This window comes from Streptomyces diversicolor (genome assembly GCF_057537855.1).
Genome location: NZ_BAAJXA010000026.1, coordinates 1 through 115,343 on the forward strand (window position 1 = coordinate 1; position 115,343 = coordinate 115,343).

At 72.4% G+C, this 115,343-nt stretch carries 74 protein-coding genes and 3 pseudogenes (1 of these 77 running past the window's edge); 41 read left to right on the plus strand and 36 right to left on the minus strand.

The genetic code is table 11. The features are described 5' to 3' along the window. Positions 1 to 248: hypothetical protein (locus AC27LF_RS28040; protein ID WP_479662985.1), on the minus strand; the 248-nt coding region annotated here is incomplete at its 3' end. Between the two features lie 155 nt (positions 249 to 403). Beyond that, positions 404 to 970 (minus strand): hypothetical protein, encoded by a 567-nt coding sequence (locus AC27LF_RS28045; protein WP_479656603.1) that lies wholly within the window; start codon positions 968 to 970, stop codon positions 404 to 406. 310 nt (positions 971 to 1,280) lie between these two features. On the opposite strand from AC27LF_RS28045, the gene AC27LF_RS28050 reads away from it, so the two are divergent. Continuing rightward, the gene (locus tag AC27LF_RS28050; protein ID WP_479656604.1) at positions 1,281 to 1,685 is read left to right on the plus strand and encodes a hypothetical protein; all 405 of its coding nucleotides are present in this window, start codon (positions 1,281 to 1,283) and stop codon (positions 1,683 to 1,685) included. 3 nt (positions 1,686 to 1,688) lie between these two features. Here AC27LF_RS28050 and AC27LF_RS28055 read toward each other — a convergent pair whose 3' ends face one another. Together AC27LF_RS28055 and AC27LF_RS28060 are read right to left on the minus strand one after the other, a co-directional pair. Continuing rightward, a complete protein-coding gene (locus tag AC27LF_RS28055; protein WP_479656605.1) occupies positions 1,689 to 2,267 on the minus strand; it encodes a hypothetical protein in 579 nt (192 codons plus the stop codon). Positions 2,268 to 2,447: 180 nt separating this feature from the next. Continuing rightward, complete coding sequence (locus AC27LF_RS28060; RefSeq protein ID WP_479656606.1) at positions 2,448 to 2,993, minus strand: hypothetical protein; 546 nt, start codon at positions 2,991 to 2,993, stop codon at positions 2,448 to 2,450. A gap of 141 nt (positions 2,994 to 3,134) precedes the next feature. Here AC27LF_RS28060 and AC27LF_RS28065 point away from each other — a divergent pair. Further along, positions 3,135 to 4,471 (plus strand): annotated as a pseudogene (locus AC27LF_RS28065) (tetratricopeptide repeat protein). Between the two features lie 929 nt (positions 4,472 to 5,400). Here AC27LF_RS28065 and AC27LF_RS28070 read toward each other — a convergent pair. Together AC27LF_RS28070 and AC27LF_RS28075 are read right to left on the minus strand one after the other, a co-directional pair. Further along, positions 5,401 to 5,736 (minus strand): HNH endonuclease, encoded by a 336-nt coding sequence (locus AC27LF_RS28070; protein WP_479656608.1) that lies wholly within the window; start codon positions 5,734 to 5,736, stop codon positions 5,401 to 5,403. Between the two features lie 457 nt (positions 5,737 to 6,193). Beyond that, positions 6,194 to 7,937, minus strand: a pseudogene (locus AC27LF_RS28075) (recombinase family protein). Between the two features lie 469 nt (positions 7,938 to 8,406). Between AC27LF_RS28075 and AC27LF_RS28080 the strand changes: the two are divergent. The 5 genes from AC27LF_RS28080 (at position 8,407) to AC27LF_RS28100 (ending at position 21,504) form a co-directional block, all read left to right on the plus strand. After that, on the plus strand, positions 8,407 to 11,412 hold the full coding sequence (locus tag AC27LF_RS28080) for a glycosyl hydrolase (RefSeq protein WP_479656609.1): 3,006 nt from the start codon (positions 8,407 to 8,409) through the stop codon (positions 11,410 to 11,412). A gap of 394 nt (positions 11,413 to 11,806) precedes the next feature. After that, positions 11,807 to 14,383, plus strand: a complete 2,577-nt coding sequence (locus tag AC27LF_RS28085) for a glycoside hydrolase family 127 protein (RefSeq protein WP_479656610.1) — start codon at positions 11,807 to 11,809, stop codon at positions 14,381 to 14,383. Positions 14,384 to 14,459: 76 nt separating this feature from the next. Beyond that, positions 14,460 to 17,846, plus strand: coding sequence for a glycosyl hydrolase (locus tag AC27LF_RS28090; RefSeq protein ID WP_479656611.1), 3,387 nt, complete (start codon positions 14,460 to 14,462; stop codon positions 17,844 to 17,846). Positions 17,847 to 17,881: 35 nt separating this feature from the next. Next, positions 17,882 to 21,142 (plus strand): family 78 glycoside hydrolase catalytic domain, encoded by a 3,261-nt coding sequence (locus AC27LF_RS28095; protein ID WP_479656612.1) that lies wholly within the window; start codon positions 17,882 to 17,884, stop codon positions 21,140 to 21,142. A gap of 176 nt (positions 21,143 to 21,318) precedes the next feature. After that, entirely contained in the window at positions 21,319 to 21,504 is a 186-nt protein-coding gene (locus tag AC27LF_RS28100) for a hypothetical protein (RefSeq protein WP_404030512.1), read from the plus strand. Positions 21,505 to 21,606: 102 nt separating this feature from the next. Here AC27LF_RS28100 and AC27LF_RS28105 read toward each other — a convergent pair whose 3' ends face one another. Together AC27LF_RS28105 and AC27LF_RS28110 are read right to left on the minus strand one after the other, a co-directional pair. Further along, entirely contained in the window at positions 21,607 to 22,572 is a 966-nt protein-coding gene (locus tag AC27LF_RS28105; protein ID WP_479656613.1) for an aldo/keto reductase, read from the minus strand. Positions 22,573 to 22,789: 217 nt separating this feature from the next. Then, on the minus strand, positions 22,790 to 24,991 hold the full coding sequence (locus tag AC27LF_RS28110; RefSeq protein ID WP_479656614.1) for an NHL repeat-containing protein: 2,202 nt from the start codon (positions 24,989 to 24,991) through the stop codon (positions 22,790 to 22,792). 187 nt (positions 24,992 to 25,178) lie between these two features. Here AC27LF_RS28110 and AC27LF_RS28115 point away from each other — a divergent pair, with 187 nt between their 5' ends. The 10 genes from AC27LF_RS28115 to AC27LF_RS28160 all read left to right on the plus strand — a co-directional run bounded on the left by AC27LF_RS28115 (position 25,179) and on the right by AC27LF_RS28160 (position 42,072). Next, the gene (locus tag AC27LF_RS28115) at positions 25,179 to 26,207 is read left to right on the plus strand and encodes a LacI family DNA-binding transcriptional regulator (protein WP_479656615.1); all 1,029 of its coding nucleotides are present in this window, start codon (positions 25,179 to 25,181) and stop codon (positions 26,205 to 26,207) included. A gap of 234 nt (positions 26,208 to 26,441) precedes the next feature. Next, positions 26,442 to 27,482 (plus strand): LacI family DNA-binding transcriptional regulator, encoded by a 1,041-nt coding sequence (locus tag AC27LF_RS28120; RefSeq protein ID WP_479656616.1) that lies wholly within the window; start codon positions 26,442 to 26,444, stop codon positions 27,480 to 27,482. Between the two features lie 230 nt (positions 27,483 to 27,712). Then, a complete protein-coding gene (locus AC27LF_RS28125) occupies positions 27,713 to 29,485 on the plus strand; it encodes a glycoside hydrolase family 36 protein (protein ID WP_479656617.1) in 1,773 nt (590 codons plus the stop codon). Between the two features lie 79 nt (positions 29,486 to 29,564). Continuing rightward, positions 29,565 to 32,399, plus strand: coding sequence for a DOMON domain-containing protein (locus AC27LF_RS28130; protein WP_479656618.1), 2,835 nt, complete (start codon positions 29,565 to 29,567; stop codon positions 32,397 to 32,399). 356 nt (positions 32,400 to 32,755) lie between these two features. Then, positions 32,756 to 34,027, plus strand: a complete 1,272-nt coding sequence (locus AC27LF_RS28135; RefSeq protein WP_479656619.1) for an enolase C-terminal domain-like protein — start codon at positions 32,756 to 32,758, stop codon at positions 34,025 to 34,027. Positions 34,028 to 34,051: 24 nt separating this feature from the next. Beyond that, positions 34,052 to 35,407, plus strand: coding sequence for an ABC transporter substrate-binding protein (locus AC27LF_RS28140; protein ID WP_479656620.1), 1,356 nt, complete (start codon positions 34,052 to 34,054; stop codon positions 35,405 to 35,407). Between the two features lie 29 nt (positions 35,408 to 35,436). After that, entirely contained in the window at positions 35,437 to 36,336 is a 900-nt protein-coding gene (locus AC27LF_RS28145) for a carbohydrate ABC transporter permease (protein WP_479656621.1), read from the plus strand. Continuing rightward, positions 36,333 to 37,232: a carbohydrate ABC transporter permease gene (locus AC27LF_RS28150; RefSeq protein WP_479656622.1), complete on the plus strand. Its 900-nt coding sequence runs from the start codon at positions 36,333 to 36,335 to the stop codon at positions 37,230 to 37,232. The genes AC27LF_RS28145 and AC27LF_RS28150 overlap by 4 nt, the downstream gene beginning before the upstream one ends. Next, positions 37,229 to 41,257, plus strand: a complete 4,029-nt coding sequence (locus AC27LF_RS28155; RefSeq protein ID WP_479656623.1) for a hypothetical protein — start codon at positions 37,229 to 37,231, stop codon at positions 41,255 to 41,257. Before AC27LF_RS28150 ends, AC27LF_RS28155 begins: the two co-directional genes overlap by 4 nt. Next, complete coding sequence (locus tag AC27LF_RS28160) at positions 41,254 to 42,072, plus strand: NAD-dependent epimerase/dehydratase family protein (RefSeq protein WP_479656624.1); 819 nt, start codon at positions 41,254 to 41,256, stop codon at positions 42,070 to 42,072. The genes AC27LF_RS28155 and AC27LF_RS28160 overlap by 4 nt, the downstream gene beginning before the upstream one ends. Before the next feature lie 69 nt (positions 42,073 to 42,141). On the opposite strand, the gene AC27LF_RS28165 is transcribed toward AC27LF_RS28160, so the two are convergent. Further along, positions 42,142 to 42,996 carry an SMP-30/gluconolactonase/LRE family protein gene (locus tag AC27LF_RS28165; protein ID WP_479656625.1) on the minus strand — a complete coding sequence of 285 codons (855 nt, stop codon included), beginning with the start codon at positions 42,994 to 42,996 and terminating at the stop codon, positions 42,142 to 42,144. Positions 42,997 to 43,063: 67 nt separating this feature from the next. After that, a complete protein-coding gene (locus AC27LF_RS28170; protein ID WP_479656626.1) occupies positions 43,064 to 43,852 on the minus strand; it encodes an SDR family NAD(P)-dependent oxidoreductase in 789 nt (262 codons plus the stop codon). A 266-nt stretch (positions 43,853 to 44,118) separates the two neighbouring features. Here AC27LF_RS28170 and AC27LF_RS28175 point away from each other — a divergent pair, with 266 nt between their 5' ends. Then, on the plus strand, positions 44,119 to 46,152 hold the full coding sequence (locus tag AC27LF_RS28175; RefSeq protein WP_479656627.1) for a beta-galactosidase: 2,034 nt from the start codon (positions 44,119 to 44,121) through the stop codon (positions 46,150 to 46,152). 64 nt (positions 46,153 to 46,216) lie between these two features. On the opposite strand, the gene AC27LF_RS28180 is transcribed toward AC27LF_RS28175, so the two are convergent. The 4 genes and pseudogenes from AC27LF_RS28180 to AC27LF_RS28195 all read right to left on the minus strand — a co-directional run bounded on the left by AC27LF_RS28180 (position 46,217) and on the right by AC27LF_RS28195 (position 49,162). Further along, positions 46,217 to 47,245: a mannonate dehydratase gene (locus AC27LF_RS28180; RefSeq protein ID WP_479656628.1), complete on the minus strand. Its 1,029-nt coding sequence runs from the start codon at positions 47,243 to 47,245 to the stop codon at positions 46,217 to 46,219. Beyond that, positions 47,242 to 47,796: pseudogene (locus tag AC27LF_RS28185) on the minus strand (fumarylacetoacetate hydrolase family protein); the annotation flags it as partial. The gene AC27LF_RS28180 and the pseudogene AC27LF_RS28185, both read right to left, overlap by 4 nt. A 72-nt stretch (positions 47,797 to 47,868) precedes the next feature. Continuing rightward, positions 47,869 to 48,429 (minus strand): SDR family NAD(P)-dependent oxidoreductase, encoded by a 561-nt coding sequence (locus tag AC27LF_RS28190; protein ID WP_479656629.1) that lies wholly within the window; start codon positions 48,427 to 48,429, stop codon positions 47,869 to 47,871. 49 nt (positions 48,430 to 48,478) lie between these two features. Next, positions 48,479 to 49,162: a GntR family transcriptional regulator gene (locus AC27LF_RS28195; protein ID WP_487231279.1), complete on the minus strand. Its 684-nt coding sequence runs from the start codon at positions 49,160 to 49,162 to the stop codon at positions 48,479 to 48,481. A gap of 150 nt (positions 49,163 to 49,312) precedes the next feature. Between AC27LF_RS28195 and AC27LF_RS28200 the strand changes: the two genes are divergently transcribed. From AC27LF_RS28200 to AC27LF_RS28215, 4 genes are all read left to right on the plus strand, one after another. Further along, on the plus strand, positions 49,313 to 50,593 hold the full coding sequence (locus AC27LF_RS28200; RefSeq protein ID WP_479656631.1) for an ABC transporter substrate-binding protein: 1,281 nt from the start codon (positions 49,313 to 49,315) through the stop codon (positions 50,591 to 50,593). Positions 50,594 to 50,782: 189 nt separating this feature from the next. Then, a complete protein-coding gene (locus tag AC27LF_RS28205) occupies positions 50,783 to 51,685 on the plus strand; it encodes a carbohydrate ABC transporter permease (RefSeq protein WP_479656632.1) in 903 nt (300 codons plus the stop codon). Continuing rightward, the gene (locus AC27LF_RS28210) at positions 51,685 to 52,605 is read left to right on the plus strand and encodes a carbohydrate ABC transporter permease (protein ID WP_479656633.1); all 921 of its coding nucleotides are present in this window, start codon (positions 51,685 to 51,687) and stop codon (positions 52,603 to 52,605) included. Before AC27LF_RS28205 ends, AC27LF_RS28210 begins: the two co-directional genes overlap by 1 nt. 22 nt (positions 52,606 to 52,627) lie before the next feature. Then, positions 52,628 to 55,423, plus strand: a complete 2,796-nt coding sequence (locus AC27LF_RS28215) for a fibronectin type III domain-containing protein (protein ID WP_479656634.1) — start codon at positions 52,628 to 52,630, stop codon at positions 55,421 to 55,423. Between the two features lie 90 nt (positions 55,424 to 55,513). On the opposite strand, the gene AC27LF_RS28220 is transcribed toward AC27LF_RS28215, so the two are convergent. The 4 genes from AC27LF_RS28220 to AC27LF_RS28235 all read right to left on the minus strand — a co-directional run bounded on the left by AC27LF_RS28220 (position 55,514) and on the right by AC27LF_RS28235 (position 60,884). After that, positions 55,514 to 58,429 carry a GH92 family glycosyl hydrolase gene (locus AC27LF_RS28220; RefSeq protein WP_479656635.1) on the minus strand — a complete coding sequence of 972 codons (2,916 nt, stop codon included), beginning with the start codon at positions 58,427 to 58,429 and terminating at the stop codon, positions 55,514 to 55,516. Between the two features lie 176 nt (positions 58,430 to 58,605). Then, the gene (locus AC27LF_RS28225; protein ID WP_479656636.1) at positions 58,606 to 59,046 is read right to left on the minus strand and encodes an SUMF1/EgtB/PvdO family nonheme iron enzyme; all 441 of its coding nucleotides are present in this window, start codon (positions 59,044 to 59,046) and stop codon (positions 58,606 to 58,608) included. Positions 59,047 to 59,210: 164 nt separating this feature from the next. Continuing rightward, a complete protein-coding gene (locus AC27LF_RS28230; RefSeq protein WP_404030601.1) occupies positions 59,211 to 59,375 on the minus strand; it encodes a hypothetical protein in 165 nt (54 codons plus the stop codon). 714 nt (positions 59,376 to 60,089) lie between these two features. Further along, positions 60,090 to 60,884: an HAD family hydrolase gene (locus AC27LF_RS28235; RefSeq protein ID WP_479656637.1), complete on the minus strand. Its 795-nt coding sequence runs from the start codon at positions 60,882 to 60,884 to the stop codon at positions 60,090 to 60,092. A 541-nt stretch (positions 60,885 to 61,425) separates the two neighbouring features. On the opposite strand from AC27LF_RS28235, the gene AC27LF_RS28240 reads away from it, so the two are divergent. The 4 genes from AC27LF_RS28240 (at position 61,426) to AC27LF_RS28255 (ending at position 66,717) form a co-directional block, all read left to right on the plus strand. Continuing rightward, positions 61,426 to 62,121 (plus strand): ScbR family autoregulator-binding transcription factor, encoded by a 696-nt coding sequence (locus AC27LF_RS28240; RefSeq protein WP_479656795.1) that lies wholly within the window; start codon positions 61,426 to 61,428, stop codon positions 62,119 to 62,121. Positions 62,122 to 62,327: 206 nt separating this feature from the next. Beyond that, entirely contained in the window at positions 62,328 to 64,139 is a 1,812-nt protein-coding gene (locus AC27LF_RS28245) for a PP2C family protein-serine/threonine phosphatase (RefSeq protein WP_479656638.1), read from the plus strand. 326 nt (positions 64,140 to 64,465) lie between these two features. Further along, a complete protein-coding gene (locus AC27LF_RS28250) occupies positions 64,466 to 66,097 on the plus strand; it encodes a phosphodiester glycosidase family protein (RefSeq protein WP_479656639.1) in 1,632 nt (543 codons plus the stop codon). A gap of 116 nt (positions 66,098 to 66,213) precedes the next feature. Then, the gene (locus tag AC27LF_RS28255) at positions 66,214 to 66,717 is read left to right on the plus strand and encodes a hypothetical protein (protein ID WP_479656640.1); all 504 of its coding nucleotides are present in this window, start codon (positions 66,214 to 66,216) and stop codon (positions 66,715 to 66,717) included. A gap of 22 nt (positions 66,718 to 66,739) precedes the next feature. Here the strand turns inward: AC27LF_RS28255 and AC27LF_RS28260 are convergent, their stop codons facing one another. Next, positions 66,740 to 68,635, minus strand: coding sequence for a glycerophosphodiester phosphodiesterase (locus AC27LF_RS28260; RefSeq protein WP_479656641.1), 1,896 nt, complete (start codon positions 68,633 to 68,635; stop codon positions 66,740 to 66,742). A 387-nt stretch (positions 68,636 to 69,022) separates the two neighbouring features. Between AC27LF_RS28260 and AC27LF_RS28265 the strand changes: the two genes are divergently transcribed. Further along, entirely contained in the window at positions 69,023 to 69,541 is a 519-nt protein-coding gene (locus AC27LF_RS28265) for a DoxX family protein (protein WP_479656796.1), read from the plus strand. Between the two features lie 45 nt (positions 69,542 to 69,586). Here AC27LF_RS28265 and AC27LF_RS28270 read toward each other — a convergent pair whose 3' ends face one another. After that, complete coding sequence (locus tag AC27LF_RS28270; RefSeq protein WP_479656642.1) at positions 69,587 to 70,870, minus strand: N,N-dimethylformamidase beta subunit family domain-containing protein; 1,284 nt, start codon at positions 70,868 to 70,870, stop codon at positions 69,587 to 69,589. A 555-nt stretch (positions 70,871 to 71,425) separates the two neighbouring features. Further along, positions 71,426 to 73,300, minus strand: coding sequence for a CocE/NonD family hydrolase (locus tag AC27LF_RS28275; RefSeq protein WP_479656643.1), 1,875 nt, complete (start codon positions 73,298 to 73,300; stop codon positions 71,426 to 71,428). Between the two features lie 525 nt (positions 73,301 to 73,825). On the opposite strand from AC27LF_RS28275, the gene AC27LF_RS28280 reads away from it, so the two are divergent. After that, positions 73,826 to 74,497: a ScbR family autoregulator-binding transcription factor gene (locus AC27LF_RS28280; protein ID WP_479656644.1), complete on the plus strand. Its 672-nt coding sequence runs from the start codon at positions 73,826 to 73,828 to the stop codon at positions 74,495 to 74,497. 262 nt (positions 74,498 to 74,759) lie between these two features. Here the strand turns inward: AC27LF_RS28280 and AC27LF_RS28285 are convergent, their stop codons facing one another. The 5 genes from AC27LF_RS28285 to AC27LF_RS28305 form a co-directional block, all read right to left on the minus strand. Further along, entirely contained in the window at positions 74,760 to 76,133 is a 1,374-nt protein-coding gene (locus AC27LF_RS28285) for an MFS transporter (RefSeq protein ID WP_479656645.1), read from the minus strand. A 174-nt stretch (positions 76,134 to 76,307) separates the two neighbouring features. Further along, positions 76,308 to 77,606 carry a hypothetical protein gene (locus tag AC27LF_RS28290; RefSeq protein ID WP_479656646.1) on the minus strand — a complete coding sequence of 433 codons (1,299 nt, stop codon included), beginning with the start codon at positions 77,604 to 77,606 and terminating at the stop codon, positions 76,308 to 76,310. A 120-nt stretch (positions 77,607 to 77,726) separates the two neighbouring features. Then, positions 77,727 to 78,305 carry a TetR/AcrR family transcriptional regulator gene (locus AC27LF_RS28295; protein WP_479656647.1) on the minus strand — a complete coding sequence of 193 codons (579 nt, stop codon included), beginning with the start codon at positions 78,303 to 78,305 and terminating at the stop codon, positions 77,727 to 77,729. A gap of 164 nt (positions 78,306 to 78,469) precedes the next feature. Further along, positions 78,470 to 79,708, minus strand: a complete 1,239-nt coding sequence (locus tag AC27LF_RS28300) for an MFS transporter (RefSeq protein ID WP_479656648.1) — start codon at positions 79,706 to 79,708, stop codon at positions 78,470 to 78,472. 234 nt (positions 79,709 to 79,942) lie between these two features. Beyond that, positions 79,943 to 80,929 (minus strand): helix-turn-helix domain-containing protein, encoded by a 987-nt coding sequence (locus AC27LF_RS28305; RefSeq protein ID WP_479656797.1) that lies wholly within the window; start codon positions 80,927 to 80,929, stop codon positions 79,943 to 79,945. Between the two features lie 94 nt (positions 80,930 to 81,023). Between AC27LF_RS28305 and AC27LF_RS28310 the strand changes: the two genes are divergently transcribed. Continuing rightward, positions 81,024 to 82,544, plus strand: a complete 1,521-nt coding sequence (locus AC27LF_RS28310; RefSeq protein WP_479656649.1) for an alpha/beta hydrolase — start codon at positions 81,024 to 81,026, stop codon at positions 82,542 to 82,544. An 81-nt stretch (positions 82,545 to 82,625) separates the two neighbouring features. Here AC27LF_RS28310 and AC27LF_RS28315 read toward each other — a convergent pair whose 3' ends face one another. Continuing rightward, a complete protein-coding gene (locus tag AC27LF_RS28315; RefSeq protein WP_479656650.1) occupies positions 82,626 to 83,597 on the minus strand; it encodes an alpha/beta hydrolase in 972 nt (323 codons plus the stop codon). A 706-nt stretch (positions 83,598 to 84,303) separates the two neighbouring features. Here AC27LF_RS28315 and AC27LF_RS28320 point away from each other — a divergent pair. The 3 genes from AC27LF_RS28320 (at position 84,304) to AC27LF_RS28330 (ending at position 89,458) form a co-directional block, all read left to right on the plus strand. Continuing rightward, positions 84,304 to 86,145 (plus strand): outer membrane protein assembly factor BamB family protein, encoded by a 1,842-nt coding sequence (locus tag AC27LF_RS28320; protein ID WP_479656651.1) that lies wholly within the window; start codon positions 84,304 to 84,306, stop codon positions 86,143 to 86,145. A gap of 52 nt (positions 86,146 to 86,197) precedes the next feature. Beyond that, complete coding sequence (locus AC27LF_RS28325) at positions 86,198 to 88,429, plus strand: WD40 repeat domain-containing protein (protein ID WP_479656652.1); 2,232 nt, start codon at positions 86,198 to 86,200, stop codon at positions 88,427 to 88,429. 450 nt (positions 88,430 to 88,879) lie between these two features. Next, positions 88,880 to 89,458, plus strand: a complete 579-nt coding sequence (locus tag AC27LF_RS28330) for a type 1 glutamine amidotransferase domain-containing protein (protein ID WP_404030653.1) — start codon at positions 88,880 to 88,882, stop codon at positions 89,456 to 89,458. Positions 89,459 to 89,503: 45 nt separating this feature from the next. Here AC27LF_RS28330 and AC27LF_RS28335 read toward each other — a convergent pair whose 3' ends face one another. The 3 genes from AC27LF_RS28335 to AC27LF_RS28345 form a co-directional block, all read right to left on the minus strand. Continuing rightward, positions 89,504 to 90,589, minus strand: a complete 1,086-nt coding sequence (locus tag AC27LF_RS28335; protein ID WP_479656653.1) for a WxL protein peptidoglycan domain-containing protein — start codon at positions 90,587 to 90,589, stop codon at positions 89,504 to 89,506. 84 nt (positions 90,590 to 90,673) lie between these two features. Next, complete coding sequence (locus tag AC27LF_RS28340) at positions 90,674 to 92,605, minus strand: purple acid phosphatase family protein (RefSeq protein ID WP_479656654.1); 1,932 nt, start codon at positions 92,603 to 92,605, stop codon at positions 90,674 to 90,676. A 207-nt stretch (positions 92,606 to 92,812) separates the two neighbouring features. Next, positions 92,813 to 94,021 (minus strand): HupE/UreJ family protein, encoded by a 1,209-nt coding sequence (locus AC27LF_RS28345; protein WP_479656655.1) that lies wholly within the window; start codon positions 94,019 to 94,021, stop codon positions 92,813 to 92,815. 173 nt (positions 94,022 to 94,194) lie between these two features. Here AC27LF_RS28345 and AC27LF_RS28350 point away from each other — a divergent pair, with 173 nt between their 5' ends. Beyond that, positions 94,195 to 94,863: a type 1 periplasmic-binding domain-containing protein gene (locus tag AC27LF_RS28350; protein WP_479656656.1), complete on the plus strand. Its 669-nt coding sequence runs from the start codon at positions 94,195 to 94,197 to the stop codon at positions 94,861 to 94,863. A gap of 299 nt (positions 94,864 to 95,162) precedes the next feature. Here the strand turns inward: AC27LF_RS28350 and AC27LF_RS28355 are convergent, their stop codons facing one another. Continuing rightward, positions 95,163 to 95,936: a DeoR/GlpR family DNA-binding transcription regulator gene (locus AC27LF_RS28355; RefSeq protein WP_479656657.1), complete on the minus strand. Its 774-nt coding sequence runs from the start codon at positions 95,934 to 95,936 to the stop codon at positions 95,163 to 95,165. A 473-nt stretch (positions 95,937 to 96,409) separates the two neighbouring features. On the opposite strand from AC27LF_RS28355, the gene AC27LF_RS28360 reads away from it, so the two are divergent. From AC27LF_RS28360 to AC27LF_RS28375, 4 genes are read left to right on the plus strand one after another with little or no spacing between them, the layout of a single operon-like run. Continuing rightward, positions 96,410 to 97,879, plus strand: a complete 1,470-nt coding sequence (locus AC27LF_RS28360; RefSeq protein ID WP_479656658.1) for an APC family permease — start codon at positions 96,410 to 96,412, stop codon at positions 97,877 to 97,879. Beyond that, positions 97,876 to 99,309, plus strand: a complete 1,434-nt coding sequence (locus tag AC27LF_RS28365; RefSeq protein WP_479656659.1) for an FGGY family carbohydrate kinase — start codon at positions 97,876 to 97,878, stop codon at positions 99,307 to 99,309. Before AC27LF_RS28360 ends, AC27LF_RS28365 begins: the two co-directional genes overlap by 4 nt. After that, positions 99,306 to 100,742: an NAD(P)/FAD-dependent oxidoreductase gene (locus AC27LF_RS28370; protein WP_479656660.1), complete on the plus strand. Its 1,437-nt coding sequence runs from the start codon at positions 99,306 to 99,308 to the stop codon at positions 100,740 to 100,742. Before AC27LF_RS28365 ends, AC27LF_RS28370 begins: the two co-directional genes overlap by 4 nt. Further along, a complete protein-coding gene (locus AC27LF_RS28375) occupies positions 100,739 to 101,989 on the plus strand; it encodes an NAD(P)/FAD-dependent oxidoreductase (RefSeq protein ID WP_479656661.1) in 1,251 nt (416 codons plus the stop codon). Before AC27LF_RS28370 ends, AC27LF_RS28375 begins: the two co-directional genes overlap by 4 nt. A 196-nt stretch (positions 101,990 to 102,185) precedes the next feature. Here AC27LF_RS28375 and AC27LF_RS28380 read toward each other — a convergent pair whose 3' ends face one another. Next, positions 102,186 to 103,187 carry a helix-turn-helix transcriptional regulator gene (locus AC27LF_RS28380; protein ID WP_479656662.1) on the minus strand — a complete coding sequence of 334 codons (1,002 nt, stop codon included), beginning with the start codon at positions 103,185 to 103,187 and terminating at the stop codon, positions 102,186 to 102,188. Positions 103,188 to 103,535: 348 nt separating this feature from the next. On the opposite strand from AC27LF_RS28380, the gene AC27LF_RS28385 reads away from it, so the two are divergent. Then, entirely contained in the window at positions 103,536 to 106,040 is a 2,505-nt protein-coding gene (locus AC27LF_RS28385) for an NB-ARC domain-containing protein (protein WP_479656663.1), read from the plus strand. Between the two features lie 374 nt (positions 106,041 to 106,414). Here the strand turns inward: AC27LF_RS28385 and AC27LF_RS28390 are convergent, their stop codons facing one another. Further along, positions 106,415 to 108,121, minus strand: coding sequence for a hypothetical protein (locus tag AC27LF_RS28390; RefSeq protein WP_479656664.1), 1,707 nt, complete (start codon positions 108,119 to 108,121; stop codon positions 106,415 to 106,417). 430 nt (positions 108,122 to 108,551) lie between these two features. Further along, positions 108,552 to 109,127 carry a CGNR zinc finger domain-containing protein gene (locus tag AC27LF_RS28395; RefSeq protein ID WP_479656665.1) on the minus strand — a complete coding sequence of 192 codons (576 nt, stop codon included), beginning with the start codon at positions 109,125 to 109,127 and terminating at the stop codon, positions 108,552 to 108,554. Positions 109,128 to 109,255: 128 nt separating this feature from the next. Here AC27LF_RS28395 and AC27LF_RS28400 point away from each other — a divergent pair, with 128 nt between their 5' ends. The 3 genes from AC27LF_RS28400 (at position 109,256) to AC27LF_RS28410 (ending at position 113,006) form a co-directional block, all read left to right on the plus strand. Then, on the plus strand, positions 109,256 to 110,374 hold the full coding sequence (locus AC27LF_RS28400) for an epoxide hydrolase family protein (protein WP_479662983.1): 1,119 nt from the start codon (positions 109,256 to 109,258) through the stop codon (positions 110,372 to 110,374). Positions 110,375 to 110,706: 332 nt separating this feature from the next. Then, positions 110,707 to 111,486, plus strand: coding sequence for a polyprenyl diphosphate synthase (gene uppS / locus AC27LF_RS28405; protein ID WP_479656798.1), 780 nt, complete (start codon positions 110,707 to 110,709; stop codon positions 111,484 to 111,486). Between the two features lie 137 nt (positions 111,487 to 111,623). Continuing rightward, positions 111,624 to 113,006 carry an oxygenase MpaB family protein gene (locus tag AC27LF_RS28410; RefSeq protein WP_479656799.1) on the plus strand — a complete coding sequence of 461 codons (1,383 nt, stop codon included), beginning with the start codon at positions 111,624 to 111,626 and terminating at the stop codon, positions 113,004 to 113,006. 174 nt (positions 113,007 to 113,180) lie between these two features. Here the strand turns inward: AC27LF_RS28410 and AC27LF_RS28415 are convergent, their stop codons facing one another. Both AC27LF_RS28415 and AC27LF_RS28420 read right to left on the minus strand, forming a co-directional pair. After that, the gene (locus AC27LF_RS28415; RefSeq protein WP_479656668.1) at positions 113,181 to 114,944 is read right to left on the minus strand and encodes an amidase; all 1,764 of its coding nucleotides are present in this window, start codon (positions 114,942 to 114,944) and stop codon (positions 113,181 to 113,183) included. A 299-nt stretch (positions 114,945 to 115,243) separates the two neighbouring features. Then, positions 115,244 to 115,343, minus strand: partial view of an IclR family transcriptional regulator gene (locus tag AC27LF_RS28420; RefSeq protein WP_479656800.1) — the end only. The gene runs 563 nt beyond the window's last position; 100 of the gene's 663 nt are visible here — the last part of the coding sequence; the start codon falls outside the window, past its right edge; the stop codon is at positions 115,244 to 115,246.

A 115,343-nucleotide genomic window follows, 5' to 3' on the forward strand; every position in this document is an offset into this window, starting at 1 on the left:
GCGGCGAACTGCGAAGCCCAGAGCCGTTCGCGCTGTAGGGCGGGCAGCGCTTGTGTGCGCTCGTCTTTGAAGATGGCTCGCACTTCATGGGATGACGGGGCGGTCCACGGACGGGACCAAGGCGACGCGGGAGCGGGCACGGGGTTGGTCGTGTACGCGGCGGGGAATGCGGCGCTGTGGCGTCCGGGCTTGCCGGGGATGAGTAGGGAGAGCACCCAGGAAAGGGCGCGGGGGATAGCATCGCGCATGGTCGTTTCAGCTCCTGTTAGCTGTCGCGGCAAGCCCCGATGGACCGGGCCTAATCGGTCTGTCGGGGCGTTTTGTTGTGTTCGGGGAATCACGGTCGGTGCGAACGGCTGACGCCACCGCCGAGCGACGCTAGGGCGAGTGCCAAGCGGACGCTTCAGCCCCGTCCGGTAGCGAGACTGTCCGGGGCCACAACAGCCACCTGCCGCAACTTGCGGAAGAGACGATGGGCGATCAGGCCGGACAGTTGCGGGCGGTTGTAGCTCACGTACACATCGTTTTCAGCCGTGACCCAACTGCACCCGTCTGCGGCTACGCGGTAGAGGGTGCCGCCCACCCCGCAGGGCGCAGACTTGCGGACCAGTAGCACCACGGGTTCCCCGTCCCGCAGGAACGGGCAGTACCGCAGCGAGATAGGGGCGCACGTCGGGCAGACGGGCGGCATGGCGGTCTTGACGCGGTTGGGCCATGTAGGGGGCGAGTCCGGGTTGCGCCACTCGATGAACAGCGTTCCGTCTGCCCGCTCGGCTGGCTGTGCGCAGACCTGGCACAACAGGTTCGCCATGCACTCACGCTGCCGAAGCGGGTTCATGCAGTCGTACAGGACGCGTCCGCCCTCGCCCTCGCTGAACACGCGCACCCACAGGTTTCCGTGTGCGTCCCGGTCGTCCTCGCCAGAGTCGACGTAGGCGATGCGCGGTTTGTTGTTGGGCGGGATCTCCACGCAAAGGTCAGTTTCAAGGGGCCCATATCGGTGCTCCGGGCAGCCACATAGGGGATCGGGACACGCACGGCTCGTCTCTCTCTACAGGGTTGGGGAAGGGAAGCCCCGCCCATGTGCCACAGGGGCAGCACACGGGCGGGGCGGGTCGAGACCTTGCACGGTGCGCACCGCGGGGCGGTCCCTCATCCGTTGCTGAACGCGCCCAGCGGCCCGGCAACGGGTCCTGCAACCCGTTCGCGGCTCCTCCCCGGAAGGGGTGGTGCGCCCCGAAACGGGCGTCTGTGGTGCTGGTGAAAGCTAGGCTCCGGTCATGTCCGAGCCCTTCGTGAACAGCGACGTACACCACCGCGCGTGCGGTATCTGTCCGTCCCGGGTTCACCCCGTCGGCGAGTTCGATGTGTTCGAGCGTCCAACCCCGGAATGCCCGTTCAACAAGGCTGATGGGCACCGGTACTTAGCCGATGGGACGCCGGTCTGTGTCCACCCCGAAAAGGTCGGGTTGCCCGCAGGACGCTACAAAAGCGAGGGCGCGCCGCTTACTGTCGAGCTGGACCTACCGCCCGACCCTTCCGAGGTGGTGCCGTACTTGCGTGACGTGCTGTGGAACGCCGCGCCGGTTCTGCTCGATGACCTGATCTCTCAGGCACAGGAACAGGTTCGGCAGCGCTTCCCCGAGCTGGACCCGCTTAACGTGATGCGGCGGGCACTCGGCTGACCGCTACGCGGGAACCGGCTCGGTTTCGAACGTGATGCTGTGCGCGAGCCCCATGCGGTGGAAGCCCGCAGTCTCGTACTTATCGCGCAGGATGCCGAGCCGGCGAGTCACCTCCTGATGCGTGATCCAGTACCGGGCGGGGGGCTCGCCCCAGGCGGCGCGGTATGCGTGGTGGGTGTAGTCGTCGTGCGTCCAGTCGGTGTGTTCCTGGTCGGTCTGGTGGATGATCTGCGCCCCGACCCTCGCCGTGATCCGCGCGAGGATCTGCGGCTGAGCAATCATGGCGTGCGTCATTTCGTCCACGGGCACGGCGACGGGGATTTCCGCCGCGCGCTCGTCGCCGGTCGCCTCGAACACTGCGGCCTTCAGGCAGAGCGCCCGCAGGCCCTCGGTGAACAGCGGGGCCGCGTCGGTGGCCTGGTCGTACTCGCTGATGACCGGACCGCCGGAAAAACAGGTCCAGTCCTCGTCGTAGCGGAGGCTCGCTGCCTTGAACGCGGAAAACTCCGGATCGGCCTCAACGGCCGTCAGGATCTCCCGTGCGCGCGCTGCGGCGCGCTCGACGTGGGGAAGGGTGTTCACGGCTGTTCTCCTTCGGTCGTGTTTCGCGGTTGGGCTCGGGTGTGCTCGACCCCGCCCCGTTCGTCACGCGGTGTCGAGCGCTCCGCTCCCGGTTGGGCTACCGACCGTGATGGGTACCGGTGCCCCGGGAAGTCCCCGCCGGGGGCGGAAGCTGTGGTGCGTCTGATGGGCCCGCCCTGGTCACAGAAAGGGGACAAGCCACCCCGACGTGCGACGGGCCTTCCTGTGGCTCGTGCGACCAGGGCGGGGGTTTGTGGACTGTCCGCCATCGGCAGACAGTGGGGGGCTGGACTCGGGCAGGGGTACGCTCACGGGCCAGACGGTCAGGATGTAGCGACAGCCTTTATCCGGAACCACCACGGACAGCGGGGCGCCTGCCTTGAGTTGGTCGCGCGCTGCCTGGTGCTCCTCGGGGGCATCGGCCCAGACGCGCAGTTCCGCGGGGCAGTCGGGGAGAGGCACCGTATCCACGCGCATCCACGGTTGCACCCATGCCGAGCGCTCCGGGTCGGGGTCCAGCCGTTCCGCGATGTGGCGTGCCTCGCTCCGTAACCAGCGCAGTGCGAGTTTCGGCGAGATCGTTTGGAAGGTGCCAAGGACGAACGAAACCGTCTCGCGCGTCCCGTACACCTCCCCTTCCGCAAGGACTTCGCACCAGTAGCCCGCTGGAATGGCAGCGCCGGACAGCTCAGGGTTCACCATGGCCATTCGTGCGTGCGTCTCCATGTCCGGTCCCTCCCTGCGGTGTCATCCCTTGCGGTGGTCCTTGCTCGCACTAGGCAACCGTCCGACCACGCACAGCGGTACCTTTGGGAAGAGGGCAGGAGTTAAGAGCGTTAAGCGGTCAGAGCACGGGAGTTGGGGCCAGTGACGACACGACAGCCGAACGCCGGACTTGAGCGGCTGTACCGCGAGACCGGGTGGACCCTGCGGCAGTTCGCCCAAGAGGTCAACCGCATCGGGACCGAACGCGGAACTCCCCTGAAGTACCAACAACCCTCAGTTCACCAGTGGTTGAGCGGCCACCTACCGAAGGAAGCTGTCCGACCACTGATTCTCGAAGCGCTCTCCCGGAGACTTCATCGTCCCATCACGCACGCCGAGGTGGGATTTCCAGCACCCCGGCAGAGTCGAACAGTCACCCCACTACCGTGGAAGGGCTGATCGACCTCGGGAGGCAAGACATGGACCCATCGCGCCGAAGCGTTCTGAGTGCAGGACTATTCTCCGTCGCGCTGACCGTTCCCGGCTGGCCGGACGTGGTGGGCCGTATGGAAGCGGTTCAGGCTGGAAAGACACAGCGCATAGGAATGGCCGAAGTAGATATGGTCATCGCCATGACGGAGCGTGTATCCGAATTGGATGACCAATTCGGAGGGAGGCACGCTCGACCGATGGCAGCAGCATTCCTCGTAAATACGGTCGCCCCATATCTTCGAGCCGACGCTACGGAGGAAGTCCGCAAGGAAATGATGTCGGCCGCTTCCGATCTGTGTTACCTCACCGGATACATGGCTGTAGATGAGGGCATTCACGGCCTGGCGCAACAGTATTACTTGAAAGCGCTAGAACTAGCAGGAGCCTCGGAGGACCATCTCACCTACTGCACCACGCTGCGGGGCATGAGTGTCCAAGCCGTTGACCTACGACACGGAAAGGCGGCTATGCGACTTGCCGACGCCGCTGCCGCTGCCTCTCCGCACGCTGGCCCTCGAATGCGCGCCTTCTTGGCCGGGCAGCAAGCGCACGCATCCGCACAGCTTGGCGAGCGCACGAGAGCGCTCATGTACCTACGAGAGGCTGAGGTGGCGATGGAGAAGGCAGAGTCGCAGGCGACGACTTTCGGTTCGTATAACCCTTCGTCGCTTACGTACCACGCGGGACAGGTTCGATATGAACTGGGAGATGTTCGCGGATCGATCAAAGAACTGGAAGAGTCCGATAAGCTGCGGCACAGCTCCTTCAAAAGGAACCGAATTCGATATCTCTCAATGCTTGCTGAGCGTCAACTAGAGATCGGTCACCTTGAGAGTGCGTGCGCCACGTGGGCCAAAGTTGTCGAAATCTATCCGCACGTACAATCGGGGCAATGCGATCAAAGCATTTCCACGATGCAGGCTCGAATTCGCCCTTATCTGAAGAATCAAGCCGCCCGGAACCTCTATGAGCGCGCGCGCCTTGTTGCCCCTGCGTCCGCAGTGTGATCACAAAACTGAGAAAACCCCCGCACTCGCCATCCATGAAAACAGACGGAAAGCACGGGGGTCTGTGGCGGCGCGGCCACTTTGCAAGAATTCGGATCGTTGCGAAAATCCGGGGCCGCAGTCTTACGGGAGTCGCCTCCACCAAAACGGCCTAATGAACCATGCGAGTTTTTTGCCTCCCTGCCGTTCTTTTGCGGCTCGGGGAGGGGGTCACCCCCTGGTCGGGGGCTTGGGCAAGCGAGGACGGACACGCTCGGCAGCCCAATCGCCCGGCTGATGCTTCGCGGTCTCGCGGTTGTGACACGACGTGCACAGCGGGCGGAGCCGAGACCACGCGTCCGGATCGGACACGCCCCGAGCGACCAGCGAACGGCGCGACTGGGGGAAGTGGTCGGCAACGGTCGCCGACTTGCTGCACAGCACGCACCAGGGATGCGCGTATAGGTAGCGGCGGCGGATGCGCTGCCACCTGGTCCCGTATCCCTTGGCCGTGGTCGTGCCCCGTGCTGCTTCCGCTTCCTTGGCATGGGTTGGGCACCGGCCACCCCTGGCAGTCAGCTCGGGGCAGCCGGGGACAGAGCAAGGGGGGCGGGGTCTACGCGGCATAGGGGGGCACCTCCAACCGGGGGGGCGCTGAAGTGGCTACGAAGTGGGCACGCTTTGGCGTTGACATGCCGCGAGCCGTATGCAGGGTGCGACGAAATCGGGGCATTAGCCTCGTTAAAAGTGGCGAGGAAGTGGCAGAGGTATGGCGTAGATATGCCGCCGCAGATCCGTTGAGATAGCTGCCATGACTAGGAAGACAGTTGGAAACCAGTCCCCAGCGTTCGAACTCCGCTGCGGCGGACTGCATTTGACGATTCAGCGCGTCCCCGGATGGCTGGTGGCAGCTCTCGCCACGGCCACGGGAAGCGGGCTCGCCGCATGGCTCACGGCCCGGTGAAGTCCTCGCCCGTCTTCCCTCGGTGGCACTCACGGCACAACGGCTGAACGTTCCCGTCTGTGTCCTCGCCACCGAGGGCTAGCGGCTGCACGTGGTCCACGTCCACCCCGTCCGCGAGGACGAGCGAACCGCACCGCGCACAGCGAGCACCGCCACGGATGCCGACCAGCGCACGGAGCCGCGCGGCCCCCGAGTACACCCTTGCGAGCACCGAGCGGCGAGCACGCCGAGCACGGACCGGCTCGCGTCTCTCGTACGCCTGGTGGTGTTCCTCGCATCGGCCCCGATGCGTCGCCACGCGAGGGCAGTCAACACAGCGCACGTCGCCCCCTCGTGGTCGTCGTCCTGGTGCTCGTCGTTACGTGCCCGCCCCCGGAGTCGAACCGGGGAACTCTGCGGATTGCGTCCGGGTCTCCCCGAGGGGGCCGGTACCGCGCACCTCTGCCGTTGGGTTAGCGGGCGTGGTGTCGCCCTCGCCGGCTCGGGCCGGTCCGGACACCGTGGGGAGACCACACGAGCTTGCAACCCCGTTCGGCGCCCCCGGTCAAGGGGCGGTTACTGGTGGGCGGTGTGGTCTCCCCGCGCTCTGCCTCACGACCCCTGCGGCCACCCTCGCGGGTGCGTGGTGCACGGGCAGAGCTGGTGTGAAGGTCGGGCACTCAGTCCGCCGATTCCGGGCTAGCGGGGTGCTCCGCCCGCTGGTCGCCACGCTGCGGGCACAAGAAAGCCCCGGCGGGTCTCGGGGACCTACCGGGGCTGTTCAGGGGTGTTCGCGAGGGCTACGCAGCGACGGGGACCAGCTCGGGGGCGGGCTCGGCGAGCCTTGCCGCGCTGCCTGGTGCCGGGGGTGCTTCCTCGCGGGTCTCGGCTTCCTGGTCCGCCACGGTGGCGATAGCGGCTTCCGCGGCGGGGTCCAGCTCCCCGCGCATGTGGAAGTCCACGCGTCGCGTGTCCAGCTTCCGCCACCCGCCACGTGTGCCGCGCCGTACGTCCAGCCGAACCCCCGCTTCAATGAGCATGGCTCGCCGACCCGCGGTGTCCTTCTCCGCCCACTCGTCCGCGAACGTGCGGCCCGTGGGGGTCACGATGCGCTGTGCCTCGCGCTTCTCTCGGGTCTCAAGGTCGGCAATGCGTGCGTCCAGCGCATCCGCGCGTTCCTGCCATGCTTGCCGCGCGTGCCGGGACCTTTGCCGCCCCTTCTGTTCCTGGTGCTCGTTGAACTCGGCGAGGGTGGCGCGCAACTCGGGTTCGGGGTCATAGCCGGGAATCTCGACTACGTGTGTCGTCTGGACGGAGCCGACCAGCCGCAGGAACTCGGCGGTCACGTACTCGTCCGTCCAGTCCCCGCGGATGCTCGCGGGAGCGTCGCACTTGTCGCCCCTGCGCGTAGCTGTTGCACTTGTACGTGGGTGCCTGGTTCTTCTTGCTGTCTTGCTTGTTCAGGTACATGCGGCCCCCGCACGAGCCGCAGTGGATCACGCGCAACAGCAGTGCGTCCGTGTCGGACCGGTCCTTGTTGTCGATGCTGCGGGAGTCGAGAACCGCGCCGATCCGGTCGAACTCTTCGCGGGTCATGATCGGCTGTTCCGTCTGCATGACCGGGGTGCCCTCGGCGTCTCGGACGGGCTTGCCGTTGTGCATCTTCCAACCGATGAGCGAGGGGTTCCGGAGCATCCGCGTAATGACCGCGGGGTTCCAGTTGAACGCATCCTTTCGGTTCCCCTTGAGCCCGCCCGTCTTGCCGCCGGTCTTGCGCCCGTTCTTCACTGCCCAGTGATCGCGCGGGCTCGGCACCTGGTCCACGTTGAGCCCCACGGCGATTGCGGAAACAGTCTTACCTTCCAGCAACTCACGAACGATGCGCTCAATGACCATGACGGCATCCGGGTCCGGTACCAGCGTCCAGCCCACCCCGCCGTGTTCCGCGGGCATGGGGGCGGGCATGTAGCCGTACGGCGGACGACCGCCACCGCGCCACCGAAGCGGCATCTTGCGGATTGCCGCCATGGCACCGGTAACCCGGTCCTTGATGCTCTGCGCCTCCACCTGCGCGGCAAAGGCAAGCATCATCATCATGAGTTCGGACGTGGGGTCCATGGGGTTGCGGAAGTCGAACGTAAGACGACCCCCGCCGATGCCCTCGGCAAAGACGAGCATCTTTCGATGAGCCTTTGCCCACTTGGCTAGGTCGTGCATGTCGCCCATGGACCGGATGGCACGGTCAAAGCGCCACCACACCAACACGTCGAACTCGTCCGGACGGGCGAGCCATGAGCCGAGCGCGGGACGGTCGAACGGGGAAATCTTGCTCGCGGACACGTCAAGGTCCACGGCTTCGCGGAGCGCGTCACCCTCGCCAAACTCGATGTTGAGCGCTGCCGCGGCAATGTCGTCTGCCTCGCGCTGCCGCTCGGGGCTGGTGGTCTCGTCAGTGAGCACAGAGAGCCGGACGCACCGCACACCCCGAAGGGTCTCGGTGTAGACCGTGCCCCCGAGCGGGTCCCTTGGGGTGCTGTTCGTCATCCCCTCTGTAGGGACGGACGGGTTCCCGTTACCGGGCTTGACCAGGACCGATGCCACCATGCCGACACTCCAGAACCGCTAGAACGGAGTGTTGGGAGATCCCGACGGCAACCGCTTCTGCGTCATCGACACCGGGCACCACTGACGAAGCCGGGGCGCACCGGTCACAGGCGTACGACAAGCGAAGGCACGGCGCGGACAGAGGACGCGCGCGACACCCGCGCCCGCTGCGGCCACCCGCCCGAGGACCGGGTTCTGAAGACGCCCCCCGCACCCCCGCCGGTCAGAAACGTGTTGCCGACATCTTGACCTTGCTCGAACCAGCGGCTTACGGTTCCCGCGTCCACGGTGATTGAAACGATTCAACCCCCTGTTTCAACCCTCTGTTTCAACTCCCTTGTTCCAACCCTCAGTTTCCATCCCCTGGTCACCATCACCACCAGGAACCAACTCCCTTTGGGGCGCAGTCATGCATGAACACTTCTCGCAGCGTGGCGGGATCTCACGCCGCTCGGTCCTGACCGCGGGACTGGCCGCCGGCACCGCGGCGGCCCTCTGGACCGCGTCCCCCGGCGCGCTCGCGTCGCCCGTCACCGAAAGCGGCCCCCGCGGCGACTGGTTCGCCGATCCCGCACGGTCGGTGCGCCCCAGATTCCGGTGGTGGTGGCCCGACGGCCTGGTCGACCCCGACGAGATCGCCCGCGAGATCGACCAGATCGCCGACGCCGGCTTCGGCGGGGTCGAGATCGCCGCGGTCCACCACAGCATCAAGGACAAGTCGGTGCTGGACACCGCTCGTCACGGCTGGGGCAGCAGACCGTGGCGGGACGGCGTCGAGGCCGCGCTGCGCCGCGCCGCGCGCCGCGGCGTCACCGTCGACCTCACCCTCGGCCCGAGCTGGCCCGTCGCCGTGCCCGGCGTCGTTCCCGACGACGCGGCGGCGGCCAAGGAACTCGTCCACGGCCGGGTCGCCCTGACCGCGGGCGCCACCTACCGGGGCCCGGTGCCGCCGCCGCTGCGCGAGGCCGCCGCCGGTGTCACCCGGCAGCGACTCCTCGCCGTGCAGGCCGCCCGGGTGGCACCCGCGAACTCCACGCGCAAGGAGACCGGGCTCGACCTGGCCGGCGTCCACGACCTCACCGCCACCGTCACGGACGGCACGCTGACCTGGACGGCACCCGAGGACGGCGACTGGGTGCTGATCTCGTACTGGCAGCGGGGTTCGGGGCAGCAGCCCGAGTCCGGCCCGCACTCCGATCCGGCCGCGTTCGCCGTGGACCACCTTTCCGCGGACGGCACCGCCGCGGTCACCGACTACTGGACGCGGCAGGTGCTGACCCCGACCCTGCGGCGGCTGCTGAAGGCGGCGGGCGGCACGTTCTTCGAGGACTCCGTGGAGCTGGAGACCGACGGGCTGGTCTGGACACCGGAGCTGCCGGAGGCGTTCGAGAAGCACACCGGCCGCCCGCTGCTGCCGTATCTGCCGGCGCTCGTCCTCGACAAGAGCAACCAGGTCTTCGCCTTCGAGGCCGAGGTGACGCGGCAGATCAGACACGACTTCTGGGAGACCGTCTCCGACCTGTTCAACCGCCATCATCTGCGGGCCCTGCGGGACTGGGCGCACTCGCTCGGCATGGGGCTGCGCTCCCAGCCGTACGGCCTGCAGACCGACGCCATCGCGTCGGCCGCCGTCCTCGACGTCCCCGAGGGCGAGTCGCTGGGCTTCAAGAACCTGGACGACTACCGCTGCCTGGCGGGCGGCCGGGACATGGCGGGGCACACGGTGCTGTCCTGCGAGGCGGGCGCCTACAACGGGTCCGCGTACAGCACGACATGGGACAGGTTCCTGCGCACCATGGGCGGCGCCTACGCGGCCGGCGTCAACCAGACCGTGGTGCACGGCTTCTCCTACGCGACCGCGCCGCAGGTGAGCTGGCCCGGCTTCGCCGCGTTCAGCCCGTACAACGGAACGCCCGGCTACGGCGAGTCCTGGGGGCCGCGGCAGCCCACCTGGCGGCACATCGAGGACATCTCCGGGTACCTCGCCCGGGTGCACGGGGTGCTGCAGTCCGGCACCGCCCGAGCGGACGTCGCCGTCTTCCGGCAGACCGGCTACACCGCCACCGGCATCGGCGCGTCCTGGCTCACCTCGACCGGCGTCCCGCTCGGCTGGACCCACCAGTTCCTCAGCGGCCCGCTGCTGGATCTGCCCTCCGCCACCGTGTCCGGCGGCCGGCTGGCGCCCGACGGACCCGCGTACAAGGCGCTGTTCGTCGAGGGTGACTTCTTCTACGGCTCGACCCCCACGCTCGCGGAGCCGCACGCTCGCAAGCTGCTCGAACTGGCCCGGGCCGGCCTGCCGATCGTCCTGCTGGGCGCCTTCGACCAGGCGCTCACACCGGGCGTGCCCGCCCCCGGCGAGACGGACCGGCTCCGCGGGATCCTGGCCAAGCTGCTCGCCCTGCCCCATGTGCTCCAGGTCGCCGACAAGACAGCGGTCGGCGACGCCCTCGCCCGGCTCGGTGTCACACCCGACGTGCGCTACGCCACCTCCTCCACGCTGCTGAACGCACACCGGGCCACCCAGGACGCGGACTACTACTACCTGTGCAACGGCAAGCACGCCGAGACGGTCAAGCCGCCCGTGGCGGCCATCGACCACGAGGTGACCCTGCGCGGCACGCGGCGCGGCGCCACCGTGCCGTATCTCCTCGACCCCTGGACCGGCGAGGGCGTACGGCTGGCCCAGTACACCCAGGACGGCGACGACTTCACCCTGCGGGTCACGCTCCAGCCGGGGCAGGCGATGATCGTGGCGCTCGGGCGGCCCGGCCTGTTCGGCGACCGCAACGGGGCCCGCCCGCACGCCCTGGCCACGGACGCCGACGCGGTGCTGTTCACCCGGCGCGGGCTGACCGTGCGGGCCACCAGCGCGGGCACCTACACGACCCGGCTGTCCCGGGGGCGTACGGTCACCACGGTCGTCCCCGCCGTACCCGCGCCGATCACCCCGGACCGCTGGCAGTTGGACGTCGAGGACTGGCGTCCCGGAGCCGATGCGACACGGACCGAGCGGGTGCGCCGCACGCTGACGCTCGACACCCTGCTGCCCTGGTCGCAGATCACCGAACTGGCGGACTGCGCCGGGGTGGGCCGGTACCGCACCACGGTCGTGCTGCCGGCCGACTGGGACGCGTCCCACGGCGTGCTGCTGGAACTCGGGCAGGTCAGCGACACATTCCGGGTGACGGTCAACGGCACACGAACGGCACCGGTGGACCGCCTGCACCCGGTCGCCGACGTCGGGTCCCTGCTGCGGCGCGGTAAGAACGTCATCGAGATCGAGGTGGCGACCCCGCTCATCAACCGGCTGAGGGTGGTTCAGCCCGCCGTGTTCGGCGGTGTCGCCCGGCAGGCCCACGGCCTCATGGGGCCCGTCCGTCTCGTGCCCCACGTGCAGGCGACCGTGGCCTGACTCCCGCGGGCGCACCCGGCACACCCGGCGGCACACATCGCCGCCGGGTGCGTCGGCGTGCTCCGACGAGGGACACACCTCTGTTGTGCGTCGTCGCATGCTTGAACGTTTCAACTCCCCCTGGGTTCTGGGCTATGTGATGTGCACTCAACTGACGGACAGCGACGGTGATCCAGCGTTGCAGGTCCGTTCTACCTGCCGCTTTGCCTCCGTCAATCACCAACGAGCGCAAGCCACTTCGCCCTCTTCCTGTGAGAAACCTTGACGTCGAAGGTGGCCACACTTAGCGTCACAGCCGGAATGAAATAGAACGATTCAAAAGCCCACCATCGGACCTGCCCGAGCCGCGCGCACGTCCGGTGCCCCGTCTGTCCGTCCGAAGGGAATCCGGCACGTGCCCGCACCGCGCGACACCTCCAGCCCGTCCCGCCGCCAGATCCTGTTCGCCGCGTCGGCCGCGGCCGGCGCCACCGCCCTGTCGTCCACCGCCGGGTGGGCTCCTTCGGCCGAGGCCGCCACCCGGCCGCCGGCCGCGGCGTTGGGCGCCGAACCGGTGCTCGCCCCCTTCGCGCTCGGCGCGGTCCGGCTGCTCGACAGCCCGTTCCTGGACAACATGCGCCGGACCTGCGCCTATCTGCTCTTCGTGGACGTCGACCGGCTGCTGCACACCTTCCGGCTAAACGTGGGGCTGCCGTCCGCGGCCCAGCCCTGCGGGGGGTGGGAGGCCCCGGACGTCCAACTGCGCGGTCACACCACCGGCCATCTGCTCAGCGCCCTGGCCCAGGCCCACGCGGGCACCGGCGACCGGGCCTACGCGGACAAGGCGGACGGCCTGGTGCGCGCGCTGGCCGAGTGCCAGGAGGCCGCCGAGCAGGCCGGATTCCACCGCGGCTACCTCTCCGCCTTCCCCGAGTCGGTCTTCGACCAGCTGGAGGCGGGCGGCAAGCCCTGGGCGCCGTACTACACCCTTCACAAGATCATGGCCGGGCTGCTCGACCAGTACCAGCTCAGCGGCAACCGGCAGGCGCTGACGGTCCTGCTGGAGATGGCGGCCTGGGTGGACGCGCGCACCGCACCGCTGTCCCACGAGCGGATGCAGACCGTACTCAAGGTGGAGTTCGGCGGCATGAACGACGTCCTCGACCGGCTGCACCTGCTCACCGGCGACCCGGCCCATCTGCGCACCGCACGGCGCTTCGACCACGAGGAACTGTACGCACCGCTCGCGGCGGGCCGCGACGAACTCGCCGGGCGCCACGCCAACACCGAGATAGCCAAGGTGGTCGGCGCGGTGCCGGCCTACGAGGCCACGGGGGACCGCCGCTACCTGGACATCGCCGACACCTTCTGGACGGTGGTCGTACGGGACCATTCGTACGCCATCGGCGGCAACTCCAACCAGGAACTGTTCGGCCCGCCGGGCGAGATCGTCAGCCGGCTCTCGGAGGTGACCTGCGAGAACTGCAACAGCTACAACATGCTCAAGCTGGGCCGGCAGCTCTTCTGGCACCGGCCCTCGCGCGCCGCCTACATGGACCACTACGAGTGGACGCTCTACAACCAGATGCTCGGCGAGCAGGACCCCGACTCCGCACACGGCTTCGTGACCTACTACACCGGGCTGTGGGCGGGTTCGCGGCGGCAGCCCAAGGGCGGGCTCGGCGCGGCTCCCGGCAGCTACAGCGGTGACTACGACAACTTCTCCTGCGACCACGGGACCGGCCTGGAGACACACACCAAGTTCGCCGACAGCATCTACTTCCGCTCCCGGGACTCCCGCGCCGCCGAGCTGTACGTCAACCTGTTCATCCCCTCCGAAGTGCGCTGGCCAGAAATCGGAGTGACGCTCCGTCAGGAGACCGGCCACCCGGACTCGGACCGCGTGCGGATCACCGTCACCCGGGGAGCGGCGCGCTTCGCGCTGAAAATCCGCATCCCCGCCTGGGTGGCGGACGGCGGCGGCACCGCCCGGCTCAAGGTGAACGGCCGGCATGCCGGCGCGGACCCGCGGCCGGGGACGTATGCGACGATCCGGCGTCACTGGCGGACCGGAGACACCGTCGAACTCGTGCTGCCCCGCACCCCCGTCTGGCGCCCGGCCCCCGACAACCCGCAGGTGAAATCGGTGTCCTACGGGCCGCTCGTCCTGGCGGGCGAGTACGGCGACACCGCGCTCGCCGTGCCGCCCGTCATCCGCCCGGACACGCTGCGCCGTGTGCCCGGTGCGGCCACCGCGTTCACCGCCGTCGCCGACGGCCGGCCGGTGTCCCTGCGGCCGTTCCACGAGGTGCACCACCAGCGGTACAACGTGTACTGGTCGGTGACACCGAGACAGAGCCGCGAACGGGACGTGGCGCGCTACCCGTTGGACGAGGGGACGGGCACCTCGGCCGCCGACCGCACCGGCACGTTCCCGGACGCCCTGCTCGCCCAGGGCGCCTCCTGGACCCGGGACGGCGCCGCCGACGCCGTCGCGCTGGACGGCGTGAGCGGCCATGTCGCCCTGCCCAAGGGCCTGCTGACCGGCCTGACGGAGCTGACCGTCAGCGTGCGCGTACGCGTCGACGCGCTCGCCGCCTCCGCCCGCGTCTTCGACTTCGGCTTCCACAAGGAGACCTATCTGTTCCTCGCCGCGACCACCGGCGCGGGACGCGCCCGCGCCGCGCTGAAGATCGCCGGCATGGCCGCGGAGGACGTCGTCGACGCGGCGGGCCCGCTCCCGGTCGGCCGCTGGACCCATGTGGCCCTCACACTCGGCGGCGGCACCGGCGTCCTCTACCTCGACGGCGGCGAAGCCGGCCGCAACCCGGCCATGGTCGCCGGTCCGCTGTTGCTCGGCGCGACCAGCCGCAACTTCCTGGGCCGTTCGCAGAACACCACCCACCCCTACCTCAAGGGTGCGGTGCGCGATCTCCGGCTGCACAACCGGGCGCTGACCGCCGCCGAGGTGGCGCGACTCGCCGCCGGCTGACCGGCCTTCGGCCCCGCAACCCGCCCCGACACCGGCACGCCGCGCCGTGCCCTTCCGCACCCCGAGGAGTTCCCGCATGCCCGAACACGACCTGTCCAGACGCCGTTTCGTCGCCGCCGCCTCGGCCGGTACCGCGCTGGTGGCGGGGCTGCCCGGCCTCGCCCACGGCGCCGACGCCGGGCAGCCCCGGGACGGCGGCGGAACCCCCGGGTACCCGGCGCGGCACTTCGCCGATCCCCCCAAGGACAGCCGCCCCACCGTCTACTGGTACTGGAACGGGCCCGTCACCGCCGACCTGGTCGACCGCCAACTCGCCGACCTGCGCTCCAAAGGCATGTACGAAGTCGTCCTGTTCCCGTTCGACAACGCCGAGATGCAACCCGCGTTCTTCACCGAGGAATGGTTCGACATCGTCGGACACGTCCTGCGCACGGCGGAGCGCACCGGCATGCGGGTGTGGCTGTTCAACGACGACCACTTCCCGTCAGGCCGGGCCGGCGAGTACGTCGTCAAGGGCGGAACCGTCGGCCCCCGCACCTATGAGCCCCGCCCCGACCTGCGGTTGAAGGCACTGTGGCGGTCGACCACCGTGGTGACCGGGCCCGCCCGCGTCGATCTGCGCCGCACGACGGGCGTGGGCGTGGAGGCCGGCCGCCTGGTCGCCGACGCCGCACTCCTCGACGGCGCCGCCGTGCTCCGCGACAGCGAAGGCTGGGCCGACTACACCCTCACCGCGGACGGAAAGGCCGACCACACGGCCGCCGGGGTCGTGGTGCGGGCCGCGCAGGACGGCCTCGACGGCTACGCGGTCACCTTCGACCAGACCGGCGTCGTCACCGTGCTGCGGCTCGCCCGCGGCGCCGAACCCGTCGAACTGCTGCGCAGCAGCCGGACCGACGGCTTCAACAAGACCAAGTTCCACACCCTCGCCGTCACCGTCCGCGGACCGCGCCTGACCGTCACCCTGGACGGCAAGGACAAGGGCGGCGTCGAGGACACCGGCCACCCCACCGGAGGCGCGGGTGTGCGGGCCGTCGGCGACCAGCGCGGCCTGTGGGACACCCTCTCCGTCACGGCGGCCGACGGCACCACGCTGTACAGGTCGGCCTTCGACGACCCGGCCGCAGCAGGTGACTTCCCCGAGCGTGCCCCGCTGGCCGCCGAGGCCGTCGCCGCCGCGGCCCGGCCCGCCGGGTCCGCGGACGCCGCCGACGCCGTCGACCTGACCGCGCAGCTCGCCGACGGCCACACCTGGCAGGTGCCCGCGGGCCGCTGGCAGATCGACCTGTTCGGCGGGGTGCCCCTCGTCGACGACTCCCAGGGCTACAGCCGCAGTTACCTCGACCTGCTCGACGACGAACCCGTCGAGCTCTTCCTGGACATCGTGCCCGGCGAGTACCACCGGCGTTTCGCCCGCTACTTCGGCACCGTCGTCCCCGGCTTCTGGGACGACGAGCCGTTCTTCGGCTCCGCCGAGGCCCACTTCAAACGGCTGCCGTGGTCACCCACCCTGGACAAGGCGCTGCGCGCCGTGGGCGCCGCACCCGGCACGGCCTACGCCAGCGCCTTCGACGACCTGGGACGTGCGGGACGCATCGCCCGGGGCCGCTACTGGCAGGCCGTCTCCAACCGCTTCGCCCAGTACTTCCGCAAGCAGGCGCAGTGGTACGAGCGGCGCGGCGTCGCCCTCATCACCAACCCGCTGTACGACGAGACGGCCCCCGCCAAGCGCATCCCCTCCACCGGCGACCTGCACAAGGTCAACCAGTGGGCACATGTGCCCGGCGGTGACATCATCACCGCCGAGTACGTCGCCGGGCAGCCCACCATGATTCCCCGCAACCCGGCCACCGCCGCCCACCAGGCGGGCCGCGAACGGGCGTTGCTGGAGATGTTCGGCAACATGGGCTGGCAGGTCACACCCGGCTTCGTGCACGCGACCGTCGGCGCCCAGGCCGCCCGTGGCATCAACCTGACCGTGCTGCACGCCCTGTGGACCGACGAGAGCCGGGTGTACTTCCCGCCGCCGTTCGGCCCGCGCGCCCCCTGGTGGTGGACCATGCGCCCGCTCGCCGAGTGGATCGGCCGGGTCATGGAGGCCGGACGCGGCACATCCGGCGCCCGGACCGCCCTGCTGCAACCCCAGCGCGCCGCCGAGCAGTGGACCGGCACGGCCCGGCAGGGCGAGGTCGACGGCTCGCTCGCGGACGCCGCCTACGCGCTGGAACGCGCCCAGGTCGACTTCGACCTGCTCCACGAGGGCGCCCTCGGCGACGATCCGGACCTGCGGTACCGGGCCGGCGTCCACGGCGGCCGGCTCGCCGTCGGCGCGGCCCGCTACGACCTGGTGGTCGTCCCGCGGTCCCTGACCCTGGACGCGGCCGGAGTGCGCACCCTGCGGGAGTTCGTGCGCTCCGGTGGCACCGCCGTCGCCGTGGGCCCGTTCCCCGAGGACGCCGCGGACGGCAACGACCGCACCCTCAGCCGTGCCCTGTCCGACCTGTTCGGGGACGTACTGCCGGGCACCCGTGCCCTGGGCGCCGGGCACGCCGTACGCGTGGCCGACGTCTCCGGACTGCGCGCCGTCGCCCACCGGGCCGGGGCGGCGGCCGCCGTGCTCGACCCCCCGCGCGACGCGATCCGGGTGCTGCGCGTGCACCGCGGCACGGACACCGCGTTCCTCCTCAACAACGAGAGCGGTGAGCCCGTCGAGACCGTGGCGGCCCTCCCGGCCACCGGGGTGCCCGAACTGTGGGACCCGGCGACGGGTGACACCGGGCCCGCACCGGTGTACCGCGGCACCGGGCGCGGACTGCACGTGCCGCTCGGCTTCGAGCCGTACCAGACCCGGATCGTCGTGGTCCGCCCGACCGGCCCCACCCCGCCGCACCTGACGCAGGCCACGCTGCCCGTGCTCGGCGTCGAGAGGGACGGCCACACCCTGCGGGTGACGGCGGAGGCCGCCGCGCCCGGCGCCCACCGCCTCACCGGCACCGACGGCGGCCACACCTACCACGGCACGGTACGCGTCGACGACCCGCTCGCACCGGTCACCCTGGGCGACGACTGGACCCTCACCCTGGAACGCGCCGGCGCCACCCCCGTCACCGGCCCCCTCGGCAGCTGGACCGACATCGACCGGCTGTTCTCCGGCAGTGGCACCTACCGCACCACCGTCGACGTCACGGCATCCCTTCTCGCCGGGCGGCGGGTGCTGCTCGACCTCGGGGACGTACGCGACGTGGCGGCCGTCACCGTCAACGGCACGGAACTCGGGCCGCTGCTGTGGGCGCCCTTCGTCGCCGACGTCACCGGACTGCTCACCCCGGGACGCAACCGGCTCGACGTGCGCGTCTCCAACACCCTGTCCAACGAGCGCAACAAACCCCTGCCGTCCGGGCTGCTCGGCCCCGTCACGCTGCGCTTCAGGCGCCGCGTCACCGCCCGGCTCACCCGCGTCTGACCCGTCCGGCCCCCGACGCCACCCGTAGGAGCACCATGCACAGATCCCGCGTACCCGGCGGCCCCCGGCGCCGCCTGCCCTTGCTGACCGCCGCGCTCACGGCCTTCGCGACCGTGCTGGCCGGCGCCGTGAGCGCCGACGCCACCACGACCACCGGCGCGCTCACCGCGAGCCGGCTGCGCACCCAGCACCTCGATGGGGCCCTCGGCATCGACGACACCACCCCCTCGCTCAGCTGGCGGACCACCGCCCGCGCCGCGAACGTCCTCCAGTCCGCCTACCGGGTCCAGGCCGCCACCAGCCCGCAGCGGCTGCGCGCGGGCCGGCCCGACCTGTGGGACTCCGGAAAGGTCCGCTCGGCCACCCCGGAGACCACCTACGCGGGCCGGGCACTCGGCTCCCGCACCCGCGTGTACTGGCGGGTCATGCTGTGGTCGCAGCACGGGACCCGGGGATCCGCCTGGAGCGAGACCGCCGTCTTCGAGACCGGACTGACCCGGCGGTCCGACTGGAACGCCGACTGGATCACCCACCCCGACTGGCAGCTGAGCCGGCGCACCGTCCAGCCGGTCGTGGTCGACGTGCCGCGCACCACCGCCCGTTACCTGCGCCTGGACGTCACCCGGCTCGGCCTGCCGCTCGCCGAGGACTTCCCCGCCCGCACCTGGCGCCTGCAACTCGGCGAGATCGACGTCCGGGACTCCGTCACCGCCGCCACGGGCCTCGCCAAGGGCGCCGCGGCCACCGCCTCGGAGAGCAACACCGTCCGCAAGACCTGGGAACCCGCCCTCGCCGTCGACGGGCTGCCCAACAGCGCACTGCAGACCGCGGCCGGATACTCCAGCGCCGCGCACCCCGGCCCCGACGTCGCCGACACCCCCGTCACCCTCACCCTGGACCTGAAGTCGGCGAAGACCTTCGATCAGGTGGCGCTCTACCCGCGCGCCGACGTCCTCACCGACGACGGCCGCGTCCCCGGCTTCCCCACCGACTACGCGCTCGCCGGCGCGGACGATCCGTCCGGACCGTTCACCCCGCTCGCCCACGTCACCGGCCAGCGCCCGCCCGAGCCCTACCTGCCGTCCGGACTGCCGCTGCTCACCGACGACTTCACCCTCCCGCGCGCGGTGCGCAGCGCCCGCCTCTACATCGCGGGACTCGGCGTCTACGACGCCACGATCAACGGCGAACCCGTCGGCGACGCCGTCCTGGAACCCGCCAACACCGACTACGCCGACCGCGTCCAGTACGCCACCTACGACGTCACCGACCGGCTGCGGACCGGCGCCAACACCATCGGCGTGGCCCTCGGCAACGGCATGTCCAACGTCGTCAGCACCGCCGACCGCTACCGCAAGCTGTACGGCAACCTCAGCGACCCCAAGCTGATCGCCCGACTCGAAGTGACCCTGGCCGACGGCAGCGTCCGCACCGTCACCAGCGGCGACGACTGGCGCACCACACTCGGACCCACCACCTCGTCCAACTGGTACGGAGGCGAGGACTACGACGCGCGCCGGGAGATCCCGCGCTGGGACGAGCCGCGCGGCGACCGCCACGACTGGCGCCGCGCCGTGACCGTGCCGGGGCCGGGCGGCACGGAGCGGCCGGCCCAGCTCAGCGCCCGGGAGACCGAGCCGATCCGGGTCGTGGAGACCCTTACCGGCAAGGAGGTCGACGGCGCGGACGGCAGCCGCGTCTTCGACCTCAAGCGCAACATCGCCGGCTGGCCGGAGATCACCGTCACCGCGCCCGCCGGAACCGAGATCCGCGTCTACCCGGCCGAAAGCCTCAAGGCCGGCCACGCCTTCCAGTCCATCAGCAACGTCGGCGCCCCGCTGTGGGACAGTTACACCGCACGTGGCGGCCGCGCCGAGACCTGGCATCCGCGGTTCAGCTACCACGGCTTCCGCTACCTGGAACTCAAGGGCGTCCCCGACGGCGCCACGGTCACGGTACGGGGCAAGGTCCTGCGCACCGACAACGCGTCCGCCGGCACCTTCACCACCTCCGACCCGCTCGTCAACGACATCCACGGGCTGATCCGGCGGGCGATCGAGGGCAACATGATGAGCGTCCTCACCGACTGCCCCAGCCGGGAGAAGCTGGGCTGGCTGGAGCAGGACCAGCTGGTCTTCCCCGCGCTCGCCGGGAACTACGACATGCAGGCCCACCTCCGCAAGATCGTCCGGGACATGGCCGACGCGCAGACCGCGGACGGGCTCGTGCCCAGCACCGTGCCGGAGTACACGAACCTGCCCGGCGCCTACCGCAACGACGCCAACTGGGGCGGCGCCTTCGTGCTCGTGCCCTGGCAGCTGTACACCACCTACGGCGACCGGTCCACGCTGAGCACGTACTACCCGCGCATGCGGCAGTACGCGGCCTTCCTGGAGAACCAGGTCTCGGGCGGCATCCTGGACTACGGCCTCGGCGACTGGTTCACCCCCGACCGCACCTTCCCGCGCGCGGTGGCCGGCACCTACGGCTACTGGCGGGTCGTGGACACCCTCGGCCGGATCGCCACCGTCCTCGGCGACCGGGCCGCCGCCGCGGAGTACCGGGCGAAGGCCGACGCGAGCGCGAAGGCACTCGCCGCCAAGTACTACGACACCGCCACCGGCACCTTCGGGGGCGGCGGGCAGGGCGCCGAGGCGCTGGCACTCGACATGGGCGCCTACCCGGCGGGGGAGCGGGACCGTCTGCTCGGCCACTTCACGACATCCGTGCGGGACGCGGGACACCATCTGGTGCTCGGCGAGATCTCCCTGCCGGCCGCCTTCCGCGTGCTGTCCGCCGCGGGCCGTGACGACATCGTCTGGCGGATCGCCACACAGACGACCAGCCCCAGCTACGGCTACCAGGTCCGCGCCGGCAACACGACGCTCGGCGAATCCTGGGACGGCGGCCCCGGCCAGTCGCAGAACCACTTCATGCTCGGCGCCATCGACGGATGGTTCACCGGCCGGGTCGCGGGCATCGGGCAGACGGCCGACTCGGTCGGCTACGCGAAGCTGCTCATCGACCCCGCGGTCGAGGGCGACATGACGTCCGCCTCCGGCTCGTACACCACCCCGTACGGTGTGGCGCGCACCGACTGGCGGCGGGACTCCGGCCGCTTCCGGCTGACCGTGGATGTGCCCGCGGGCAGCACGGCGGAGATCCACGTCCCGGCGGACGCGGGCCACGCTGACGCCCCTCGCGGCGCACGCCTGCTGCGCACCGAGAGTTCGCGGGCGGTGTACGAGGTGGGCTCCGGCCAGTGGACCTTCCACTCGACGCTGACCCGGTCGTGACCCCTCTTCACGGCACCTCTTCACGGGCGGGCGCCCGCCCGGCCGCCGCAGGGGACACGAGTCGCCGAGCGCGGCGCGTGGACCTAGCGTGTGAGGCGTACGGACGCTCTCCCATGACCGGGAAGCCCGCCGGCCCCGCGGGCCGCGGCGGCGCCGGCCCCAGGAGGAGGAGAACCATGGCCAAGGGTGACGACATCAACATGGAGAAGACGGTCCAGGAGTGGACGGACCGCCTGGTCAGCGAACAGGGCACGGCGATGGACCGGGAGCACGCCCGCCAGTTCGTCAGCGGCATCTACCACTCGGCCCAGGAGGACCTGCTCAACCGCAATGCCCAGGCGGAGTACGAACGGGAGGAGTGACTCCCGGGCCTGGCGCGGGGCGGTTCCGGGTGCCTTCAGGCGCCCGGGGCCGCCCCTGCCCGTCTCCCCGTCGACGGCGCGTGCGGCCCCCGCCGGGGCCGCTCAGCCCAGCGTGATCTCGGTCGTACGGGAGGGCACGGCGTCGAGGGCGGCGAGCGTCGCGTCGTCCAGGTCGTCCAGTCGGACTGTCCCCGCCGCGATGTTCTCCTCCAGATGACCGGTGTCCGCGGTGCCGGGGATGAGCAGGACGTTCTCGGCGTGCCGCAGCAGCCAGGCCAGGCCGACCTGGGACGCGGTGCGGCCCAGCGACCGCGCGGCGTCGCGCACGGCGGGCTCGTCGGTCACCTTCGGCAGGCCGGGGAACGCGCCGCCGAGCGGGAAGAACGGAACCCAGGCGATGCCCTCGGCGGCGCACAGCCGGAGCATGTCCTCATCGACGCGGCTCACCAGGCTGTAGGCGTTCTGCACACAGACGATGCCGGCCGGGAGCGCCCGGCGCAGCACGTCGTACGTGACGCCGCTCAGGCCGATCGCGCCGATCTTGCCCTCGTCGCGCAGCCCGGTCAGCACCGCGAGCTGGTCGTCCAGGTCGACCGCCTGGTCGCCCTCGGCCCGCAGTCCCGGGCCGGCGTCCAGGCGCCGCAGGTTCACGACGGGGATCCGCTCGGCGCCGAGGGCGGCGAGGTTGGCCTCCACGCTCGCCCGCAGCTGCTCGGGCCGCTGCGCGGGCCGCAGCGGCAGGGGGCCGTCCGGATCGGGGTCGGCGCCGACCTTGCTGACGACGACGACCTCGTCCTGCGGGCGGATCGCCTCGCGGATCAGGTCGTTGACGAATCCGTTGCCGTAGAACTGGGCGGTGTCGATGTGGTCGACGCCCAGCTCGACCGCGCGGCGCAGCAGCGCGACGCCGGCCTTGCGGTCGCCGTGCAGGCGTTCCAGCTGCATGGCCCCGTACCCGATGCGGGAGACGGTGCGGCCGGCCAGCGGTCCGGGTCCGCCGGGGCGCGGGGCGCCGCCGGCCGTGACGTCGATGGAAGGGTGGATGGAAGGGGTGTCGGCAGAGGTCATGGGAGAACCCTCCCCGTGCGATGACGGATGAAGCGGAGGAGTCTCCGCTTGCCCGACCGTAACACAACCGGAGACCCCTCCGCTTTAACTCCACCGAAACCGGCGCCCCAAAGGGGCGCGGGACCGTATCAACATGCGGCTCCGCCGCGCGGACGCGACCAGCCACGACGGCGCGGCAGCTGACCGACGGCGTGTCACGCCCCTTCGCGCGGAGCGCCTACGGCACCCAGCGGTAGACCAGCACCTTGTTGAACAGGTCCTCCTCGACGGTGACCAGGTACTCACCCGTGGAGCGCCGGACCGCCGAGACGCCGTACGGGATGTCGACCCAGCCCGTCCGGTCCACCCCGCCGACGGTGCCGTCCGGGACCCAACTGCCCACGGCGGCGCCGGTGTCGGCCCGCCAGACCCACACCTTGCCGCGGGTCTGGACGCCCACGCTGAAGACATGGTCGCCCGCCCAGGCGAGGCTCACGGTGGTCACCGCGGGTGTGGCCGCGGTGTCCCAGGGCAGCAGGGCGGTCCAGGTGGGTGTGCGGTTGCCGGTGCTCCAACGGTCGTAGCGGGCGAGGACCTTGCCCGCCTCCTTCCAGTACGCGTTCTCGAACGGCGCGGCGGGTGTGTACCCGGCCATATACATGACGTCGGTGGCCGGGTCGTAGCGCAGCCGGCGGACGGTGGTGAAGGGCGCGGGCAGCGGGATCGTCACCATGCTCGCATAGTCGTAGACCGGGTTGCCGTGGGTGTCGAAGCCGCGCAGCGGGTAGCGCCGCAGATCGCGGTCCCCGCCCTCCCAGACGTCTCCGGCGCTGTCGACGAACCACACCCAGCAGTTGCCGGGGGAGTTGAGGCCGGTGCCCGGCTGAAGGTATTCGCCGGCCTCGAAGGCGCCGTTCCCGCTCATGTCGCGCCAGATCCACTGGCCCTGCGCGGGCTGGTACGGCGGCCAGTTCGGGTCGTCGCCGCTCCAGTGCTGCTTGAAGAACGCCCCGGAGGGTTTCGCGATCTCGCCGTCGAAGCGGTAGATGAGCAGATGGGAGCAGTACATGCCCGTGAGGTACATGTACAGGGAGCCGTTCAGGCGCACCAGGAACGGCGAGGCGGCATGATGCTGATGCCCCGCCAGGAACAGCCGGGCGTCCTGCGGATACTTCACCGAGTCCAGTGAGTAGCCGCGCCAGGCCGCGTCCTTGCCCGGCGGCTTGCCGACGTCGAGGCGGTAGTGACACTGCTTGGTGTAGACGTCCAGCCCGTCGGACTGCGGGTCGAAGTCGGCACCGTCGACGAACGCGCTCCCCATGAGCTGCCAGACCAGGGCGCCGGAAGCGTCGAACTTGCGGATCCACGAACCGAATTCGCACAGGGCGACATACACGTTGCCGGCCGAGTCGCCGCCGACCCCGCTGATGCCGAAGAACTTGTCGGCGAGGTTCCGGCCAGGAGTGCCCGCCCCGATGCCGCCGGCCTGGCCCAGGCTGCGGGTCAGCACCGGCGTCCCGGACAGGTTGCCGTAGGTGTGGACCTGGCGCAGCGGGCCGTTGTCGCCGACCAGCAGGTCCCCGTGGACGTCGATGGCCAGTGAGGTCGGGATCCAGTCCTTCGACGGCCCGCTGATGGTCCCCGGAAGCGCGCCGCCGGTGCTGGAGAAGTGCAGGATCCGGGCCGGCCGTGCCGGGTCGACATGCCAGAAGTGTCCGTCGTTGGTGTCGCGGGTGATGTTCTCGACGACCCAGATGCCCCCGGCGGCATCGATGGCCACGGCACCGGGCTGGTTGACGCTCCAGCTGCGCTGCAGCGCTCCGGTGGCCGCGTCGAAGACCTTCACCTGGCCTGCCGCCCGGTCGGTGGCCACCACCTGGGTCGCCGAGGCCGCCGCCGCGGCCGGCGGGCTGCCCACGGGGAACGTCAGCGAGGTGCCGGTGCCGCTCAGGTTGAACCGCGTCAGACCGTTGCCGACGGACAGATACGCGTACGACCCGTTGACCGCCACCGCGTCTCCGCCTGCCCCCTTGCAGTTGCCGATGAGACGGCCGTCCTTGTAGATGCCCGCGTAGTTGCCGCCCTCGTCCCAGAAACTGACGGTGTAGACGGTGCCGTCGGCGGCGACCGCGATGTCGAAGACGAAGTCCTGCATCCACTCGGTGGCCCCCGAGAAGGAGTTCCCGATCCAGGACGTGACGACATCGGACGTGCCGGCGGCCGGAGAGGCGGCGGCCGGGGAGGCGGCCGCTCCTGCCGCGGTGAGGCCGCCCCGTGCGGTGCCGGGCGCCGCCGCCGCGCCGCCGGCGCTCTGCTCGGTGAACACACCGGCCAGCCCCACGGCGAGCGCGGCGTTCCTGCCGTAGGCGAGCGCCTGACGGCGGGTGACCGCGCTGCCTGCGGATGAGGGGAGGTTCCGGTCCGGCTTCCTGTCGCTCATGATCAGGGTCCTTTGTTCGGCGAGCCGCTTCCGGCTGATCAGAGGTAAGTGACCGTTCACGTGACTGAGTTGAAGCTAGAACCCGCCGAGCAACGCGTCAATCCATGTGCACCGCCTTCCCCTTGGGCGACCGTGATTCCTAAGATGTGTCCGAGATCAAGTGAGCGATCACGGACAGGACGTACGCGTGTCCCAACGGCCGACCCTGCGCACCGTCGCCGCCGAGGCGGGCGTCTCCCACCAGACGGTCTCCCGGGTGGTGAACGGCGACCCCACGGTCACCGACGGCGTCCGCGGCAAGGTGCTCGCCGCCATGCGCCGGCTCGACTACCGGCCGAGCGCGGGCGCCCGCGCCCTGGCGAGCGGGCGCACCGAGGCCGTCGGCATGGTCCTGCCGCACAACCCCGACTTCGCGTTCTCCAACGACCATCTGATCCGTCTGGTCGGCGGCGCCGACCAGGAACTGGCCGCACGCGGGTACGGCATGCTGCTGTCCACCCGGGAGGTGCCCGACGACGCCGCCTCCGCCCACCGCCGCTTCACCCGGCGCCGCCAGGTCGACGGCCTGCTGGTGGAGGCCGGGGTCGGCGGCGAGGCACTGCCCGCGCTGCGGTGGGCCGGCTATCCCACGGTCGTCATCGGCTACACCGACGAACACCTGCACTGCGTCCACCCCGACGACGAGGGCGGCGCCTACGCGGTCGTGCAGCATCTGCTCGCCCTGGGACACCGCCGGATCGGTATCGTGGGCGGACCGCCGGAGAACCGGCTCGCCATGGCCGCCCGGCTGCGCGGGCTGCGCCGCGCCTTCGCCGACGCGCGTCGCGCGGTCCCCGACGACCTGATGGAACACGGCGACTTCACCGCCGCATCCGGCCATGCGGCCGCCGGACGGCTGATGTCCCGGCCCGAGCCGCCCACCGCGATCTTCGCGTTCAACGACGGCATGGCCTTCGGGGCGCTGCGCAGGCTCCGGGAGGAGGGCCGGGCCGTGCCCGGTGACGTCTCGGTCGCCGGCTTCGACGACACCACCGCCGCGGAACTCGTCGACCCGCCGCTGACCAGCGTCAGCCCGCACAGCGTCGACGTGGGGCGGCGCGCGGCGCAGATCCTGCTCGACATCCTGGACGGTCACCCGCCGACGCTGCGCGAGAACGTCGTACCGAGCACCTTGAAGGTACGCGCCACGACGGCCCCGCCCCCGCCGGCGAACTGACCCCCCGGCGCCGCCGTGCGGCCCGCGACGAGGCAGGCCGGCGGGCCGGCGGCTGCGGCAGCGCCGAACGGCCGGGCGCCGGCCTGGCCCTGCTCGGCGCCGGACGCGGACCCGGCGGAGCGGGGGCCCGCCATGGCGTAGGGTGACCTTCGCGGCCCCGGCGGCTGTGCCCTCGCCCAGCGGGCGGCCTCGGCAGCCTCTCGGCGCCGTGCCGCCGAGAGGAGCGTCCCGTCCATGACCACACCGAGGCCGAGCACCGCCAGGCCACGGCGCCCCACGATGGTCGATGTCGCACGCGAGGCAGGTGTCAGCCTCAAGACGGTCTCGCGCGTGGTCAACGGTGTCTCCACCGTCGACCCGGAACTGGCGGAGCGGGTACTGGCCGCGGTGGCCCGGCTGGGGTTCCGCCGCAACAACATGGCCCGGGACCTGCGCTCCCGCAGCACCTCGGCGACGGTCGGACTGCTCATCGAGGATCTGGCCAACCCGTTCTACGCGGGCATCGCCGCGGCCGTGGAACAGTGCGCCCTGGAGAACGACACGCTGCTGATCACGGCCAGTTCGGAGGAGGACGCCGAACGGGAACGCCGGCTCCTGCTGCGGATGTGCGAGAACCGGGTGGACGGACTGCTGGTCGTCCCGGCGGGCAGCACCGCCGACCACGCCTATCTGCGCGCCGAGATCGAGATGGGCACGCCGGCCGTGTTCCTCGACCGCCCGCCCACGAACCTGCGCGCCGACACCGTGCTCATCGACAACGAGGCGGGCGCGCGGGCCGCGATCGAACACCTGGTGGCCGGCGGGCACGAGCGGATCGGCGTGCTCTCGGACTGGCTGACCATCCAGCCCATGGCGCAGCGCCTTTCGGCCGCCGAGGAGGCCCTTGAACGGGGCGGGCTGCCCTACCGGCCCGACCTGATCCGGTACGGTCTGCACACCCTGGCGGAGACCGAGGCGGCCATCGAGGAGATGTTCGCCGGACCCGAGCCGCCGACCGCTCTGTTCGCGCTCAACAACCGGATCACGCTGGGCGCGCTCGGCGCGCTGAACCGGCTCGGGCGGGACGTGGCCGTGATCGGTTTCGACGACTTCGAGACCGCCGGTCTGATGGCCCGTCCGCTCACCGTCGTGTCGTACGACGTCCGCGCCATCGGAAGGATCGGCGCGGAACTGCTCTTCAAGCGGATAGCGGGCGACACATCACGGCCGCAGACGGTCGTGATCCCCACGACGCTGGTCGAGCGCGGCAGTTCCGGCGCACCGGCGGCGGGTTGATCCACCACGGGCGGGTGACACGGAGCTTGTCCAAGCCCTAGGCAACGTTGTCCCGGATGGCTATGGTTCACGACTGGCCCCCGGTGCACGGCACGGCGGGCTGCTCGCCGGTGCGACCCGGCACGTCCACCTCGTCGACATCAGCCCACCGGGGAGTTTTCTGGGCGACGAGGCAACGTTGTCCCGCACTCGGGCTGTGTCCCTGACCCGCACCTCGGAGAGGAACGGCAATGGCGGACATCATGGATCTGGCGCGGCTGTGGGCCGACCATGACGCACTGCACACGCACGGCGTGAAGGCCAGCCGGCTGACCGAGGGCCCGCCCCTCGAAGTGGAGCAGGACGCGGCCGGCGCGGTGCTCCATGTGCGGGCGGGGCCGGCGACGACCGTGCTCCGCCTGGACGTTCCGCTGGGCGACGCCGTCGGCTACTGGCACCCCGCGGTGGGCTGGGACCGCCATCTCACCGCGGACTGGGCCGGCCGCTGGCGCACCGTCGGCCTCGTCGACTCGGCGCCGCTGGGCTGCCTGTACGACTCGGCGGGCCAAACCCTGCTGGCGTTCGCGTCCGACCGGGTCACGGAGACGAGCAGGATCCGCTTCGGCCTCAACGAGGCATCGGCCCGCTTCGGCGTCTGGCTGGCCATGGACCTGTCCCCGAGCGAGCACTGCCGTGTCCGGGTCGGGGCCCCGGGAGCGCCCTTCGCCGACGCGCTGCGCTCCCTGACCCGGCCGCTCACGCCCCCCGACACCCTGCCGGTGCCCGATGCGGCGCGCACCCCGGCCTATTCGACCTGGTACTCGCTGCACCGCGACGTGGACGCGACCCGGGTCGAGGCCGAGGCACGGCGCGCGGCCGAGGCCGGCTGCGGGGTGCTCCTGCTGGACGACGGCTGGCAGACGCGCGCCGAGGGCCCGGGCTACTCCGGCAGCGGCGACTGGACGCCGGACCCGGCGAAGTTCCCCGACTTCGCCGCGCACGTCAGCACCGTGCGAGGGCTCGGGCTGCGCTACGTCGCCTGGATCGCGCCGCTGCTCCTGGGCGAGCGCACCGAGGCGTACCAGGAGCTGGAGGGCTACGCCCCGCACACCGTGGCGCGGCTCGGCTGCCGTGTCCTCGACCCGCGGCACGAGGAGGTACGCCGGCACGTGGTCGACTCCTGCGCCGGCCTCGTCCACCGGTACGGACTGGACGGACTGAAGATCGACTTCCTGGACTTCGCGACGGTCTACGCCGACGAGGAGGGCACCCCGGCGGGGGCTGACATCGGCCGGGCGATGCACCGACTCCTGACGGAGCTGCGCGACCGGCTGCGCGCACTGCGCGGCGACGACCTGCTCGTCGAACTCCGCCAGCCCTACGCGGGCCCGGGCATGCTCGGCTTCGGCAACCTGCTGCGGGCAGGCGACTGCCCGGCCGACGCCACGGCCAACCGGGTGCGCACGCTCGACATCCGCGCCGCCGCCAGGGCCGGATCCGTCCACTCCGACATGCTCATGTGGGACCCGGGCGCCTCGGCGCGGGCAGCGGCCAGGCAACTGCACTCGGCCCTGTACGCGACGCCCCAGATCTCCGTCCGGCTCACCGGACCCAGCGAGGAACACCGCGCGTTGACGGCGTTCTGGCTCGGCTTCTGGCGCGAGTACCGAGACGTCCTCACCCAGGGCGAGATCCGGGCCGGGCGCCCGGACCAGCTGTACGAGACGGTGCTCGCCATCGACGGACGGCGGGCCGTGCTCACCTTCTACGCCGAACACCGCTCGGCGCCACTGGACCTGGCCGGGCTCACCGAGGTGGCCCTGGTCAACTCCACCGCCGCCGCGCAGGTGATCCTCGACGTCGGGGGGCGCGCCGTCGAGGTCCGGCTCGACGCCCGCGACGCCTGCGGCCGGCCCGCCGGATCGGCCGTGCGGAGCCTGGTCCCCGGCCCGAACACCGTTCCCGTACCCCCGTCCGGCCTGTGTGTGCTCAGGCCGGTGTCATCCGAGCAATCCCCGCGCTGACGTTTGGAGAGATCCGCTCGTGTCAGACAGCCAAGATCGACGTCCTCGCAGCACCACGGCAACGCCGGCGCCCGGCGAGATGTCCCGCCGCACCCTCGTGGGTCTGGGCGCGGCCACCGCCCTCGGCGTCACCGCCGCCGGGGTCCTGGCCCCGCGCGCCCGCGCCGCCACCGTCGCCGACGGCCAGGCCGGCGCGCTCGCCGCGTCCCCGGTCACCGTCGGTTTCTCCGACCCCACCGGGCTCTACCCGGTGAGCGGTGACACACCCGCGACCCCCGACCTGCTGGTCACCGTCAACAGTCCCACCGCGCTGAGCGGGACCATCACCTGGTCGATATCGGCCCGGCTCGGCGCACCGCTGCACGGCGGGGCCGAGGCGTTCTCGGCCGCGGCCCAAACCCCCGGCACCGTCACCGTCCCGCTCGGCTCCCTCGGCCCGGACCACTACACGGTCACCGTCACCGTCACCGACGAGGCGGGCACCCGGCTCTTCGCCGACACCCTCGGACTGGGCGTGATCCGCCCCGCGGCCGAGGGACGCCGCCCGGGCTCGGTGTTCGGCATGGGCATCCGGCCGGAGTCGACACCCGCCATCACCAAGTCGATCGCGCAGCGCATCGGCGTGAAGTGGACGAGAGGCATCGACGCCGTCCAGCCGAACATCGTGTCCCCGTCGCCCGGGGTGTTCTGGCAGCAGCCCAGGATCGACGCCGCCCGGGCCGAGATCGCCGAATGGCACCGGCACGGCATCGAGACCCTCGGCGGCATCAACTACAACATGTCGTGGAACGTCGCGCCGGGACCCGACGGGGAACCGCTCAGGCCGCACCAGAACCGGCCCAAGGACATGGCCGCGCACGTCGAGATGGTCTACCACGCCATCGCCCCGTTGCAGGACCTCGTGCACTACTGGGAGTTGTGGAACGAGCCGTGGGTGCACGGCTGGACCTGGAAGACCGGCGACGCTCAGGACTACCGGGACATGTGCAGGATGATCTGGGAGCGGGTGAAGCCCGAGTTCCCGGACGTCCACCTGATCGGCGGCGGCTCGGTCTCCTACAACCGCGACATCGTCTACGCCCAGGGCTCCAAGGACACCGGGTACATCGACGGTTCCGTCAACCACGCCTACGGCTACCCGGACGCGACCCAGTACGCCATGACCAAGACGCAGATCAAGATGGACAGGCTCTGGTCGCGCACGAAGGGGCGCGGCGGGCAGTGGCAGACCGAGCTGGGCACCGCGACCCGCTACAACTTCGCGGACCTGCCGCGCGAGGAGGCCGACTACGCGGTGGCCAGGACGCTGGCCCCGACCTATCTGCTGCACATGCTGGCCGGCGCCGAGGAACAGTCACCCATCCGGATCTTCTGGTTCTCCCTGTCCTACGACAAGGGGTACTCCGGAGACGACTTCAACATCTACGACGTGACGACGAAGACCCCGCTGCCCGCCGTCGTCGCCTACGCCACGATGACGGGTCTGCTCGAAGACGCCGAGATGCAGGCCGAGTTGTACCCGGACGCCAAGTCGACTTGGGGTTTTCTGTTCCGCGGCACCGACGGCAGGGGCCGGGCCGCCCTCTACGCCGACCAGATCTACGACGGAACCGACGAGCACCAGGACGCGGGTCACACCGGAACCCTCACCCTGCACGACGCGCGGGGCATCCGGGCCTACGACTACCTGGGCCGCCGGCTCACCGACGGCACAGCGCGCCGTGTCACCCTGACCCTGAAGCCGTGGGAGGTCGTCTACTTCGACAGCGACCTGACACCCGAAGCGCTCAGGCGGGCCCTGACCCGCGACGCACGCTTCGACTACGACACCCCGCTGCACATCAGCCCGCTGTCCTTCGTCAAACCGCTGGGCACCGGCAGCACCGTCGACATCCGCGTGGAGAACGTGTCGCCGAAGACCCTGGACGCGTCCCTGACCGTCACCCTGCCGGAAGGCTGGCGCACGGCGCGGCGGACCGCGCCGGTCAGCGGGATACGGCCCGGCGAGGCCCGTATCGTCTCCTTCCCCCTCACGCGCCACCGGCTCGACGACCACAACCGGTACACCATCGGCTACGACGTCACCGTGCCGCACCGCCCGGGCCTGCACCAGAAGGGCTCGCGGACCGTGCAGGTCGCCTATCTCCCGTTCCGGCAGATCACCGTCGGCGGGAGCGCGAGCCAGTGGAACGACGTGCTGCCGGTGACGATGACCCATGTGTCCGCGGCCGGTGAGGCCAGGACCTACACGTTCCAGGGTGCCTGGGACGACGCCTTCCTGTATCTCAGGGCCCTGATCGAGGACGACGCGCAGGTGTCGAACCCGCCGTTCGAGCAGGACCGGTACCAGTTCCCGTTCAAGGCGGACAGCATCCAGCTCGCCTTCGACGCCGTCGCCGACAAGACCGAGGACCTGCTGGCCGGCGACGCCCACTACGAGAAGTGTCTGCGGTCCCTGTCCCACCTGTTCGCCGCCACCCTGGCCACCGGGGGCCGGTCCGAACTGCACCGGCTGCTGGCGCCCGGCACCAACTACCAGACCTACTACCCGACCAACGCGGTGCTGCCGACGCCCCTCGGCCCGATGGACGCGGGGCCGGCCGACGGCACCGAAGGCCGTGTGCTCGTCTCCCGGGACGACGGCAACAGGCTGACCAGGTACGAGATCGCCCTCGCCTGGAGTCAACTGCCCGAACTGGCCGCGGCGGTGAAGAAGGCACCGCCCGCCGGTGTCACCCCGATGAGCTTCGCCGTCCAGGTGCAGGACTCGGGCCCGACCGGCCGCGGCGCCACCTACTGGACGACCCAGTCGGCGCCCCCGATCTCCGGCTGCTACAACTTCGCTCCGTTCTGGGGCACGGGAGCGCAGTTCACCGGGGGGCGGGTCGATACGCGGTGGGGCATCGGCCACTGAGCGCTCCGCTGGGTTCGGCCGATTGTGCGTCGTCTTTCGGCTGCGGGTGCGTTGTGCTGGTGGTGCCCGCGGCCGCATGTCCAAAGAGCCCGCGCCTGTTTGGGTGGGCCGCTGTGTGCGTCGTCGGTCGGCTGCGGGTCTGTTGTGGCTGGGCGCGCAGTTCCCCGCGCCCCTTCGGGGCGCCGTCGGGTGTCGGTTTTCGGTCGGCTGCGGGTCTGTTGTGGCTGGGCGCGCAGTTCCCCGCGCCCCTTCGGGGCGCCGTCGGGCGTCGGTTTTCGGTCGGCTGCGGGTGCCTTGTGGCTGGTCGCGCAGTTCCCCGCGCCCCTTCGGGGGCGCCGACAACGGGAGGCATGCTTGTGAGTGACACCATCGACAAGGACGTCGAGCCGCCCTGGGGGGCTTCGGGTGGGGTGCGGATCACCTCTGTTCGTGCGGTTCTCACCGCGCCGGCCGGGACCACCCTCGTCGTCGTCCGGGTCGACACCGATGAACCCGGGCTGTACGGACTGGGCTGCGCCACCTTCACGCAGCGGGCCGCGGCGGTGGCCACCGCGGTCGACGAGTACCTGGCACCCCAGCTGATCGGCCGTGACCCCGCGGACATCACCGACATCGCGGCCACCCTGCACGTGAGCGGCTACTGGCGCTCGGGTCCGGTGCTCAACAACGCCCTGTCCGGAGTGGACATGGCGCTGTGGGACATCAAGGGCAAGCAGGCCGGCCTGCCGGTGTGGCAGCTGCTCGGCGGCCGGTGCCGTACCGCCGTGCCGCTGTACGCGCACGCGGCCGGACGGGACGCCGAGGAGACCGCCGACGAGGTCAGGGCCCTGATGGCCGAGGGCTACCGGCATGTGCGCTGCCAGGTCGCCGTCCCCGGGGCCGGCACCTACGGGGCACCGGCCGCCGAGGCCCGCGCCGGTGCCCGCCCGCCGCTGACCCCCAACGCCTGGGACCCCGCCGCCTACCGGCGCACCGTGCGGGGCCTGTTCGAGCATCTGCGGCAGGAGATCGGCACGGAGGCCGAGCTGATCCACGACGTGCACGAGCGGGTGCACCCCACGGACGCCGTACGCATCGCGCGGGACCTCGAACCGTACGACCTGTTCTACCTGGAGGACCCGGTCGCGCCGGAGGACATCGAATGGCTGCGGATCCTGCGCGCCGGGTCCGTGACGCCGATCGCGATCGGCGAGCTGTTCACCAACCCCGCGGAGTACCGGCCCGTCGTCCAGGAGCGGCTGTGCGACTTCATCCGTGTGCACATCTCCGCGATCGGCGGCATCACCCCGGCCTGGCGGCTGGCCGGCGCGTGCGAGCTGTTCGGCGTGCGCACCGCCTGGCACGGGCCCGGCGACGTCTCGCCGGTCGGCCATGCCGCCAACCTAGCCCTGGACCTGGCCGCCCCGAACTTCGGGATCCAGGAGCAGCATCTGTTCGCCCCGGCCGTGCGCGAGGTCTTCCCCGGCTGCCCCGAGATCCGCGACGGGCACCTGTGGCCGAACGGCGCGCCCGGACTCGGCATCGACCTCGACGAAGGACTGGCCCGGAAGTTCCCGCCCCGGCCCGCCGCACCCGGGCGGGCGTGGCGGCCCCCGCGCCGAGCGGACGGCGCCCTGCAACGCCCCTGACCGATGTCCGAAGGAGCACCACGCATGAGAACCCGCACCCCCGCCTCGATCCTCGCCGCGAGCGCGGCCCTGGCCGTCGTCCTCAGCGGCTGCACCACCCCGTCCTCGGACACCGGCGGCGGCTCGCAGCAGAACGTCACCCTGACCGTCGCCGAGTGGACGAACCCAGGCGCCGTCGAGTTCACCAAGAAACTCAACGCCCGTTTCGAGAAGGAACATCCCGGGGTCAAGGTCAAACTGCAGACCGCGCCGACCGTCAACGGCACCTGGCAGCAGCTGTGGAACAGCATGCTGCAGTCCAAGTCGGTCGACGTACTCGCCCAGTTCGCCCCGACCCAGCAGGGCTTCGCCCCCGACTACACCGACATCAAGCCCGGGGGAGCGGCGGCCCTCATCACGTCGGGACAGCTGACCGACCTCAAGGACCAGCCGTTCATGAAGCACTACGACCCGGCGGTGCAGGCCGCCGCGGCCGGCTACAAGGGCGGCGTGTACGGCGTGATGGCCGCCGAGTACGTCGGTGCGGGCGCCCTCTGGTACAAGAAGGACCTCCTCGCGAAGTACCACATCGCCCTGCCCACCACCTTCCAGGAGTTCCTCGACGCCTGTGAGACCCTGAAGAAGGCCGGCATCACACCGATCTTCGTGTCCGCGAAGGACGGCATGCACGGCGGTGTGTGGCAGGGCGTCGCCAACCAGACACTCATGAAGGGGCATCGGCCCACGGAGTCCGTCAAGGTGTCCGAGGACCGGGCCGTCGCGTTCTGGAAGGGCACCCAGTCCTGGAAGGACCCGGTCTACAAGGAGATCTCCGAACGGCACCAGAAGGTCCTGCGCTACATCGAGCCGGGAGCCGCGGGTGTGTCCCAGCAGACCGCCCCGGGTGTGTGGGCGGCGAAGAGCGACGACTACCCGTTCCTGCTCGACGGCTCCTGGGACGGGCTGACCATCCAACAGGCCAACCCCAAGCTCAACATGGGGTTCTTCACCCTGCCCGGCACCGACGACCCGGCAGCCAACCGGGTCGCGTTCAAACCGGACCTCACCTGGGTCGTGCCGAAGACGGCACCCCACAAGGACCTGGCCATGGAGTGGCTGGCCCTGTTCTCCGAGCCGGAGAACTACAAGGAGTGGCTGGCCGCGACCGGCTCCATCTCCACCCAGCCCGCGCTGAAGAACACCGGCCTGCCGTGGATGGACTGGCTCGACTCCCACATGGACGACGCCTTCCCGCAGCTCACCAACCCCTGGACACCGGCCGGGGCACCCCAGGACGCGCTCGGCCCCGACTTCTACAAGCTGGCGCCGATCGGCGGCGACAGCATCGACACCATCCTGTCCCGCTCCGCCTCGGCGTACCGCACGTCGGTCGGCAAGTAGCGCACGCACCCTCGGAAAGGAGGGCCCAAGTGGCACGCTGCCCCTTCGGAACGCGGCGGACACGGCGGTTCATCCCCTGGGCCAGCATCGCGATACCGGGAGCGGGATGGCTCCTGTTCGGGCTGTACCCGTCGCTCGCCACCATCGGGTACTCGTTCACCCGCTACTCCGGGCTGCCGGGCACCCCCCTGAACATCTGCGGTCCGTGCAACTACCAGGCGGCGTTCACGTCCCTGTCGTCCGCCGTCGGGGACGCGATACGGGTGACGCTGATCTACGTGGTCGGCGTGACGGTGCTGCAGACCGCGTTCGGGCTCGGACTCGCCCTGCTGCTGAACCGGCCCGGACGCTCGTACACCGTCTACCGCGCGATCATCTTCATGCCGCAGATCTTCTCGGTCGCGGTGGTCGGCGCCGTCTTCTCCCTCATGCTGGACCCCTACTCGGGCCCGGTGGAGAAGATCGTGCACGGCGTCTTCGGCACCACGTCGTCGTTCCTCGGATCCGGCACCCTGGCCCTGCCGCTGGTGATCCTCGTGAACGTCTGGATGTTCTCCGGCTACTCGATGCTCATCTACATCGCCGGGCTGCGGAACATCCCGCCCTCCGTCTACGAGGCCGCGGCCATGGACGGCGCCGGCCGGCTGCGCGTGTTCCGCCATGTGACCTGGCCGCTGCTCGCCCCGGCCACCACGGTGACCGTATTCCTCACGGCGATGGGCACGCTCGGCGAATACGCGCTGATCATGGTCCTCACCGGCGGCAACTTCGGCACCAAGACCCTGGGCCTGTACATGTACCAGTCGGCGTTCGGCGGCGACAGCCAGCTCGGCTACGGCTCCATGCTGGCCATGCTCCAGTTCTTCCTGACCGTGGTGATCGGCGGCGGCCTCCTGTTCACCCTGCGCCGACGGGAGATCTCGCTGTGAAGAGCTCCACCCCGCCCGGCAGAGCGGCCAAGGCCGCCGGCGTGAACCTGATCTGCTTCGCGATCGCCGCTCTGCTGTTCGCGCTGCCGCTGGTGTACATGCTGCTCCAGGCGTTCAAGACGTACACCGGCTTCCTGCAGAACCCCACCGGACTGCCGGACCCCTGGACCACGGAGAGCTTCACCACCGCGTGGAAACAGGGGAACTTCGGCCGGCAGATGGTCAACAGCCTGATCTACGCGATCATCCCCGACACGGTCACCCTGATCCTCGGCGTCTTCCTGGCCTTCCCCATCTCCCGCGGCTACTTCAAGCGGTCCAACCTGCTGTACACGTTCTTCGTCTTCTCCGGGTTCCTGCCCGGCGGCCTCATCCCCCTGTTCATCGAGGCCCGTTCGCTCCACCTGTACAACAGCATGGCCGGATACCTGATCCTGACCAGCCTGTCCGGCGCGGGTTTCTTCTTCTTCGTCGGCTACATCAAGGGCATCCCGCGCGAGATGGACGAGGCCGCCGCACTGGACGGCTGCGGCTATGTGCGCTTCATCTTCACCATCATCCTCCCGCAGATGAAACCCGCCCTGGCCACGTTCGCCATCTTCGGGTTCGTGCACGCCTGGAACAACCTCATCCTGCCGCTGGTCATGCTCTCCGACGCGGCACTGTGGCCGGTGACCCGCGGGCTGTACTCCTTCTTCGGCGAGTACACCCAGAACTGGCCGCTGATCGCCGCCGGCACCTTCATCGTGGCGGCACCCATCCTGCTGCTGTTCGTACTGCTCCAGCGCCATCTCGTCGAAGGCGTCGCGGGCGGCGCCGCGTTCGGCACCCAGGGCGTCACCGCCGGACCGCCCGCCGGGGACGCCGGGGACGCCGGGAAAGGGGAACGACCGTGACAGCCAAGGTCACACCATGGCCCGCGGACGCCGACCGGGTACGGTTCCGGTACACCGACGCGCTGCGCCATCCGGAGTTCGCCTGGCCCAGAACGCTGCTGCACCACCCGGTCCGCTGGCCCCGGCCGGCCCTGCGGCCCGAACAGCTGCGGCTGGTGGACCGGTCGGGCCGGCCGGTACCGTTCCAGCTGTCCCAGGTGCGCCTCGCGGACGGGCACCTGGCCTCGGCCGTCGTGTGCTTCTTCACCGACCTGCCCTCCGGGGGTTCGTACGACGTCACCCTGTGCGCCGACGACTCGCTGCCGTACGCCGACGTCCCGCGGCCGGTGCGCGTCGACGCGGACGGCGACGGCGTCGTCGTGGCCGGCGGGCCGCTGCGGATCCGGCTGCCGTCCCCGGGCCGCCACCCGGACGGCGCCGTGCCGGGGCCCGTCCTGCAACTGGACCGCGGACACGGCTGGGTGGGCACGTCCGCACTGCGCTGCGGCGGCGAACGCCTCGCCCGTCTGGACGTGCGCCGCGTCGAGGCGGGCCCGCTGTTCGCGACCCACGAGATCAGCTACCGGTTCGCGAGCCGAGCCGCGTACACGGTCACGGTCCGCTGCCTCCAGGGCTGCGACTACGTCGAGCTGTCCGAGGAGATGACCGCGCTCGACTCCGAGGCCACCGCCTGGGAGCTGACCTGGGACGGGGTCACGCCGAGCCACCGCTTCTCCTCGACCTGGCCGCTGTCGCAGTCCCCGGCCGACCACGCCGACGCCGGATCGCCACAGCTGTACCACTGGCTCGGCATCGACGAGCCCATCGTCCTCGGCGACAGCGGCGAGGACCCCTCGTTCTCCGGGCCGGGCGGTACGGAACGCCCGGAGGTGGACATGGCGTTCACCGTCGGCCCCTACGCGCCGAGCCACGCCTGGAACGTCCGGCCGCACGCCACGTTCTGGGACGCCGCCCGCGGTGACGCGATGGGTGTCTTCATCCGCGACCACGCGCACTGGGACGACCGCGGCTACGCGTCCTGGGCCTCCTCCGACACCCTGCAGATCCGCTTCCGGTACGACGGCGTACTGCACTGGACCTGGCCGCTGCGCTCCGGCACCCGCACCACCGCCCTCGCGTTCTACGACCACGAGCGCGACCTGGAGGTGCTGCGCGCCCAGCCGGCCGGCGCCGCCCACCCGTCCAGCCGTATGCGGTTCCTGCACCACTGGCAGGGCACCCTCAGCCTCGACCGCGTCAAGGACTGGAACCTCACCTACGCGGGACGACGACCCCAGCGGCTGTGCCACGAAGGGGAGTTCAGGACGCCCGAGGAGTTCACCGCCGCGCTGTTCACAGGACCCGAGGGCCCGCGGCTCATCGCCCAGGGCGTCAACGAACTCCCCGGATACCTGAACATCGGCCAACGCCCGCTCTACGACCGGCTGCTCGACGGCTACGACCGCCTCGCCGACCGCCTCGAACCGGACGAACGCGCCCGCGTCGACGCCCTGTTGCTGCTGACCGCTTATGTCTCGGCGGGCGAGGAGATCGGCCCGCTGCGGCACATGATCGGCGGCCACCCCAACTTCCTCGCCGACGGCAAGGCCGCGCTCGCCTGCCTCGCCTGGCTCTTCCCTGACCACGAGGCGGCGCCGCAATGGCTCGACGGGTTCGAGAAGTTCGCCGAACTCGCCGGGGTCTTCCACACCCGCCCGGCCCTGCCGGCCCGTGGCGCACGGGCCGGCCGCTGGACCGAGAGCCTGGCCACCTATGTCTGGGCGTTCCTGCGCCCCGCCACCCAGGGCAACGCCCTCGGACAGCTCACCGACGGCCGCAACCGCCTCGCCACACCGGAACTCGCGGCGGTCGGCGGCTGGCTGGTCGACGCCCTGACCGCGCCCGTCGAAACCAGCCCGGACGGCGAGCGACGCCGGCTGCACCCCCCACAGGGCGCCCACGCGTTCTGGCCGCGCCGTCCGCCCATCGAACTGCGGCTGCTCGGCGAGGCACTGCGCCGCTACCGCCCGCTCGTCGCCGAGCACCTGCTGTGGGCGAGCGACGCGTCCGCCCGCCGGCTCGACAGCCCGCACGGCGCGCCGGACCCGTGGCACGCCCTCGTGCGGACCGTCGGCAACCAGGGCACCAACCCCCGTCTGAGGAGCACGAAGTACACCGGGTACGGCGTCACGCTCCGCGCGGACGTCGACGGCCCCGACGAGGTCGCGGTCTTCCTCCAGCAGGTGGACCGCGGCCCCAACTACCGCTGGGGCGTCGCCGACGACAACGGCTGCGGCCACCTCTACTACTACGCCGCCGGCCACTCCTACAGCGGCCACGGCCCGGAGGACGCCGGCGACCGCAGGGCACCGGACGCCACCTACGTCACCTCGTGCGCGGTCTGGAAGGACGGCCGCTACCGCTCCATCGGCCCCCACACCCTCGACTCTCCCCTCCACGACCTCCAAGGCGCCCAGTACGCGGAGATCACCTCCGACCCGCACGGCCCCGTGGGCGGCCTCTACCGCAGCCGGGGCGTGCTCCTCATGGGCAGTGACTACCTCGTCACCTACGACGCGTTCGCGCCGAACCAGCGCATGGTGTGGACATGGTCCGTGCTCACCACCGCCACCGCGCACGACGCCAACGGCTGTGCCCACCTCGCGGAGCGCATGCCGTTCATCCACGTGGTGCGCGGGGTACGCACCGACGGCGCCCTCGGCGGCGGCTCCTGGACGACCGACGTGTCCCGCGGTGTGCGCCTGGAGGGCAGGGCCGACGGCGACAACGGCGACACCCTGGCCGTCGTCAGCCACCGCGACGACCTGGTGATCGCCCCCGAGCGGACGACGCCCTGGGGCGCCCGCATCCGCACCCCGCACAGCCTCGATCACGTGTTCCGCTACGAGGCGGCGACCCATCTCCAGCCGAAGTCGGTCCAGTTCGCGCAGGACGGGCTGCGGTTTTCCGGTACGGCCGGCGCGATCCGGCTCTTCGACGACGGACTGCGGGAACTGACGCTGTTCCGCGGCAGCGCCGTGGGAACCCGCGACCTGCTCCTTGTGACCGACGACGACGGACTCGCCATCGGCGTCCGCTACCGGGACCCCGCCGAGTGCGGGGGCGTCTTCGAGGCCGCCGCGGACACCTCGGTCCGCCTGTGGATCCGCACCGGACTCGACCCGGCGGCCGCCTTCTACATCGACGGTGCCAGGGCGGCACACTCCGCCCTGACCAAGGACACCGTCACCGTGCGGCTGCCCCGCGGCCGGCACCGCTGGGAGCTGACACGACGGCGACCGCAACCCGTGCCCGCCGAGATCGTGCGGACACACACCGTTCCCGGCGGCGCGATCGTGCACTTCACCGCACCGGCCGCCGCCGACAGCCACCTCGTACAGCTCAGCGCGGACGGCGGCACCGGCTGGACGACATGCGCCGAGACCGAACACAGCCCCTGCCGGCTGACCGGCCTCACCGACGGCGAGAAGTACCACGTCCGGGTCGTCGCCCAGAACGCCGACCGCCGCGCCGAGCCTGGCGCCGACTACCCGGTCTACGCCGGCCGGCACGCCCCCGAACCGCCGGACGGGCTGCGGCTGCGGCTCGGCACCGGCACGGTCACCCTGACCTGGGGCGAGGTCCTGGGTGCCGGCCGCTACCGGCTCTACCGGCGCCGCAGGGGCGAGCACACGTATCGCGAGATCTTCGCGGGACTCGGCTTCCGGCACACCGACGACGCGCCCGGCGTCGTCCCCGGACCCGACGGGCCGGACACGGCCGCCGAGGCGGCGGACGTGATCGTGTACGAGTACGCGGTCGCGGCCGAGAACGGCAACGGCGTGGGCCCGCGCTCGGCCCCCGTGGACACCGACCCGCGCAGTACCCGCCACTGGTATCCGCGCACGGACCTGAGTTTCCGCAGACAGCACACCTACAACCAGCCGCCCTACGTCCCCGCCCACACGACCCCGCCGCCCTACGACGAACAGGCCCCGCCCCCGCCGCTGCCCGCGCTCGCCGACGGTGTCGGGCAGGTCCCGTGACCCGGCAGCGGATCCTGGTCACCGGCGCCGCTGGCCGCCTGGGACGGGAACTGCGACCGCGCCTGGCCCGGCCGGGCCGTACGCTGCGGCTGCTGGACATCGCCGAGGCCGGCCCGCCCGCGCCGGGGGAGGACGCCGAGATCGTGCGGGCGTCCTTCACCGACCCGGAGGCGATCGACGCGGCCTGCCGGGACGTCGACGCGGTGCTCCACCTGGGCGGCCTCGCCGGAGAGGCGACCTGGGAGCGGATCGCCGAGATCAACGTCAAAGGGACGCTGCGGGTCCTGGAGGCCGTGCGCCGGCGGCGGGTGCCCCGGGTGGTGCTCGCGTCGAGCATCCACGCCGTGGGATTCCACACCCGCGGTGCCATGGACTACACGGTCGACGGCATGCTGCCCGCGGACGTGCCGCCACGCCCGGACACCTACTACGGGGTGGGCAAGGCGGCGTGCGAGGCGCTGGGCAGCCTCTACCACTCGCGGTTCGGCATCGATGTGACCTGCCTGCGGATCGGCGCGTTCCGGCCGCTGCCGCTCGCCCCCGAGGACCTGGCCGTCTGGCTGTCGCCGGGTGACGCGGCCCGGCTGGTCGAGGCCGGTCTGCGCGCCGCTCCCGCCGGGTTCCGGGTGCTGTGGGGGGTCTCCGGCAACACCCGCCGCTGGTGGTCGCTGAAGGAGGCGGAGGCGATCGGCTACCACCCCGAGGACGACGCCGAGCGGTACGCGGCATCGATCCCCGGTGCCACGGCCTACGATCCGGCGGACCCGCGCAACCACCGGGTGGGCGGGGGCTTCTGCACGATGCCGCTCGGCTGAGCCAGTGCCACCCTTCGAGGCAACGTTGTCTCGAAGCTCAGGGGGTCCTGTGGCGTGCCACGGCCCGCTTCAGCCGGCGAACGCCGTCGACGGCAGCCCCGCCGCGCCCGTCCGGCCGACGGCGAACACGGAGCCCGCCACGTCGTCGTCGGCGAGTTCGAGCCCTTCACGGGCGGAGGTCACATACAGGACGTCGAGACCGGGTCCGCCGAAGGCGCACGAGGACGGCTGGTGCACCGGCATCGGGACCTCGGCGAGCAGATCGCCCTCCGGCGAGACGCGCACGACGCGGTCGCCGCCCCATAGGGCGATCCACAGGCATCCCGTGGCGTCGACGGTGAGCCCGTCCGGCAGTCCGGCCCGCTGCGGGATCCGCACCAGCGTGCGGCGGCGGGCGAGGACGGTGTCCCCGGGGTCGGTGTCGAAGGCGTAGACCTCCCCGGCGATCGAGTCGGCGAGGTAGAAGGTGCGGCCGTCGGGGCTCCAGCCGAGCCCGTTGGGCAGCGTCAGGCCGGCGAGGACCACCCGGCTGGTCCAGTCGGGCAGAAGGACGTGCAGGGCGCCCCTGCCGTGCCGGAAGTCCAGCGCGGTGCTCCCGGCCCACAGCCGCCCGCGGGCATCGCACTTCGCGTCGTTCATGCGCTCGCCGTCGGGCAGGACCGCCCGCCGTACGGTCGCGGTTCCGTCGGCGTCGACCGAGGCGAACCCCTCGGCCGTGGCCGCGGCGAAACCTCCGCCGCGCCGGGGCACCGCCGCTCCGACGTGGGTCGGCAGCGAGAGGCTGGTGGTCCGGCCGGTCGCCGGGGCGCTGGTGTGGATGTGCCCCGCGGGGATGTCCACCCAGTGCAGCAGGCCCCGACCGGCGTCCCACACCGGCCCTTCACCGACGCGGGCCCGCGCGCGGACCGCGATCTCTGGCGTCATCCCGGAGTCCTCCGTTGTCCCTGGGTGTCCTCGGCCGGCCGGAAGCGGCCCGGGTGCCGGGCCCGGCTCAATCGGGCAGCGCCACCGCGGCGTTGGCGAGCAGACCGCCGTCGACGGGCAGCGAGACACCGGTGATGAAGCTGGACCGGTCGCCGGCCAGGAAGGCGATGGCCTCGGCGACCTCCTCGGGTCGCGCGACCCGTCCCAGCGGGTGCATCCCGCCCCATGCCTCGACGAGCGCCTGGGCGGCGGTGTCGCTGCCGTCGGAGAAGGCCCGGGCCGATGCGCGCAGCATCGGCGTGTCCACCGAGGCGGGACAGACGGCGTTGGCCCGAATCCCGTGCTTCGCCTCGTCGACCGCGATCGACCGGGCGAGCGCGTTGAGCGCTCCCTTGCTGGTGGTGTAGGCGGCGACGGAGGTCTGGGTGACGAACGCCTGGACCGACGAGACGATCACGATCGAGCCCGCGCCGCGGGCCCGCAGGTGGGGCAGGGCGTGTTTGACGGCGTGGAAGGCGCCGGTGACGTTGACCGCGAGGACGTCGTTCCACTCGCCCGCGGCGGTGTCCGCCGCGGTGCCGTAGCGCTGGATGCCGGCGGCGGCGACGAGCACGTCGAGTCCGCCGTGGGTCTCGGCAATGTCGCCGACGAGCCGGGCGACGGCGGCCTCGTCGGTGACGTCCACCTCGACGCCGCGCACGGTGGCGGGCAAGGGGTCGGCCGCACCGCCGTGCCGGGGCGGGAGACCGGCGGCCACCACCGTGGCGCCGCGCGCCGCGAGCAGCCGGGCGGTCTCGTGCCCGATGCCGCTGAACCCACCGGTGACGATGGCCACCTTGCCGTCGAACTCCGCCACGATCCACTCCCTGGGTGTGTGCACCAGACGGTTGCCTCCGGTGGCGCCGCCCACACTCTAAACAACGTTGTCTCGGCCCGCTAGTCTGTACTCGGTCCGCACATCGGCGGTCCTCGGGGCAATGTCCCCTTTCTTGGTCTTCTTTGATGTCTTCGTGCACTTCATGTTCTTCGTGCGCTTCGAAGTCTTGGTGTCTTCCGTCCTGTTGTGGTGTCCGTCCGGCGGACAGAGCCGATCCGTCCGTCGGGCAGTGAAGGAGAGAACTCGTGCCGGGTGAGTGGATCCGATGGCCCGTCAACGTCCTCGACCGGTTCGGCGGGGAACCCGTCGCCTTCGGCGGCGACTACAACCCCGAGCAGTGGGACGAGAGTGTGTGGCCCGAGGACGTCCGGTTGATGCGCGCGGCGGGCGTCAACCTCGTGACGGTCGGTGTCTTCGCCTGGTCCACACTCCAACCGGCGCCGGGCCGCTGGGACTTCGGCTGGCTCGACCGGGTGCTCGACCTGCTGCACGCGCATGACATCGCCGTCGATCTGGCCACCGCGACCGCGTCGCCGCCGCCATGGCTGACCACCATGTTCCCCGAGGTGCTGCCCGTCGACCGGCACGGGAGGACCATGGCGCAGGGCGGACGCCAGGCGTGGTCGCCGTCGTCGGCCGTCTACCGCGAACACTCGCTCGCGCTGGTCGAGAAGCTGGCGGAGCGCTACGGCGAACACCCCGCGCTCGCCCTGTGGCATGTGTCCAATGAACTCGGCGGCCACAACGCGCGCTGCTACGGCGACGCGAGCGCCGTGGCCTTCCGGGCCTGGCTCAGGGACCGATATGGCGACTCGCTGAAGGAGCTGAACGCCGCCTGGAACACCGGCGCCTGGAGCCAGACCTACTCGGCGTGGGAGCAGATCCAGCCGCCCCGGCTGACCTTCACCGACTCCAACCCCACCCAGGTCCTCGACTTCGACCGGTTCAGCTCCGACCAGCTGCGCGCGCAACTGCGAGCGGAGACCGAAGTGTTGCGGCGCATCACCCCGGAGGTGCCGGTCACCACCAACCTGGTGCTGTTCGACGCGGGCAAGAACATGAACTACAGCTCGTGGACCGACGACATGGACCTCGTGGCCAGCGACCACTATCCGAGGCCGGCCGGTGACGCCCAGGCCGAGCTGGCGTTCTCGGCCGACCGCGCCCGAGGTCTGGCGAAGGGCAGGCCGTGGCTGCTCATGGAGACGGCCACGGGAGCCACCAGCTGGCGGCCGGTCAACCCGGCCAAGGGCCCTGGACGGCTGCGCAGGGACGTGCTCGCGCATCTGGCCCGCGGGTCCGACGGGATCTGCTTCTTCCAGTGGCGGGCCGCCCGGGCGGGTGCCGAGCGGTTCCATTCCGCGATGCTGCCGCACGCCGGCGCCGACAGCCGGAAGTTCCGTGAGGTCCTGGCGCTCGGTGCGGAACTGGCCGCCTGCGCTGAAGTGCTCGGCAGCGAGGTGGTCGCGGACTGCGCGGTGCTGTTCTCGGAGGAGTCGTGGTGGGCCGCCGAACGCGAGTCGCATCCGCACAACGGCCTGTCGTACTCGGAGACCGCCCTGCGCTGGTACGGGAGCCTGCGGGAGGCCGGTGTCACCGCCGACGTCGTGCCGCCGTCGGCGGATCTGTCGCGATACCGGCTGATCGTCGTGCCGTTGCTCTACCTGGTGTCCGACGCGGACGCGGCGGCCCTCGCCGGTGCCGTGGCGGCGGGCGCGACCGTACTGGTCACCTATTTCTCCGGGATCGTCGATCGGCTCGACCGGGTGCGGCTCGGCGGTTACCCCGGCGCGTTCCGCGACCTGCTGGGGGTGCGTGTGGAGGAGTTCGGGCCGCTGGTGGACGGTGACCGCGTGGACATCGACGGCGTCACCGGGCCCGCCCGGGTCGCCACCTGGCACGAGGAGATCCAGCTCATGGACGCCGAGGCCGAGGGCTGGTACGTCGGCGGTGACATCGCGGGCAGCCCCGCGATCACCCGTGCGACGCGCGCCGCGGGCGAAGCCTGGTACGTGGGCGTGGAGTTGCCGGATGCGGCGCGGGCGGCCCTGGTGGCCCAGCTCGTCAAGCGGTCCGGTGCGACGGCGGTGGAGTCCGCGGGCGGGCTGGAGACCGTGACGCGCCGCTCGGCCGCCCATGACTACGTCTTCCTGATCAACCACGGCGACACCGCCGCCACGGTGCCCGGCGCGGGGACCGACCTCCTGGACGGGTCGGTGCACGAGGGCCCGGTCACGGTGCCGGCGGGCGGGGCGCGGGTGCTGCGACGGGCCCGCTGAGCCGCCGGGAACGTCGTCGGGCACCGGACGATCCGTCCGGTGCCCGACGGCGGTACGGGTGCGGTCAGTCGAGACCCAGTCCGTTCAGGACGCCCTGCAGATAGCCGATGGCGTGCGCCCGGCCGCGGCTGCAGTACGCCTCGGACGAGATGTCGCCCCAGGTGTCCAGGTCCCCGATCATGGCCGGTACGTGGTCGTCGATGAGGAACCCGTCGAAGCCGGCGTCGGCGAGCCTGCGGATCACCCGCGCCGGATTGAGGTTGCCCTCGCCGAGGAAACACTCGCTGAAGCGGGGCACCGTGCCGTCTACGTCCCGGAAGTGGACGTAGAAAATGGCCGGTCCGAGCCGGTCGATGACCTCGTTGACGCTGTGCTCGCCGGCCATCTCCGACACGGTGCCCAGACACAGGTTCAGCCCCCAGGACGGACTGCCGCCGGCCTGGGCGTGGGCCCGCACGAGGGCGTCGGGCGAGGTGAAGATCCGGGCCGTGCCGCCGAGCGGTGCGTCGGTCGGTGGATCGTCGGGGTGCAGGGCCAGCCGCACCCCCACCTCCTCGGCGACGGGCAGCACGGCGTCGAGGAAGTACTGGTGGTTCGCCCACATCCGGTCGGCGCTGATGGGCTCCTCCACCGGGTGGTCCGGGGTCAGCCGGTACCCGGCGAGCGCGTTGCCCCGGTGCACGTCGGCCAGGTCGAAGGCGGTGACCCGGGCGCCGCCGCGGCCCCGTGCGGACATGTCGGTGCGCCAGACGTAGGTGGCGAGGAAGTTGTAGCCGAGCAGGTCGATCCCCACGGCGGCGAGGTTGCGGATCGTCCGCTGGTAGTTCTCGATCTGCTCGTCGCGGCCGGGCAGGCCGCGCTGGATCTTCCAGAAGTGGGCGAGCGGGACGTTCTCCAGGCCGTCGATGGCCAGTCCGTCGGCGTCGCAGCGCTCCCGCAGGGCGCGCAGTTCGGCCGGGCCCCAGAAGCCGTCGGTTCCGGGCAGCACGTCCGGGGTGTGCAACTGCACGCCGGAGAGCCCGAGTTGGTGGGCGAAGGTGGCGATCCGGGCGTCGTAGGTGTCGATGTGGCCGAGGGAGAGCCGTACGGTCATGCGCGACCGACCCGCTGTCGCTGCCGGCCGAGTCCGTCGATCTCGAACTCCATGACGTCGCCTTCCTTGAGGTAGGGGAACCGGCCGGACAGCGCGACGCCCTCGGGCGTGCCGGTGTTGATGACGTCGCCCGGTTCCAGGACGGTGAACTGGCTGAGTTCGTGGATCAGTGTGGCGACGTCGAAGACCATGTCCTTGGTGCTGGACGCCTGCCGGGGCTCGCCGTTGACCCAGGAGCGCAGGCCGAGCGCCTGCGGCGAGGGCACCTCGTCGGGGGTGACCAGCCAGGGGCCGAGCGGATTGAAGGTCTCGCAGCTCTTGCCCTTGGACCACTGGCCGCCGCTGGTCTCCAGTTGCAGGGCGCGCTCGGAGACGTCGTTGGAGACGGCGTAACCGGCGACGTGCCGCAGCGCGTCGGCGGGGGAGTCGAGGTACCGGGCGCGACGCCCGATCACGACCGCCAACTCCACCTCCCAGTCGGTCTTGTGCGCACCGCGGGGCAGCAGCACCTCGTCGTCGGGGCCCACGACGCAGTGCGGTGACTTGGCGACGGGCCGTTCGGCGCCGGGCGGTCCGATCCGCATCATTCTCATGGTGATCCGTTCGCTGGTAGGGGCCGGCCGTCAGGCGGCGAGCAGTCCGCCGTCGACGACCAGTTCCGTGCCGGTGATGAACTCCGCCTCGTCCGAGGCGAGATGGAGCGCCGCCGCGGCGATCTTGAGGGGGGTGCCGAGCCGGCCCATCGGCTGCCGCGCGACGAGTCCGGCCAGGCCGACCAGGCCCGCCACGGACGCGGTGTTGACGATCGCGCCGTGCCGCTGGGCCGGCATGTGCGGCAGCGCGAACTCGGTGCCGAGGAAGACCCCGCGGCTGTTGACCGCGAAGGTGTGCTCCCACTCCTCGACGGTGCAGTTGACGGGGTCCGTGGTCGAGGAAGCGCCCGCGTTGTTGCACGGGACGTGCAGCGCGCCGGTCTCGGCCACCGCCCGGGAGACCGCCGCCGCGGAGGAGCCGGGTGCGGTCACGTCCACCGTCACCGCGATGGATCCGTCCGGCACACCGGACGGGTCGAGGTCCGCCGCGTACACCCTCGCCCCCTCGTCGAGGAGCTGGCGGGTCATCGCGAGGCCGATGCCGGGGCCCGCGCCGGTGACGAGGACCGTCCGTCCGTCGAATCCGCTCACGTGGCAAGGTCCTTTCCGGGCCCCGGATCCGCGGTGCCCGTCGTGGTGCTCATTCGGTGAAGTAGCCCGGGTACTGGGCGCGCAGCGCCGGGCCGCGCTCCAGCGCGCGCCTGGCGTGCCGGCTGATCAGGGCGCGGCCCGCGGTCGCGTCGGCGTTCTCCAGCGCGTCCACGATCAGCCGGTGCTCGTCGATCAGTTCCCGCATGGCGGCGGCGTCGGGCAGCGCGAGCCGGCGCAACCGGTCGAGTTGCAGCTTCATCCGCTGCACGGCCTGCCAGGCTCCGGGGTAGCCGCTGAGCGAGAAGATCTCGCTGTGCAGTGCCTCGTCGGCGGCGAAGAACGCGGCGTAGTCCTCGGTGCGGTAGCTGTGTTCCTGGCGGTCGAGCAGTTCGCGCAGCGCGCTGACGTCGGGTGCCGGTTCGGCGCACGCCACCTCGAAGGCCGCGACCTCCAGGCTCTCGCGGACGAAGCGCGCCTCTTCGACGTCGCGCAGCCGGATCAGCCCCACCCGGGTGCCCACCTGGGGCACCACATGGACCAGTCCGGCGTCGACGAGGCGCGCCAGGGCCTCGCGGACCGGAGTGCGGCTGACGTGCAGGCGGTTGGCGAGGTCCGTCTCCGACAGGGAGGCCCCGGGGACGAGACGCAGTTCGCGGATCGCCGAGACCAGTTCGTCGTAGACGAGATCCGATGTCCGGGTGCGCGTCCGGCTCCGGACGACCGGTGACAGCACAAGATCGCTGTCGGCCGACGATCTCTCCCAAGTGCGTGCTTCTTCAGGGGAATTCACGGCAGGATCGTTGCATGCCCGGTGCTTGTATGCAAGTATCCCGCCGTTCGACCAGAGCCGCACACACCAGAGAGTTGAGAGGCAGACATGGTCATGCGAACGGCGAGACTCGCCGCAGCGGCCGTCGCCGCCGGCATCGTGCTGACGGGATGCAACGGCAGCACCGGGACGAGCTCCACCGGCCCCGCCGAGATCACCTTCTGGGGCTGGGCGTCCGGTTACGAGAAGTCCGTCGCGCTGTGGAACAAGACCCACCCCGACATCCATGTGACGTACGAGGCGATCACCGACGGCGGGGCCGGCGGCTACGACAAGATGTTCACCGCGGCCAAGGCCGGCAAGGCGCCCTGCCTGGCACAGGTCGGCTACGAGACGTTCGCCAGCTTCCTCGCCGCCGGCGTCCTGAAGGACGTCAGCGACTACGTGAAGCCGAACCGGGCCGAGTTCGCCGACTGGGTGTGGGGCAACGTCGGCGTCAACGGCAAGGCGTACGGCGTGCCCGTCGACACCGCGCCGATGGCCATGTTCTACCGCGCCGACCTCTTCGAGAAGGCGCACATAGCGCTGCCGAAGACCTGGGAGGACTTCACCGGGGCGGCGGCCGCGGTGAAGGCGGCCGACCCGTCGGCCCGCATCATGAACCTCCCCACCGACCCCTATCTGTACGCCGGTTTCGCCTGGCAGGGCGGCGCCCCGTGGTTCGGGGCCAAGGACGACGCCTGGTCGGTCTCGCTGGACAGCGCCGCCAACACCAAGGTCGCCGACTACTGGCAGGGTCTGTTCGACAAGGACCTCGTCACCTCCTACCCCGCCTTCGACGCCGCGCTGTACTCGGCCTGGAGCAAGGGCAAGGTCTGGGCGGAGGTCGGTCCGGTCTGGTCCGCCTCCCTCATCCGCGACAACGCCGCCGGTTCGGCGGGCAAGTGGGCCGTCGCACCCATGCCACGCTGGAACGGCTCGGACGCCGTCGGCAACTCGGGCGGATCGGCCACGGCCGTCATGAAGGACTGCGACCGGCCCAAGGAGGCCACACAGTTCGCCCTGTGGATGTCGACCGACACCGGGTCCGTGTCCAACCTGATCGCCTCCGCTGCCATCCTCCCGGCCTCCGAGTCCGGCCTCGCCAACAAGGCGTTGGACGCCCCGCAGAGCTACTACGGCGGCCGGCCCGTCTACCGGCTGTTCCGCGACGAGGCGGCCAAGGTGAACACCGGCTGGATGTGGGGCCCGGTCATGTCCACCACCGCGACCGCGCTCGGGGACGGACTCGGCAAGGTGCACACCAAGCGGTCCACGTTCCAGGACGCCCTGGACGGCGCCCAGAAGAACACCGTGACCGCGCTGCGATCCCAGGGATTCTCCGTCAGCGGATGACGGCCGCGAAAGGGCCCTGACGCGCCGTCGGCCGTCCGCGGCCCGTCATGGCCGGCCGCCCGGTCACCCGCGCCCGCGGGCCGCGGCCGCACCGGAGCGGACCGTGCCCGGCCCGCCCGGCCCCCGCGGGGCCCGCCGGCCGCACGGACCCCGCGCCGTCGTCATCCTCCTTCCACAGAAAAGGTGACCGTGTCCTCCGTGACGACCCGGCGGCGCCGCCTGCGCGAGTTCCGGCGAGCCGCGCCGTTCGTCCTGCCGTTCCTCCTGCTCTTCGTCCTCGTCTACCTGGTGCCCACGGTCTACTCCGTGGAGCAGAGCTTCTTCACCGTGCAACGCTCCGGCCTCGGCCTCGGCGGCGCCGACACCGTCTTCGCGGGCTTCGACAACTACGTCCGGGCCTTCCACGACGGCGACTTCCTCTCCTCCCTCGGCAGGGTCGCCTTCGTCGGCGTCATCCAGGTGCCCGTGATGCTCGGCATCGCGCTCGTCCTGGCCCTGCTGATCGACTCGGCGGCCTCCAAGGGACGCAGGTTCTTCCGGATCGCCTACTTCGTGCCCTACGGGCTGCCCGGTGTGATCGCGGGCCTCGTCTGGTCGTTCCTGTACGCGCCCACCCTCAGCCCGATCACCAAGGGGTTCGCCTCGCTGGGCATCGACATCAGCTTCGTCAGCGACGGCGCCCTGCCGTTCTCCATCGCCAACATCCTGACCTGGGCCTGGACCGGCTACAACACGATCCTCATCTTCGCGGCGCTCCAGGCCGTCCCCGAGGAGACGATGGAGGCCGCCGCGCTCGACGGCTGCTCCGGCTGGAAGGCCGCCCTGCTCATCAAGGTCCCGCAGATCCGGCCGGCCCTGCTGCTCACCCTCGTCTTCTCCATCATCGGCACGTTCCAGCTCTACAACGAGCCGACCACCATGAAGTCGGTGGCCCCCAACCTGTCCTCCACGTACACCCCGATCATGGCCGCCCTCCGCTCCCTGTCGGCCAACGACTTCCACTACGCGGCCGCCCAGTCCGTGCTCCTCGGCGCCCTGATCTGCGTGCTGTCCGTGTTCGTCTTCCGCGCATCGGCCAGGAGCGTCGACTGATGACCGCCACCCTGCAACCGCCCACCCGCCCCGAAACCACGACCGAGAAGGCGCGAGCGCGGCGCCCGCGCACCCATCCGCTCACGACGGTCAACCCCGCCTCACGGCTGCTCGTCCTGGCCGTCATGTCCCTCTTCGCCGTCTACTTCCTGCTCCCGGTGTGGTGGCTGGTCGTCTCCGCGACCAAGGGCCACGGAGAGATCTTCTCCGGCAACGGCTTCTGGTTCGGCAAGCACTTCGCGCTCGTGGAGAACGTCCAGACACTGTTCCAGGCCCAGGGCGGCATCTACGCGCGCTGGCTGCTCAACTCGCTGCTGTACGCGGTCGGCGGCGGCATCGTCTCCACCCTGCTGGCGGCCATGTGCGGCTACGCCCTCGCCAAGTTCCCCTTCCCCGGACGCGAGGCGGTCTTCGGCACGGTGCTCGCCGCGGTGCTGCTGCCCGCGCCCGTGCTGGCCATCCCGCTGTATCTGATGTTCAGCTACACCGGCACCATCAACACCTTCTGGTCCGTGTTCATCCCGAGCATCGTCAGCCCCTTCGGCGTCTATCTGAGCCGGATCTACGCCGCCTCCTCGGTACCCGACGCGCTGATCGAGTCGGGCCGTCTCGACGGGGCCGGGGAACTGCGCATCTTCGCCATGTGCGCCCGGCTCATGGCACCGGCGATGGTCACGGTGTTCCTGTTCCAGTTCGTCGCGATCTGGACGAACTTCCTGCTGCCCTCCCTGATGCTCGCCGACACCCGGCTCCAGCCGGTGACCGTGGGCCTCGTCGGCTGGCGCGAACTGCAGGGCTACCCCATCAGCTACACCACCGTCGTCACCGGCGCCCTCGTCTCGGTCGTGCCGGTCGTCGCCATGTTCGTCTCCCTCCAGTCGTTCTGGAGCAAGGGCCTGGTCACGGGAGCCGTCAAGTAGTTCACCCCGCACCAACGAAAGGATGACCATGAACATCCTGACGAGAACGGTGGCGTGCCTGAGCGCCGCGGTGCTGCTCGCGGCACCCGGCACGGCCGCCCGGGCGGCGGACGATCCCCCGCCCGTCAACCTCCTCGCCGCGGACATGGACACCGGACTCGACGGCGGCACCAGCCCGCTGACCCTGTCGAACCCGGCGTCGGGAGGCTCCCAGCGGATCGTGAGCGTCGGCGGCGACAACGCCCTCGAACTGCGCGACGCCTCCCAAGGCAGCAATCTCTCCAGCTACTTCTACCGGCGCTGGTCCACCGGCACACTCAAGGACCGCATCAACGAGATCTACCGGCAGCCCGTCGGCAGCCCCGCGCGGCAGTTCGTCCTGCGCTACGACCTCATGCGGAGCGCCGCCGGCGACAAGCCGGTCGCCAAGGACATCTACGCGCAGATCCAGTTCGGCAACTTCGACAACAACCTGGTGCCCCGGTTCCCCGTGCCTGCGGTGAGCATCACGACCACCTCCGCCTACACCGACACCTCCGGCGCCCTGTCCTGCGTCGACGACACCGACATCGCGCAGTACCGCTTCACCATCGTGCCCAACGGCGGGCAGCGGCTGATCTCCACGGTCGAACTCGGCTTCTCGGTACGGGTCGACACCGGCGGCACCGACGAGGCGATCACCGTCGACAACATGGGTGTCTACGAGGTGGACGGAGGCGTCACCGACACCGAGCCGCCGACCGCGCCGGGCGGGCTCACCCGGGCGGGCGCGTCCGCCGACACCGTCTCGCTCGGCTGGACCGCGTCGACCGACAACCTCGGCGTGACCGGCTACGACGTCTTCCGCGACGGCTACCAGGCCGCCTCCGTCGTCGGCGGCACCACCTCGGCGGTGATCGGCGGCCTGATGCCCGCGACCCGCTACACGTTCACGGTGCGGGCCAGGGACGCCAGCGGCAACGTCAGCCCGATGAGCGCGCCCCTCGACGTCACCACCGGACCGTACGTGCCGGAGAAACCCGCCCCCTACCCCGGCACCCGGCAGACCCGCACCCAGTGGCTGTGGGACAAGGCCAAGGCCATGAAGGAGGAGAGCGGCGCCGTCAACGTGGCGGCGTACACCGCACAGCTCGCCGACCACGAGAACGTGGCGACGAACCTCGCCAGACTCGACGCGCAGTTCCAGAGCTACGACTACGAGCAGTACAAGACGATGGCGAAGATGTACGCCTACCTCATGACCGGCGACCAGTTCGACGCCGCCATGCTCGGACATGTGCGGAACTACTTCGCCTCCTACGCCTACCAGAAGCTGCCGCAGACCGAGAACCTGCGGATGAGCAACTACGCCACGGGATACCTCGTCGGCCAGTACTTCCCCGACCTCGCCGACCTCAACGGGAACGCGGGGGAGCGGCTGAAGGCCATCAACAAGGCGAACATCCTGGAGATGGTGAACGCGGGTGTGCGCCGCGGCTGGGCGGAGTACCAGAGCCCCGAGTACACGTTCATGACGTACTTCTGCCTCAACGCCCTCTACCAGTGGGCCGACGACGACGGACTGCGCCGCCAGGTGAAGATGGCGATGGACATCATGTGGTTCGAGTGGGCGAACGACTGGATCGACGGCTACATGATCTCCTCTGAGAGCAGGGCCAAGGGCGACCTGGCCGCGGTCAACGACCCGACATGGCGGCCCGCCGACCACTCCACGCTCGCCTGGACCTACTTCGGCGCCCACCGCGCCCAGCAGGGCGTCGGCGAATCGGACAACCCCGCGCCCTCCGCCTACCGCCCTAACCTCGAATACGCCGGGCTCGTCGCCTGGCCGGGCACAACCTACACACCACCCGAACTGGCCGTGAGGATCGGCCGGAAGACCGACAAGTCGTACACCTCGCACAAGGCCACCCTGCAGAACTCCAGCGGGCACGCCATGGACATCTACCGCACCACCTATGTGCGGCCCACCTGGGGCCTGGGCACCGAGGTCCAGTACCGCCGGGTCGACAACTGGATCGAGGACCTGCCGGTGGTGCTCCGCTGGAAGTCCGACGCCGCCAACCCGTTGTTCCGGCTCTCCACCGACCAGGGCAACGCCCCGATCGGCGCCTACGACCAGCCCGCCGACCACCGGATCATGCAGGACGGTCCCACGGCGGTCGGCGTCTACAGATCCTCCGGCGGCCAGACGTCGAACTACGTCAACGCGCTGTTCCCCGCGAACGGTTCGATCCGGGAACGCCGCGAGGCCGGCGGCTGGACGATCGCCGACACGGGCACGATGTACTTCGCGTACCGAACGGTCAAGCCCGGCACCTGGTACCACCAGACGCCGAACGACCCCGCCGACAAGGTGAAGACGACGGCGCAGACCCACCCCACCGCCTCCCTCAGCTACAGCTACGACATCCTGCGCAGCCAGGCCGACCGGAACGGCTGGGTGCTGGAGACCGCCGACAGGTCCCGGTACGCCGACCTCGACGCGTTCGCGAACGCGCTGGTCAGCAAGACCAGTTGGGACGTGAGCCGGATCGACGACACCAATCCCCGGATCGTCTACCACAGTCTGAAGGGCGACGACCTGGACCTCACCTTCGACTCCGCCGCGGGCGCACCAGGCGCCGCCCACCTCGTGAACGGCACACCGATCGACTACGACGCCTACCCGCTGTTCGGCACTCCCTGGCTGCACCAGGACAAGCTGGGCGCCCGGTTCAGGGCCTCGGCGGGCGGCACGAGCGTCGTCTACGACTTCGACCGCTGGACCGTGCGGACCGCGTACGACCGGCACCGCAAGGACCACCGCGGGCACTGACCGCGGCGGCGGTTCCGTGTTCGCCGGCCCGGAACGGCGGCGCCCGCCCCGCGGCAGCGCGGGGCGGGCGCCTCGGGACGGGCCGGATCGTCAGCGGGTGGTCAGGGTGACGTCGAAGATGTGCATCACCCCCCGGTCCGTGCCCTGCGGGAGGACGACGGAGGCGACACGTTTGCCCGGGTCGAGCGCGGTCGGCACGGTGGCGAACACCTTCGCCTGGGCGCTGTCCGAGCTGCCGGAGACGTTGTTGCGCCCGTTGGTGGTGATCAGCGGGGTGTTGCCGAACTGGTAGGCGGTGCCCGGGGTCCAGTCGGTGAACTGGACCGGCACCTGCCGGCTGCTGCCGTCGGTGTACTCGACGACCGCGGTGCCCTGCGACGGGCCGTTGGTGGCCAGGCCGAGGAAGCTGATGGCGGTCGCCGGGGCGCCGTGCAGATCGATCCGCTGGCCGTGCGGGATCCAGTTGTCGGGCTCGCCCGGCGCGGCGTCCGGCCAGGTGAACACGGCACCGGTGTCGCCCAGGGGCAGTCGCGCGCCCGGGGTGGCACCGGCCGCCGCCAACTGCTCGCGCGAGAGCGAGTTGTCGCTCAGGTCCAGCGAACCGAGGTTGCCCCGGCCCGCCGGAGTGGTCCCGATGTTGTTGCGGGCGTCACCGCCGTCGGTGTACGACGGCGGCACGTCGCCCGCGCCGGTACCCCAGGGGCCGGGGGTCTTCGCCATGGTGAACTTCAGGGTGCCGCCCTTGCGGGCGAAGTCCTCGCCCACCCAGGAGCGGCTGGTGCGCTGCCCGTTCACCTTGAGGGCGTCGACGTACGGGCGGCCGTGGGCGACGCCGTCGGCGGCGATGGTGATCGTGCGTCCCGTGCCGGCGCTCTTCACCTTGATGTGCTCGAACATCGGGGCGGAGATCACCAGATTGGCGGTGCCGTAGATCGAGGGGTAGACACCCAGGTTCGCCCACACGTACCAGGCGCTCAGCGAGCCGAGGTCGTCGTTGCCCGGCAGTCCGGACGGCGAGGTGTCGTACATCTCGGTGGTCGCGCGGCGCAGCACGTCGGCCGTCCGGTCGGGCCGTCCCAGCCAGTTGTAGACGTACGGCATGGAGAAGCTGGGCTGGTTGCTGAGGTAGGCACCGGTCACGTTGTACACGCCGGCGTCCAGGTTCTTGGTGTGCTCGTCCAGCTCGGCGGTGGTCTTCGCGACCCCGCCGCGCTTCTCGATCAGCGTGCCGACGTTCTGCGGCACCAGCCAGCCGTACTGGTAGCCGGTGGCCTGGTCGAACTGGTCGCCCCGCTCACCGAGGTTGAAGCCCTGGTCGAAGCCGGTGCGGCCGCGGGGCCTGATCTGCTGGGTCTGGCTGTCGAAGACGTTCTGCCAGTTCTGCGCCCGCGCCATGAACGTCCGGTAGGCGTCCCGGTCGCCGAGCCGCCCGGCGAGCTGCGCGATCCCGAAGTCGTCGATCGCGTACTCCAGCGTCGCGGAGGTCGCCGAGTTGCCCTTGCGGTTCTCGATGAATCCCGTGCTGAAGTACTGGTAGCCGTTGGCCCGCTTGGTGGCGGTGGCGGGCAGCGACTGGGTGGCGACCATGGAGGCCAGCGCGGCGGAGCGGTCGTAGTGGGTGCTGCCGAAGGCGTCCACCGAGGCGAGCAGCGACTGCAGGGAGTCGCCGCTCATCTTCTGCTGCGACTGGTTCAGATGCGGCCAGTTGGGCCAGCTGCCGGTCTGCCGCACCATGTCCACGATGGACTGGTTGATGTCGTCGCCGACCTCGGGGAACAGCAGCGCGACCAGTTGGGCCTGACCGCGGTAGGTGTCCCAGCCCGAGAAGGTGACGTACTGGTGGTGTCCCCGGGCCACCCGGTGGATCTCGCCGTCGTAGCCGGTCCACCGGCCGTCGACGTCCTCGAAGACGTTGGGGTGCAGCAGCGCGTGGTACAGCGCGGTGTAGAACTTCACGCGCTGGTACCTGCTACCGCCGTCCGCCGTCACGGTCTTCAGGGCCTTGCGCCAGGTCTTGGCCGCCTGGCCGCGGACCTTGTCGAAGCCGGACGAGCCGACCTCGGTGTCCCGGTTCAGGGCGGCGCCGGCAACGCTGACATAGCTCAGCCCGCTCTTCGCGGTCACCTTGGCGCCCTTGTCGAAGACCAGGTAGGCGCCGACCCCGTGCTTGGTGTCGGTGCCCTGCGCGGTGCTGGAGCCGGGGGTGACGGCGCCGCCCTGCCAGGTGCCGAAGGAGCGGATCGGCTTGTCGAAGGTGGTCGAGAAGTACGCGCGGTAGTGGCCGCCCACATCGCATATGGAGGCGGCGTCGACCCAGCCGCTCACCGTGTTGCCCTCGATGCTGACCTGACTGCCGAAGATGCGGTTGTTGGAGCCCGCGACGTCGATCAACAGGGTGGAGCCGGCCTTGCCGGGGAAGTCGTAGCGGCTGACCGCGGCCCGGGTGCTGGCCGTCAGCTCGGTTCTGACATCGTTATCAGTGCGTACCGAGTAGTAGCCGGGCTCGGCCTTCTCCTCGGTGTGGCTGAACGGCAGGTAGTAGTCGGTGACGCGGGTCGCCGGGCTCGTGGGCAGCGCGCCGCCGGGCAGATCGCCGGTGTACGGCAGGACGGGGAAGTCGAACGCGCCGAACCGGCCCTCGCAGCCGGTGCCGGACAGCCGGGTCATGCCGAAGCCGCGGATCCGGTCGGCGGTGTACTCGTACCCGCCCTTCTGGTCGCCGTCGCTCGTCCGGTAGGTGGTGGGGCTGGACTGCACCATGCCGAACGGTACGGTGGCGCCGGGATAGGTGTCTCCGTAGGCGCTGTTGCCCTTGTTCTGGCTGGTGTCCAGCCGGGTGCCGATGAACTGGTCGACCGCGTCGAAGGGGTCGATGGTGCTGTTGGACGCCGCTGCCGTGCCGGGCAGCAGGCCCGCCAGGACGGTGCCCAGCGCGAGGGCGCCGGCCAGGAGCCGGCGCCGTCCGGCGCCGGGCCGCGGCGCACGCCGCGAAACGGATCTCCACATGGATGTACTGGTCCTCTACAGCCGCAGACAGGGACCCCCGAGCGGGGGCTCGCGGGTCAGGGGGCTACATGGGTATCAACCACACCACATATAGACACCGGACAAGGCCAGTTCGTGAACACCGCGCGAACCGACCCGTACACGGCCGGGGCGGACCCCGCCCGCGCCACCGGCGGTCACGGTGCTCCGTAGGTGCGCAGGTGGTCGAACCGGGCTGTCGCGCCCGCCGTGTCGAGGGAGACCAGGCCGACGCCGAGCGGCTGCTCGTGGGGCAGGGCCCACACACCGGCCCAGGCCCGGTGCACGCCGTGCGCGACGAACGCGGTCGGGAAGCTGCCGCCGGTGCGGTAACCGGTCTCGTCGACGAAGTGGGCGAAGCGCTCGTCGGACACCGCGCCGGCGTCGATCCGCAACGGCGAGAGCCTGACCGTACGCACGGGCCCCTCACCGTCGGCGGGGAACCCCTCGGCGTCCTCGGTCCCCATCAGGAACAAGCCGCCGGGCGGCGACACGGTGCCGTCGGCGTCACGGACCGCGCCCGTGCCCAGCCGCGCCTCGCGCACCGCGCCGTCCTCGGGGGCGAGCCGGCCGCGCCCCCGCTCGCCGGTGCGCAGCACCCGCCACCTTCGGACGCCCCCACCGGACCTCCCCGTCGCCATGCCGCGCTGCCCCGCGGCCCGGACGAACAGAACGGCAATGGTCGTACAAGTTTCACGGACTGCCGCGGCAGGGCCGCTCGGGGAGGGGCGCCCCGGCCGTGACACAGGAACGGCCCGGCTCCTCAGGCCGAGGCCGACCACTCGGGAACGTAGTCCTCCGGCGGCTGTCCGGGAGGCTCGGGGTCGGGAGGGTCGGGGGGCGGGGGGAAGAGGAGGTCCTCCAGGGCCTGCATGGCGAAGATCAGGAGCAGCAGTGCTACGGGGATGAGCAGGGCGAGCAGGATCACGTGACCTCCCAGAGGAGTAGTGATCAGCCTGTGGCGTGTCCGTGGCACGAACGGTTTCAGCCTGCGTCCGGATGGGTGACCGCGCACTCAGTGCGGACGAACCCTGAGCCGTTCGGGTGAAAGACGGCCGCCCGGGTGCGCCCCGGGGTGCGGTGGGCGACCCTGACGCCCTTGGGACGGCCGGGCCGTCACCCGGATGCGCGGGCTAGCGCCGACACGCCGGGCAGACGACCGCACTGCACGCCATGCCCCACGCCGAGAGCGGCCGCACCGACGGGCCGCGGGGGCCGGGTACGACCCGGGTACGACGGGGGCCCGCCCCGACGGCCGGTGGCTTCGGCAGGTATTCCGTACGGGGGCGTCGCACGGGTGCCGGGCCTGACGGCTGGGTGGCGCCGGTCGGCATCTCGTCGGGCGGATGCCGCGCGGGGGTCGGATCCGACGGTCGGCGTCAGCCCGCATCTCGTAGGGCGGGCGTCGCGCGCCATCTGGTAGGGCGGGTGCCGCGCGGGGGCGGATCCGACGGTCGGGCGGTGTCGGTCGGCAATCTCGTTAGGCCGGTGTCGCGTGGGCGCCGGGCCCCCGGGCGGTCGGCTCAGCTGGTATCTCGTAGGGCGGGTGCCGCGCGGGGCCGGATCCGATGGCTGGGTGGCGTCGGCCGGCATCTCGTAGGGCGGGTGTCGCGTGGGGGCCTGATCCGACGGCCGGGTGGTTTCAGCCGGCGTCGCGTTCCTCGGGGCCCCGCTGGTTGCCCACCCGGGGTGCGGGGCCGGCGGGGCGCGGTACCCGGTCCCGGACCCAGGCGCGCAGCAGCGGCGAGTGCAGGGCCGGCACCCACAGGTCGGCCCGCTGGGCGTCCGCTTCGCTCGGCCGGGGCCCCACCCCGAGCACCCGCAGCCCGGCCCGCCACGCGGACTCGATCCCCGTCAGGGAGTCCTCGACCGCCAGCGCGTCCTGCGGCCGGGCGCCGCACAGCCGTGCCGCCGTCGCGTACACGTCGGGCCAGGGCTTGGGCCGCACCACCCCCGGCGTACCGCCCGCCGACTCGGCTCCGGACGCGTCCGGAGGCATGCCGGACGGTACGACGACATGCCGGAAGTGACGGCGCAGCCGGGCCCGGGAGAGGCATTCCTCCACGACCTCCAGCGGGCAGTTGCTGGCCACCGCGAGCGGCAGCCGGCCGGACAGCGACCGCACGAACTCGGCGGCACCCGGCATGGTCACGGGATCGCGGGCGACGAGTTCCAGGAAGTTCGCCAGCAGCGCCTGTGTCAGATCGGCGGTCAGCTCGGGCTTGTGCGCCTCCTCGGCCATCAGACGGCCGCAGTCGGTGTAGTGCACGCCCTTGGCCCGCTCCGCGAATCCGGGCGACGGCCGCAGGCCGAAGGCGCGCAAGGCCCTCATCCGGGCGTCCTGCCAGTGGCGTTCGGTGTTCATCAGGGTGCCGTCGCAGTCGAAGACGACGGCTTCGGGGGACCAGTCGAGAAGGGAAGGTGCCTGGGTGGTCACGGTGGCTCCTGCGGGAGGGGGCGGCCCCGCTCGTGGCGGACCGCGGTGCGGGCGAGTGCTGCGGTTCCCCGTGCCGGACGCGCGCTGAGCGGGCGCCTGGATCGGTGTCGTCGTACGGATGAAACGGCCCGGACTCAGGTCATTCCGTCGCAAAGGGGAAACATCGCGGTCGCTACGCTATTTTCGGCTCGGAGCGAGACGCAATCACTACTTCGAGTGCTCGACAGCGGTCGGAGAGAGGGTGTAAGCGGGATCGCATGCCCGGCGCCCGTCCGCCGTTCCCGGGTTCTGTCAACGCTGCATAAATGCTGCCGAGTTGAGGCATATGCGGGAGGCAATGCGGAATAGGCGCGGCCGGGCGGGAAAAAGACGTGTCGCCGCCAGGAGCCGCGCCGAATCGGGCCCGGAATCACCCGCAAGCGTTCACCTTCGAAAGAATTGAGCATTTACCGCGCAGAGTGGGCGAGAATTGCCCCCGGCGTGCGCGGGCGCACTACATTCTGCGTCGTCAGGGCAATGCTGAGGGAAAGTGGACAGCACATTGCAGGAACGGGCCAGGGCAACCCGCAGATCACTTCTGGAGGCAGCGGCCTGCCTCTTCGCCGAACAGGGATACGCCGGTACCAGCGTCAACGACATAAGTGCCAGGTCCGGACGGACCAGCGGCTCCGTCTATTTCCACTACGCCAGCAAGGAGGGGATCGCCCTCGCCGTCGTCCAAGACCGGTTCGCCACCTGGCCGGGCCTCGCCGCGCGGTACACGGACCGCGCCGTACCGCCCCTGGAACGCCTCGTCGCCCTCAGCTACGAGATCGCCCGGGCCCTCGCCGAGGACACCCTCACGCGCGCGGGCGCACGCCTGTGGGCCGAGCGCGACACCATCGACGCCCCGCTGCCCGACCCCTTCGCCCTGTGGACCGCCGCCGCCACGCGCCTGCTCGCCCAGGCCCGGGCCGCCGGCCACCTCGCGCACGACGTACGCCCCGCCGCCACCGCACGCACCCTGGTGCGGGCCTTCTTCGGCCTGTGCACCCTGACCGAGGCCCTGGAGGGCCCGCACACGGTCACCGACCGCCTCACCGACTGGTGGCATCTGACCCTGCTCTCGCTCCAGCGGGACGCCGACCCGGCGGGGGTGGTCGGAAAGGCGCGCGCGGCGGCGGCGCGCAAGCCGGCGGACTCGGTGCGTCTGGTGGGCCCCCCGGCCGCGATGCGGCTGCGGGTGGCACGGGAGTAGGGGGCGGGGCCGGAAACCGCTGGTCCGGCGGCCGCCGCACCCCACCGTGCGGCCCTGCCCGGGCATCGGGGCGCGGGCGTCGAGTGGCTTGCCCGTCACGGGGCGCGGAGCATGGGACTGAAGGGGACGCTCCGGTGCCGCACACCGCGGCGCGCCGGACGCACCCGGCCGCGGCGCGGCCCCGGGAGAAGGAGGCGTGCGAGCGCATGGCGGACGATCCGGTCGGGGCCGATGTGTCGCTCGGCTCGGCGGCCACCGCAGACATGCCGAGCCGCCGCAGACTCCAGGCGCTGGAACTGCTGCTGACCGAGCAGCGGTTCAGGATCGCACGCTACGTGGAGGCGCACTCCCTTCCTGGTGCCACCCCGCACTCAGTTCCCGGCGCCACCTCGCACTCCGCTCCCGGTGCTACCCCGCGGTTGTGCTCCCGTGGGCTGCCGCGGCCCACCCCCGGCGTAGACGCACCGGTCCGGGAACTGCTGGACGCCCTGCCCGTGCCGACCACGCTCGTCCTGCCGGTGCCCGGCGAGCGGGCCGGGCCGCCCGAGTTCTACTACGTGGGGCAGAACCAGGCCGCACGCGAGGACATGGCCCGCCGGCTGCCGCCCGGGATCCTTCCGTCGTGGACCGGGCCGGTGCCGCTGTTCGAACGCTTCCCCACGCTCACCGACACGGCCGTGCCGCGCCTGCTCACCGAGGCCCACCGCAGCGGACGGGTGCAGGGCCCCGAGCCCGCCGAGTGGCCGCTGCCCGGACCCGACTCCCTGGTGATCCGGGTGAGCAGCGAGGTACGGGTGATCCCCTGCGCGGATCTGCTGCTGCTCACCTGGGAGCGCGGCCACGAATCGCTGACGGCGCAGGAGGCCCAGCGCCTGGTGCGGGTCGGATGGGCCGAGTGGAACCTCGGCGACGGCAGCGCGGACGCGTCGTCGGGGCTGCCCGGGGTCCTGGGCCTGCCCGCCGGGCAGCCGCATCCCGGCCTCGTCGAACTGGGCCGCATGGTGACACCGGACGGCCTTGAGGCGCTGTACCGGTCCGTCCACGACATCCTGCTGTGCGCGCGGGTCGCGGACTGCGATCTGCCCCTGTCCGGTCCCGGCGAGCGGATCGTCCGCTTCGTCGCGGAGCCGGTACGCCTGGCGCAGGGCCCGGTGTGGGCCGTGCGCGCGGTGCTGCACGACGTGACCGACGACCGCACCAGCCGGGCCCTGGCCGCGCAGGCGAGCCGGGAGGCCCGCACCCAGCGGGAGCGGGCGGACGCGGTCGCCGAGGTGGCCGAACGCCTGCGGGACGCCGTACTGCCGGGCTTCCCGGCGGAACTGGCCCGGCACGGGATCGAGGCGGCCGCCGTCTACCGCCCCGAGGCACGCGCGGCGCGGGTGGGCGGCGACTGGTACAAGACCCGCATCCTGCCGAACGGGAAAATGCTGATCGCGCTCGGTGACGCCCGCGGCCATGGCCTGGACGCCGTCACCCTGATGGCGAAACTGCGGTACGCGCTGGGCGGCCTCGCCTACACCGGCGAACTGGTGGAGCGGCTGACCGGCTGGCTGAACGCGGTCGCCTGCGACGACGGGGCGGAGTCCACGGCCACCGCGGTCATCGCCCTGTACCACCCCGACCTCGGACTGCTGCGCTGGACGTGCGCGGGCCATCCGCTGCCGGTCCTGGTACGCGGCCGGCGTGCCCGCCTGCTCGATCCTCCGCCGGGCGGTCCCGGCCTGCCCCTCGGTGTGCTGCCTGGGGAGGTCTATGCGGCGGCCGAGTTCTTCCTGCGGCCCGGTGACGTGGTGCTCCTGTACTCGGACGGTCTGATCGAGCGCCGCGGCTCCGACCTCGACCGGGACTGCTCCCGGCTGCTCACGGTGGCCGAGGCGTGCGCGGGCGACGGCGTCCCGCCCGGCGACGACGCGCTGGACGCCTTCGTACGGGAACTGGTCGGGGTGCTGACCGGGCCGCACACGGCGGACGACGCCACGGTGCTCGCCTTCCGCCTCGTGCACGACACCAGCGACTGACGCCGGCCGCACCGACTGACGCCCGGCCCGCACCGACTGACGCGGCCCGCACCGACTGACGCGGCCCGCACCGGTGGTCGCCACCGGCCGGCGCCTGCTCGCGCGACGGCGACAGCCCCCGGCCGACAGGTGACGGGCCGTCATATCGGGTGCGCCGCGCGCGCGTCGCTCTCCCGCCGAGTGGTGACCGGGCAGGGATGTCACCGAGGATTCCCCGGCAGGTTCCTGACGCCTCACGCCCCCGTCCCCCCGCGGTACTGGGATGGTGGCCGAGCGCGGTGACGGCATGCCGTCCGGCACCGCAGGAGCCGTACGTCAGGAGAGGCATGTCCGTCACAGCCGAGACGCCGAGACGCGGGGCGCGCCGCGGAAAGCAGGGAGTCGGACGAGGCATCGCGCTCGGGACCGCGCTGGCCCTGATCGCGTTCGTCCCGCCGGCCGCCGCGAGCGCGCGGGCCGCCGCACCGGCCACCAGCACGATCACCTGGACCACCCAGCAGGTGGCGCCCGGTGTCCAGGTCCGCAGCGGCGTGCTGCGCAACCCCGACGCCGCCGGCGTGTGGACCGTCACCGTCCAGGCACCGGCCGTCAACCGGCTCACCGGCGCCGCCACCTGGGCTCCGCTCGGGGACCGCGACTGGGCCGACGCCACCGCCGCACGGCTGCGGGCGGCCGGATTCGAACCGCGGCTGGAACGGGTGGTGTGGGACCCGTACTCCGACACCCCGCGCGGCACGATGGGCTGGCAGGTCAGGATCGGCGGGTACGCCACCCAGGCCGAGGCGGGCAGGCTCAACTCCTCGGTGACGGCGGCCGGTTTCCGCACCTCCGTCGAGTGGACGGGATACGACGGACGGCAGAGCGCCGACGCGGAACGCATCCACGTCGCCGTCGTCGACCCGGACCGGCTGCGGGGCACGGTCGAGGTCAGCGACGGCGGTGACGTCGCCGACCGCGAGAAGACCTCCGCGGTGGCCGCCCGGCTCGGCTCCCTGCTCGGCGTCAACGGCGGATTCTTCATCACCTCGGACGCGGACGGCGTCCAGGGCACGATGGCCGGGCTGTCCGCCGTGCACGGCAGACTGGAGTCGATGGCCGTCGGCTCACGCGCGGCCCTGATCCTCGGCGACGGCGGACGGCGCCCGCGCGTCGCCGACCTGTCCACCACCGTCACCGTGCGCGCCGGCGCCGCCACCCACGCGGTCGAGGGCATCAACCGGGTCCCGGGCAAGCTGCGCAACTGCGGCCGTCCCGGCGCCGTGCCCACCGAGCTCCCCCGGCACGACACCACCTGCACGCTCGCGGACGACCTGGTGAAGTTCACCCCGTCCTTCCACGCCCCCCTGCCCACCGGCGCGGGCGTCCAGGTGGTCCTGGACAAGCGCGGTGTCGTCGTCTCCCGTGGCGACCGGGGCGGCGCCGCGCCCGCGGAAGGCTCCGTCCTGCAGGGCACCGGCGCGGCGGCAGCCTGGCTCACCGAACACGCCGACGTCGGCCGCCGGCTGACGCTGCGCGAGGTCGTCCGGGACGCCTCGGGACGCCAGGTCAGGCTCGGGCCCGACGACAGCGTCGTCAGCGCGGCGCCCACCCTGGTCGAGGACGGCCGCGTGCACATCGACGCCGCCACCGAGGGCACCCTGGACCCGCTCGACCTCTCCTTCGGGTTCGCCTGGTCGAACGTGCGCCAGCCCCGCACCCTGGCCGGCGTCGACCGTCACGGACGGCTCCTGCTGGTGACCGTGGACGGCCGTCAGCCCGGCGTCAGCGAGGGCTTCACGCTCGCCGAGGCCGCCGACTTCATGCGCTCCCTCGGCGCCGTACAGGCCCTCAACCTCGACGGCGGCGGCTCCACGACGATGGCGGTCGACGGCGCCCTCGTCAACACCCCGTCCGACGCGAGCGGCGAGCGCGCCGTCGGTGACACGATCCAGGTCCTGCCGCGCACGGGCAGGGGCTGACCCGGACCGACCCGGGGCGGCACCTCGCCGGCGGCCACCGCTGAGCCGGCCGGCGGGGTGCCGCCCCGCCGTGCTGTCACCGCGGCCTGTCACCGGCGTGTGCTTGGATGCCCGGCATGAACGACTCACCGGACTCACCCCGCATATGGATCACGGACGTTCCCCCGTTCGGCCCGGAGGAGACCGGCGTGCTCCTCGGCGTCGACACGACGTCCGAGGACCCCGGGGAGCGCATGGTCTGCGTGCTCCTGAACCGGGGACACGAGGGCGAGGAGGGCGTCTTCCATCTGCTGCCGTTCGACCTGTCGGCACGCTACGAACGCGGCGGCGACCGGCTGTCGGTCAGCGTCCGGGCCTCCCGTCAGGTGCTCGCCGCCGATCTGGCCGACCGTACCGACACCCTGCACGAGCACCTGGCCGGCCTCGCCACCGACCCGGCGGACGACGACCGGGTCATCCTGCTGCGCCGCACGCTCGTCACCGACTTCGTACCCCCCGAACGGGACGGCGTGAAACAGCCGGTGCTCCTCATCGACCACGCCGGTCCTGCCACCCTCGCGGAACTGTTCGCCCGGTTCCGCGAGGGCGAGGCCGGCTTCGCGGTCCTGAACGCCGACTGACGCCGGTCGGCCGGTTGCCGCGTCAGGCCCTGGCCAGGGCGGACGCCTCGGCCGCTATCAGGGCGGCGCGGTCGCCGGACAGCCCCGACCGGCCGGCATGCCGCTCGGCCCACGTGGCGAGCTGCTTGTAGTCGGCGCGGCCGAGCATGCCGGTCAGCGTGGCGACGACACGGTCCTTGGCGCCCGAGGTCAGGATCAGATGGGCGAGTCCGGTCCGGGACGCCTCGACGGTGAAGACCGACGTGGCCGTGGCGGTGCCACCGGGACCGGTGGCCTCGGCGCGCAGGGTGTGCTCACCGGCGGCGAGCCCCGAGAGGTCGAGGGGCTTGCCGGCGCCGACGGGGCCGCCGTCCAGGGTGAGGGTGACCTTGTCGGCGCCGGTGGACTGCACCGCGACGACCGGGGTCTGCGCACGGTCCAGCCGGGCGCCCGCGGCCGGCGAGGTGACGCTCAGGGCCGGCGCGTTGGGGGTCTCGTTCTTGCGCTGCAGCCAGGCGGCGTTCCAACCGGCCAGCTCCGCCGGACGGTTGGTGATGATGCCGTCGACTCCGGCGGCCTCCAGCGCCTGCCAGCGGGCCGCGCTGTCCACCGTCCAGACGTTCACCGCGACCCCGGCCGCGTGAAGGTCCCGCACCACACCGGGCCTCTTGGACAGGGCGCCGTCCGACGGGTTGTAGGCCGCGAGGTGCAGTTCCTTTGCGAGGGCCACCGGGTCGGCGTCCAGGGAGTCCCGCAGCAGACCCAGCGGCAGTTCGGGCGCCAGCTCGTGTGTGTACCGCAGCGCGCTGACCTCGAAGCTCTGCACGAACACCCGGCCGGTCATGCCCTGCTCGCGGACGGTCCTGACGATCGTGGCGACCTCGTCCCGGGTGTGGGCGCCCTTGATCTCCAGCAGCAGGTCGCCGCCGCGGCTCTTCAGGTCCGCCAACTGGGCGGCCAGCGTGGGGACGCGGGTGCCCTTGTAGACCGGTGCGAACCACGAACCGGCGTCCAGCGCGTCCAGTTGAGCGGCCGTCAGATTCCGGATGGCACCGGTGCCGTCGGTGGTGCGGTCCACCGTGCCGTCGTGCAGCACGTAGGGGACGCCGTCCTTGCTCGGCTGGACGTCGTTCTCGATGTACTCGGCCCCGCCGCGCCGGGCGATCTCGTCGGAGACCAGAGTGTTCTCCGGGGCGGCCGAGGAGGCGCCGCGGTGCGCGATCACGGTCAGCGGGGAGCCCTCGGGTCGGAGGTGACTCCCGGCGGGCAGTTCCGTCACCTTCAGGTCGTCGAAGGAGACCGTGGCGCCGTTGACGACCAGGGCCTCGACGCCGCCCGCCGAACGGGCGAGCCTGCTGGTGCGCATGGCCTCGGTGCCGTTGAAGTACCAGCGCGCCTTGGCGCCGTGCACCTCGACGGCGATCCGTACGTCGCGGCCGGTGCCGGCGGCCGAGGGGGCGGCGGTGGTGTCGGTGACGTTCCAGGTGTTGGCGGTGGTGCGCTGGGCGAACTCCAGGCCGTTGGTGGCGGTCGTGCCACTGCGCATGGTGGCGATCTGCCAGGGCACGGCGCCGTCGGCGGGGACGTCCAGGCCCATCGCGGTCCAGCGTGCGGAGTCGTTCACGGACTCGAACCGTGCGGTCACCTCGATGCGGAAGTCGTTGAGGTGTTCGCCGAACGTGATACGGCTCTGCTGGCTCGCGTTGGCCGAAGTGCCGTACAGCCGGCCGTCCTTGACCTGCCAGGTGCCCTCCACGGCGGTGAACCCCGCGGGCAGGGCGGTGCCGGAGAAGTCCTCGGCCACCACGGTCCGGTTCTGCGGTGCGGTGGCGCCGGACGCGGTCGGGTCGGCGCCCGCCGGGGTGACGACGACCCCGAGGACGAGTGCGGCGGAGCTGAGCATCGCCGCCGAGAAGGTGCTGAGCGATCTGTTCGACATGAGCGGAACGTACGGTTGGCTGCTCAACTCCCGCTGACGTACGGGGGAATTCCGGTCAGCGGCCGGGTAGATGATCGCCGTGATGGCGCCGCCGCAGGGCCGCGGTGGCGGGTTCCGCCCGGTGGGGCGACCTCGGCAGGGCACCGTCCACCGCCTGCCGCACCGTCGAGGCGGAGCGCGTGGTTCCCCGCGTCGCTGCCCGGGGGCGGGGCAGGGCCGTCGAGGTGCGGGGGCGCGGGTGCTGCGGGAGCATGAGGCTGGAGAGGCATCGCGTCCCGCGGCAGGGTCGCGTTCGTGCCTTCGGGCGGGGAGCAGGAGCCGTACCGGCGACCCGAGCGGAACACAGGTGTGATGGTGAAGCGCGGTACCGAGGTGACGCAGGAATCCATGGGACCGGCGGTGCGGTCCCGCACGGCGTCCCGGCCGTGCGCCGGTGACTGGGGGCTGCTGCTGCTCAGACTGACCTTCGGGGTGCTGCTGGCCGGCCACGGCGCGCAGAAGCTGTTCGGGCTCTTCGGCGGGCCGGGCCTCGCGGCCACCGGCAAGACCTTCGACGCCGCCGGATACCACCCGGGCCGGGTCTTCGCCGTGATCGGCGGACTCTCCGAACTCGCCGGCGGCCTCGGCCTGGCCGTCGGGCTGCTCACTCCGCTCGCCGCAGCGGCGGTCGTCGGTGTGATGATCAATGCCATGGTGACCGTCAGCGGCGCCCACGGCCTGTGGGACCAGGACGGCGGCGTCGAGTACAACATCAGCATCGCCGTCGTCGCCATCGCCGTCGCCGCCATCGGTCCGGGACGGCTGGCCCTCGACCGGTACTTCCGCTGGCGCGACGGAGGCTGGCCCGAAGCCGCCGTCGCCCTCGGCCTCGGGGGCGTCGGGGCCGCGATCGCGCTCAGCGTCTGAGCCGTCCCCGCGCGTCGTCGTACGCGGTGCGGCGGACGCGCCGGCTCACACGGCGGCGTTCCGGTACACGTCCTCCGTGTTCGGGCGGGGCGCGGGCCGGTGACGTGCGGCCGGGCCCCGGGCGAAGCCGCGCAGCAGGTTCTCCGTGGTACGGGTGACGAAGTCGCGGGTGCGGGCGTCCATGCCGTGGTCGCGGCCACCGTCGGGGGTGCCCGCCATGAGCCCTTCCACCCAGCGCATGGTGCCCGTGGCGAAGACGCCCGCGCCGCCGGCGGCCGTGTAGTAGGCGGAATCGCTGTGGCTGCGGCGGCCGTTGCACACGAGCGGGGAGTGGGCCGTGATCTCCAGGGGCGCGGGGACCGAGGGCCCGGGCGTGACCCGGTCGTACTCGACGCCGACAAGGTGTGCGAACGCGTCGCCGGTACGCACGCCGGTCCCTTCGTACAGCCAGTGGCCGGCGGCGTGCACCACGTACGGCGCGTCCGTGGGGTAGCCCTCGTACAGCACTCCGGTCAGGGACGACTCGGGGTCGGCCGCCGGGGCGAGGCGGAAGTCGGTCGTCGCCAGGGCGGGGTGGGTCGTGTAGTACGGGTCGCTGCGGACGGAGGACTTGTAGCAGACCACGGTGCGGTCGGCCGCGGTGTCGCCCTGTTCGAGGCGGACGCGCCGGAAGCAGGTGTTGGCACCGAGGAAGGCGACGTTGGTGCCCGAGTCGCGGGCCCGGGTGAGATGGTCGCGCTGCTGCGGGGTCCAGTACTCGTCGTGGCCCAGCGTGATCACCGCCGTCGCGCCGTGCAGGACCGCCGGGTCGCGGTGCACGTCCGGGCCGGTGGTGTAGGCGAGCGGGATGCCGAGCCGTTCGGCCAGCACCACCGCCGCGCGCTCGTACACGAGGAACTTCTCCGCGCCGTCGCCGTCGTAGGGGCGGTCGAAGCTGACGGCCAGGGAGCGGGTGGCGTACGCGCCCGAGGAGCCGTTGTACAGGCTGTAGCCGCCCCACCGGTTGTACGCCTGCCAGGTGGCCGGGGCGTGCATGAGGACGGTGCGGCCGGTGCCCTCGGTGGAGCGGACGACCAGCGGGATGTAGCGCTGGTGGCCGGTGTCCGCGTCGAGCCGCAGCAGATACGCGCCCTCCGGCCAGTCGGCCGTGTCGCAGGTGAGGGTGCGGGGCCAGGCGGCGCGCACCGTGCGTGTGCCGGACAGGAAGCGGGGTCCTGGACGGGCCCGGCCCGGCACCCGCCCGGACGACCACACGAGCCGAGCCTGGGCGCCGCCGTACCAGCCGATGCGGAAGGCCGAGACACGGAAGGACGAGGCGGTCGTCGACACATGCAGTCCGCACTCCTCACCGGGCGTCACGCTGGACCGGTCCGCGTATCCGGCGATGGCGGACTCGGGGCCTCGGGACCGGATGCGCCAATCGGGTGTGCCCGGGCGGTCACGCTCCGCCTCGGAGCGGTGCGCGGCCGGTGTGGGGCGAGGCGGGGGAGCGGACGGCGTGCACGCGGCGGCCGTCACGGAGGACAGCCCGATCCCCGCGCACACACCGAGGAAGCGTCTGCGGTCGGGCCCGGGCGCGGGAGGCGTCCGCTCGTCCCCGCCTGCCGTACCGTGCCCGCGGTCGCTGCCGTGCCCGCGGCATCCGCCGCGTCCTTCGTGTCTGCCGCGTCCGTCGTGACCGTCGTGTCGGTCGTGTCCGTCGTGTCCGTCGGAGTGCACGGCTCCTCCCGCCGGTCGGCTCGCGCTGCCACGCCTTGTGGCCAGGCTGACACGACCCGCTCGCGCGCGCGTCCCGGAGCGAACCGGCCACACCGGAGCCACCGGCGACACGGCCCGGCAGGCCGGCACGGAGCCGCCCGTCGGGCCGTGGCACCGGTCGGCGGGTCAGCGGTGGCCGGCGGAGGGCACCGTGAACGTCGGGTGTCCCGCGGGCAGTTGCACCGTGTACTGGCGCAGATAGGTGTCCAGGAACGGGGACCGGTCGCCGCCGGTGGCGATGTCGTCGGCCGGGTCGTCCAGGGCCAGCCTCAGCCGCGCGCCCCTGACCGAGATCGTCTCGCCCGAGGGCGTGTCGCGCCACGAGCCGGTCTGGATGGAGCCGATCTCCACCGCCAGGACGTGCCAGGCCGCGAGGGTCCAGTCGGTCGCCTTGAGATCGACGCCCAGCCGGCCCGAGTCCAGCAAGGAGACCTGCTCGTCGAACATCACGGCCGTGCCGTCCGGGGCGACGTCGTACAGCTTGAGCATGATGTTGCCCGTGCCCTTGGCGGTCAGGGAGATCCGTGGGGTGCCGGTGACGCGTACGGCCTTGCGGACCGGCTCGGACCACACGAAGAAGCTCGATGTGACCGCGCCGGACCTCTGGAGCTTCGCCGTGGCGTCGGTCAGGGCCTTCGGGCCGGCCGGCTCGATCGCGGGCGCGTTCTCCATGTCCCAGGTGCCCGACGGCTGGGGCAGCGCCTTCGGCGCCGGGCCGCCGGCCGCGGCCAGGGCCGTACGGGCCGAGGCGCCGCCGTCGTCCACGTACGCGCCGCCGCCGAGCGGCAGGGTGGCGGACCGCTCGACGACGGGCCAGGTGCGCTGCCCGCGCCAGGCGCCGGTGGAGTCCTCGATGGCGTAGGCCGGGTAGCGGACCTTCGGCTTGATGCCCTTGAGGTACTGGTCGTAGAAGGACAGCGTCTCCTCGTACCAGCCCTCGCGGCCCATCGCGAGGCGCCCGTCGCCGGTGCGGTCGCCGCCGCGCACGTGGTCCCACTGGCCGAGCCAGCCGCGCTCCGGACCCACGTGGTTGTCGAGGTACTCCTGCATCTCCTCGGGCTTGGTGTTGTTCTCGATGAAGCCCTGGGTCACGAAGAGCGGGGTGTCGGAGCCCTTGGCCGTCTTCGCCAGGTCACGGGAGGTCCAGTGCTCGTCCCACTGGTCGGCGATCCGGTATCCGGCCGAGTTCTGCGTCAGGCACTCGGGGTGGGAGTCCTCCCATCGGGCGTTGGCCCGGTACCGGGGGTCGTCGTCCGCCAACGGAGCGATCGTGGCGATGGAGTTGTAGGCGTTCGCGGTGCCGGTCACGTTCGGGCGGGGCACACCGTTGGAGTAGATGTACTGGTACATGTCCCACACGGGCTCCTGGGCGACGACGGCCTTGAGCGCCTTCTGGTCCAGGTTGTTGCCGATCAGGCCGGTGACGGCGTCGTAGGACTTGCCGTACATGCCCACCGCTCCGGTGGACCACGGCTGGCGCGCGGCCCAGTCGACGGCGGCCTTGACGTCGGCCTGCTCGCCGGGACCGCCCCAGTCGAGGCAGCCGGTGGAGCCGCCGAAGCCGCGCAGATCCACCATGACGAAGGCGTAGCCGCGGGCGAACAGGTCGGTGCCCTCGATGAAGTCCTGGAACCGGGAGGAGGGGCCGGTGTGCGTCCAGCCCTCGGGGCCGGTCTGCCCGGAGTGCCCGAAGTACGGGCCGACCGACACGATGACGGGCACCTTCGCGCCCTTGCGCAGCCCCTCGGGCAGCAGGACGTCGGCGTGCAGTTCGGTGCCGGAGCGGTCGGAGGACCGGAAGTAGTGCTGCGTCCAGACCGAGCCCTTCGGGACACGGTCGTTCTCCGCGTGGGTGACGGGGTCGTTCGCGGTGGCCACCGCCGTCCGGGTCCGCGCCGTGGCGTCGGGCGCCGCGGTGGCGGGGTGGGTGAGCGCGGCGGTCAGCGCGAGGGTGGTGACGAGTGTGGAGGCGGCCCAGGCGGCCGCGCGACGTCTCTTCACATGCTCCTCCGGAGTGCTGGCTACGGGATGGTGCAGGTGGTACCGGTCGAGCGGCGCCCGCCGGCCCGCCGCCCGGGGCGGCGACGGAACGGCCGTACGCCCGCGGCGAGTTGGCGCGCGGGCGGCCGGCCGGGACGGTGGCGATGGCCGGGAAGCCTATGATCACCATGGGAACGCGTCAACGCCCGTGCGTGTCCGCTGTGTTACCGCTTCGACCGGTCGGCGGCCGGGGCGGTACCGGACCAACGCCACGAGGTGCGCGGTGAGTCGGCTGATCGTGCGGCACGCAGACCCCGCTCACGAGGGCCGCCGCCCGGGGGTGCCGACGCGGCGGGCGGTCCTGCGGGGGCGGAAGAATCCGGGCCCGCTCCCTCACCCGCCGAGCGGGCACCGCAGCCGCGCCCGGCGGCCGGCGTGGCACCGAAGACCGACGGACCGTCGCCGTCAACCAGCGCCGGGGCGGTGGCGGTTCCTTGGGGTAAGGTGCATCACGTTCGGTTTGGTTTTCACCAAAGGAGCGGTCCCATGGCACGGCAGGAGCGTGCGGTCCGGACCCGCCGTGCTGTTGTCGAGGCCGCCGCCTCGGTCTTCGCCGAGCGTGGCTACGCCGCGGCGACCATCGCGGAGATCCTGGAACGTGCCGGGGTGACCAAGGGCGCCCTGTACTTCCACTTCGGCTCCAAGGACGCGCTGGCGCGCGGTGTGATCGAGGCGCGGATCACCCGCGACCACCGCGTGCCGCGCGAACTGAAGTTGCAGGAGTGGGTGGACACCGGCATGACGCTGGCGCACCAGGTCCCCCGGGACGTCATCCTGCGGGCGGGCATCCGGCTCTCCGGCGACCTGCAAGGACGCACCCGGTTCGGCAGCACCTGGCCGGCCTGGATCGAGCAGTCGACCGCGCTGCTGACGGAGGCCCGGGAGCGGGGCGAGGTGCTGCCGCACGTCGAGCCCGCGCAGACCGCCGAGTGCTTCTTCGGGGCCTGGCTGGGCACGCAGGCGTTCTCCGAGGCCGCCTCCCGCTGGGGCGACCTCAGCGAGCGGGTCTCCGTCCTGTACAACCACATGCTGCCGGCCGTCGCCACACCAGCGGCGCTGATCAGGCTGGACACCGCGCCCGACCGCGGCGCCCGCGTCGTACGCGAGGCCGAGGCGGAACACGCCCGCCGGTCCGCCCTGGTGACCACCGAGGTCTGACACCGCCGGCCGGCCGCCCCCGCGTCCGCCATGCCGTCGGGCATACCGCACGTGCTGTTTCTTACCCGACGCGAAGGCCACCGCCCGTGCCCGGCCGCGGCCCCGACGGGCCGTCAGCCGGGGATACCCGCGGCGCGCGCCTGCCGGGCACGTCGTTCCCCTTCCGGACCGACCGCCCAGGCCGTCCGCGGGCCGATGACGCCTTCCTCGGACCTGCCGCACACCACCGGCGCGCCGACGGCCTCCACACCGCGCCGGAACGTCACCGCGGCAGCGCCTCGGCTGTGCCCGGTGTCTCCGGTGTCTCCGGTGTGTGCGGTGTCTGCGGTGTCTGCGGTGTTCCGGTCAGGGGCGGTGTCCCGGGCGCCGCCGGTGCGCGGCCCGTCGTGAGGGTGCGGATCTGGCGGCTGCACACGGCCGCCGCCGTGACGGCGGCCACCAGGGCGGCCCCGGCCAGCAGCGTGGTGCCGGTGCCCAGGCGGTGGGCCAGCGGCCCGGCGGTCATCTCGCCCAGGGGCAGCGCCACGAAGGAGCCCAGCGCGTCGTACGCGTACACGCGGGCCAGCCGGTCGTGCGGGATGTTCTCCTGCAACGAGACGTCCCACGCCACCCCGAACTGTTCCAGCGCCAGCCCGCTGGCGAACATCGCGACGCCCAGCAGCAGGGCGTGCGGTGCCTCGGCCAGGATCACCAGCGGCACCGCCTCCATCGCCGTCAGCGCCACGCCCAGCAGCAGCGCGTGGCGGATCCGGGACCGGGCGGCGAGGACCCCGCCGACCAGCGCCCCCGCCATCTGGGCGGCCAGCACCGCGCCCCACAGCCCGCGGCCGAAGGTGTCGTCCGCGATGCCCGGGCCGAGCACCTGCACGCCACCCGCGATCACCGCGTTGACCACCATGAACTGCAGGACGACCAGCCACACCCAGCGGCGGGCGGTGAACTCCCGCCAGCCCTCGCGCAGTTCGCGCACGGGACGGACCCGTTCGCCGGGCGCGGCCTTTCCGTTCGCCCCGGGCACCGTCACACCCAGGAAGCACACGGCCGCGCCGCCGAACGCGACCGCGTTGCCGGCCAGACCCCAGCCGGGGCCGAGGACGGCCGCCACCACGCCGGCCAGCGAAGCGCCCGCGATGGCGCCCAGATTGATGCCCATCCGCAGCACGGCGTTGGCCGGGCGGATCAGCTCGGACGGCACGGTCTGCGGGGTCAGCGCCGCGGACGCCGGCAACGACAGGGCGGCCAGCGCGCCGTTGAGGACGCTGAGCAGCATCAGCAGCGGAATCGACGCCGTCCCCAGCAGCACGCTCGCGGCGATGGCCGCCTGCACCGCGGACGCGGCCAGCGCCGAGCCCTGGAGCACCAGCGTGCGCCGCACCCGGTCGGCGACCACCCCGCCGACCAGCAGCAGCGCCACGTTGGCGAGCGAACGCGCGCCGACCACCAGGCCCAGGTCGGTCGTCGAACCGGTCGTGTCGAGCACGGCGAAGGCGAGGGCCACCGGGGCCATCGCGTTGGCGAAGTACACCAGCAGCCGCCCGGCCGCCAGACGGCGGAAGGGCCGGTGCGCAAGCGGCGCCCATGGACCGACTCCGGCCCGCCCGGTGTCCCGCGCGTCCTGTTCCCCTGTGCCCGCCATGCCCCCGCCCGCTCCCTTCCCCGGCACCCCCACGGGTGGAGCGTACCGGGGGCGGCCGACGGCCGGCCCGGACACGGCGGGCTACCGCCCTTCAACCGCCCCTGCCCGGCTGCTTCCACCTGGCCGCCTTGGAGCGGTTACCGCCGCGGGGCCGGAGCCGTTCGGTTCGGGTGATCAGCGGGCGGCCGGCGTCGGGCCGTCCGGACGCCCGCCGCGGCCCTGGCCGCGCGCTTCGACGAGCAGGCCGCCCGGCCCGTCGGGATCGGCGTCGTGGCCGGGGGAGCGCAGGACGACGTGATCCGGGTAGAGCCTGCCGAGCAGGGCGAGCACGACGAGGTCGGCCTGGCCGGTGGCGTCCACGGTGATGCCGCCCGCCTCGGCCGACACCAGTCCGGGTGCCCGCAGCACGGCCCATGGGCCGGGGGTGGCGATGCCGTCGGCGGCCGGGGCGTCCGCGGCGGTGCGGTGGCGGGCGAAGCGGTGGCCGCGCAGGGCCTGGCCGAGGTCGACGCGGGCGGTGGTGCCCTCGTGGGTCACCTCGATCCGGGCGGTACGGGTCCCGTCGACGACCTCGCCGGTGACGACACGGGCGGTGAGGGGCCCAGGAGCCGCGGTGGCGGGCGGCAGCTGTCCGGCCGGGGTGCGCGGCGCGGCGTAGTAGTCCCGTGGCTCGGCGACGTAGGTGGCGGTGCCCGCCGCGGCGGGGTCGCGGCGCCAGGTCAGCAGGTAACCCGGGGTGGTGCGGGGCGGCCCGTCCACGACGGCGGGCAGCACGGTGCCGCCGTCGGCGTCGAACCCGTAGCCGCTGGGTCCCGGGGCGCCGGTGACGGCGTGCCGGGCGAAGTCCACGATGCTGGAGTGCCGGATCTGACGGACCAGGAGTTCGGTGAGGAAGCGGTCGCGGGCCTGCTCGGTGTGGACCAGCCCGGTCGGGGTGACCAGCAGCGGCACCTCGTGCCAGTTGGCGAAGGGCAGCAGGGCGTCGCGCAGCAGGACGATCTGGTGCAGCCACTCGTTGTAGAGCTGCATCGCGATCGAGTCGCCGGTACTGCCCAGCAGCAGCTCGGCAGCGGGGCGGGTGAGCAGATGGCCGTAGCAGTGGCTGCGCACCACCAGGGGGCCCGCGGGCGGCGGCGTGCGAGGGCCGCGCGGCCGGACCAGGGCGTCTGACGTCCAGGACGCCAGCTCGCGGCCGATGGACTCGGCCTGCGCGCCCAGTTCACGGGCCGCGCGGGCGCTGTCGGGGCCGATGGCCAGCGGCAGGGAGGTCTCCCGGGTGCCGAGGCCGAGGGTCGCGTGGATCTGCGCGCGCAGCACGTCGAAGTCGGGGCGCGGCAGGGCGTCGATGGCGCCGTGCAGCAGGGGTTCGGCGCCGGTGAAGAACGCGCGGGCGGTCATGCGGCTCGCCGCCGGGAAGGTGTTCCACCGGCTGCCGCCGAGAGCGGGTGTGGTGGGGGTCGGTGAAGGGGGCATCGTGTTCCTCCGAATTATCTGGATCGTACGATCCATATTGCAGGCATGAAGAATTGCGGACATGAAGAGATGGCGGATGTCGGGAAACCGGCCACGGGGTCGGCCGTGGGCGTGGAGATGTCAGTCGAGGGCCGCGAGCGCGACCTCCACGAGGGGTTCGAGGGCGCGGGCGTCCGGAGTGATCTTGGAGGAGACCAGCAGGCCGTTGAGGAAGGTGACGAGGTAGGCCGCGAGGGTGTACGGGTCGTGGCGCGGCGCGAGTTCGCCCCGCTCGGCCGCCGCGCGCAACGCGTCGGTGAGCGCTTCCTGGCTTGCGCTCAGCACGTCGCGCACGAGACGGCCGGTCGCCGGGTCGCCCGGCAGGCGCTCACAGGCGGCGTTGACCAGCAGGCAGCCCCGGCCGCCGTGGTCGACGGCGATCCGGATCCGCTCGACCAGCATGGCGCGGATCGCCGACCGGGCGTCGGCCCCCTCGTCGAGGCTGCGCAGGGCCGCCGCCGCGAGGGTGGCCCGGTAGTGCTCAAGCGCGGCCCGGTACAGGCCGTCCTTGTCGCCGAACGCGGCGTACAGCGAGCCCTGTCCGATGCCCAGATGGGCCGTCAGATCGCGCACCGAGGTCGCCTCGTAGCCGCGCGTCCAGAACAGTTCCATCGCGCGGGCCACCGCGGCCTCGGTGTCGAATTCCCGGGTGCGTGCCATGCGCCCTACCCTAACCTATCTGGATCGAGCGCTCAAGAAACGTGGGCCGACGCGACGGCCCTCCGGCCGGACCGGACCGGTTCCGACGCGGGCGGCCCTCCAGTCGGGCCGGTCGGCTGCCCGGGGGACCGGGTCCGCACCGTCAACGTCGGCCGCCGGCCGGTTCAGGCGGTCTGTGGCGCACCCTCGGCGGCGTCGCGGCGCTCGGTGAGCCAGTACAGCAGCCCCAGCAGCGGCAGGGCCGCGCCGAAGGCGCTCACCGCGCCCCAGCCGGCCGCGCGGTAGGCGAAGGAGCCGAGCTGGGAGCCGAGGGCACCGCCGAGGAAGAACACGGCGATGAAGGCCGAGTTGAGGCGGGCCCGGGCCTGCGCGTCGAGCTGGTAGACGGTGTGCTGGCCGAGGATCAGGCTCGTCTGCACGGCCATGTCCACGACGACGGCGGCCAGGGCGACGAACACGATGCTGTGCTGCCCGAACCCCGTGACGGCGAAGGCCACCGCGGCGGCGGCGAACGCGCCGCCGGTCATGGGCCGGACGAGCCCGCGGTCCGCCCAGCGCCCGGCGAGCGGCGCGACGGCCGCCCCGGCCGCCCCGACCAGCGCGAAGATGCCGACGCCGACGGCGGAATAGTGGAAGCGCGGACCGGTCAGGAGGTAGGAGACGGTGGTCCAGAAGGCGCTGAAGGCACCGAACATCGCCGCCTGGTACAGGCCGCGCCGCCGCAGCACCGGGTGGGTGCGCAGCAGGGCGGCGGTGGAGCGCAGCACATGGTGGTACGGCACGGAGATGGTGGGCGCCTGCTGCGGCAGAGCCACCCACAGGGCCACCGCCAGCACCGCCATCAGGACCGCGGAGCCGAGGTAGACGACGCGCCAGCCGGCCACGTCGGAGACGAGGCTGCTCAGCGTCCGGGACAGCAGGATGCCGGTGAGCAGTCCGCTCATCACCCGGCCCACGATCCGGCCGCGCGTGTGGTCCGGGGCCAGGCTCGCGGCGAACGGCACCAGTATCTGGGCGACGACGGATGTCGCGCCGCTGACCAGGGAGGCGGCCAGCAGCATGGGGAACCCGGTCGCGAGGCCCGCCGCCAGCAGGGCGACGGTGGTCACCGCGAGCAGCACGGTCACCAGGCCGCGCTTCTCCAGCCGGTCGCCGAGCGGGACGAGGAAGAGCATGCCGATGACGTAACCGATCTGGGTGAGCGTGATCAGCAGGCCGGCGGTGGCCTCGCTCACCTGGAACACGTCGCGCAGCTGGGAGAGCAGCGGCTGGGCGTAGTACAGGTTGGCGACGGTCATGCCGGTGGCGACGGCCAGCAGCGCGACCAGCCAGCCCGGGACGCCGACGGAGCCGGAGGTATCGGCGGTGCGGCGCTGCGCGGTCAGATCCGGTGAGTGGGACACATTGCCTTCTTCGCGGGGACGGGCCGGGGGCGGCATGGCGGGATGGTCTGGCAGCGTCGTCGGTGCCCTCGGCTTGAGCAGCAATCGGCGGCCGGCGTTGCTTCCCCGTGCACGACGATGAATGCCGATGACGGCTATCTCGTCGAGAGATAGCCACGGGGCGCTCCGCTGGTTGTGCCGGGACGTGCCGCGTCGTGCCGTCGGTTCGTCTGCGGCGCCGTCGTGGCGGCCTGCTCAGGCCGGCAACGGGTCCGGGGGCGGGCCGGCGTTCTGTGCGGCCAGTGCCGCGAGGAGCCAGTCGTGCGCGGAACCGGGTGTCGGCGGCGGCTGCCCACCCGGCGGGGTCAGTACCACGGCCGTCAGCTCCCAGTACCGGTCGATCCGCGGATCGGCGGCGAGCTGCGCGGCCAGCAGACGGCGGAACGCCGGGGTGTCCCGGGTGCCGTACGCGCTCGTGTAGGCGGCGACGAAACCGTCCAGCGCCTCGCCGGGGTGCGGCGGCCGGCCCCGGCGCAGCTGCGCGCCCGCCAGCTCGTACGCCTCGGCCAGGCCCGCGTACAGCACGGCCGACCCCTCGGCCCCCGCGGCCCGGTGCGCCGCGGGCTGGGTCGGTCCGGCGCCGGTGCACGGGCCGCTCGTCAGGGCGTGCAGCCGGGCGAAGGCCAGCGTCTGCTCCGGGGTGGGGTCATCGGGCGGCGACGGGACCGCCACGTCCAGGAACGCGGCCACCGCCCGGGCCGGCATCCGGGCCGGCAGCCAGGCGCGCCAGAACCGGGCCATGGCTGCGGTGCTCGGCGGCACGGCCAGCGCGCCGATCAGTCGCAGCCGCTCGGCCCGCAGACCGGGCGGCGACTCCTGCACCAGCCGCAGCGCCGCCTCCCGCCAGCGCAGGGCCGCCAGCTGGGTGCCGAGGGCGCGCAGCCGCTCCGCGACGGCGCCTTCGAGCGCGCTGCCCCCGTCGTTGTCCTCGTGTTCCAGATCGAGATGTTCCTGGTCGAGGATGCGGCGGACCTGGGGGAGTGGCAGGTCGAGGGCGCGCAGGGCACGGATCAGCCGCAGCCGGTCCAGCGCGTCCGGGCCGTAGCGGCGGTGTCCTCCGGCGCTGCGGGAGGTCTCCGGGAGCAGGCCGCGGTCGGAGTAGAAACGGACGGTCTTGACGGTGACGCCCGCCTGCTCGGCGAGTTCGCCGATGCTCCACAGGCCGTCGTACGACATGGACAGTTGAATCTCCCTCCGGGGGAGTTCCTACGGTACCGGCGAGCGCGGGCCGGACCACGGGGCCGGCCCGCGACGACCGCGTGCTGAGGAGAGAGCCATGACCGTGTTCATCATGGTGCCGGACGTGTTCACCGGCGCACACGTGTGGGAGGAGACGGCCGCTCGGCTGGCCGCGGCGGGCGCCGAGGCGCACGCGGTCGCCCTCACCGGTCCTGCCGCGGCCGACGACACAGCGGGAGGCCGTGTCGATCTGGACACACATGTCGGGGACGTCATCGCCGCGATCGACGCGGTGGACCGGTCGGCGGACGGCCAGATCGTGCTGGTCGGCCACGGCTACGGCATCCATCCGGCGTTGGGCGCCGCCGACCGGCGAGCGGAGCGCATCGCCCGGATCGTGTCCGTGGACGGGGCGCCGCCCCAGGACGGCGCGCCGGCCCTGGCCGCCGTACCCGACCAGGAACTGCGGGCGCGGCTCGCCGCACGCGCCGCGACCGCGGGCGCCGGCGAAGTGCTGGAGCCACCGTCCGGTGGTGACTGGCAGCGCTGGGGCAGCACGGCGGGAATCCCCGACGCGGCGCTCGACCGGCTCACGGCCCGCGCCGTGCCGCAGCCGCTGCACACCCTGCTCCAGCCGCTGCGGCTGACCGGCGCCGCGGCCGCGCTGCCCACCACCGGCGTGCTGTGCACCGGCAACGGCGCCGGCATCGAACTGGTCCAGAAACTGGTGGACTTCGGCGATCCCGCACTGGCGGCCCTGGTCGACGAGCGGGTGACCTTCTTCGAACTGGCCACCGGGCACTGGCCGATGCTGTCCTGCCCCGCCGAACTGGCCGAGGTCCTGCTGCGGGCCGCCGCCGGCGAGGGGTACCGTCTGCGGCCGGCCGGCTCCGCACAACCGCCCGCGCATCTGCGGCCGTTCCCGCTGGACGTGCCCGAACGACCGCGTGAGCGCATGGAGAACGTCGACCTCCATCTGCCCGACGCCCCCGGCCCGCGGCCGGCCGTGGTGTTCGTGCACGGCGGCCCGCTGCCCGCCGGGGCCCGCCCGACGCCGCGGGACTGGCCGAGCTTCGTCGGATACGCCCGGTACGCGGCCGGACAGGGCGTGGTGGGCGCGACCGTCGACCACCGGCTGCACGACGTGACCGACTACGCGCGCGCCGCCGCGGACGTGTCCGCCGCGGTGGCACGGGTACGGGCCGATCCGCGGGTGGCCGCGGACCGGGTCGCGCTGTGGTTCTTCTCCGGCGGCGGACTGCTCCTGGCGGACTGGCTGCGCACGCCCCCGGCGTGGCTGCGCTGCGTGGCGGCCAGCTACCCCGTCCTGGCGCCGCTGCCCAACTGGGGCCTGTCCGGCGAACGGTTCCGCCCGGCTGCCGCGGTGAGGGACGCGGGCGCCCTGCCTCTCGTGCTCACCCGGGCGGGCCGGGAGACCCCCGAGATCGCCGCCACCGTCGAGGAGTTCCTGACCGAGGCCGGACGGTGCGAAGCGGACGTCGAGGTGGTCGACGTGCCGCACGGCGGGCACGGCTTCGAGACCCTTGACCCGACCGAGGAGTCGCGTGCGGCCGTCCGGCGCGCGATGCGCTCGGTGCTCGCCCGGCTGACGGCCTGAGCCGCCCGCCCCGGTGGCCGGCGGGGCCGGGCGGCGCCGCGCACTCGGGGACACCCGGTCACGCCTTCTCGTCGCACGCGGTCAGCTGCCGTGCAGGGCCCGGTGCAGGGCCTGCACGGCCAGATGGCGGGCGACACGCGCGGCGTGGGTGTCGCGCAGACTGTCCAGCATCATGAAGTCGTGGACCATGCCGCCCACCCGGACCGCGGTGACCTCCACGCCCGCCTCGCGCAGCCGGTTGGCGTACTGCTCGCCCTCGTCCCGCAGGACGTCCGCCTCATCGGTGACGACCAGCGTGGCGGGCAGGCCCCTGAGCTGATCGAGGCTCGCCCGCAGGGGCGCGGCATACGGCTCGGACCGCTGGGCGGGCGCGGAGTACTGGTCCCAGAACCAGATCATGGCGTCGCGAGTGAGGTAGTAGCCCTCGGCGAACTGCCGGTAGGACGGGGTGTCGAAGCTGGCGTCGGTGACGGGGTACAGCAGGATCTGCGCCCTGAGGTCGAGGCCGCCGCGTTCCTTGTTCATCAGCGCGAACACGGTCGACATGCAGCCGCCGACCGAGTCGCCGGCCACGGCCACCCGGCCCGGGTCGAGGCCGTGCTCGGCCCCGTGCTCGGCGAGCCACCGGCCGACCGCGTAGTTCTGCTCGATCTGGGCCGGGTACTTCGCCTCGGGGGCGCGGTCGTACACCGGGAAGACACCCGCGGCGTCCGCGCCGACGGTGAGCTCGCGAAAGAGCCGGTCGTGTGTCTGGTCGTCACCGAACACCCAGCCGGCGCCGTGGATGTAGAAAACGACGGGCAGCGTACCGGTGGCCCCGCTGGGCCGGATGATCCTGGTGCGCACCCGTCCCCACTTCCCGGCGTCGACGGTCACCCACTCCTCGTCGACCTCCGGCCGCCGGACCCCCTCGCCGCTCTGCAGCCCGGTAAGGATGTCGCGCCCCTTCTCCGGCGGCACCTCGTGGATGCGGGGGTGCGCGTCGGTGGCCTCGGCCAGCTCCCTCGCGGCGGGTTCGAGGTAGGGCGTGACGGGCGGGGGGATGTCGGACATGATGCCTCCGGTTCGGGCCGCTCCCGGCTGAGACGTGTGCGTGCCGCTGGTAGGTGTCTGCCGCTGGTACGTGTGCGTGCCGCGCCCGTCGCCCCGAGCGCGCTGGCTCCACTCAAGGCGCACCCGCCCCACCCGGCAACCGGGCACCGCACCCGCCCGCCGCCCGCCTGGGACACATGTCCGCCATCCGGGTGGTCCAGCCGGCCCGAGGACCCTGGCAGCCGGCGGGGGCGGGCCGGGCGTCCAGGTGAGAGGCCGCCGCCCGACGCGAGGGCGGAGCGTCCTCGCCGACGCCACGGCGACCGGTCCGTCCTGGATGGGGAGCCGACCTCCCGTCGGCGCTCGGCGCTCGGCGCCCGCGAGCCCCACCGCCCGGGACGCGCGGCCGTGGCGCGGTGCCCGGTCGGACGCCCTCGGCCGCCGGCCTGGACGCGAGCGGCGCCTGCTCCGCCGCGGGCGGAACACCACAGGCCCCGTCCCCGGCATACCGGGGAAGGGGCCTGGTTCGAGCGCCGGGCAGGCCTTGCACCTGCATCTCCCCGCAGGAAGCGGGACGTCTTTCCTTGGACCACCAACGCACCGAGCGCTTGAGCGGTGTTGACCGCCGCGCTCGTGTTCGACCCTACCCCACCCGCGCACCGGCGGGCCACTTGAGCCGGGCGGATGCGGGAACCGGAACCTGAACATGCCTCGTGATACACAGTGGATGTCCGAGACGGTGGGGGTGGTCATGGCAGGGCGGGCGGAGCTGCGCCGACGGGGCGAGGGCAGGCGGCAGTTGGCCGAGCGGCAGGGATGGACGTACGAGGACGACCGTCCCGACCTGCTGGAGCGCTGGCGCGGGGCCGTCACCGGTGCCGCCTCGGGACAGTGGGCGGCCCGGTTCGCGGTCAGCGGCACGCTGGACGGCCGGCGGGTCACCGTCTTCGACTGTGTACGCAGCGAACCCACGCCCGTGTGGTCGCGGCTGCCACGGCACAGCGTGCTGACCGTGTGCCTGGTGGAACTGTTCACGTCCCTGCCGCTGACCGCCGTCTCCCGGCACGGACTGGCCGTCGACACCATGGTCCCGCTGCTGAAACAAGTGGTCCGGGACCGCCCCGACCGCCATCTGTACGAGATCGGCGACCCGGCCTACGACCGGGCCCACGTCGTGGAGACGGATGACGTCGAGGCCGCCGAGCGGCTGCTGACGCCCGCCGTACGGGAGTTCGCGGACGACCGGGCCTGGCTGGAGTGGCGGGTGGACGGCGACCATCTGTGCCACGTACGGCCGCCCGCGCCGCACCCGCTCACGGACGACGACACCGCCCCGCTGGACCAACTGCGGTCACTGATCCGCCTGGCGGACCTCTTCGACCCGCGCCCCGAGGACGACGCCCGCGACACCGCACCGGCGCCCGCCGCCGCACGGCCGCGGCAGGACGCGTCCGCCGCCACCGGCGCCCGCACCTCCACCGCCTCCGCCATGGTCCGCGGGAACGCGGCGCACACCGGTGTCTTCCCCGAAGGCCGGCCGCCGTCCGGCTTCGAGGCGTGGAGCGTCGCCCTGGCCGGGGCCGTCCGCGCCGAGCCCGTCGTCTGCGCGGGCACCCTCCTGGTCAGTTGCGCCGACGGCCACTGCTACGGGCTGGACGCGGTGACGGGCGAGCCCCGCTGGCGCTTCGCGGCCCGAAGCCCGCTGCTGCGCAGTCCGGCCGCCGCCGACGGTCAGGTGTTCGTCGTCGGCCAGGACGGCATCCTCCACGCGATCGGCGCGGACGACGGGCAGGAACGCTGGCAGCGGCAGGTCGGGCACTCGGCCGCGCCGGTGGTCGACGGCGGTCTGCTGTACCTCGTCCACCACCCGGCCTACCTGCTGCGCGACGCGAGCAGACTGCGCGCGCTGGACGCGGCGATGGGCGAGCCCCGTTGGGAGCGCCCGCTGCCCGACGGCTCGGGGTCCGGCCCGGCGGTGGCGGACGGCCGGGTCCATGTGCACGGCGCGAACGGCGCGTTGAGCGCCTTCGAAGCGGCGAGCGGCGAGCGGCTGTGGCACCGGGCCGGCGGCGACACCCAGTTGACGTGCTGCACCCCGAGCGTCGTCGACGGCACGCTCTACGTCGGCACCGGACGGGCCGAACTCCACGCCTACGACGCGGCCACCGGCGAACACCGCTGGGGCAGCCAGGCGGCCGGCGTGATCGACGGCACCCCGTCCGTTTCCGGCGGCCTGGTCCTCGTGGGCGACAGCCACGGCGGCGCCTACGCCTGCCGGGCCGACTCCGGCGCCCCGGTGTGGCATCTGCCCAGCGCCTACGGCGCCTCGTCCGTCGCGATCAGCGGCGACTCGGCCTGGCTCGTCACCACCAAGGCGGGGCGCAAGCTGTTCAAGGTCGGGCGGGCGGACGGCGCGGTGCGGTGGCGGCACACCCTGGACGGATCAGGGACGGCCCCGGTGCTCGCCGAGGGCATCGTCTACGTCGGCACCGACAAGGGCACCGTGCTGGCCCTGGACGCGGACACGGGCCGCGGCCCTCGCCGCGGGCACCGGCGCCGGCCCGTCTGACGGGCTGTCACCCACGCAGCGGGAAGTACCCGGCAGGACAAGGGAGTTACGAGTGGCTGCGGACGAACCAGCCTGGGCAAACCCGGCGTTCTGGACCGACGCGGCGCCGGACGAGGTGCTGCGCGCACTGCCCCCGGCCACCGCGGACGCACACAAGCGGCGGACCGCGGCGGTCTACCGCTCCGTGACACACCTGCTGCGGCACGCCGACCCCGGCGAACGCGCCCGGCTGCTGGCCCTGGAGGCGGCCCGCTTCGGCCGCACGGACCTGGCCGCGGCCTTCACCGCGCTCGCGGCGCCCGCGGACGCGGCGGACCGGCCGCCCGGGCAGCGGCCGGCCACGTGGCGGGTGGCCTGGGCCACCGGCCGGCAGGTGGACGAACGGCTGCTCGCCGTGCTGGACCGCGACGGGCTCCGGCCGGTCCTCGGTGAACTGGACGGACGTGTCGTGGCCGTGGACACCGACAGCTACGGCGGTGTCCGCGCACGGGACGTGCTGAGCGGTGCGCGCGTGGCCGGGTTCGCGGCCGGTCACGGCGCCCGGGTGGTGGCGGTGCTCGACGCGGCCGGCACACCGCTCGTCCTCACCGGTCATGAGCGGCGCGGTCCGGACGGTCTGCCCGACGCCGGCCGGTACGGCGACACCGTGCGGGCCTGGCACCCGCGCACCGGCGAGCCGGCCGGCGCCCCCCTGGTCGTCGACCGGGGCCGGATCACCACGGCGGCGAGTGCCGAGGCGGACGGCCGCACCGTCGTGGTGACCGGTGGCTGGGACGGCCTGGTGCGCTCCTGGGACCTGGCCACCGGCCGGGAACTCGCCGAGGCGGCGGACGGCCACAGCGACTGGGCGGCCTGCGTGGCGACCGCCGTGGTGCGGGGCCGCCCGCTCGCCGTGACCGCCGGACGGGAGGACCGCGACGTACTGGTCCGCGACCTGCTCACCGCGCGCCCCGTGGGCGCCCCGCTCACCGGGCACACGGCCCCGGTCACGGCGGTGGCCACGGTGACCGAGGACGACGGCCGGGTGCTGGCGGTCACCGCGAGCCGGGACGCCACCGCCCGGCTGTGGGACCTGACCACCGGCCGGCCGCTCGGCGTGGCACTCGCCGGGCACGACGGGCCGGTCGAGGCGGTGACGGCGGCCCGGTGGGCCGGCCGGACGCTGGTGGTCACCGGCGGCCGGGACCGCACGGTCCGGGCGTGGGATCCGGTCACCGGACGGCAGCAGGCCGACGCGTTCACCGGTCACCACCAGCCGGTGGAACAGGTGGCCGTGGCCTCGGACGCAGGACGGCCGGTCCTCGTGGCGCGGGCCTTCGACGGCCTGGTGCGCGGCTGGGAGCCGGCCGCCCGGCGCCGGGACGGGGAGGCGCCGGCCGACCACGACGGTACGGTGACGGCGCTGGCCCCGGTCTGCCTCGACGGACGCCGGCTGGCCGTCGCCGGGCTGCTCGACGGGACCGTACGCGTCTGGGAGGCGGCCGACGGGCCGTGGGGCGCCCGCACACTGACCCGGCACCGTGGCACGGTGCACGCCGTGACCACCGCGGTCGTGGCCGGCCGCACCCTCGTCCTCTCGGCGGGCGAGGACGAGGTGATACGGATCTGCGATCTCGCCACGGGCGGACAGAGCGCGGCGCCGCTCGACTCCCCCGAGGCGTGGCCCGGGGCGCTCGCCACGGCCGCGGTGCCGGACGGGGTGCGGGTCCTCATGGGCGGCCGGGACGGGACGGTACGGGTGTGGGACCTGGCGTCCGGGGAAGCCGACGGCCCGCCGTTCACGACGGGTGGGCGCTGTGTGCGGGTGATCACGAGCGCCCTGGTGGAGGGGCGTACGGTCCTGGTCACCGGGCACGCCGACCACACCGTCCGCCGCTTCGACCTGATGGACCGCAGCCCGCTCGGCCCGGCCATGGCCGGCCACCGGCGCGGCGTGGACGGTGCGGCGACGGCCGTGGTCGACGGCCGGTCCGTCGCCGTCACCAGCGCGGGGCACGACCGTTCGCTGCGCGTCTGGGACCTCATGACCGGCCGGCCGGTCGGCGACGCCCTGCGCGGCCACCGCCGCGTCACGGCCCTCGCGGTCACCTCCCACGCCGGCCGTGCCCTGGCCGTCAGCGCCGGCGAGGGCTCCGTACGCATCTGGGACCTCACCACACTGAGCGAGGCCGCCCCGCCCCTACCGGTCCCCTACGCGGTACACACCCTGGCCGCCTACCCGGACGCCACCCTCCTACTGGCCTACGCAGAAGAACTGGCCCTGTTCACACCGCCCGCCAAATAAACACGCCCCGACCCCACCCCCCCCAGGGCCGCGAGGAACTGCGCGCTCAACCCCCACGCACCGGCACTCTCCCACTCACCGCACCCACCCACTACCCAGGGGCGCGGGGAACTGCGCGCTCAACCACAACGAACCGGCACGCTCCCACTCACCGCACCCACCCCAGGGGCGCGGGGAACTGCGCGCTCAACCACAACGAACCGGCACGCTCCCACTCACCGCACCCACCCCAGGGGCGCGAGGAACTGCGCGCTCAACCCCCACACACCCGCACAGACCCACTCACCGCACCCCAACGGCGCACACCCCCCGCACCCAAAACGCCGCACCCCATGTTTTAGCCCCACACCGCGCATGTTTCTCGCGCCAGCGGATACCCAGCACACCGTATGGCACACACGCGCCACACCCCCCGCCAAAGCCCCGCAGGGCCATCGCAAGGAGCCGAACATGACCGACGAACTCCGCGGCCACAAGGTCGCCTTCCTCGCCACCGACGGGGTCGAGCGCGTCGAACTGGAACAGCCGCGCGGCGCCCTGCACGGCGTCGGGGCCGACACCGAACTGCTCTCCCTGCACGACGGCGAGATCAGCGCACGTCAGATGGACATCGACGCCGCGGGCACGTTCACGGTCGACCGGAAGGTCGCCGACGCCTCCGTCGGCGACTACGACGCGCTGGTCCTGCCGGGCGGCACGATGAACCCCGATCAGCTGCGCATGGACCCGGCCGCCGTGGCCTTCGTCAAGGCGTTCATGGAGAGCGGCAAGCCGGTCGCCACGATCTGCCACGGCCCGTGGACGCTCGCCGAGGCGGACGTGCTGCGCGGCCGGCGCGTCACCTCGTGGCCGAGCATCCGCACCGATCTGCGCAACGCGGGCGCCGATGTCCTCGACGAGGAGGTCGTCGTCGACGGGCAGCTCATCTCCAGCCGTAGCCCGAAGGACCTGCCCGCGTTCTGCAACACGGTCATCGACGAATTCGCCAAGGCGATGCGGCCGGCCTGGGACCCGACCGTGGAACGCTGAAGCCGCTGACGCTGCCGCCGCCGTCGTCGCATCCGCCGTGCCGGTTCAGGGGGCGGGGGTCTCCTGGGTCTCCTGCTCGCGCAGCGCCTGCTCGACGGCGTCCCGCACCCGGGCGTCCTCGCGCTGCTTGCGCCGGGCGCGGGCGCGGCGCGCGAGCACCAGCCAGGCGGTGACGGCCGCGGCGAGCACGACGACGATCAGCAGCAGCGTCCAGGGGACGGCCCAGCCGCCCGCGTCGGCCTCGACCTTCTTGAGCGCGGTGGTGGAGCCCGACGCGTCGGTGAGCAGCGGCGTGAGGGTGACGGTCGCGGTCAGCCGGAACGCGGGGGTCACACCGTGCACGGGCACCGTCACCTTCCAGCTCTCGCCCGGCAGCAGCTCGGGAGGCGCGGCGACGGTGTCCGCGTCGGCGCGCAGCCAGCCGAACGGCCCGGACAGCGAGGCCGTCTGGCGGGCCGAGAGAATCGCGTTCCCGGTGTTGTGGATCGTGTAGCTGACGGTGGCGTCGCCCTGGCCGAACGGGTTGAGGGTGCCGTCGTAGCGCACCTTGAGGTCTTCGATCTCCAGGCGCGGCTTGAGTTCGCCGCTGACGCGCAGCTTGACCCGGATGCCCAGGCGGCGGTCCACGTTGATGCCCGCGGCGTCGTCGGACTGCTTCAGGGAGGTGAGGATGCCGCCCACATAGTCGCCGGGTGTGGCGTTGTCCGGGACGGACACGGTGAAGGGGACGCGGACGGTCCTGCCGGGCCGTACCACGACGCTGTCGCGGTCGGTGTGCACCCAGGCGCCGACGCCGACGGACTTCTTGTCCTTGGTGAGCAGGTCGAGCTGTCCCGCGTCGGTGGTGAAGCCGTCGGCGGCGTAGACGGCCAGGGTGAGCGGGTCCTTGCCGCGGTTGGCGACGACCATGGCGTCCTCGATCCGGCCGCCCGGGTTGACGCCGTAGCCGAAGCTGGACCGGTCGGACCCGTAACTGTTCGGGGCCGTGCGGACCGTCCAGGTGACATCGCCGCCGGCGGCCTGGGCGGAGGTGGTGAACGGTCCGGCGATCGCGAGGGCCGCGAGCAGGGCCAGGACGGCGGTACGGAGGGCGGCGACGGTGGTCTTCCGGCGCGGGGTGGGCGCGTGCATCTGGGGTCCTCGGGCGGTCTGGGCAGGCGGGGTGTGGGGGCGGGCACCGGACGGCGCCCGCCCCCACGGATGGAACGGGTACGGTCAGCTGCTCAGCGCAGTGATCGTGAGGGTGGCGCGGTAGGTGCCCTTGTTGACGCTGCCCGGGATCTTCAGGTCCAGGTCGGCGCCCAGCTTGGCCTTGCCCTTGGCGTGGCCCTGCTCGGCCCAGGCCAGGCCGCGCGAGACGGACAGACCCTGGCCGTGGTCGTCGTAGCCGGAGGCCACCGGTCCGCTGGCCTTGGCGCCGGCGCCGTCCTGGAGGACGTTCGGCGTCCAGCCGAGGTAGGCACCGGAGAACGACTTGTCGCCGTCCTTGAAGTCGCTCACGTTGGCCGAGATCGACCACGGGGCGAGCGAGCGGCGGCTGTCCGACACCAGGATCGGGTTGATCCGGCCGCCCGCCTGGAAGTAGTCGCCGTCGTGGTCCTTCGCGGTGCCGAGGTCCACCAGGCCGTTGTAGCCGTCGATGGTCCAGCCGAACTCACCGGGAGGAGCGTCGGGCACGTCGACCTGGAGGTCCTGGCCGTTGCCGTGGTACGGGTGCACGGTGACCTTGTCGACGACCGAGCCCACCGGCTTGCCCTCGGGGGTGTTGGTGCAGGAGACCTGCCCCAGCTCCACCGCGGCGTTGGGCGCCTGGCAGGTGCCGCTGCGCAGGTTCTCGACGACGAGCTTGTCCTTGCGCACGCCGACCTTGACGTAGCTGCGGACGTGCTCCTGGTTCTGCACCGAGTTGTACCAGTAGCTGTCCGGGTTGAGCGGGTCGGCGCCGTTGCCGGCACCGCTGGTGCCGCTGCTGTCCGGCTTGGTGATGTCGTAGTACTTCGAGCCGGACGCCGAGTTCGACGTCACGTACAGGACACCGCCGGGACCGGCGTACACATCGGCCGCACCGGGCTGCTCGTCCGGGTTCGCCTTCTGACCGTTCTTGATCAGGTAGCTACGGGAGTAGCTGTGGTCGTGGCCCTGCAGCACCAGGTCGACGCCGAGCTTGGAGAACGCCGTCGGGAAGTCCGTCCGGCGCACCTTGTTGTCGTTGTCCTTGGCGTGCGAGGCCGGCGAGTAGATCGCGTGGTGGTAGACGAGCACCTTCCACTTGGCCTCGGAGCCGTGCTTGTTGATGACGTCGGTGACGTAGTTGATGTGTGCCGCGTCACCGCCGCCGCCCTGCGAGGTGGCGTAGCTGTTGCTGTTCAGGTCGATGAACAGCGTGTCCTTGTAGACGAACCAGTAGTCGCCGCCGGACGTGTTGGACGCCGGGTTCCCGTTGGAGTAGTACGGGGCCGTGCGGTCGGTGTTCGGCGTGTACAGGTGCTGCTCGTAGGCCTTGCCGCCGACGTCGTGGTTGCCGATGGTGGCCGCCCACGGGTACTGGCGCAGCTTGTCGGGCGCGAGGAAGGCGTTCCACTGGGACTCGGTGTTGGCGGTCTCCACCTGGTCGCCGCCCGAGACGAGCAGTTCGGCGTCGGGGTTGGCGCCGAGCGAGACGTCCAGGGTGTCCTGCCAGCCGGCCTGGTCCTTCGCGGTGTTGCCGGACGAGCCGATCTGCGGGTCGCCGTAGAACAGGAAGTCGTAGTCGCCCTCGAAGTCCTGCGTCTTGAACGAGTACGTCGTCGACCAGTTGCCCTCGCTGCCGACCCGGTAGGAGTACGCCGTGTGCTCCTTGAGACCGGTGATCGTGGCGTGCCGGTTGTAGCCGCCGCTGGTGGCGATGTTCGCCCCACCGATGGCGTCGAAGACGGCGGCGCCGGCCGGGAACTCGCCGTTCACGAGCTGCGCGGTCGGGACGAGCTGCACCTTCTGAGCGGTGTCGTCAGAGGAGTACCAGGTCACGGTGCGCTGCGACTCGTTGGCGCCCACACCGAGGATGATCCCGCTGAGCGTGGTGCCGTCGGCGGCACTGGCGGGGGACGCCAGACCGTTGCCGAGGGCGACGGCCACACCCAGGAATGCCGCCGCGGTCCCGGTGGCCACGCGGCGCCGCGCAGGCCCGGAAGCCTGCGTGGAGGGTCTCAATCTCTTCAATTTCGTTCCTTTGGTGCACGGAGTGCATGAATGGACGCGATGAACGTCTCTCCGTTTGGTAAACCGTTCTTAAATGCGATCTTGGGAACTGCTGAACTTCCCGAGGACTGGCGGCTCTTCGCCGGGCCCGTTGTCACCCGCCCGACTCCCGCCGGCTCAGCCGCCCGCCACCCGCTGTACGAACCACACCAGGCCCGTCGCGGCCACACCCGCGGAGATCGCTCCGGTCAGCCGGAGCCCGGCCACCGGAGCCCGGCCGCGCACCAGCGCCAGCAGCGGGAACACCACGGCGATGATCCCCAACTGGACCGCTTCGATACCGACGTTGAACACCAGCAGGGACCACAGCAGGGTCCACGACCATGCCTCGTGGATGCCGAGGGCGCCCGCGAAGCCGAGACCGTGCACGAGACCGAAGCAGAACACGACGGCGAGCCGGACCCAGCCCGCGCGGTCCAGGCCCAGCCGTCCGCCCTCAAGGGACTCGACCTCGGCGGCGCGGCCCCCGTGCCGCCACATTCGCCACAGGTACCAGCCGGCCACCACCGCGATGGACAGCGCGATGACGGGTTCCACGATCCGTCCCGGCACATCGACCGCGCCGAGCGCGGCGAGCAGGAACGTCACCGAGTGCGCCAGGGTGAAGCTCGTGGCCGCCAGCACGATCTCGCGCAGCCGCCGCGACCCGGCGATCAGCGCCAGCAGGAACAGGATGTGGTCGATGCCGCCGAGCAGGTGTTCCGCGCCGAGGCGGAAGAACTCCCAGAACCGTTCGTACCAGGACTGGCCCAGTGAGAAGGACGGATGCGCGGCGTCGAGCGCGGCGCTGCCCGATCGGCCACCGAGGTCGTAGGTGATGATCGTCTTGGTGTCGCGGACATAGCCCTCGCCGTCGGGGAACAGCTTGCTGCGCACCACGGGATCGCCGGCACCGGCGGGGCAGGCCCAGTCGAGCGTCATACGCGCGTAGGGCACCCCTTCCTGACGGCTCATCGTGAACGCGCCCTGCCGCGAGGGTGCGCAGGTCCGGCCGTCCGCGCCGACCGAGAAACGTCGGGTGACATAGCCGACCGCCGACCGGGCGTGTGCGTCGAGCGCCGCGGCCTGCCCCTTGGTGTCGCCGGCTTCGAACGCGGCGGTCCCCGACCGGAAGAGGGGATCGTCCCGCTCGGCGTCGGCGGCGGATACGACGAGGAGGTCGTACTCCAGTTCCAGTGTCGTCCGGATGCGGCCCTGGTCCGCGGCGGTGACCTGGACGTACACGGTGGAGGTGAACCCGTGGGCCTGCGCGGGCGATACGGTGCCCAGCAGGGCGGTCACCGCCGCGATGACCCCGATGACGGCGCGGCGGACGTGTCGTGACATGTGTCTCCTTCAGGTTGCCCGTGCACGCTCCACGTCGTGGGTGAACACATGCCGCCCCTGCGGCGAATCATGGAAGAACAACCCTTCGGCAAGCCCTTTTCGGACAGGACGGGCGAGCGTCGGCATATGAGGATGTGCAGGCACCAGCAGTCACCACCTGGAGGACGATCGCCTTGCGCACGCCGTTCAGAGCCGCCGCCGCACTGGCCGCGGCCGTCGCCCTGGCCACCGGATGCAGCTCCGGCGACGACTGGTCGCGTCCGCACGCGAGCCCGACCGCCGTCGGCACGCTCGGCGCGGGGTTCACCGATCCGTCCGCACCGCCCACCCCCGAGGCGACCATCACCCCGCGGCCCGGTTCCTGGAACGGCGTCCATCCGCCGAAGGGCTACCGCGTGGTCCTGCTGACCGCCGGGGACGACCGCCCGACCAGGACCCTGGCGGCGGCGGTCAGAAGCTGGGCCGAGGACGAACACGTCGACCTGCGCACGGTGGCCGTCGAGCACCCGGCCGACCTGTTGCCGAGCGTCACCGAGTCGCTGGAGATGGGCGCGGATCTCATCGTCAGCGCCGGGAACGAGCTGATCGACCCGCTCGCCACCGTGACCCCCAACCACCTCGCGCAGCAGTTCCTCGTCGTGGGCGCCGAACTGGCCGAACCCACCCACAACGTCACCGCGGTCGACTGGTCCGGCGCGTCCTTCCGGGGCGAGGGTCTGGGCATGTCATCGACGTACGACGCGGACTCCTTCACGGACGCGCGCTGTGCCGCCGCGATCAGGGCGGGCGCGGCGGCCGTGTTGAGCGGGGTTACGGGGGTCGTGGTCTGGCTCAACACGTGAGCGCTGCGCTGGCTTTGGCGGTGTGTCGGTGCGTTGCCGCTGGGGGCGTTGTGAAGTGTGCGGTGGTGAAGTGTGCGGTGGTGGGGTGAGCGGTTGTGGGTTGTGTGCGGTGGTGGGGGGTGTGCCGGTGGTGGGGAGTGCGGTGGTGGGGTTTGTGCGGGTGGGTGGGGGTTGGGCGCGCAGTTCCCCGCGCCCCTTTGGGGCGGTGATGTGGGCGGCGGTGGGATGTGTGCGGGTGGGTGGGGGTTGGGTGCGCGGTTCCCCGTGCCCCTTTGGGGTGGTGATGTGGGTGGTGGTGGTCACGGGGCCTTTGGGGCCACTATGACTGTGGTTTCGGCGCGGGTCAGGGCGGTGCTTAGTTCGGGGGGGCACGGCTCGTCCGTGATGAGGGTGTCGAAGTCACCGAGCCCGCACACGCGGTGCGCCGCGGTGCGGCCGAACTTGCTCGCGTCGGCCAGCACATAGCGGTGCGAGGCGCCCGCGAGCATGGCCCGCTTGGTGGCGACCTCGTCCAGGTGGAAGTCGGTGAGCCCGTAGGGCGCGAGGCCACCGGATCCCAGGAAGGCGGCGTCCACCCGCAGGTTGCCGAAGAACTCCACGGCCTGGGCGTTGGAGCAGGCGAGGTCGCCGGGGCGCAGCCGGCCGCCGCTGACCAGGACCTCGACCCGGGGGCGGGTACTGACCTCCGCGGCCACCAGCAGGGAGGGGGTGGCGATGACCCCGGTGTGGTCGGCGGGCAGCGCGCGGGCCACCTCCAGCGCGGTGGTGCCGACGTCGATCACGACGATCTGGTTCGGCTCGATGAGCGCCGCCGCCGCCCGGCCGATGGCCTCCTTCTCCGCGGCCAGGGTCCCGCTGCGCTCGGTGAAGGACGCCTCCTCGCCGACCGGCGCCTGGGGGCTGGTCGCGCCGCCGTGCACCCGGGCGAGTTCGCCGCGCCGCTCCAGCAGCGCGAGGTCCCTGCGGACCGTTTCGTGGGAGACACCCAGCAGCGTGGTCAGGTCGTCGGTGGTGACGAACTTGAGCCGGGCGATCTCGGCGACGATTCTGCGGTGGCGCTCGGCGGCGAGCACGACCCACCTCCCTGGAGCTGTGACCGTTTCTGTGGACCTGTGACTGCATTCTAGGGTGCGGCCCGCCGACCCCCGCGCCCGCCCGCGGAGGGGCTTTTCCACGTCATCGCGGTTACGCGGATTCCAACCCTTGACGTCGAGCGGGCAACGGTCCACACTTCCAGTACCTCACGGTCAATAACCCACAGGAACGGTCAGTGTCGGTCGATGCCGCGCCGGTCATGGGGAGGCGACCGCCACGGCAACGGCCGCGCGCACCGTCGCGGCCCGCCGCACCCACAGCAGACAGGCCCCAGCAGACCCCGCACCAGGGGCCCGCCCGCAGACCGACGCTGTTCGGTTCGCCACGTCCACTGGCTCTCGCAACCACCGCGGGGCACTCTTGAGCAGGGAAACGAGTCATGGCACACACAGACACAGGTCCCACGGGACCGGGAACAGACGGCCCGGGCGGCGGTGCGCCCCAGCAGCACATGGCACGAGAGCTCGGCTGGTACGCCTCCTTCTCCGTGGCCTTCGGCTTCGTGTCCATCGCCACCGGCATCTTCACCACCTACGGCTCGGTGCTCGCCACCTCCGGCCCGCGGGGCATCTGGGCCTGGCCGATCTCCGTGATCGGCCAGCTGTCCATCGCCCTCGTCTTCGGCGCCCTCGCGGCCCGCATCCCGATCAGCGGCTACTCCTACCAGTGGGTGTCGCGCATCGTGGGCCCGGTGTGGGGCTGGATCATGGGCTGGATCTCGTTCGCCTTCCTGGGCGTGGTCCTGGTCGCCGTGGACTACACGATCGCCTCCACCATCCTGCCGGAGCTGTTCCGCTACGTCGGCACCACACAGAACGCCTGGGTCATCACGGCCGGTGTGGTCCTGCTCCAGGCCGTCCTGGTCGCCGCCTCCACGCGCACCACCCACCGGGTCAACAACACCGCCGTGACCGTGCAACTCATCGGCATGATCGCCCTGACCGTGCTGCTGTTCGCCGTGGGCGCCTTCACCGGCAAGCTGGACTTCGCCCACCTCTTCGACACCGGAACCGTCCCGGAGAGCGGCTACTACGCGCTGGGCGGCGGCACCCACGCCGGACCCTTCGCCCTCGCCTTCCTGCTGGGCGCCTTCACCATCGTCGGATTCGAGTCGGCCGCCAACCTCGCCGAGGAGACCAAGGACCCGGCCCGCGTCATCCCCAAGGCGATGGTCCAGGCCGTGCTCTCCCTGGGCGTCCTGGGCTTCCTGTTCCTCGTCGCGGTCACCGCCGCGGCCGGCCGGATCGACGGGGTCGGATCGTCGGCGACCCCGGTGGCCACCGTGATCACCGCCGTACTCGGCTCGGTCGTCGGCAAGATCCTGCTGGTCCTGGTCGTCGTCTCGATCTTCTCCTGCGGCCTGGTGATCACCCTGAGCGGCACCCGCCTGGTGTACGCCATGTCACGCGACGAGCGCTTCCCCGGCTGGCAGCTGCTGAAGCGGATCGACCGGCGCACGGCGACCCCGCTGAACGCCTCCGTGTTCATGATGCTGATCGCACAGATCATCCTCGCGGTCTTCTCCCGCTCCACCGACGCGCTGTTCCAGCTGTTCTCCGCCGGCACCCTGCTGCCCGCCCTGATCTACGCCGGCACCGTCGCCATGTACGCGGCCAAGCGGCGCTCGCTGCCCGACTCCCAGGGCTTCTCCCTGGGCCGCTGGGAGATCCCGGTCCTGGTCGTCGCCGGCGTCTGGCTGGTGTACGAGCTGTTGATCTTCCGCGACGCCTCCTTCCGCGCCCCCTGGACCTATGTACTGGTCCTGTTCGCGATCGGCGCCCTCTACTTCACCGGTCTGCTCGTCCGGCGCGGACGCGACGGCCTGACCATGCCCGACATGGCCGACGTCGACCGGGCGCTCGACGCCGCCGACACCGGGCCGAATCCCGCGCACACCACGGCCGGAGGCGACGCACGATGACCGCGATCCTCGCCATCGACCAGGGCACCTCGGGTACGAAGGCCATCGTCGTCGACGACGCGGACGGCACCGTAGCCATCGCCGAGGAGACCATCCGCCCCCGCTATCTGCCGGGCGGCGGCGTCGAACAGGACCCCGGGGAACTCCTCGACTCCGTCCTCGACGCGGGCCGCCGCGCGGTGCGGGAGGCCGGCCGGCCCATCGACGGCGTCGCCCTCGCCAACCAGGGCGAGACGGTCCTCGCCTGGGACCCGGCCACCGGAGCGCCCCTGACCCAGGCGATCGTGTGGCAGGACCGGCGCGCCGAAGGCATCTGCGCCGAACTCGCCGACCACGCCACGGACATCGCCCGGCGCACCGGCCTCGTCCTCGACCCGTACTTCTCCGCGCCCAAGATGGCCTGGCTGCGCCGCAACCTCACCCGCGACGGCGTGGTGACCACCACCGACACCTGGCTGGTGCACCGGCTCACCGGGGAGTTCGTCACCGACGCCACCACCGCCAGCCGCTCGCTCCTGCTCGACCTTGACACCGCCGCCTGGGACCCACGGCTCGCCGACCTGTTCGGGCTCGGCGCGGAGCGGCTGCCACGCATCGCCGCCTGCGACGAGATCGTCGGCACCACCGGTGCCTTCGGCCCCGAGGTGCCGGTGGCCGGACTGATCGTCGACCAGCAGGCCGCCCTGGTCGCCGAGGGCTGTCTGGAGCCGGGCACCGCCAAGTGCACCTACGGCACCGGCGCGTTCCTGCTCGCCAACACCGGCCTGAACCCGGTGCGTTCCAGCGCGGGCCTGACCACGTCGGTGGCCTGGCAGGCGGCCGGACAGACCCCGTACTGCGTGGACGGACAGGTCTACACCGTCGCCTCCGCGGTGCGCTGGCTTCAGGACCTCGGCCTGGTCGACGCGGCCACCGACCTGGACTCACTGGTCGCCGCCGACACGGACGGCGTCCTGTGCGTGCCCGCCTTCGCCGGACTCGCCGCCCCCTGGTGGGCGCCGCAGGCCACCGCGTCCTTCACCGGCATGACCCTGGCCACCCGCCGTGAACACCTCGTCCTCGCCGTGCTCCAGGGCATCGCCGCCCAGGTCGCCGCGCTGGGCACCCTGGTCGCGGACGACCTGGGCCGGCCCCTGACCCGGCTGCGCGCGGACGGCGGACTGACCAACTCGGCCGCCCTGATGCAGGCCCAGGCCGACATCGCCCAGATCCCCGTCGACATCTACCCCCACGCGCACGCCACCCCACTGGGCGCCGCGGCCCTCGCCCGCTGCGCCCTCGACCCCGCGCTCACCCTCAAGGAGGCCGTCGGCGACTGGCGGCCGACCACCGTCTACGAACCCCGCTGGTCCGCCGACCGGGCCGAGGAGTTCCGTACCACATGGGCGCAGGCCGCGACGGCCTGCGCCGCCAAGGGAGACCACTCATGACCGCCACCCCCCACCGTCCCCACGACGGCGTCTTCGACGTCGCGGTGATCGGCGGAGGAATCGTCGGCGCGGCGATCGCACGCGAACTGTCCGGCTGCGACATCTCCGTCGCACTGCTCGAAGCCCGCGACGACGTGGGCGACGGAACCAGCAAGGCCAACACCGCGATCCTGCACACCGGATTCGACGCGAAACCCGGCACACTCGAATCCCGGCTGGTGGCCCGCGGCTACCAGCTGCTCAGCGCCTACGCCAAGGCCACCGGCATCCCCGTCGAACACACCGGCGCCGTCCTGGTGGCCTGGAACGACGAGGAACTGGCCGCGCTGCCCGCGCTGAAGGAGAAGGCCGAGGCCAACGGCTACGAGCACTGCCGCATCATCGACGCCGACGAGGTCTACCGCGCCCTTCCCGACCTCGGCGAGGGCGTGCTCGGCGGACTGACCGTCCCCGACGAATCCATCATCTGCACCTGGACCACCAACCTCGCCCTGGCCACCGACGCCCGGCAACGCGGCACCACCATCCTGCTCGACCACGCCGTGACCGGCGTCGACCAGGACGACCGGACGACCGTCCTGCACACCGCGGCAGGCGACGTACGGACCCGCTGGGTCGTCAACGCCGCCGGACTCGGCGCCGACCACATCGACCGGCTCTTCGGCCACGACCGTTTCACCGTCACACCCCGCCGCGGCGAACTGTTCGTCTTCGACAAGCTCACCCGGCCCATGGTCGACAAGATCGTCCTGCCGGTGCCCACCTCCCGCGGCAAGGGCGTCCTGATCTCCCCGACCATCTACGGCAACGTCATGCTCGGCCCCACCGCCGAAGACCTCACCGACCGCACCGACACCGCCACCTCCGAAGACGGCTTCGACTTCCTGCTCAGCAAGGGCGAACGCCTCATGCCACGGCTGCTGGCCGAGGAGGTCACCGCGAGCTACGCGGGGCTGCGCGCCGCGATCGACCACCCCGACTACCTCATCGAGGCCACACCCGAACAGCGCTACCTCCTCGTCGGCGGCATCCGCTCCACCGGCCTGACCGCCGGCATCGCCATCGCCGAACACGCCCGCACCCTCCTCGAAACGGCCGGGCTGACCCTGCGCACCCGCGGCGACCTGCCCGACCCGCCGCGGATGCCGAACATCGGCGAGGCATCCCCACGCCCCTACCAGGACGCCGACCTCATCGCCCGCGACCCCGCCTACGGCACCATCGTCTGCTTCTGCGAACGGGTCACCGAAGGCGAGATCCGCGACGCCTGCCACGCCACCCTGCCCGCCCGCAGCCTGGAGGGACTGCGCCGGCGCACCCGCGCCATGAACGGCCGCTGCCAGGGCTTCTTCTGCGGCGCGGCCGTCGCCGCGCTGCACGCACAGCACCACACCCACGACGGCCGCGCCGGCCAGCACAAGGACCCCCGATGACCGAGCCGCACCTGATCACCCCCGACGTCCTCGTCATCGGCGGCGGACCCGCAGGACTGACCGCCGCCACCGCGCTCGCCGACCGGGCCGCAGGCCACGTCCTCGTCGTCGACCGGGAACCGGCCGCCGGCGGCATCCCCCGGCACAGCGACCACACCGGCTACGGGCTGCGCGACCTGCGCCGCGTGATGACCGGTCCCGCCTACGCCCGCCACCTCGTACGGCAGGCGACCCGGGCCGGCGCGGAGATCCGCACCCGCACCATGGTCACCGGCTGGGCCGACGACCACACCGTGGACGTCACCAGCCCCGACGGCCGCTACCGGATCCGCCCGCGGTCCGTCGTGCTGGCCACCGGCGCCCGCGAACGCCCGCGCACCGCCCGGCGGGTACCCGGCGACCGCCCGCACGGCGTCTACACCACCGGCCAACTGCAGAACCTCGTCCACGTCCACCACCAGCCCGTCGGCGAACGGGCCGTCATCGTCGGCGGCGAACTCGTCAGCTGGTCCGCGGCCGTCACCCTGCGCGAAGCGGGCTGCACCCCCGCCCTGATGATCAGCCAGTACCCGAAGGCCGAGTCCTACGCCGCCTTCAACGCGGCCGGCCGCAGCCTGCTGCGGGTGCCCGTCGCCACTCGCAGCCGGGTCACCCGCATCATCGGCAAGGGCCGCTGCGAGGCCGTCGAACTGGAACACCTCGACACCGGCAGGCGGCGCACCGTCGCCTGCGACACCGTCGTCTTCACCGGTGACTGGATCCCCGACCACGAACTCGCCCGCACCGCCGGTATCGCCCTCGACGAGGGGACCCTCGGCCCGCTCACCGACACCGCGCTGCGCACCAGCCGCCCCGGCGTGTTCGCCGCCGGCAATGTGCTGCACCCCGTCGACACCGCCGATGTCGCCGCCCTCGACGGCCGGCATGTCGCCGAGCAGGTCATCGGCCATCTGAACGGCCGCCCCCGCCCGGCCGACGGGGTCCGGCTGGTCGCCGACGCCCCGTTCCGCTGGGTCGCGCCGCAGATCCTCAGGCCCGGCGATCCGGCGCCCGCGCGGGGGCGGCTGCTGCTGTGGACCGACGAATTCGTCCGCTTCCCGCGGGTGACCGTCCGGCAGGACGGGCGGGTCCTCGCCCGCCGCACCCTCACCTGGCCGGCCGCGCCCGGCCGGGTCTTCCGCGTGCCCTCCGGGGTGCTTGGCGGTGTGTCCGCTGTCGGGGGGCCGGTTCGTATCGGTCTGGGGTAGCGATCCGTTGGGGGCGGGGATATGCGGTCGGTCCTGTGCGGGTTGTGGGTGGCCGGTCGCGCAGTTCCCCGCGCCCCTTCGGGGCGCTGTTGTTGTGGGTGGGAGTTCGGGGGTGGGGTGTTGTGTGGTCGGTCGTGTGCGGGGTGTGGGTGGCCGGGCGCGCGGTTCTCCGCGCCCCTTCGGGGCGCTGCTGTCGTCAGGGGGGTGGGGTGGTTGTGGCGTTGGCGTAGCGGTGGGAGAGGAGGGTGAAGGCGTCGCGTAGCTCGGGTGGGCCGATGACCTGGATGTCCGCGTCGAATCTGCCGATGCTGGTGGCCAGTCCCACCCATGACCAGGCGCCCAGCAGGAGCCGGCAGCGGTGGGGGCCCAGTTCCTCGACGATGCCGTCGCGGCTGTAGGCGGACACCACGGACGCGGGCAGGTCGAGGATCACCTCGCCGCGGCACGGCCAGCCGCCGGAACCGTCGGAGCCCTGGAACCGGCCGGCGACGAACGCGGCCACATCACCTCCGGGAACCTCGCGCGGGGTGAAACGGGGCCCGGTGGGGGTACGCGGCGCCATCCGGTCGACACGGAAGGTGCGCCAGTCGTCCCGGTCCAGGTCCCAGGCGACCAGATACCAGCGGGCACCCCAGGTCACCAGGTGATGCGGCTCCGCCCGGCGCGGCGGCGCCACCGCCTGTCCGGCGCCGGACGCCTCCGGCACGTAGGCCGGGGAGTAGTCGAAGCGCAGCACTTCGCGGTCCCGGACGGCGGCGCTGAGCGCCACCAGCACCTGCGGATCGACCTGCGGATGCGGCCGGGCGCCCGCACGCTCCACCGCGGTGACCTCCAGGGCGTCGACGCGATGGCGCAACCGGGCCGGCATGACCTGCCGGACGGTGTGCAGCGCCCGCGCCGCGGCCTCCTCGATCCCGGCGCCGGTCGCGGCGGCGGTCCGCAGCGCGACGGCCAGGGCGACGGCCTGGTCGTCGTCGAACAGCAGCGGCGGCAGCCGGCTGCCCGCCCCGAGCCGGTAGCCCCCGTCCGGCCCCTTGGCGGCCACGATCGGATAGCCCAGCTCGCGCAGCCGGTCGATGTCGCGGCGCACGGTGCGCGCACTGACCTCAAGCCGCTCCGCCAGCAGCTGCCCAGGCCAGTCCCGGCGGGCCTGGAGCAGCGAGAGCAGCGACAACAACCGCGCCGAGGTCTTCTGCATGCCGCCCATTGTGCCCAAAGAACCGGCCACAACCTGTCCGCTTCCGCCCCGCTGGCCCGGGTGACATGCACGTCACCCAGCTGTGCGACCTCTCCCACGCCGAGCGCACCGCCGTCGCCGAAGCGGGCCGGGACCTCGCCGACGGCCGGAGCCGGCGCGTACCCGTCGCCGGGGTCGTACGGTGAGCCGTGGCGTCCCCGGCAGCGGTGGCCCGGCGGTGCGCCCTCGGCGGAGCCCGGATGCGGCGGGCGTGGCGCTTTGTGCGTGCCGGGCTGTCCAACGGTGCATGATCTCCTTACGGTGGATGCCGACGGGCCCGTTGCGGCGCCGCACGATGAAGGGGGAGTGGTGGAAGCCGAGTTGGCGGCGCTCGCGGCATCGGGGGCGACCACGCTGGTCGGGCTGATGGTGTCGGAGTCGTGGGAGCAGGCGAAGACGCGGCTGGCCCGGCTCCTGGGCCGACGCGGCGCGACCGACTCCGCCGAAGCGGAACTGCGGCGGACCGAGCAGGCGCTGGCGACGGCGCGCTCCACCCACGACGACGAGGCCGAGGACCGGCTGCGCGGCGACTGGCAGGCCCGCATCCTCGACATCCTGACCACCGATCCGGACCGCGGCGAGGAACTGCTGCGGCTGCTGACGGAGCTGGCGCCGCCCGGCACCGTGGTCGGCTCGCTCTTCGCCGGCACCCATCACGGCCCCGCCTTCCAGGGCTCCGCCATCTACGGCGGCGTCACCTTCCACGTCCAGGCGCCCGCCGGGAACGGCGGGCGGATCAAACCCGATCAAGTGCCCGCGGTGACCGCCCGGTTCATCAACCGTACGGCCGAACTAGCCCGGCTCGACGAGGCGTTGGTTGTCCGGGGGGACGGACCGCGGCAGCCCGTGGCGCTGGGCGTGGTGCACGGCCTGTCCGGCATCGGGAAGTCCGCGCTGGCCCGCTGGTGGGCACACAAGGAACACGCGCGCTTCCCCGACGGCCAGCTCTACGTGGACTTCGCACCGCTGAAGGACGAGGCGGCGGCCTCCGGCGCGCCGGGCGGGGACGTCTCCGAGGCCATGGCCATGGTGCTGCGCGGACTGCACGTCACCGACGAGTTCATGCCCGCGTCCCTGGCGGAACGGACCAACCTGCTGCGCTCGCGCTCCGCGGGTCAACGCCTGCTCGTGGTGCTGGACGGAGTCGACCAGCCGGCGCAGGTCCGTCCGTTCATCCCCAAGGGACCCGGCAGCGCGGTGCTGGTCACCAGCCACCGCCGCCTGGGGGAACTCGCCCTGGACGGAGCCCGGATGATCGACGTGCGGCCGCTCGACACCCACGGCGGGCTCGCGCTGCTTGCGGACCTGTGCGGCCGGGACGCCGTCGACGGCGAGCCGGAGGCCGCCGCGCGCCTGGTCCAGCTGTGTTCCGGCCTGCCGGTGGCCCTGCGGATCGTGGCCGCCCGCCTGTTGGGCGACGACGGCACGACCATCGCCACGCTGGCCGCGGAACTGGACGACGAGACCGGCCGGCTCGCCGGGCTGTCCCTGGAGGGGGAGGAGCTTTCCATGTCCGCGGCGCTCGGGCCGTCGTACCGTCTGCTGGCACCCGACGCGGCGCGGCTGTACCGGCTGCTGGGCCTGCTGCCCGCCGGTCCCGTCGACGCCGCCGTCGCCGCGGCCGCCGCCGGCACCGATCTGGCGGGCGCCCAGCGGCTGCTGCGCGTGCTCGCCGCCGCCCACCTGGTGGAGACCACGCCCGACGGCCGCCACCGGATGCCCGACCTGGTCCGCCTGCACGCCCGGGAGCAGGCCGCGCAGCAGGAGACCGCCGCCGAGCAGAGAGCGGTGGTGCGACGGGCGGCCACCCACTATCTGGCCGTGACCGCGTTCGCGGACCGGGCCGTGAAACGCGACCGGCTGCGCATCGCAGCGCTGTCGCCGCTGCTGGAGCAGGCCGTCGACCCGTTCACCGCGCCCGGTGGACCCGATCCCCTGGAGTGGCTGGACGCCGAGCGCACCATGATCCTCGCGGTGCTGCGGGAGGCCGCCCGGCACCGGCTGCACGATCTCGTGTGGCCGCTGGCCGAGGCGTTCACCGTGCTGTTCCTGCACCGCCGCTACCTGGGCGCCTGGAAAGAATCACTGGAACTCGGCGTCGCCGCGGCCACCGCCGCCGGGGCGAGTGCCACCACGGCGGCGCAGGTGGAACAGGCGGCGGCCGCCGAGGCACGGCTGCGCAGCCTGCTGTCCCGGCCGCTGATGGACCTCGGCGAGTACGCCGCGGCACACACCGAACTGGAAACCGCCGTCGCCCGTGCCGAGGTGACCGGCAATCTCGTGCTCCGGGCCTCGGTCCAGGAGTTCCTCGGCCGGTATCTGGACGTGGCCGAACCGGACCGGGCGGTCGAGGCGTACCGGCGCTCACTGGACCTCAACATCCGCGCCGCGGAACCCCGCGGTGCCGCCATCGCGGCCTACTTCCTCGGCTGCGCGCAGGAAACCCGAGGCGACCATGTCCAGGCCCTGGCGACCCTGGCCAAGGCGCGCGAGGACCTGCTGTCGGGCAGCGAACCCGATCCGCGGATGGCCGCCCGCGTGACGGCCGCCATCGGTACGGTCCACGCCCACCTGGGTGACACCGAAGCGGCCGTCGCCGCCCTGAGCGAGGCCGCCGACGAACTGCGCCGACAGCGGGCCGGCCACTACGAGGCCCAGGCCCTCGGCCGGCTCGCCGACCTCGTCCAGCCGCTGGGGCGCACCGCCGACGTACGCCGGTGGCTCAGCCGCGCCCTCGCCATTCACACCGCGAACGGCAGCCCCGAGGCGGAAGAACTGCGGCGGAGGCTGAACGCCCTCGACGCCGAGAGCTGAGCCGACCGAGGACCACCTGCCGAGGCCACCGGAACGCCGACGTCGCGGGCGGTGTGGCGGCGCCGGTGTGCGGGGGCTGGTACTGGGCGTGCGGGGGTGGTGCGGGGGCGCCGGCGGGCGTGAGCTGGTAGTGGGCGCGTGTGGGTGGTGCAGGGGTGCCGGTGTGCGGGGCCGGTACTGGGCGTGCGCGGGTGGTGCGGGGGCGCCGGCGGGCGGGGGCTGGTACTGGGCGCGTGTGGGTGGTGCAGGGGGTGCCGGGGTGCGGGGCCGATACCGGGCGTGCGCGGGTGGTGCAGGAGGCACCGGGGCGCGGGGATCCGTACCGGACCGGCGCGGGCGGTGCGGGAGGCGTCGGGGCGGCAGCGGTCCGCGGTTCACTCGGGGCGTACGGGGCGCAGCCGCAGCGCGACGTCCTCCTCCCGCCCCCGGTCGCCGACGCGCATCGTCACCACCGCGCCGTCCACGTCCACTCCACCGCGCAGACAGGTATAGACGACCGCGGCGGGCAGCCCGGCGTCCAGGGGCGGTCCCGTCACCACGGCCTCCACCATCCGGCCGTCCCGCAGCCCGACCAGGGCACCGCCCCCGCGCACGGGCACGGCGGCCAGCAGGCTTCCCGGCAGCCGCGCCAGGGTCTCCCCGATCCAGCGCACCGCCTCGACGGCGCGGTCGGCGGGTCGCCGGGACACCACCACCGAGGCGCTTTCCGCGAGCCGCCCGTCACGCTCGTCGTCCGCGCACGCCAGATGCGTGAAGCGCGTCAGCGTCTCGGCGGGCTCCGGCCGGGTGCCCACCGCGGCCGGAAAGCGGCGTACCCCGACCACCGGCTCCCCGTCGTCGGCCGTCAGCGCCGTGGTCACCAGCCAGGAGGTGACCTCGGCGCCCGGACGGTCGGCCACCGGCACGGACCGCACCGACGGAGCGGCCGCTTCGGGTTCGGTGAGCCGCAGCAGCCGATAGAGGACCGTACACAGCCGGGCAAGGGCCTGCCCGCGCGCGGCGAAGGCCCGCTCCGTCACCTCGGCGTAGCTGAGCGACGAGTGGGAGCGCAGCGCGTCCTCGATCTGGCCGCGCAGATCGCCCGCCGCGTCGAGGCGGGGCGCGCGGGCCGCCAGATCGGCGGCGGCGGTCCCCGGAACCGAGTCCCGGCCGAAGGCGCCGAGCAGCACCGGCAGGCCCGCCGCGGCCCCGTACAGGGTGACCGACCCGTGGTCGCCGATCACCACGTCGGCCGCGACCAGGGCGGACCGCCACGCATGCACCGGGGGCACCAGCATCAGCCCGGCGGGCAGGGCGTCGCCGAGTACGGTGCGCAGTTGCCAGGCGCCGTGCGCGGCCCACACGTTGGGGTGCACCACCGCCGCGACGCGGTACTCGTCCCAGGGCAGCTGCGCCAGCAGCCGGGCGGGCAGCCCCGGCTGTCCACCCAGCAGCGAGGTCGGCCCCCATGTCGAACTGACCAGCACCAGACGGTGCTGTGCCGTGAGCCCCAGGGCCGCCCGGTGGACCGCGCGCCGTGACCGGCTGACCACCAACTCGTCCAGGCACGGATCACCGACGAGCACCGTGCGCCCGGCCGTCTTGGGATGCGCCGCGAGCAACTGCCGCTCCTGGTCCGGGTGCGAGACGGCCAGCCAGGCGCGACCCGCCTCCAGCAGGGCGTCGGGCACGACGCCGGACAGCCGCTCCCCGGTGCTGCGGGAGTCCGGCACGTGTTTCTGGAAGCCCACGCCGTGCGGCAGCACCAGCACCGGGCAGTCGCCCTCCGGCACCGCGATGTTCTCGCTCGCCGTCATGATGAGGTCCGGCGCGATCTCCGTCAGCTGCTCCCAGGGCATGACCCGGCACCCGGCCTCGTGGAGCAGTGTGAGGACCCCGGCGTTGAAGGCCGAGGTGGGGTCGTGGGCGAACACCACCGCCACCCGCTCGTCGCCGTTCAGTACGGCGGGCAGCGCCTCCAGGACCCGTACCGTCGATGTGACGGTGCGCGCGGCGACCACCAGCGTCCGCTCGCTGTGGAAGGTGCGCCACCGGGAGGCGTCGTGCCCCACCGGCACCCGCAGGGGCGAACTACCGAACACCGCGGTCACCCCGGGCGGCCGTGCCGGCCGGCGCGCCCGGCCCGCGGCGCGCCGCCCGCTGCGGTGCTGGCTCAGCGCATCTCACCGTGCGTGGCAATCCTTCCCCCGGCAGGCAGGCGACCGGAACACGGACAGGACAGGTACGGGGACAGATACAGGGACGGGCACGGGGACAAGCACAAGGGACACGGTAGCCAATGACCCGGAGGCGCACGATCGGTGCGGGCCCGTCCCTTGTTGTGCGGGGCGACGGATGAGCGGGACGGCGGAGGCATCGGGGGGCGTTCGACCGATGAGCCCGAACGTACCCTGCTGGGCGAGGCGTTGGAGCGGGCGCCGCCGCCCGGAGTCCGCGTCGCGGCTCGCGTACGGGCAGCGGTCGGCCGGATTGTGAAAGGCGCACGCGTTGCGACGACCCGGGCGGGCGGTGTCACTCGGCCGGTGCGGTGTGGTGCCGTCGTTCGCGGTAGGCGCGGGTCTTGAGCCGGTTGCCGCAGGCGGCCATGGAACACCATCGGCCGGCGCCCCCGCGGGAGGTGTCGTGGAAGGCCCAGCGGCAGTCGGGGGCGGCACACAGCCGGACCCGGTGCCACCGGCCGTCGGCCACCGCGAGGGCGACCGTCGCCGCGAGCCGGCCGAGGGCCGGATGAGGGCCTTCGGTGGCCGGGCCGAGGCCGAGCGTGCCGTCCGCGGCGAGGGTGAGCCGCAGCGGGAAACCGGCGAGAACCGCGTCGACCTCAGAGCCGGCCGGGCCCTCGCGGGGCATCAGGGCCGCACGGAGGGCGGCGCGCAGCGCGAGGGCCGCGGCCAGATCGCGCTCGCCCAGCCGGGCGCGTGGGCCGGCGAGTGCATGGTCCGCCAGCCAGGCGGAGAGCGCGCCCGGCGAGTCCAGCGCCTCACCGCCGTCGTGCGCCACGCCGTGCCGGCTGAACGACCGCTCGTCGAGCGTGTTCAGGAAATCGACCACGACGCGGAGGTCGGGAAGGTGTGCTGTCGGCCCGCTCACGACACCACTGTAAGCCAAAGCCGGTGTTGCGAGGACACGACACCGTTGTTAGCGTTCACTGGTGTTTTGCTGCTGGGGTGGTCCGATGTTGCCGAGCGACAGGTGAGGGCGGCGCCGCGATGGAGACGATGAAACCCCACCCGTTCACCGTGCGGGTGGAAGAGGAGTCGCTGGCGGACCTGAGGCACCGGCTGGCGACGACCCGCTGGCCCACGCCGATCCCGGCGCCGGGCTGGTCGGCCGGTGCCGAGCCGACGACCATCAGACGGCTCGCCGCGCACTGGGCGGACGGGTTCGACTGGCGCGCGCAGGAGGCGGCGATCAACCGCCTGCCCCACTTCACCGTGCCGATCGGCGGCACGCAGGTCCACTTCCTGCATCTGCGCGGTGAGGGCGACGACCCGTTCCCGATCGTGCTGACCCACGGCTGGCCCAGCACGTTCCTCGAACTCACGCGACTGGCCGACCGGCTGGCGCGTCCGAGCCGCTACGGCGGCGACCCCGCGGACTCGTTCGACGTCGTGGTGCCCTCGCTGCCGGGCTTCGCCTTCTCCGCACAGCGGACGGACGGCGCGCAGACACACGACCTGTGGCACACGTTGATGCGGGACGTGCTCGGATACCGGCGGTTCGGCGCACACGGCGGTGACCTCGGCGCCGGTGTGACGACCCGGCTGGCCCGGGCCTACCCGCGATCGCTCACCGGCATCCATGTGCTCGCCGCGGCCGGCCCGCCCGCCGTGCCCGAGGAGGACCTGGCGCCCGACGAGCGGCGCCATCTCGCCGAGGTCGCACGCTGGGAGCGTGACGAGGGCGGCTACCAGCACCAGCAGTCCACACGGCCGGTGACGCTCGCGTACGGGCTGGCCGACTCACCGGTCGGGCTGCTGGCGTGGATCGCGGAGAAGTACCGCGCCTGGAGCGACTGCGACGGCGACCTCTCCGCCCGCTTCACCGACGACGAGGTGCTCACCCAGGTGAGCCTGTACTGGCACACCGGCACCATCGCCACGTCGCTGCGCCCGTACTTCGAATACCGGTACGCGTGGCAGCGTGTCGAGGTGCCGACCGCGATCGCCGTGTTCCCGCACGACCTCAGCCGGCCGCCGCGTTCCTGGGTGGAGCGCGGCTACCACCTGGTCCGCTACACCCGGATGCCACGCGGCGGCCACTTCGCCGCCCACGAGGAACCCGCGCTGCTCGCCGACGACATCACCGAGTTCTTCCGCGAGGCGGGACGACGCTGACCAGGCACGGGTGAGCCGGGTGCGTCCGGCTCGGCGCGGCCGTCGCCTCGGCGGTGCGCCGTGGGGTCGGCCGTGCCCCGGACGCCCTCGACCGCGGTCGGAAGGCGGGGCGTCCGGCATCCGCTGACCGGGCCGGCGGGCCGGTGCGGCAACCGCCGGATCGGACGCGAGTTCCCCGGGTGAATCCGTGCCGCGTGCGGCCCGCCGAGGAGCCCCGTGCTGACACTCTGCTGCGGGAGGCGGGCGGCTCGCGGGGCGGGGCGCCGCGCACCGCGCGGGGGAGAACGGCGGCACGGGCGGGCTGGGGGGTCGGCATGACGGTTCGGCAGACCATGGGCGGCTCCGCCCCTTCACACGAACCCGCTCCGCGGCGCGCGGACGGCGACGGCCGGCGGCGCACGCCACGGCATGTCGCCTGCGTGATGGACGGGAACGGCCGCTGGGCGGCGCGGCGTTCCCTGCCGCGTACGGCGGGCCACCGCGCCGCCGAGACCACGGTGATCGACGTCATCGAGGCGGCGCGGTCGGCCGGCGTCGAATGGCTGAGCCTGTACGCGTTCTCCACCGAGAACTGGCGCCGGCCGAGCACCGAAGTCGACTTCCTCATGCGGACGGTGCGCCGCGTGGTGCGCAAACACGCCGCGCTGCTGCACGCGCGCGGGATCCGCTGCCGGTTCCTCGGCGTCGCGGACCCACGCATCCCCGCCGCACTGGCCCGGGACTTCGCCGACCTGACGACACTGACCGGCAAGAACCGGCGTATGACGCTGACCGTCGCGTTCGACCACGGCGGGCGCAGGGACATCGTCGAAGCGGCACGGTCGCTGATCCGCAGCGGAGTGCCGGCCGACGCCGTGACCGAGCAGCACTTCGCCGCCCATCTGCCCTTCCCCGACACACCCGACGTGGACCTCGTCATCCGGACCTCCGGGGAACAGCGCATCTCCAACTTCATGCTCTGGCAGGTCGCCTACGCCGAGTGGGTCTTCCCGCCGGTGCTCTGGCCCGACTTCCGCGCCCCGCACTTCCTGGAGTGCCTGCACACCTATCAGCAACGCGATCGCCGCTTCGGCGGTGTGATGCCGACCTCGAACGGAGAGCCCCGATCGTGACCCACACCGATTCCGGCCACCCCGAGCGCGCCGACACCGACACCGGCTCCGGCACGGGCTCCGGCGGCGATCCACGACGGCCCGCCGACGAGCCGGACACCGGGCCCGTGTTCGGCCCCGGCTCCCAGTTCCATGACATGCGCGACGACCCGCGCTGGGCACTGGCCATGATCCGGGCGACCGTACTGGAGGCCGCCCACCCGCAGATCGGCGCGGCCCTGATCGACAACTCGACGTTCGTGGCCCACCCTTGGCGACGGCTGCGCAACACCCTCGTGAGCCTGCACCGCATGTTCGGCGCCGACGATCACACCCGGCACCGGGAGGCGGCGCGGCTCAATCGCCTGCACGCACGGCTGAGCGGCACCGACGCACGGCACCGGCCGTACGACGCGCTGGACCCCGGGGTGCGCGCCTGGGTGGTGGCGACCCTGTTCGACAGCGCCGTCACCATGTGCCGGCTGAGCGGACAGCCCCTCGAACAGAGGGTCATGGAGCGGCTGTACGCCGAATTCCAGGCGTTCCTCGCCACCTTGGGAGACGAACCCGGCCATCTGCCGCACACCCTCCACGAGTTCTGGCCGTACTTCGACCGCGTGGTCGAGGAGGAACTGGAGAACACGGAGGCGATGCGCATCATCCTCTACAAGCTCTTCGACCATCTGCCGGCGCCGCCCCTGCTGAACGGTCTGCCCACGCTGTGGGCCGCGGGCCGCACCCTCGCCGGACCCGTCGTCGGAGCGATCACCGTGGCCTCCCTCCCGGAACCCTTCCGGCGGCGCGCCGGGCTGCCCGAGGTCCCCGGTGCCCAGACCCTGATGCAGGGCGCCTACCTGGCCGCCGGCCTGGCCCGCTTCCTGCCCGGCGGCCGGCTCCGGGCCGAGGGCATCGCCGACCTGCTGGCCCTGTCGCCCGACAGCGACGACCCACGGGCGAGGACGATCACCGCGCTGCACGATCGGGTCAGGCGGGCCGGGGCCCTGATCCGGCTCATCAGCCCGCTGCCCGCGCCGCCGCCGGATCCTGCGGGGGAGACCGGCGTACGGCGCGGCGCGGAGGAGTTCTTCCGGACCGTGCTGGACCAGACCGGCGACGGTTATGTGGACTGGCCCGACCTCGCCGCCATGGCCCGGGAACTGGCCGGCCGTCTCGACCTGGACGAGCCCGCGGAGACCAGGCTCTACCACGCCTACGCCGACTGGTGGCGGGAACTCCAGTCGGCCCTCGACGCGGACGGCGACGGACGGGTCAGCGCGCGGGAGTACGCCGTGGCCGTCCCCTCCCTGGCCGGACCCGCGCTGATCAGGGTCGCCGAGGTCCTTTTCGACGTCACCGACAAGGACGGCGACGGGCGCATCGACGCCGACGAGTACCGTGCCCTGTTCCGCACCGCGTTCCGCCGCGACACGGACGGTGGCGAGGGAACGTACGGCCGGGTCGCGTTCGTCAAGGACTTCCTGTCGTTCATGTCGGGCCGCCGGCGCTCGACGCCGTACGACCCGCTGCTCGCCGACGCCTGATCCCGTCCTCGGCGCGCGCCGAGAAACACAACTCCCTCCTGCCCGTCCGGGATTCGGCCGCGCTCGTCGAGTCCACCTCTGCCCTCGACGAGGCGGACCCGAGGCCCCGCTGGGCACGCTCCCGGTCGGCCGGCGTCGGTGCCCTCGGGGCGCCCAGCAGGGCGCCGGTGGTGGTCAGGCCGGTCGTGGGGAGGTCTCCAGGCCGGCGGCGAGGGCGAGCAGATCGAGGTCGGAGCCCGGCGCGCCGACCAGGCACAGCCCGACCGGCAGGCCGTCGGCGGACCGCAGCAGGGGCAGCGACACCGCGGGCGCACCCGCCAGCCCGGCGAGACAGGTCATTCGGAGGGTCGCCGCCCGCGCGGTCTCGAACTGATCCCCGGTCGCGGTCCGTGACGGCGCCGGGCCGGGCGCGGTGGGGAGGGCGAGCACGGCGCCGGACAGCAACTCGGTGAGCCGTCCGGCCGCCTCGGCCGTCACGGCCAGGGCGCGCGCCGCCTCGTCCTCGCTCACCCGGGACGCCTGGGCGAACCGGCCGGCCACGTCGGGTCCCAGCGCCTCCGGGTGTGCGGTCAGCCAGCGGCCGTGGGCCTGCCACGCCTCCCACGCCTGGACCGTGCGGAACGCCTCGACCCAGCGTTCGAGCTGTGCGTGCGGCAGGTCGACGCCGTGCACCGGCGGCAGCAGGCCCGCGGCGGCCGCCCGTTCGACGGCGGCGGAGAACGCCCCCACCACCTCGGGTGCCGCCATGGCCTCCACGGTCGGCAGCCGCAGGGTGCGGTCGGCCGCCACGCTGGTCCCGTCGGGGCCGCCCAGCAGCACACGGGCGATCGCGGTGGCGGCGGCCACGTCCTTGGTCAGCCAGCCGATGGCGTCGAAGGACCGGGCGAGCGGCAGCACACCGTCCCTGTCGATCGAACCGTGTGTGCTGCGCACCCCCACAAGCCCCTGGTAGGAGGCGGGGATCCGGATCGACCCGGCGGTGTCGGTGCCGAGGCCCACGGCGGCCTGGCCCAGCGCCACCGCGGCGGCGGGACCGCCGGTCGAGCCGCCGCTGACACGATCGGGAGCGGCCGGGTTCGGCGGCGTCCCGTAGTGCGCGTTGGCCCCCGTCAGACTGTAGGCGAACTCGTCCGTTCGAGCGATGCCGACGATGTGCGCGCCCGCGTCGAGCAGTTCCGCAAGCACGGGTGCCGTGTCCGTCTGCGGCCGCTGCTCGGCGAGCCAGGCCGCGACCCCGGCCCCGATCGGCTGTCCGGCGACCGCGAACAGGTCCTTGACCGCGATGCCGACACCGTCGAGCGGGCCCGAGGCCCGGGCGGCCACCAGCGGATCGCCGACGGCCCGCCAGACCGTCCGGTCGAAGGGAGCGCAGTCGGCCGACGCCTTGCCGGAGGAATGCGGTGTCTTGCCGGGGGAGGCCGACGCCTTGCTGGAGAAGGGCGGCGTCTCGGCGGAGGAGGATGGCGTCTCGCTGGGGGAGGGCGGCGTCGTGCTGGGGGAGGGTGGCGCCTCGGTGGGGGAGTGCGGTGTCGTGGCGCAGGACGGCGCCGCCGGCAGGGTGACCTGCGCGGCGATCAGCCAACGGCCCGCCGTGCCGCGCTGCCACATCTGCGTCTGCGACCCGTCGGCGTCCCCGTCGCGGGTCCGCGCCATCACCAGGGCGGCGTCCGCGCCGAGCGGTCGTATGTGCAGCTCCACGACCCGCCGCGTGGGCACCCGGCCGTGGGTCGCACGCAACGGGCCGCTCGCCTCGTGCCCGGCGAGCGGCCCGCGGCCGTCCGGGCGCAGGGTGTGCGGGCCGGGCGGGAACAGCGCGTCGAGGGTGGCCCGGTCGTCGGCGAGCAGCGCCCGGTCGTAGCGCCAGAACTCCTCAAGCAGGCCGGGGGGCGCGCCCGCCGGGGCGATCACCGCGCAGTCCTGGTGGTCCGTGGTCACCATGGTCGTCCTTCCACGAGGCCGAACTCGGACAGTCTGCTCCGAGCGTGCACGCCCTTCACCTCGCCGACGACCCGAGCGACGCCGGCTTCGGTCGCCGCGCTGCCAAGGACGCGGGCACGGCCGGGGCGCCCGGCAGGACCGGAAACGACCGCCTGCTACGCCGGTGTCGGCGCCCGCAGCAGGTTCCGGCGCATCGCCGGACGAGTGCCGCAGCGGACCGCCTGCCCGCCGGGCCGCGTCCATGATCTGCCCCACGGCCCTGCCCTCTCATCACGCGGCCGGGAGGGACGGGTCGCGGTTCAGGTCAGCAGGTTTCCGAGGCGCTTCGCTGCCTCCACCACCGTACGGCCCAGGCGGTCGATCCCCTCCGGTTCGAAGACCGAGACGCCGATGCTGGTG

What these genes read in the sequence shown, in the direction of transcription:
- AC27LF_RS28345 (WP_479656655.1), bottom strand. Translation starts at nt 94,021, where the DNA reads ATGTCACGACACGTCCGCCGCGCCGTCATCGGGGTCATCGCGGCGGTG.
- AC27LF_RS28400 (WP_479662983.1), top strand. Translation starts at nt 109,256, where the DNA reads ATGAAACCCCACCCGTTCACCGTGCGGGTGGAAGAGGAGTCGCTGGCG.
- AC27LF_RS28285 (WP_479656645.1), bottom strand. Translation starts at nt 76,133, where the DNA reads ATGGCGGGCACAGGGGAACAGGACGCGCGGGACACCGGGCGGGCCGGA.
- AC27LF_RS28295 (WP_479656647.1), bottom strand. Translation starts at nt 78,305, where the DNA reads ATGGCACGCACCCGGGAATTCGACACCGAGGCCGCGGTGGCCCGCGCG.
- AC27LF_RS28290 (WP_479656646.1), bottom strand. Translation starts at nt 77,606, where the DNA reads ATGCCCCCTTCACCGACCCCCACCACACCCGCTCTCGGCGGCAGCCGG.
- AC27LF_RS28095 (WP_479656612.1), top strand. Translation starts at nt 17,882, where the DNA reads ATGCACAGATCCCGCGTACCCGGCGGCCCCCGGCGCCGCCTGCCCTTG.
- AC27LF_RS28375 (WP_479656661.1), top strand. Translation starts at nt 100,739, where the DNA reads ATGACCGAGCCGCACCTGATCACCCCCGACGTCCTCGTCATCGGCGGC.
- AC27LF_RS28210 (WP_479656633.1), top strand. Translation starts at nt 51,685, where the DNA reads ATGACCGCCACCCTGCAACCGCCCACCCGCCCCGAAACCACGACCGAG.
- AC27LF_RS28125 (WP_479656617.1), top strand. Translation starts at nt 27,713, where the DNA reads ATGGCGGACATCATGGATCTGGCGCGGCTGTGGGCCGACCATGACGCA.
- AC27LF_RS28370 (WP_479656660.1), top strand. Translation starts at nt 99,306, where the DNA reads ATGACCGCCACCCCCCACCGTCCCCACGACGGCGTCTTCGACGTCGCG.
- AC27LF_RS28215 (WP_479656634.1), top strand. Translation starts at nt 52,628, where the DNA reads ATGACCATGAACATCCTGACGAGAACGGTGGCGTGCCTGAGCGCCGCG.
- AC27LF_RS28250 (WP_479656639.1), top strand. Translation starts at nt 64,466, where the DNA reads ATGTCCGTCACAGCCGAGACGCCGAGACGCGGGGCGCGCCGCGGAAAG.
- AC27LF_RS28060 (WP_479656606.1), bottom strand. Translation starts at nt 2,993, where the DNA reads ATGGAGACGCACGCACGAATGGCCATGGTGAACCCTGAGCTGTCCGGC.
- AC27LF_RS28330 (WP_404030653.1), top strand. Translation starts at nt 88,880, where the DNA reads ATGACCGACGAACTCCGCGGCCACAAGGTCGCCTTCCTCGCCACCGAC.
- AC27LF_RS28130 (WP_479656618.1), top strand. Translation starts at nt 29,565, where the DNA reads ATGTCCCGCCGCACCCTCGTGGGTCTGGGCGCGGCCACCGCCCTCGGC.
- AC27LF_RS28165 (WP_479656625.1), bottom strand. Translation starts at nt 42,996, where the DNA reads ATGACGCCAGAGATCGCGGTCCGCGCGCGGGCCCGCGTCGGTGAAGGG.
- AC27LF_RS28090 (WP_479656611.1), top strand. Translation starts at nt 14,460, where the DNA reads ATGCCCGAACACGACCTGTCCAGACGCCGTTTCGTCGCCGCCGCCTCG.
- AC27LF_RS28080 (WP_479656609.1), top strand. Translation starts at nt 8,407, where the DNA reads ATGCATGAACACTTCTCGCAGCGTGGCGGGATCTCACGCCGCTCGGTC.
- AC27LF_RS28200 (WP_479656631.1), top strand. Translation starts at nt 49,313, where the DNA reads ATGCGAACGGCGAGACTCGCCGCAGCGGCCGTCGCCGCCGGCATCGTG.
- AC27LF_RS28120 (WP_479656616.1), top strand. Translation starts at nt 26,442, where the DNA reads ATGACCACACCGAGGCCGAGCACCGCCAGGCCACGGCGCCCCACGATG.
- AC27LF_RS28310 (WP_479656649.1), top strand. Translation starts at nt 81,024, where the DNA reads ATGACCGTGTTCATCATGGTGCCGGACGTGTTCACCGGCGCACACGTG.
- AC27LF_RS28360 (WP_479656658.1), top strand. Translation starts at nt 96,410, where the DNA reads ATGGCACGAGAGCTCGGCTGGTACGCCTCCTTCTCCGTGGCCTTCGGC.
- AC27LF_RS28245 (WP_479656638.1), top strand. Translation starts at nt 62,328, where the DNA reads ATGGCGGACGATCCGGTCGGGGCCGATGTGTCGCTCGGCTCGGCGGCC.
- AC27LF_RS28260 (WP_479656641.1), bottom strand. Translation starts at nt 68,635, where the DNA reads ATGTCGAACAGATCGCTCAGCACCTTCTCGGCGGCGATGCTCAGCTCC.
- AC27LF_RS28315 (WP_479656650.1), bottom strand. Translation starts at nt 83,597, where the DNA reads ATGTCCGACATCCCCCCGCCCGTCACGCCCTACCTCGAACCCGCCGCG.
- AC27LF_RS28410 (WP_479656799.1), top strand. Translation starts at nt 111,624, where the DNA reads ATGCGCGACGACCCGCGCTGGGCACTGGCCATGATCCGGGCGACCGTA.
- AC27LF_RS28335 (WP_479656653.1), bottom strand. Translation starts at nt 90,589, where the DNA reads ATGCACGCGCCCACCCCGCGCCGGAAGACCACCGTCGCCGCCCTCCGT.
- AC27LF_RS28380 (WP_479656662.1), bottom strand. Translation starts at nt 103,187, where the DNA reads ATGCAGAAGACCTCGGCGCGGTTGTTGTCGCTGCTCTCGCTGCTCCAG.
- AC27LF_RS28180 (WP_479656628.1), bottom strand. Translation starts at nt 47,245, where the DNA reads ATGACCGTACGGCTCTCCCTCGGCCACATCGACACCTACGACGCCCGG.
- AC27LF_RS28140 (WP_479656620.1), top strand. Translation starts at nt 34,052, where the DNA reads ATGAGAACCCGCACCCCCGCCTCGATCCTCGCCGCGAGCGCGGCCCTG.
- AC27LF_RS28280 (WP_479656644.1), top strand. Translation starts at nt 73,826, where the DNA reads ATGGCACGGCAGGAGCGTGCGGTCCGGACCCGCCGTGCTGTTGTCGAG.
- AC27LF_RS28255 (WP_479656640.1), top strand. Translation starts at nt 66,214, where the DNA reads ATGAACGACTCACCGGACTCACCCCGCATATGGATCACGGACGTTCCC.
- AC27LF_RS28050 (WP_479656604.1), top strand. Translation starts at nt 1,281, where the DNA reads ATGTCCGAGCCCTTCGTGAACAGCGACGTACACCACCGCGCGTGCGGT.
- AC27LF_RS28105 (WP_479656613.1), bottom strand. Translation starts at nt 22,572, where the DNA reads ATGACCTCTGCCGACACCCCTTCCATCCACCCTTCCATCGACGTCACG.
- AC27LF_RS28365 (WP_479656659.1), top strand. Translation starts at nt 97,876, where the DNA reads ATGACCGCGATCCTCGCCATCGACCAGGGCACCTCGGGTACGAAGGCC.
- AC27LF_RS28110 (WP_479656614.1), bottom strand. Translation starts at nt 24,991, where the DNA reads ATGAGCGACAGGAAGCCGGACCGGAACCTCCCCTCATCCGCAGGCAGC.
- uppS (WP_479656798.1), top strand. Translation starts at nt 110,707, where the DNA reads ATGGGCGGCTCCGCCCCTTCACACGAACCCGCTCCGCGGCGCGCGGAC.
- AC27LF_RS28100 (WP_404030512.1), top strand. Translation starts at nt 21,319, where the DNA reads ATGGCCAAGGGTGACGACATCAACATGGAGAAGACGGTCCAGGAGTGG.
- AC27LF_RS28415 (WP_479656668.1), bottom strand. Translation starts at nt 114,944, where the DNA reads ATGGTGACCACGGACCACCAGGACTGCGCGGTGATCGCCCCGGCGGGC.
- AC27LF_RS28320 (WP_479656651.1), top strand. Translation starts at nt 84,304, where the DNA reads ATGTCCGAGACGGTGGGGGTGGTCATGGCAGGGCGGGCGGAGCTGCGC.
- AC27LF_RS28265 (WP_479656796.1), top strand. Translation starts at nt 69,023, where the DNA reads ATGGGACCGGCGGTGCGGTCCCGCACGGCGTCCCGGCCGTGCGCCGGT.
- AC27LF_RS28220 (WP_479656635.1), bottom strand. Translation starts at nt 58,429, where the DNA reads ATGTGGAGATCCGTTTCGCGGCGTGCGCCGCGGCCCGGCGCCGGACGG.